Below are 115343 nucleotides of genomic sequence, written 5' to 3' on the forward strand. Positions count from 1 at the left end.
AAACGATCCTGATATTGATAAAAACGGAGCTATAATGGTTCGTCAGCTGGATATTACGCCTCAAGGACTGCCTTTGGAAATTTATTGTTTCACAAATGATTCTAAATGGGAACATTTTGAGCAGATTCAGGCAGATATTTTTGATCATTTACTGGTAGCGTCAAAAGAATTTGATTTGCAGGTGATGCAGGTGAATGTAAAGGTTTAAACTGCCTTTCAGTAACTTCTCTATGAATTATTTTCTGATTTAATTAATATTGTATGAATTATTTCGTGTAATTTGGATAATTTGCTCCTGAAATGAGGTAATTTTCTTTCTTAGAATAAATATTTTTGTATTTTCGTGGCATGACAAAAATTCAATGGGTAGATTGCCACAGAATGCCATCAAGATCCTTTTTCTATAAGAAGAAGCAATTTCCTGTGTGTGCAAGATGTACTGGAATTTATATTGGATATTTTTTTATGATTCCTATGCTGTGGTTTTATCAGATAGGATTTCTTATCAGTCTTGCGCTTATTATTCCTACCATGTTGGATGGTCTTACTCAAGCTTATCTCCACAGGGAAAGTACAAATATACTGCGCTGTTCCACAGGTATTTTAGCAGGAATAGGAATGAGTGGATTTAGCGAAAGAATTACTTATCATACATACAAATTCATCGAAATATTATTATCTTAAAAACAAACTATGAGCGATTTTAATCAAAATTATCCGAACAACTCGAATCAATCTAATGAAGATTTACATATAGGGTTGAAAATTTTATCATTTTGTATTCCATTGGCAGGAGCAATTATTTATTTTGTCAAAAAAGACAAAGAGCCGGTAGCTGCAAAATCTGCATGTACCTTAGCCCTTATCGGACTGGCGGTAAATGTTGTTCTTACTGTTGTACGATTGGTTATGCAGGGAAATTAAAAAATCTTATACGAAAAACCCACTTTAAGTTGGGTTTTTTTTATTTTTGTAGTATGACAAAATTAAGTGTAAATATTAACAAAATTGCAACAATAAGAAATGCAAGAGGAGGCGAAACGCCCAGTGTAACGGAAGCTGCAATTAAGATTCAGGAGTTTGGCGGACAGGGAATTACAATTCATCCCAGACCTGATGAAAGACATATTACAAGAAAAGATGTTTATGATCTAAAACCTTTGGTGACTACTGAGTTTAATATCGAAGGAAATCCTCATCGCCCATTTATCGACATGGTTTTAGAGGTGAAGCCTGAGCAGGTGACTTTAGTTCCCGATGCGGATGATGCTATTACTTCAAATGCAGGTTGGGACACAATAAAACACTTAGATTTTCTTACAGAAATCATCGCTGAATTTAAAAGTGCAGGAATCAGGACTTCAATTTTCCTGGATCCGGATCCTGAATTGGTAGAAAATGCAGCAAAAACAGGTGCAGACAGAATTGAATTATATACTGAAGCTTACGCTAAGAATTATTTAATCAACAAAGAACAGGCTATTAAACCTTATTACGATACAGCGGTTGCTGCTGCTGATTTTGGATTAGGTTTAAATGCTGGTCATGATCTAAGTCTGGAAAATTTAAAATATTTTGCAGATAATATTCCGAATTTATTAGAGGTTTCCATCGGTCATGCTTTAATTTCTGAAGCACTTTACATGGGATTGGAAAATACAGTCCAGGCTTATTTGAAGAGATTGGCAAAATGGGAAAATTAGAAGCCAGAAATCAGACGTTTTACTTCAATCTAACCTCTATATCTAACTTCTGACATTTATAGAAATTATGGAAATTTTACATTCAAAAATATTTGGCGAAAATCTTTCGTCTACACCACTTCTGGTATTTCACGGTTTATTTGGAATGCTTGATAACTGGGGAAGTTTTGGTAAAGATTTAGGTGAATTTTTACCTGTTCATTTGATTGATTTGCGCAATCACGGAAGAAGTTTTCATTCAGAAAGCATGTCTCACGATGATTTGGCAGATGATATTGCCAATTATATGAATCATTACGGAATCGAAAAAGCCCACCTTTTAGGACATTCTTTAGGGGGAAAAGCAGTAATGCAGTTTGCTGTAAAATATCCCGAAAAGGTAGAAAAACTGATAGTTGTAGATATTTCTCCAAAAGCATATCCTCCGCATCATCAAGGTGTTATTAAAGCTTTAGAGAGTGTTGATTTCAATATGGCTAATTCCAGAAATGATGTAGAGGCAGTTTTAAGTCAATATATTCCTGAAAAATCAACGATTCAGTTTTTAACTAAAAACTTGTATTGGGATGATAGTAAAAAGCTGAATTGGAGATTCAATCTTAAAACTTTATCAGAAAAATATACAGAATTTGTTTCAAATGCGATAAAATTCGGTGTTTTTGAAGGAGAAACTTTATTCATTTCGGGTGAAAGGTCAAACTATATTCTTCCTCAGGATGAATTTGGGATAAAACAGCAGTTTCCGAAAGCTAAAATTGTGATTGTAAAAAATGCAGCACATTGGGTTCAGGCGGAAAACCCTGTTGATTTTGCTAATGTTGTTAAGCAATTTTTGAATTTAAATTAATATTCCATTATTATTGATTATAATTTGTTAAAATTTTCTTAAAGAATAGTTTTATTCTTCTCTGTGTGAATTTTTTTTTATACATTAGATTTTCATAAATCATTCAAAATATTAATAACATGGAAAAGAAAAATTCAAAAAAACCATTCTTTGCCTCTTTTTTGGAGAAACAAATTAAGGATCCTGAAACTATTCAAGGCGGGTCAGGAATTGTTACGGCTGCACTTGAAGATAGTGTAGCGCCTACTGCACCTCTTAAAGATTCGGTGACTATGGTTACGCTGGACAATGCTACTCGTCCGGGATATGATAATGTCACTATGAAATACCCTTCTGATGGGGATGAAGACGGAAATGCCGTTTAAAAAATTAAATCCAAACAAAATTAATTATGAAAAACAAAAATTCAAAAAAACAGCCGTTTTTTGCTTCTTTCTTGGAAAAGCAGCTTAAAGATCCTGAGACAGTAAAAGGAGGTATAGATGTTACTATTCCTGAAAGAGACGGTATTACTACAAGTAAAGTAAAAGATGTTGTTACGTTGCCGGAATATGACATGGCACAAACGCAAAAATATCCATCAGACGGTGACGATGATGTGCAATATGTTGAATAAACTTTTTATATAGTTCAAAAACATATTCAAAAACTATATTAAAGGAGACTTAGCGTTAAGTTTCCTTTTTTAATAAACAGCCAACAAATGATTCTTTGTATCACTCACTCACAAGATTTTTACAATATCGATATATTCTTTGATTACTTAACATCTAAAAACATCCCTTATTTCAGATTGAATTCGGATCGATTAAACCATCTTCAAAAAATAACAATCACTGAAGATTCGTTTGAATTGACTGATGAATTGGGAAATACATTTCATTCTCAGGAAATAAAAGGTGTCTGGCATAGAAAAGCCTGGAGAATAACGGTTCCGGAAGAATTGGATAACAGCTTTGAAAAGATTTTTTTGAAAGAATATAACGCTCTTCGATATAATCTTTTTACGGTTTTAGAAAATATTCCGTGGGTAAATCCCTATGAAAGAGAAATGAAAGTGGATGGCAATAAAATGTATCAGCTTAGAATCGCTCAGAAAAACGATTTGCTTATTCCAAAAACGATTTTTTCTAATGATGAAGGTAATATTACACGCTTTTTTTATGAACATTGTAACGGGAAAGCGATAGGGAAACTTCACGGAGTCATCACAAAATCAATGAATGGAGAAAATTTTTTGTCTACAACAATTATTGGAGAAAATAATTTGGAAAACATTTCAGATATTGCTTATTGCCCGATGATTTTCCAGCCTTATATTGACAAAGAATATGAATTGAGAATTATATATGTAGACGGTGAATTTTTTACCGGAAAAATCAATAATAGCGAAAATGTTGATTGGAGAGTGGCTCAGGGAAATTATTTTTGGTCGGCCTATGATTTACCTGGAAATATTAAAGCCAATCTGACTTCTATGATGAAAGAAATGGGAATTTACATCGGGGCAATTGATATGATAAAAGGAAAAGACGGAAACTATTATTTCCTGGAAGTAAATCCTCAGGGAGAATGGGGAATGCTTCAAAAAGAACTGAATTTCCCGATTGCACAAAGAATTGCAGATAATCTTATAAAAAGAATTAATACCAATGAATAAAATTTTAATAATAACTCATACAGGAGATAATTTTTCAATTGAAAAAGTAACAGAATATATCGGTAAAAACGGATGTGAAGTAGTTCGTTTTGATGTCGATTTATATCCCCTAAAAAATAAATTAACAACCTCTTTTCAGGATGGAGAGTGGGTAACCGTTTTGGAAACGCCTGATGCAAAATACAGACTAGATGATATTGCGGCAGTCTGGTACAGGAGAGCCTACAATATCGGCAATGGATTGAAAGAAGAAATGGATCCTAAGTTTTATGGCGCAGCGATGGGGGAAATCCGGAATACACTTTTTGGTTTTTTAGAATCTATTGATGCTTATTCTCTAGGAAAGCCCAGCGTTTACAGAAGATTAGACAGCAAGGAAGAACAATTGAAAATTGCCGATAAAATTGGCTTAAAAATTCCCGAAACCTGCCTTACAAACAATCCTGAAGAAGCAAAGCAGTTTATTTTAAAACATAAAAATGTTGTCGCAAAAATGCAGACTGGCTTTGCAATCTACGAAGATGGCGTTGAAAGTGTTGTATTTACCAACGTTATTGACGACGAAAAATTAAAAGAATTAGATACGCTTTTATATTGCCCGATGCAGTTTCAAAGAATGATTGAGAAAAAAAGAGAACTTCGCGTGACGATTGTAGGCCGTGATGTTTATGCTTTTGAAATTGATTCCCAACAGTTTGAAGATGCAAAAGTTGACTGGAGAAAAGACGGTGTAAATTTAATTGACAAATGGGTTCCAACTCAGCTTCCAAAAGATATTGAAGACAAAGTTTTGGAACTTTTAGATGTTTATCATGTTGATTACGGGGCGCTTGATATTATCGTTTCTCCTGATGATGAATATTATTTCATCGAAATCAATGCTGCCGGTGAATTTTTCTGGCTGGATAATCTTACAGACGGAAACCTTATCTCAAAAAGCATCGCAGATGTTTTGTGTGACAAAGCTCCGAGAAGGGATAATATGGTTTTAGTTTAAAATTTGATTCCGTATACGTCTACATTTATAGGATTTTTATATCAGAAACGGGCTTTAGCCCGTTTTCAGTTTTATAAGTTAAAGATTTTAGCTAAAATAATATTTCCCTTAAGGAAAATTTTACGACTTTTGTTAATAATTCACTCCAAAATCTCCTTTAAAAATCGCAAATTTGCAGATGCTGTTTTCAGGTAATATAATGAATTGCCGATTAGAAAATATTGTCATAATTTAGTCAACAATCAAGCAGAAATATAATTTGATGGTTTTTGTAACGGGTGCAACCGGAATTTTAGGCAGAGTAATCGTTTTAGAACTTTTAAAAAAAGGAAAAAAAGTACGGGCTGCCAAAAGACCAACGAGCAATTTAAACGAAGTAAGACATTCTTTTCAGTTTTATGTTGAAAATCCTGATGAGGTTTTCCATAAAATTGAATGGACAGATGTGGATTTTGATGATATCAATGGTCTGCAGGATGCTTTAAAAGATGTAAATGAAGTCTATCACTGTGCTGCAAAGGTAAGTTTTCATCCGAAAGATGAAAAAGAAATGTATCATACAAATATCAAAGGTACAGAGAATTTATTGTATGCCTGTGAAAGTTCTGGGGTTAAAAAATTTCTTCATGTAAGTTCTATTGCTGTCCTTGATAATTTTAATGAGAAAGGAGAATTAGACGAGGAATCTGATTTTAATCCTAAATTAGAACATTCTGCTTATGCCATTTCCAAGCATTTGTCTGAAATGGAAGCCTGGAGAGCATCTGCGGAAGGACTGAATGTTGTTATCATCAATCCCGGAATGATTATAGGAAGCGGAAACTGGGGAAACAGCAGTGGGGATATTTTTCCCACTTTTGAAAAAAATAGTTTTACTTTTTCAGGCGGAGCCAGCTATGTTGATGCAAGAGATGTTGCAAAAATCAGTATAGAGCTAATGGAAAAAAATATTTTCGGAGAACGATTTATTATCGTTTCTGAAAACCAAAAATATGCCGAGCTTGGAAAGCAAATCAGAAAAAAATCAGGATTAAAAGATGCTAAAATTCTTTCCGACTTTCAATTAAATATCGGGAGGTTGGCAAATACGCTTTTCGGGTGGTTAGTTCCATCTTTAAGGATCATCACAAAATCAAATGTAGAAGCAATATCCACGCTTAATACTATTTCCAATCAGAAAATTAAGGAAAGATTAAATTATCAATTTATCCCGGTTACGGAAAGTGTTGATTTTCATCTTACCAATTATATTAACGACAAAAAGCTGAAGAAATGAATCTTGCAGAGGCAATTATCATAAAAAATGTAGAAAAACACCCTATAAAAGCTGCAATTGGCTTTAAAAAGAAAGAAGGATGGAAGGAATTGAGTTGGAAAAAATTCAGTGAAATTGTTTTTAAAACGGCTAACGCATTAAAAGCTTCCGGAGTTGAAGAAAATGACAGAGTGGCAATTTATGCTGATAATTCAGGTGAATGGATGATTTTTGATATGGCAATCATGTCGGTTGGGGCGATTACCGTTCCGATTTATTCCACGAATAATGCAGAACAGTCTGAATATATTATTAATGATTCTCAGTCTAAAATTATTTTAGTTGGAAATCAGGCTCAATATGATGCTTCATTGGAGCTTTTAAAAAAAGGAAGCAGCCTCCAGACTATCATTATTGCTAAAAAAGCAGTTTGGATTAAAAAAGAATTCAGCAGTTTTTATTTGGAAGATTTTATTGCTACATCTTCTCCAAAATTTGACATCTGCAAAAAAGGATATGATGATGTAGCTACTTTGATTTATACTTCCGGAACTACAGGAACCCCAAAAGGAGTGATGCTTACTCATGGAAATTTTATCAAAGCTTTTGATGCTCATTTTGAATTTTTTAAGTTTAAAAACTTTGAAGAAGAGCTTTCATTAGCGTTTTTACCGCTTACTCACGTTTTCGAAAGAAGCTGGAGTTTACTTTGTCTTTACGGGGGAGCAAGGGTTTATTTCTTAGAAGATCCTAAAGATATTGCAAAAACTTTGGAGGAAGTGAAACCAACCATGATGTGTGCAGTTCCGAGATTTTTCCAAAAAGTATATGCGGGAGTTTTGGAAAAAGCAGAGGAAGGCTCATCACTAAAGAAGAAAATCTTCAATTGGGCTACTGGAATTGGAGCACAAACAGCAGAATTCAGAAGAAATGAGCAGCCAATTCCTTTTGGTTTAAAATTCAAAGAGTCTATTGCTGATATGTTGGTTTTCAGTAAGATTAAAAATAAAATGGGTGGCCGGCTTTGGTTTTTACCTTGTGGTGGTGCATCTGTTTCTCCTGAAGTTACAAGATTTTTTGAATCTGTGGGAATTCATATTACAGTCGGTTACGGTTTAACGGAAACTACGGCGACTCTTACTCTTTTCCCGTTAACTCATTTTGAACATGCAACAAGCGGGAAGGCTTTGCCGGGCGTAGAAATACGGATTGGTGAGAATGATGAAATTCAGGCAAAAGGAAATGGCATCATGAAAGGATATTACAATAACCCAGAAGAGACACAAAAGGTTTTCACAGAAGACGGGTGGTTTAAAACTGGGGATGCCGGAAAATTTGATAAAAATAAAAATCTGATTATTACTGACAGAATCAAAGATTTGATGAAAACTTCCAACGGGAAATATATTGCTCCCCAGCCAATCGAAAATCTTCTGACCAATAATAATTTTATCCAGCAAATCGTTTTAATTGCAGAAGGAAGACAATTTGTTTCAGCGTTGATTGTTCCGAATTTTGAGTTCTTAAAAGAATATCTGAAGAAGATCAGTATGTCTTTTACAACTTGGGAAGAAATTGTTCACAAGAAGGAAATCATTGATTTTTATAAAGAAAAAATTAAAGAATTACAATCACATCTGGCTGATTATGAAAAGGTGAAAAAATTTACTTTAATGCCTGCTGAATTTGAAATCAATACCGGAGAAATTACTCCGACCCTGAAGATTAAAAGAAATGTAGTGCTGAAAAATTATTCAGATATTATTGAAAAAATGTATTAAAAATAGTGGCTGCAAAAGCCTTTGTAGATTTTTGCGGTTAAAAAATAAAGTTTATCATTTAAACTAAATTATGACAACACAAGAATTTCTGGGAAAAGAAGATTTTGCTATAAGTACACAAACAGTTTCAGAAAGCTGTCCGTCAAATATCGCCTTGATTAAATATTGGGGTAAATACGACAATCAGATCCCGGCCAACCCAAGCATAAGCTATACTTTGAATCATTGTAAAACCAATACTACAATGGGATTCCTGGCTGATGAGCCGTTTTCTGTGCAAACTTTTTTGTCAGGAAATGAAGAAATAAAATTTGCTGAGAAAATTGAAAAATATTTCAGAAATATCGAACAATATCTTCCGTGGATTTTAAAAGGAAAATATATCATAGAAACTGAAAATACATTTCCGCACAGTTCAGGAATTGCAAGCTCGGCTTCCGGTTTTGGAGCGATTGCGAAATGTCTGATGAGACTTGATGTGGTTTTCGCAGGAAAAGATTCAGGTGAAGAATCATTAAAAAAAGCCTCTTTTTTAGCAAGATTAGGGAGTGGAAGCGCTTGCAGAAGCTTATATGACGGATTAGTTGTTTGGGGGCAGTCTCAGGTAAAGGGAAGTTCAGATTTATATGCGGTAAAATATCCTGATGAAGAAATCGATGCTGTTTTTAAAGACTTTAATGATTGGGTTTTACTGATTCATGAAGGTCAGAAAAGTGTTTCTTCTACAGTGGGGCATGGTTTGATGAAAACCAATCCTTACGCGGAAAGAAGATTTTTGGAAGCAAGGGAAAATTTTGGCCCAATGAAGGAAATACTTGAAAATGGAGACATGCAAAGTTTTATCAAATTGGTTGAACATGAGGCTCTTACACTTCATGCCATGATGATGATGAGTGATCCTGCCTTTATTTTAATGAAAACAGGAACTCTAGAAGTAATCAATAAAATTTGGGATTTCAGAAGAGAAACACAATTACCTTTATTCTTTACATTAGATGCGGGGGCAAACGTACATCTTTTATTCCCGAATGACGGTTCTGAAGGAAAAATTAAAGCTTTCATTGAAAGTGAATTGTTACAACACACTCAGAATAATGGAGTGGTAAAAGATATAATGAAATTTTAAGATATACAGAAACGGGCTTATGTCCGTTTTTTTATTGGAATTTCTTATTTTTATTCCTTCAGATTAAAACCGAATGTTATGAATAAAATATTAGCAATTGCTTTACTATTTGGCTCTTTTTGTTTTGGTCAACAGCAGAATCAGGAAGTCGAAAAACCTATCCGGAATCTTTTTCTGGCAATGAAAACTGTAAATCCAGAATTGCTAAAATCAGCTTTTACTGAAGATTCTATTTTACAAACCGTCACAAAGGATGGAGGTGTAAAAACAGATAATGTCGCTGATTTTATTTCTTCAGTTTCGAAGAGTTCTAAAGATGATTTAGATGAAAGAATTACCATCGAGGCTATTCATATTGACGGAAATCTGGCAAGTGTTTTCACACCTTATTCCTTTTACTATAAAGGAAATTTTTTGCATTGTGGAGCAAATAGTTTTCAATTGGTAAAACAAAACGGGGAGTGGAAAATCCAGTATTTGATTGATACGAGAAGAAAAGAAAATTGTAATCGTAAAAATTAAATTTGAACATGAAAATTCATCATATTGCTATTATTTGTTCAGATTATGAAGTTTCTAAAAAATTTTATACTGAAGTTTTAGGATTACATATTATTCGTGAAGTATATCGTAAAGAAAGGCAGTCTTATAAACTTGATTTAGCTATTGGAGAGCACTACGTTATCGAATTATTTTCATTTCCTAATCCTCCGCAAAGACCGTCTCAACCGGAATCTTGTGGTTTAAGGCATTTGGCTTTTTCTGTTGAAAATGTCAATGAAAAACGTCAGGAATTAATTGATAAAGGATTGATTTGTGAAAAAATCAGGATAGATGAATTGACGGGAAAAGAGTTTTTCTTTACCCGGGATCCGGATCAATTACCGTTAGAATTTTATGAAGCGTAAAGATTAGTGAGCGTAACCCGTAAAGAAGCTTATCGCCATAATGGCTAAAACAATAGACGAAATGACTACATAAACGTAGTCTTTTTCTTTTAAATACCCGATTAATGCGAAAACAATTCTCATTAAAGGGGTAAAGATTAAAAGCAGGATTCCAACCTGAATAATAGCCATTCCTTCTCCTTTGCAAAGAGAATTCCAAAGGTGTCCCCAGACTTTTTCTGAAGAAGTTCCTATGTCGAGACACGTGTATTTTTTAGGCATTTTAAAACCTTCAAAGAACAGTTTGATAAAGCCTACCAATGATGTTGCAACAGATAAAATCACACCTAATCTCAGAAGATTCCCTACGGAACGGTTCAGATCTGCGTCTGTGAAGTGTTTTTTCATTATCTGAAGCTTTTATTAATACCGTTATACATCATGTAAATTGACAAAATCGTGATAACAATTGCGAAAAAAGTTTTCAGCTTTTTTGTTTTGGAAACCATCAGCGTTTTGGAGCCTATGAAACTTCCTACAACCACTCCAATCAATACAGGAGCTACAATTACAGGAATGATTTCACCTCTCTGAAAATAAATCAAAGCACTTGCAACCGCTGTTACGCCAATCATGAAATTACTTGTCGTAGTCGAAACCTTGAAAGGCAGTTTCATCATATTATCCATTGCCAAAACCTTCAAAGCGCCGGAACCAATTCCCAAAAGGCCGGACATGGCACCTGCAAACATCATCATGAAAAACCCGGGAACAGTATTTCTTGCGGAATAACTCTTCAAAACACCTTTGTCGGGAAAAGTTCCAAATAGTTTTAACTTATCTTCCAGGCTTCCTTTTATTAATGGTTCCTGATGATCGGGTTTTCCTTTTAAATTTAAAATAACTGTCAGAAGCAGAATACTTGCAAAAATAATTCCGATAGTATTGGGATTCAAAGCTCCGGAAATCAAAGCTCCGACAATAGCTCCTGCTGTGGTGGCAATCTCTAAAAACATCCCGATCCTCATATTGGTAAAACCTTCTTTCACGAAAGCCACTGCTGCACCCGAAGAAGTACCGATGACGGAAATAAGAGAAGCACCGATTGCATAATGCATAGGAACGCCAAAACCCAGCGTCAATAAAGGAATGATGATAACTCCTCCTCCTAAACCGGTCAGTGAACCCAATAGTCCTGCCGAAATTGCTCCAAGGAAGAGAATGATGATTTCTGACATGGTACAAATATAAAACTATTGCGGTAGTCTGCCAAACGTTTAAAAAAGATAAATTTGATGTATTTTTGCAATATGGAAAATGGACTGAAATTATTCTATATTATTCTTGGTGCGACGCCAAAAGGCAGACATATTGAGCAACATGACGTTTTTTTCGGAATTGCAGAAAATCTGAAAGATTTAGTTCAGGATATGAAAGATTTTTGGAAAGAAGCAGAAGGGAAGATACATCTTGACTGTTATCAAGAAGTAAAATTTGCCGACGGATATGCAGTGAAAATTGTTGAAAAAGGGCAAAAAACTTCGGAGGAGCAATTATATTTTATCAATTTAGGCGGTTATAAAAGAGGCTTTTTTGAAGAATTCCATGAGCAGCATCTGATGGTTGGCACATCGATGGGAGATGTTGTGAAAAAAGCTAAAGCTACCGGATTTTATAAAACAATGGGTTTTGAAGGGGCAGTAAGTCATATTGATGATAAACATGGAGTAGATATTGATGATATTTTTAATGTGAGTGATATCCTTCCTGAAAAGATGAAAGAAAAATATTCTATCGTACTGGAAAAATCCGATGCAGAAAATCAGGAAAATCGAATGGGACTGGGATATTTAAAGATCGATAAAATTCAATAAAATTTAAATCTAATAGAAAAAATAAAAGGAAAATGAAAATAGGAATTTTGGGGGGAGGACAGCTTGGAAGGATGCTGATTCAGGAAGCGTTGAAATATGACGATCAGTTTTATACTTTAGATCCTGCTTCTGATGCGCCTTGTCATAATATCTCTTACTTTACTCAAGGGAATTTTAATGATTATGAAACGGTTTTGAATTTCGGTAAAGATAAAGATGTTGTTACCATAGAGATCGAACACGTAAATGCAGATGCTTTGGCTGAGCTTGAAAATCGGGGAGTAAAAGTAGTTCCGAATTCTAAAATTGTTAAAACTATTCAGCAAAAAATCCTTCAGAAGGAATTTTATAAAGCTCATGATATTCCAAGCCCTGAATTTGAAGTGATGGATGGGAGTTCGGATGAAATTAAAATACCTTTTCCTTTTGTGCAGAAACTTAATACCGGCGGTTATGACGGAAAGGGCGTACAGATTATCCGTTCAGCTGAAGATGTGAAAAATTTGTGGACTCAGGATTCGGTTCTTGAAAAACTGGTTGATATTGATAAAGAGCTTTCTGTAATCGTTGCAAGAAATGAAAACGGAGAGACAAAAACTTTTCCTGTGACGGAAATGGTTGCTGATCCCAAATTAAATTTATTGGATTTTAATGTTTGTCCGGTATTCTTGAGTAAAGATATTGAAAAACAGATTAATATAATTACCGAAAAATTCCTGAATGCAGTAAATTCTCCGGGGCTTTTTGCTATCGAATTATTTCTGGATAAAGAAGGGAAGATCTGGGTAAACGAAACAGCTCCGAGACTGCACAATTCCGGACATCAAAGTCAGGAAGGAAATGTCAATTCACAGTTTGAGCAAATGTATCGTGTCGTGAAAAATTTGCCTTTGGCAGATACGGAAACTTTAATGTACAGCGGAATGCTGAATCTGGTCGGGGCAGAAGAACATTCCGGGAAAGTGGTTTATGCAGGAATGGATGATGTTCTGAAATTACCTAAAACATACGTTCACCTTTACGGAAAAACAGAAACCAAGCCGGGCCGAAAAATGGGGCATATCAATGTTTTGGCTGATTCCAGAGAAGAATTGATAGAGAAGCTGGTGAAAGTAAAAGGAATGGTAAAAGTAATTGCTGAATAAACTTTATGATAAATGAAAGGGCTGCTTGGAAAAGCAGCCTTTTTTATTTTCTTTCTTCAATTTTTGCTTTTTTAAACATCTCCGGTTTATAATTAATAATAAACACTCCACAAATGATTAAAACGGTTGCAATGATAAATTTAGCGGAGATATTCTCATCTAAAATCAGCCAGCCTAAAAATATGGCAATTATTGTATTCACATAAGCCATAATGGAAACCTGAACAGGGGAAATTTTTGTCAAAGCATAATGAAAAGCAAAAAAAGCGGCCACAGAACCAAAAACGGCCAAATAAAGCATTGCTGAAATACTTTTCAGCGTCCAGTTTTCAAAATTGTATTTTTCTGAAAAAATAAAAGCAAAAATAATCTGAACTATTCCTGCGAATAGAAACTGGTAGAACAGATTCAAAGAAATATTTCCACTGTGGATATTCAGTTTTTTGGTAAAAACCGTTCCGGAAGCCCATCCTGAAATAGCACAGAAAAGGAATATAATTCCCATTCTGTAATCGGGATTTGCCAAATCTTCCAAACCATCCCAAAAAATAAAAAGTATCCCGCTGAAGCATAGCAAAATACCCGTCAAAGCTCTGAAACTAAACTTCTGGATTCCGATTGCCACACTTCCTAAAAATACGAGAATAGGAGAAGCTGCGTTGATTAAAGAAGCTAAGCTGCTCGAAACAGTTTCCTCTGCTACAGTGGTCATTCCGTTGGCGATAATTAGCATTAATACGGAAAAAACAAGCTGATATCCTAAGCTTTTCCAGCCAATCCACTGAAACTGTTTTCTGTAAAGCAATACAACAAGCATAATAAGCGATGCCAAAAACTGACGAATTCCTGCAACAAACCAGGCAGGAATAGTTTCTACCGCCACCCGAATGGCTAAAAATGTTGTTCCCCAAACGATAGCAACGGTAAGAACGGCAAAAAGAAGTTTATAATCTTTCAAGGTGATGTATAAAAGTGACTGGCAGCAAATATATTTATTTTGGAATCAATTAAATGGCTACAGTTTGCATTGTTTTTTAGGGAACAGAGGAGTTTCTGTTTTTCCTCTGGAATTTCGGGTTTCGATAGAAGTATTCGTGGAAATATTTACGAGCCGGAAAAACTGACAAGTGAAAATATCAGTAATTTATTTGGAGTTTCAAAAATGTATGTCGGACGATATTTTAAAAATAAAACAGGAAAAACATTGAATGAATGTGTCACTGACTATAATAAAATAAAGCTAAATGAAAATCGTTTGAAACATAGCGATGTGCGGATTAATGAAATTGCAGATGAATTTGGCTTTACAGATAAGAATCATCTGAATCGTTTTTTTAAAATTAAACGGGGTTTCCCCTTCTGTATTTCGTAATCAAAATATGTAATTGATTTTCATAAATAATATTAAAGGATTATAAACTAATTTGCTCATTGGCTTTCTTGGTAATGATATTATTAATTCTTTATCTTTGAATATCTAATAAAATTGAAGATGGTAGGAATTATTATGGGTAGTCAGAGCGACTTACCAATCATGGAACAGGCTGCAAATTTTTTGAAATCTTTAGACATTCCGTACGAACTGACCGTGGTTTCTGCTCACAGAACGCCGGAGAGAATGTTTGACTATGCAAAAACAGCGAAGGAAAGAGGTCTGAAAGTAATTGTTGCCGGAGCGGGAGGCGCAGCACATCTTCCGGGAATGGTAGCAAGCTGTACAACTTTACCGGTAATTGGGGTTCCTATTTTATCAAGTAATTCTATCGACGGATGGGATTCTGTATTGTCAATCCTTCAGATGCCTGGCGGAATTCCGGTGGCAACAGTGGCGCTGAACGGAGCTTTGAATGCAGGAATTTTAGCAGCTAAAATTTTAGGAAGTGCAGATGCCCTGATAGCTGAAAATCTTCAAAAATATCAGGATTCTTTGAAAGATAAAGTGCTGGGAACTGTTGATGATATCAAAGCCCAACATCCTAATCATTTTGATATTTAGTTTATATTTAAACATAAAAAAGCCTCACATTTGTGAGGCTTTTTTATGTTTTATTTTTCAACAGCGAAATCGAAAAGTTCTTTTACTTCTACCTCTAGAGCCTGAGAAATAGCGTGGACAATACCTATAGATGTATTGATAATTCCCCTCTCGATTCTGCTTATTTGTGAGTATTCTACATTGATAGCGTCAGCAAGACTTTGCATACTTATTTTTTTGGACTCTCGTATTCTTCTTAGATTTTGTCCAAATAATATTATAAAGTCTTTATCTATACTTGCTTTCACAAGGCAAAGGTTGAGAATTTTAAAAAAAATCATTGTGGCTTATTTGCCATAATTTAAAAATTATTATATATTTGCAAAATACCAATCCCGTATAGGTGATTAAGAAAAAAATTATATATTTAACAACTTAAAACACACAAGTCTATGAAGAAAAATTTAATTCTTCGGCTGATGCTGATGACAGCATTTGTCCTTTCTTTTCATTCCTGTAGAACTGATTTAGAAGCAATAACGGAACACAAAACTGAACCAGGTGAGCATATCCATCAAAAAATCAGCACAGCTACTTTTCAAAAAGAAACTTTTCTAAGCGGAGTTAATGAGTTTAAAAGGTCAGCTAATTCTTTATCAGGTAAAAGCGGCTCAAACTCTGATTATCTGAAGAGATTTTTTATTGACGAAACATCCATTTATAAAATGGATGTCAATAACATTCAAACCTATGCTTTACGAGCGTACAATATTTTTGAAAGTCCTGAGGTAGTTTACAATCTTGTTTATAGAAAAAATGGCAATGATGCAGCATTTTCAATTGTTGAGATTATAGATAACGAACTTATTCCTGTATATGATTCTCAGAAAGGTATCGTAACAAAAATAGATAATCCGTCTACTGCAAGGATATGTACAGATTTTTATTCCGTAGAAATATGGAACTGTAAAGAAAATGTGTCTTGGGACCAATGTGATAAGTGCGCTCAATGTCTTTTTACAAGTTCAGGCTATACTTCGTATGAATGCGGAGGTGGTGGTGGAAATACAGGCGGTGGCGGAAGTTTCCCAGGCGGTGGTGACACAGGAGGCGGGGGTGGAGGAACAGGATTGTATGACCCGGGTGGTTATACTTTTGACCCTAATATTCCACCCTCAATAGAACCATCATATGTGAGAGCTGCAAGGGCGAATAGCTTTTTCTACTCACTAACCGACCAAGCAAAATCTTGGGCAGTAGAGCATTCGGACATTTATTGCAGTATTCTAGAATATTATCTTGACCATATTCCTCCCTCATCTCCACCGCCAAACAGCTATTACTGGGATTTTGCCAATTTTGCAATACAACTTTTTATGGAAAATCCTGCTTTGACGTGGGAACAGTTTTATAATCAGTTTATTAATACCCCCTGCCAGAAAACAAAAAACCTCGTAAACAAGCCCGAAATAAAAAATAAACTTAATTCTTTGAAAGCACATTCTAATACAAACACAAAAGACGAAGATGGTTTTCAGGAATTGAAAAGTGGTACTTTAGTACAAGGAAATGTAAATGGAAATAACCTACTGGAATTTGGAATCGGTCAAAATTCTTTAGGTACTGTACACTCTCATCAACCGGGAACAATTGGTATACTTGCCCCACAGGATATTATGACATTTTTACATATTGTAAGAGTACAAGATACCAATGCCCTCGGAAATGCTTATAGCGGAACGGTTTCTTCCAACGGGACTTATTTTATTAATTTTACTGGAACGGCATCTGATTTGCCGCCTGCTATGACGGACGCTCAGGAAGCGGCGTATGTTGCCGATTTGGTGAAAACTTATAAGGAATGGGAAGACCTTTTATCAGAAGACAGTAGATATTCTACTAACTATTTAAAAGTAAATAAGCCTCAAGGACTTGAAATTTTATTTTTTAAATTACTAAAAAAAATGAATCTAAATGATAAAATTCAATTAATTAAAGAAGAAAACGGAAATACTTCTTCAATAAAAGAAAATACTAATGGAACAACAACACCTAATCCTTGCTAAAAAACAATTTATGAAAACAACATATTTAAAAACTTTAACTATTATATTTTGCTTAGTTTTATATTCGTGCCAAGCACAACAAATATATCCTTTATTAACAGATACTTCAAATCTCCCTAATAATTCTTATGTTAAAGATTTAGATAATGAATATAATTCATTTGAAGGGACTTGGAAATCAAATTTAAATGATAGAATTGTAACATTAAAAATTACTAAAGTTTTGCAAAAACCATTACAAAAATTAAATATATCTTATTATTTAGATGTTTTAATTGTACAATATTCTATTCAAGATAATAATGGAAATATTATTGAAAATAATATTTCTTCAAACCTAAATGATTATAAAATTATATCAACAGTGTATAGTAAAAAAGCACAAGTTGCTAAACTTTATTATGAGGGTGGTAAATGCCAAGTTGGTTGGGGAGGAATAAGCTTAAAAATGATTGATTCTGCGCATTTGAAATGGAACTATCAGCCTGAATCAACAGTTATTACAAATAAAAATTGTCCGGATTATCCGGCTGGAGGTATAAAAATTAATTTGCCAGACGAGCCTGCTGATATAATTTTCACTAAACAATAATGAAAGAATAACCGCTGAAAAGCGGTTTATAGTTTATAACAAAAGGATTGTAAAGCAATTGTTAAAAGAAGATAATACAAATACTTCAACAATAGAAAAAGATGCAAGTGGAAATCCAATACCGAATCCTTGTTAAAACAAAACATTATGAAAAATAAAGCATTCTTATATTTACTAATTTCATTATTTTCAATTAGTTGTAAAGCACAACAATATCCATTAAATACAAACTATAGTCAAATTCCAAATAATGCGTATATTAAAGATTTAAATAATGACTTAAATAAATATGTTGGGAATTGGAATGTTTCTGTAGGAAGTAAACAAATACACCTTTATATTACAAAACAAGAAAATCGGCCTATTAACTTAATGAGTAAAAGTTATTTTAGTGATGTCTTAGTAATTAAATACGAAATTTTAGTTAACAATCAAATAGTAGAGAGCACAAAGAATTTTACTCTTGAAAATGCTAATATCACGAGTATAGATTTAGATATTGATGGTTCTATAATTTTTGATTATGAAGGAGGAAAATGTGGTGTAGGATCGGGAATGATTGATGTAACATATATAGATTCCACACATTTAAAATGGAATTATCAACCAGAATCTACAATGTTAACTAATAAAAACTGTTCAGATTATCCTGCTGAAGGTATAAAGATAAATTTACCTGATGAGCCAAAGGATATCATATTTACTAAACAATAGTGAAAGAATAACCGCTGAAAAGCGGTTTTTAGTTTATAACAAAAGGATTTTAAAGCAACTGTTAAAAGAATATAATACAAATACTTCAACAATAGAAAAAGATGCAAGTGGAAATCCAATACCGAATCCTTGTTAAAATTTAAAATAAACAATTATGAAAAAGAATACATTTTTATACTTAATAATCATATTATTTTCAATAAGCTGTAAAGCTCAACAATATCCTTTGGATACAGATTATAAAACTATACCTAATTATTCTTATTTAAAGGATACAAATAATTCATTATTGCCCTATGTAGGTAATTGGAAAGCAACTTATAGTGGTAATGAAATCATTTTAAAAATTGAAAAAACAGATAATCATTTCCGTAACTTTAATATTAAAAAATTCTATGAAGATGTATTATTTATGCACTATATTATTAAAAATCAACAAGGAAATATTGTGGAGAGTACAATGAATATAAATACTACAGATTCAAATATTATTAGCGATATGATATTTCCCAGCGATAATTTAATTTCTTTTACATATACGGGGGGGCAATGTACAGTAGGTTGGGGAAGTATAAATTTAAAAATGATAGATTCCACTCATTTTCAGTGGAATTATCAACCAGAGTCTACTATAATTACTAATAAAAACTGTCCAGATTATCCAACAGGAGGTATAACAATAAATCTTCCTTACAATCCTGATTATGTGGATTTGGTTTTTACTAAGCAATAAACAAAGCCTCTAAAAAGAGGTTTTTTCAAATGATGATTATGAAAAAGAATACATTTTTATATTTATTAATCATATTATTTTCCATAAGCTGTAAAGCACAACAATATCCATTAAATACAAACTATAGAACAATTCCTGATAATTCTTACATAAAAGATATTAATAATGAGTATAGTAAATTTGTTGGAAATTGGAAAGCTATTATCAATAACAAAGAAATAGACTTATCTATAAGTAAAGAAGAAAATAAAAGTATGATATTATTTAATAGACATTTTTACAAAGATGTTTTATTAATTAGATATAAAGTTTTAGTAAATAATCAAATTGTTGAAAATACGATCAACAATTCAAATGATAGTGTCAATATAATTAGTATGGGGGCACAGATTGATGGCTCGGTTCTCTTTGATTATAAGGGATTAAAATGTTTAGTAGGAAATGGTTTTATTAGTCTTGAATATGTTGACTCTACACATTTAAAATGGAACTATCAGCCTCAATCTACAGTAATTACCAATAAAAACTGTTCAGATTACCCTACTAGTGGTATAAAAATAAATTTACCTTATGAGCCTGCTGATATAATTTTCACTAAACAATAGTGAAAGAATAACCGCTGAAAAGCGGTTTTTAGTTTATAACAAAAGGATTTTAAAGCAATTGTTAAAAGAAGATAATACAAATACTTCAACAATAGAAAAAGATGCAAGTGGAAATCCAATACCGAATCCTTGCTAAAAAAACTAAATATTATGAAAAATAAAATATTTTTATTTTTAACATTATTGTTAATTTCAATTAGTTGTAATGCACAGCAATATCCATTAAATACAAACTATAGAACAATTCCTGATAATTCTTACATAAAAGATATTAATAATGAGTACAATAAATTTGTTGGAAATTGGAAAGCAACAATTAATAATAAAGAAGTCAATCTTAGTATAATAAAACAAGATAATAGACCAATAGTTATACTTAACAAGTCTTATTATAGTGATGTTCTCTTACTTAGATACAATGTTCTAGAAAATAATCAAATAGTTGAAAATACATTAGATTTCACAAATGATAAAGTGAAGGCAATTAGTATGGGAATAGAAATCGATGGTTCTGTTCTTTTTGATTATGAAGGCTTAAAATGTTTAGTTGGAAATGGATTTATAAATTTAGTATATATTGACCCAAGCCATTTAAAATGGAATTATCAACCTCAATCTACAGTAATTACCAATAAAAACTGTTCAGATTACCCTGCTGGAGGTATAAAAATAAATTTACCTTATGAGCCCAAGGATATCATATTTACTAAACAATAGTGAAAGAATAACCGCTGAAAAGCGGTTTTTAGTTTATAACAAAAGGATTTTAAAGCAATTGTTAAAAGAAGATAATACAAATACTTCAACAATAGAAAAAGATGCAAGTGGAAATCCAATACCGAATCCTTGTTAATCAAATTAAAACACTTATTATGAAAAAGAAGAAGTTCTTATATCTATTTATAGCATTAATATCAGTAGCCTGTAAAGCTCAACAGTATTCATTAAATACTGATTATGAAAATATACCAAACAATTCACATATTAAAGATCTTAATAATGAATATAATAAATTTGTTGGGACATGGAAAGCTACATTAGGAAATAAAGAAATCTATATTTATGTTACTAAACAAGAGGATCGACTAATAAGTCGATTAACAAAAACATTTTTCAGAGATGTCTTGTTAATTAGATATAAAGTTTTAATAAGTAATCAAATCGTAGAGAATACTACAAGTTTTACGAATGAAAATATAAATATAATTAGTATGGCAACAGAGGATAATTCTGTTATTTTTACTTATACAGGAGGAAAATGTACAGTAGGATGGGGAATAATTAGTACAGAATATATTGATTCAACACATTTGAAATGGAACTATCAGCCTCAATCTACGATGATAACGAACAAAAACTGTCCTGATTATCCCGCTGGTGGTATAAAAATAAATCTACCTGATGAACCGAAAGATTTAATCTTTACAAAACAATAGTGAAAGGCTTTATAATAATTTTAGGAATGTTTGTTGTATTTTCATGTAAAGCACAACAATTTCCTTTGAATACAGATTATGATGCGGTTCCGAGTAATGCGTATGTGAAAGATTTGAATAATGATTATGATCCATATATTGGTACTTGGAAAACTACATTAGGAAATAAGGAAGTATACCTCAATGTTGCAAAGCAACAAAATAGAGAAATTAAATTGGTTTCCAAAACTTACTTTAGTGATGTTTTGCTAATTAAATATAAAGTTGTTATAAATGGACAAATAATAGAAACTACAGAAAATAACTCTTTAGATAAAGTAAAAATTATTAGCGATGGATTAGATTTAGATAATTCAGTAATTTTTACCACTTTAGGAGGAAAATGTATGGTTGGTTGGGGAACTATTCTACTGAAAAGTATTGATTCAACTCATTTGAAATGGAATTATTTACCTGATTCAATGGTTATTACTAATAAAAATTGTTCAGATTACCCTACTAGTGGTATAAAAATAAATTTACCTTATGAGCCTGCTGATATAATTTTCACTAAACAATAATGAAGAATAACCGCTGAAAAGCGGTTTTTAGTTTATAACAAAAGGATTGTAAAATAACCCTTATCAAAGAAGAACTCCTAAAACACCAAATCCTTGTTAAAACAAAACATTATGAAAAATAAAGCATTCTTATATTTACTAATTTCATTATTTTCAATTAGTTGTAAAGCACAACAATATCCATTAAGTATAAAATATAGTCAAATTCCAAATAATGCGTATATAAAGGATATGAATAATGAATATATAGGAACTTGGAAATGTAGTTTTGGAAACAAAGAAATCTTCCTTTATATTACCAAACAGGAGGACAGATTAATAAAATTAATATCAAAAAGTTATCATAGTGACGTTTTACTGATAAAATATGAGATATTAAGCAATAACCAGATAATTGAAAGTACAAAAAATTTTACTATTGATAAAATAAATATTACAAGCATGGGAAAGAGTAAAAATAATTCTGTAGTATTTAACTATGAAGGAGGAAAATGTCATGTAGGAAATGGTCTGATTTATTTGAAATATGTTGACTTGACTCATTTGAAATGGAATTTCAGACCTGACTCTGTTATGTTGACGAATATAAACTGTCCAGATTATCCAGCTGGTGGTATAAAAATAAACTTGCCTTATGAGCCTTCTGATATAATTTTTACTAAACAATAATGAAAGAATAACCGCTGAAAAGCGGTTTTTAGTTTATAACAAAAGGATTGTAAAGCAATCGTTAGGGGGCGGAAGATTTAAAAAATTTGATAATAAATATTCTCTTATCTATAGTGACTTAGATTTGTGTAATACTTCCGATACTATTACCATCAATTTTACAGATGCTACTAAAAACAAAACCACCGAAAATATCGGTGGTTTTTTATGTAAATCTAAGTTGATTAATTAATTACATCAAACCTTGCATATTCAGCAATCTTCTTAGGAAGCTTAATTCCCTCTTCTGTTTGGTTATTTTCAAGCAAAGCCGCCATAATTCTTGGTAAAGCCATCGCAGAACCATTCAAAGTATGGACTAATTGCGATTTTCCGTCTGCCTTATAACGGCATTTCAGTCTATTTGCCTGGAACGTTTCAAAGTTAGAAACAGAGCTTACTTCTAACCACATTTCCTGAGCTGCGCTCCAAACCTCAAAATCATAAGTCATTGCAGATGCAAAACCTGTGTCTCCTCCACAAAGCCTTAAAACCCTGTAAGGAAGTTCAAGATCAGTCAGAATTTCTTTGATATGCTCCACCATTTCCTCTAAAACAGCATAAGAATTTTCGGGTTTTTCGATTCTTACAATTTCCACTTTTTCAAATTGGTGAAGACGGTTCAAACCTCTTACATGAGCTCCGTAGCTTCCTGCTTCTCTTCTGTAGCATTGGGAGAAAGCCGTATTTTTAATCGGAAGTTCTTTTTCGTCAAACAAAACATCACGATACAGATTCGTTACAGGAACTTCCGCAGTAGGAATCAGGTACAACTTATCTTCATTCACATAATACATCTGCCCTTCTTTATCAGGCAATTGCCCTGTTCCATATCCGGAAGCTTCGTTGATAACGTGAGGAGGATTTACTTCCATATATCCTTTCTCAACATTTTTATCTAAAAAATATTGAACTAAAGCTCTCTGCAATCTTGCTCCTTTATTCAAATAAACAGGAAAACCTGCTCCTGCAATTTTTACTCCTAATTCAAAATCGATAAGGTTATATTTTTTTGCCAGTTCCCAGTGAGGAATTGCTCCTTCACCAAGCCCTTTTACATCGTGAGACTGGTAAATAATTTCGTTATCATCCGCAGACGCACCATTCTTTACCAACTCATTCGGAATATTTGGAAGCTGATATAAAATATCCAGTAAAGCTGCTTCTTTAGCCTCTAACTGAGTTTTCAATTCTGAGCTCGACTCTTTATATTGTGCTGTTTTAGATTTTGCAGATTCAGCTTCTTCTTTTTTTCCTTCTTTCATTAACATTCCGATTTCCTTGGAAATTTTATTGATTTCTGAAAGTTGAGAATCTAATTCAAACTGAATTTTTTTTCTTTCTTCGTCAGTAGCAATAGCCTCGTCTACCAACTCAAGATTCTTGAATTGTCTTTTCTTAAGACCTTCTAAAACGCGCTCCTTATTGTCGCGCAAAAAATTGACTTGTAACATTTTATTTAGATGTTAGTTATTAGAATGTTAGACATTTAAAATGCCAACAGTTTTGCAAATTTATAAAATTATTTTACGATCGTAACGACATTCGGAACATTTGGCTCTTTCGTAAATTTAAGTTCATTGTTATAAAAAACTTTCGAAACCTCAAATACAGAAGGTGTCCAGTGATATTGAATTTTAAGCCTGTCTGTCGTTATTTCAGTAGTGCTGTCTGTTATTGGTCTGGATAACCTTAAATCGATTTCCGACTCGTATGTTCTGTCTTCCGGACTTATGGAATCTATCGTAATCCTCTTTGCCCCGGCAAGATATTCAATATAATAAACGGAATCTGTAGTCATCTTTAATGAATATGTTGTAACGGGTGCCACATCCTGCGTTCCATTTACATCATTCATAGAAATAGACGTGTAAGAACCTGACTTGGTACTGTTTAATAAATCCTGTCCCGCACTGTTTTTTATATAAAGATTGAATATCTGATCTATCTTCTGCAAAGAATCTTCATCCCTCCCGCAACTTGTCAATGCGAAAAGTATAATCAGTATTCCAAAAGCTACATTTTTTTTCATTTCCAACAAAGATAAAACTTATTTTAAATCTTTCAGGTATTTATGAAAGAAGTAGGCCAGAATAAAGCCTGAGCAAAGTAATGTAACCGAAACACTTATTGTCATCCCTAAAATTTGGTATTTTGGCACTAAAATAAAGGCTAAAACCACAAGTAAAATCAACGAAAAGAAAGAGCATTTCGTATTTAACGACATTTTCCCGACCGCAGACAAAAGGTTTCCGTACAGATTTCTAAACAGAATATTCATCAAAAAAGTAAACAGGAAAATAATGAAAAGTAAATAGTTATCAGAATAATTTTCGCTAAACAACATTTTCAGAATAAATTTACTTAAAACCGTACAAACGATAAAAATCACAATACAGACAGGGATAAACAGTTTATAATATCCTGAAATATAGTTTTTTAAAAATAATTTATTTGTGTAATTTTTAGCCAAAACCGGAAAATCACTCTGCATAAAGGCTAAGGCTAAAAAAGTAACATTCGACGGAATTAAAATTGCAACACGGTAACTTGCTACCGAGCTTTCATTTAATAAAAATCCTAACAAAAGAATATCCGCTGAAAATAAGGCATCAGATAAAATTGTCGTTCCGGAAGTATGAACGGCATAACTCCAAATTTCTTTTGAATTAAAAAACGATGGTAATTTTGGAACAGGAAAGGTTGAAACTTTAAGCCAGAACAAAGATAAAAACGGAGCCAGCGCAATGGCAAACAAATATCCTTTTAGTTGAAAAAAATAGCTCAAAACCAAAAGAATGGCCAGCCCTAAAACATTTACCACATTATTTACTTTCGCAAATTCTTTGTTTTTATTATTAATTCTAAGTTCAGACTGAATAAAATAAAAGAAATAAAAACCAATAAATCTTATGGAAAAAAATAAAAATATCCAGAAAATATCTTCATACTTTTTAATGTAAAAAAAGCTGCATCCAAGAAAAATAACGGTTAATATGAGCTGATAAATAAATCCTCTAATCAACAGATAACCAGAAAGCTGTTTCTTTAAAATATCACTGTCTGCAACGGAGCCAAATCTCAGCAAACTCTGATAACTCCCCAAACCTGTACAAGAAGCAAATGCAGCAAAAAGAGCCGCAACAATACTCATCATTCCAAAATCACGTTCCGGCAGAAGTTTAATAATAAAAAGTGACGATAAAAAAGCGCAGATCTTACCAAGCAGCAAAGAAACAAGAACATATTGCCCTTGATTATTGAAAAAATTCTTTAAAAACTGCAAGCCTCCTTTCATTCATCAAAAATACAGTTTAAAAATAGATAAAATATTAACAGCCTGACATTTGTGATAAAAAGTCTTTTGAGAAAATAAATTAGTTACCTCTTCTCTCAGCTCAGGATAGGACTCTAATCTTCCTATATTTTCATTAAAGTAATGCTGATAATAATTTTGAATATCAGGAGTCGAATCAAAATAATATTGATAAGGATACATACTGGCCTTTTCAGGTGATTTTAAAATCTTATTATACAAAAACAAATACCCGTTTTTCAAAAATTTATCCCCGAATTTCACTTTCCAATGGGCATCCGGTTTCATTAAAGTTCGTTCCCAGGTATATTTTGCAGCTTCTTTACAATGCTTTGCCATCCATTCAAAATAAAACATGTGCTTATATTTCCATTTTTCCGGAAGGCTTAAAGATAATGTAATAAAATCCTTTGTCATGAAAGGAGAAAGATGATAAGCTTTCTGTTGTAATACCTGAGTTCCAAGAACTGTCCTATTGTAAGCCAGATTTTTCAGTAAAAAGATTTCTTCTCTTTCATAGTTTGACATGACTTTTTTCAAGTCAGACTGAATCTTCGGAAGAAAATTCTGATTAACGATAATTTTATATGCTGTAGGAGATTTTGCTCTCGGTTCAGAATTGAATCCTCCTAAAATCCCGTCACCTATCTGCCCGCCATGAAAAATTGCAAAATCACGGAAAGAAAGATTATCCAATGCATACTGCACATGAATTCCACCCGAATAAACACTCGTTCCTTCCGAGATTGTGGTAAGTTGATCTATTTTTTTAAGAAAACTTCCATCATCCAATGGAATAAATTCATAGGGTAATTTGTAATCAGAAGCAATTTCTCTTGAAATTTTTTCATCAAGATATCCCGAATGCGAAAAGCAAAGCGCACATCCAATGTCAAATTTATTTTGAATGGCATAAAACATTGCCATTCTGCTATCTAATCCCCCGCTTAAAAACGCTAGATGAGAAGTATTTAATTCATTATCTTTTTCATATTCCCATTTTACAGCTTCAGTGAAAATCTCGTGAATATCATTAACGGCATTTTTTTTGGTTTTAGAATAATATCCAATTTCAGAAACATTAAAGTATTCTTTTTCGCTCATTGTATTGCTTTCACAATCAATTTCCAAAAAGCAGGAATCTGAAATTTTATAAACATTTTCAATGGGAGTCCTATCTTCCAAGAGGTTTCCAATAGCCAGCAACTGATACAGAGAAATCATATCCGGAGTCAGAGAAATACCATTTTCTTTCATAGTTTTACTCAATCTTACCAAATCTGAATCTGCAAAAAATTTGTCGTTTATGTGAGTATAAAAAACTCTTTGCGTAGAAGTAGGATTGGTAAAAACCAACATTTTTTGATTTTGCTTATCCCAAATACAGCCCCTAAACTCACCCTCCAGCTGCTGAAAAACCCGCCAATTGTTTTCCAAATAATTTTTAACTAAATAATTCTGAAAACTACCTGATGAATGTTTAAGTAAATCTTTTTTATTCAGAACAATTCCTTCAAGGACAATATCAACCTCGGGTGTTTCTATGAAAATTGAATCATAATAAGTCCCATGTTCAAAATAATACTTAATTTGAACCTGTCCCTTATGAATAAATACAGAAAATCCCTTTGTCATTATATTACTTTCTGATAAATTTCAATGAATTTTTTTCCAATCGTATCTTGGGAGAAAGTCTTTTCAGCATATTTTACCAATTCATTTTTGCCGCAAAAAAAACTGTGGTCTGATAACATTTTTATCATAGCCTGCTCGAGTAGATTTTCATCAGCATTATCCAGAAGTATTCCGCTGTTTTCCGGGAAAAATTCAGAGATACCACCTACATTTGTTGAGATTACCTTTATTCCGCTCGCAAACGATTCTGCGATTACACATGGCTGGTTTTCATCATCACTGAAAAGGATAAAACAATCTGCATTATACATTCTTTGAGATACCTGCTTCAAAGTTTGCATCCCAAACACATCAATATTATTTTGTAAATTTTCTTTCTCTACCATACGCTTCAGTTCTGAGAAATCACCGTCTCCACCTATTTGTAAGGTAAAGTTATAACCTCTTTTCAGGAGGCTGATGGCTACTTTTACAATTTTATCTGCATTTTTCCTAGGGATCAGGCTAGAAATATGAATGAAGCCAAAAAGACTATTCTCTGTTAATCTGGGATAGAAAAGGTGCGTGTCTACTACATTCGGCACGACGACCATCGGTTTTTTAACGCCTATATTTTCTATTCCTTTTTTCAAATCTTCGCTCACAGGACAGATTACAGATGCTTGATTTCCGATATATTTAGCTATCTTCTTAATTTTGAAGGATGTAGTATTGTAATTTTTTTTTCTTAAAGCCGTCCAATGTTCTGTAACAATAAAAGGAATTTTATACTTCTTTTTAAGATAAACAGCAAAAAGCATATTATTATGAAGAACATTGGCGTGAACCAAATCAGGTTTTTGCATTCTTTGGAACCCTTTTTTATATGCCTTTATCCTTCTCATAAAATTGAGAACAGGATTATTCGTATTTTTATAATATACTATGAGTGTCCTGATTCCATTGATTATTTTATCATCAAAAGCGAAAGTTTCTTTCTGATTAAAATCCCCTATTGCGTGGAGTATTTCAACATCAGTAAACTTTGCGACCGCCTCAGCGTGCCGTTGTACAAAATTGCCGTTTGTGGGCTCCAGTTTATTTGGAAACCAGGATGAAATAAAAAGTATTTTCAACGGAAATTATTTTATAGACGCAGCCCAGCTTTTTTCGAATGGTAAAACAAAATGACTCAGAAAATCTAAATATGTATTTTTGGAAAAATCAAACACATCAATATCCTTAGATAATTCCCCGTTCCTGATTTTTGTTTTAAAATCAATAAGCTTTAATGTTTTTACCTCACCATTTTCAATAAAGCTGGCTTTCATTCTGTCGAATAAACCTAGCTGATACTCTTCATCAATCTCCCTCATTATCTTTCCCAAAGCATCTATACTGCAGCCGGAAGCCAACTCTTTTTCCTCATCTACACAGATAATGATAAATTGATTTTTCTCAATCTTAAAAGACGAAGAAAGCGGCTTTCCATGAGCCGCCCAGGTTGCCAGGAAATCAAATAGTTTTTCGGTAATCATTTTTGCTTCTTTCGTTTCAAAAGGTCTTGAAGCAGGATATATAATAACTCTATAGTCGTTTGTCTCTACAATACTTGATTCTTCAATTTTCATTGCCGATAAATTTAAAGTATAAAATTATGAATTATAATTGACTTATGCTTTTTTTAAACAATAAAACCCAAGATTATTCTTGAGTTCTATTTATATATTTTTCAATAAATTACCTTTATAAATCTTCTGCTTCAGCAAGGAGCTCTACGATGTCTTTTACAGCCACTTCTTCATTCTTATTAAAATGTTTCACACCATCTGTCATCATTGTATTACAGAAAGGACAGCCTGTTGCAATTACTTTCGGTTCAAAAGACAGAGCTTCTTCCGTTCTTTCGATATTAATGTCTTTATTTCCTTTTTCAGGTTCTTTAAACATCTGCGCACCTCCAGCTCCACAGCAGAGCCCATTTGTTTTGCAACGCTTCATTTCAACAAGCTCGGCATCCAGCTTTTCTAAAAGCATTCTTGGAGCTTCATATTCATCGTTTGCTCTTCCCAAGTAACAAGGGTCATGGAAAGTAATTTTTTTCCCTTTAAAAGCTCCTCCTTCAATTTTCAATCTGCCCTCTTCCATGAGTTTTTTAAGGAATTGAGTATGATGAATTACTTCAAAATTACCTCCTAAGCTGGGATATTCATTTTTAAGTGTATTAAAACAATGCGGACAAGCCGTTACGATTCTTTTTACTTCATAAGCATTTAGGACTTCAATATTTGTAAGAGCCATCATCTGGAAAACAAATTCATTCCCCGCACGTTTTGCCGGATCACCCGTACAGCTTTCTTCCTGTCCTAAAACGGCAAACTCGACTCCTATTTTATTAAGTATCTTGCAAAATGCTTTCGTAATTTTCTTTGCACGGTCATCAAAACTTCCCGCACAGCCAACCCAAAACAAAACTTCTGGTGATTTTCCTTCGGCAGCATATTCTGCCATTGTTTTTATATTGAAATCCATTTGTATTATGAATTTTATTTAAATAATTTTTTATAAATCTTTCTATTTTTTGATCATTTAGTATTGCCTGACAGCTCATAAATGAAAAATTCAGTACCAAACTCTGAAACAAAAAGTAAAAGAACACAAATTTTACAGGCGGGAACAAAAAAATTCCGAGGAATTAAACTTTTTAAAAATATTTAAATCATGCACCCTAAACCTTCTATAACAAAAATTTCCGGGAAATATATTTATCAGGAAAGAGCTTACACTGAAATTTAAAATCCAATTACCGTAATAAGTAAATAAAAGGAAACTTAATTTCAAGATTATTCTTTTCTATGAAGCCTAAAACCATTGCATGATCAAAAATGTTAATCATTTGCCCAATTTAATCTATCTGCCTGGTTATACTGCCATGGAGCTGCATTATTTTCTACATTTGTCATCATCAGGTTCAGTTCCTGTGGTGCAGCAGACTGCTCCATTACCAGGAATCTTCTCATTTCGAAAATAATAGAAAGAGGATCAAGCAACACAGGGCAGGCCTCTGTACAAGCATTACATGTAGTACATGCCCAAAGCTCCTCTTTTGTGATATAGTCGTTCAGAAGTTTTTTACCGTCATCAACGAAGCTTCCGTTTTTATCTATATTTCTCCCGACTTCTTCCAGACGATCCCTCGTTTTCATTAAAATCAACCTAGGAGAAAGTTTTTTACCTGTAATATTTGCAGGGCATACAGAAGTACATCGGCCACATTCTGTACAGGAATAGGCATTTAGTAGCTGAACCTGGTTTAAATCAAAAATATCTTCTGCACCAAATTTAGAAGGAATTTCTGCTTCGCTTCCTTCTGCCGGAGCAGCATAAGGATCTGCATTGGGATCCATCATTAATTTAATTTCTTTGGTAACGGACTCCAGATTGTTGAATTTTCCTTTTTTCTCCAAATTTGCATACCAAGTGCTTGGAAAAGCTAAAATGATATGCAAATGTTTCGAATAATAAAGGTAATTCATAAAGAACAGAATCCCAACAAAGTGAAACCACCAAGCAGCTCTTTCCGTAAAGAATAAAAATCCATCACCAAAATTATTGAAAATCGGGCCTAAAAGAGTTGAGCTTATCGGAAAATTTCCATGTTCCGGAAGAAGTCCTCTTTGCTGAAGCACCCAATCTGAGGCATTCATTTTGAAAAAGGCCATCATTAAAGCAAATTCAATAATCAAAATCCAGTTTGCATCGTGTTTAGGCCACCCGAAAAGTTCTTTCATCGTTAATCTTTTCACTCCGTAAAAATTTCTACGTATGAAAAATACGACTACTCCAATCACAACTAAGAGTGCCAAAACTTCTAATGTTGCCGTGAAGAAATTATAAAAACTATGACCTAAAATAGAAGATAAAAACCTGTGTGTGCCGAATATTCCGTCAACAATGATTTCTAATAATTCAATGTTAATAATAACAAAACCTACATAAACAAAAAGGTGCAAGATACCTGCTACGGGGCGTTTCACCATTTTACTCTGTCCCATCGCAACTCGTGCCATAGTTTCCCAGCGCTCTCCTTTTTTGTCATTTCGGTTGATCTCACGTCCTAACCTGATGTTTCTATATATCTTTTGCAGACTTTTTGCAAAAAGCCCAAAACCTGCAATTAATAAGATCAGAAAAATAATATTATCAAGATATTGCATGGTTTATTAGTTTAGTCTTTATTATTCTTACCAAAAACCGAAAAATTGATATATCTTTTCGGGTTTGCTTTCATATCTTCTATTAATGAATTCAGGTTTGTAGATGCAGAGTTTAAATTATTATATAACTGCTCATCCTTCATCAGCTTACCTAGACTGCCCTGCCCGTTATCAATTCCCCCAATAACCTGATTAAGCCTTCCAACGGTAGCATCTAAATTTGCAATGGTTGCATTCAGCCTCTTAGTATCAATACTTTCAGCTAAGTTTCCGTACTTGTCTAAAGTAACCTTACCGCTTTGCATTGTAATGCTTGCATCATCCAGTACTTTTTGAAGTTTTGGATCGTTATGCCCAACTAAAGTATTCACACTTCCCGCTGTTGTTTGTAAGGCTCCTACCGTTCTATTAAGATTAGCCAATAATGCTCTGATTTCTTCTCTGTTCTGTGCATTTACCACTTGATTTGCATTTGCCATTAAAGAATCAACTCTATATAAAACAGTCTGTAACTGATCCTTTACAGGACCAACCTGTGAAGAAAGGCTTCCTAGAGTTCCCAGTCTGAAAGCCCCTTTTAAGGTATCTCCATCTTTTGCTGTTGCTCCTCCGTAGGAAAGATTAATTCTCATTTCCTTTCCTGACATTAATCCCGGTTCGAAAATTTCAAGTGCTGAGTTTTTCGAAAACTCAAAATCATTATCTACAGTAATTTTTACCACAAAATCTATCTTCCCATCCTTGGAAGTACGGGGAATGATCTTATCGACCTGCCCCACCTTTAAACCATTGATAGAAACCGGAGAAGACTGAGCTAATCCTTCTACGTTATCGTATTTTGCGTAAAATATATTATCGGTAGTAAAAAGGCTTCTTCCTTTCATGAATTGAAATAATACTACAAAGCCTACAATAGCTAAAAGTGCGATTACACCAGCTTTTAATTCTTTACTGAACTTCACTTGCTAAATTTTTTCTAATGAGCAAATATAGTACATTTTAAATTAATGTTCTTCTTTATTGCTCTGCGTTAAATACAAAAAAAGCGGCAAAAACTTTGCCGCTTTTATATTTAAAATAAAAATTAGATTCTTATTGTTGTTGAGTTCCCAGTTTATTCCAGATCTCAATTCTGTAATCATCAATATCTGCATTGTCTTGTAAGCTTTTTAACCAAGCCTGACCAAACATTCCTGCATTTCTCTGAGTAACAGACTCTGTAAATTGTTTAAGATCTCCAGGTTGTTTGTTTGTGATTTCGTTCTTTTTAACCAAAACGTACACCCCTGTTCCTCCTTCGATAGGATTAGAAATTTTCCCTTTCGCAACACCGAATGCCGCACCAGCTACTTTAGGTTCCATAGCGCCGGCTACTGAAGGATTTAATAAGTTTACCTGAGCTGTTTGCTTTGTAGTGGCAAATTGTTTAGCAATTTGGTCTAAGCTACCAGCTTTACCAATTTTTTCAGAGATTTGTTTTGCTGCCAATTTGTTTTTAACAATTACTTCAATCTGATCTCTTACTGATTCAGGATCTGCAAGACCTTTTTCCTGCTTACCATTTAAGTAAACTACAATTTTATCTCCTGTTCCTTCTACAGTAAAGAATTCTGTATCTCCTTTTTCCCTCTTCTTATTGAAAGCCCAAGCCAAGATTTCAGCGTCTTTGTCTGTACCTAAACCTTGAAGCTGACCGTCAAATCTTTTCGCTTGTTTAGGGTTAGAGAACTGGTAATTTCCTTTTTTAGCAATATTTACAAAATCATTGAAAGATTTCCCTTGTACTTGCTGGATAAATCTTCTTGCATTTTTATCTGTAGCCGCTTCTGTAGCATCAGAAGGTTTCACGGCTTTCACCAAGTTAGCCACTTTATAAGCCATCGAACCTGGTTTTTTATCTTCAATATTGATAATATGATACCCAAATTGAGTTTCCACAACACCTGTGGCACCTTTAGGATTGTTCGCCAAATAATGTAAAAATTCCGGTACGAAAGGAGTTTCAGGAGTCGTCCATCCCAGGCTACCCCCTTGGGCAGCAGAATTTGGATCGTTTGAAAGCTTAAGGAATTCTGTAAATTTAGCAGGATTAGCTTTTACAACAGCTCCGATAGAATCGGCTAATTTCTTAGCCTGTTCTTTAGATCTTGTAACACCTTCACCGGCAGGGCTCCCTTTAAACGCAATAAGGATATGTCTTGACAATGTAGAATCGGAAGTCTTTTTATCTAAAAGTTTAGAAACTACATAGAAGTTTTGCTCTTTATAAGGTCCGAAAGTCTGTCCGATAGCAGCAGAAGCAATCTGTCCCTGAATAGTTTGCGGCAATTGGTTGGGCTTTAAATACTGAGCATTGAAAGGCATATCAGAATTAGCCATTACAAACATAGAGTCATTTTTAGTGTTCTGGAAGTTTTCTGTCCCTCCGCTTGCGTCAGTCCCTCCTGAGAATAATTTCGTCATTTCTTTCTGAGCCGCAGCATCATCAGATGCACTTGGCGTAGAAGGAAAATATACAATACCAATATTCCTGCTTGGTTCAGCTTTGAACATCACCGGGTGCTCCTTGATGTAGTTGGCTAAATCTTCAGTTGTAACTTTGATATTATTTTTTTGAAGATAAGTAGTGTAATCAATTTTCACAAAATCAATATCAGCTAGCTGATCTCTTTGCTTCATTAATTCCTCTGCTTCTTTTTTACCGGTAGTAACACCAGCAGAAATATTTGCAAACACCTGTCTTGCCATCAATCTATACTCAATAGTTTTTCTTGTTTTCAACCATTGATTATATCCTTCCGGACTCGCTGTTTTTAAATCTTCGATTTGTTTTTTAAGCTCCTGAGTTTTGAAGTTACCTTTCTCATCAAAGAACTGTTGATTCTGAGCAAACATTTGATCGTACTGAATTTGATTCCAGAAATAATCATCCGTCATTTCAAAGCCCATCTTCTCAAACTGCTGCTTGATAAGCTTAGATTGTACCAATAACTGCCAAGCTTGCTCTTCAAGACCATTTTTTGGTTGACCTTGCTGATCAGCTTGCTGTTGTAATACGAAAAGCTGGTCATTAAACTCCTCACGGGTAATTTTTTCGCCATTTACTTTTCCTAAAACATCAGGATTTTTACCAAAAACCTTATCAATACTATCCGGGTTTACAAGGAACGCCAAAAGCGCCAGTGCAATTACTCCCATCAAAAGCCAAGGTCTACTCCTAATTTGTCCTAAAATTGCCATTATATAAATTATAGTTTTTTATCAGTTTGCGAAAATACACATTTTTAAGAAATTACGGAAATCCTGGTTCTTTATTTTAATTTTTAAATTTAATTTATTTAAAAAAGGAAATTTTGACCGTATTTTTTAGTAAAAAACAAATGGCATAAGTATTGTGCCATTTAGCATACCATAATATGTTATATATTTTCAGAGCATATTGTGAGATTTCACTTTAATGAATTAAAACGGAAATGACAATTTGTCATTCTATTAACTATGACAGAATTTGAAGATATTAGTTTAGAGGAAATGATTAGCGATGGGTTTGATATTGTGGCTGAAGAAATCAATCTTTCTGATCTGTCGGAAACAGAAAAAAATTCCGAGCAAAAAGTATTCCCTATACTTCCTGTAAGAAATATGGTAATGTTCCCCAATGTGGTAATTCCTATTACAGCAGGCAGAAAAGCATCAATACAACTTTTAGAAGAAGCTCAGAAAAACGGAGATTTTATAGGTATAGTAAGCCAGAAAAATTCAGATTTGGAACAACCTTCTGATAAAGATCTGTATCAGGTCGGAACATTGGCAAAAATCATTAAAATAATAAAACTTCCTGAAGGCAATATTACAGCAATTACCAAAGGTTTTTACAGATTTAAGGTAAAAAAATATGTTGAAACTCAACCCTATTTTAAAGCTGAAATTTCAAAATTAAAAGACACGAAACCTAAGAATCAGGAAGAGTACGAAGCATTATTGGAAAATGTGAAAGATTTGGCTTTAAAAATCATTGAGCTTGATCCAAACATCCCCAACGCGGCTAATTTTGCAATAAAAAACATTAATAACAATGATGATTTATTAAACTTCATCTGCACAAATGCTAATTTTCCATCTACGGAAAAACAAAAATTGCTTGAAGAAAAAAGCGTGACGGAAAGAGCCAGTAAATGCTATGAAATGATGCATGAAGATTTCAGAAAACTTGAGTTGAGAAATCAGATTCATCAAAAAACATCTAAGGATCTTGATAAGCAGCAGAGAGAATATTTTCTAAATCAACAAATCAGAACCATACAGGAAGAACTTGGAGGCGGGCCAGAAGGTGATGTTGAAGATTTGATTAACAAAGCTAAATCTAAGAAATGGAGCATTGAAGTTGAAGAACACTTTCAAAAAGAAATTGGAAGATTGCAGCGTCAAAATCCAAATTCACCGGATTATAATGTTCAAAGAAATTACTTGGATTTCTTCACAGAACTTCCTTGGGAAACCTATACGAAAGACACTTTTGATATTGCAAAAGCTGAAAAAGTTTTAGATAAAGCTCATTTCGGCTTAGAAGATATCAAGAAAAGAATTTTGGAGCACATGGCTGTTTTAAAATTAAAAAATAACATGAAATCTCCTATCCTACTGCTCGTTGGGCCTCCGGGAGTTGGTAAAACTTCATTAGGAAAATCGATTGCAGATGCTCTTGGAAGAAAATATGTAAGATTATCTTTGGGAGGTCTTCATGACGAAAGTGAAATTCGTGGTCACAGAAAAACATACATTGGCGCAATGGCAGGAAGAATCCTCCAGTCTATCAAAAAGGCGGGAACTTCCAATCCGGTAATTGTCTTAGATGAAATTGATAAAATAGGACAAGGTCTTCATGGAGATCCAAGTTCAGCGCTTTTAGAAGTTCTTGACCCTGAACAAAATAAATCTTTCTACGACAATTTCTTAGAAATGGGTTATGATTTGTCCAAAGTGATGTTTATTGCAACGGCAAATTCACTTTCCACAATTCAAACTCCACTTTTGGACAGAACTGAAATCATCCAGATTGCCGGTTATACACTGGAAGAAAAAATAGAGATTGCAAAGAGGCATTTAATCAAAAAACAGCAGGAAGAAAACGGCTTGGATTCAAAATCATTCAAACTTGGAAATCCTGAATTAAAACATATCATCGAAGCGCACACCTCTGAAAGCGGAGTAAGAAATTTAGAGAAAAGAATTGCAGGAATTGCCCGCTGGGTAGCTTTGCAGACAGCTTTGTTGAAAGAATACGATTCTAAAATTTCGATTGAAAAAGTTGATGAAATATTAGGGGTTCCAAGACCGAAAAGCCTATCTGAAATTACAGATTCTCCCGGAGTTGTCACCGGGCTTGCCTGGACAAGTGTTGGTGGAGATATCTTATTCATTGAAAGTATTTTAAGCAATGGAAAAGGTGGATTAACCATGACAGGGAATTTAGGAACTGTAATGAAAGAATCGGCTACAATCGCTTTAGAATATCTCAAAGCAAAATATAACGAACTCGGTATTTCTCAGGAAGATATCGAAAAGAAAAATATTCACGTTCACGTTCCGGAAGGAGCTACCCCAAAAGATGGACCTTCCGCAGGTATTGCAATGCTGACTTCGATGGTTTCATCGTTTAAAAATAAAAAAGTAAAATCCCATCTTGCTATGACAGGAGAGATCACTCTAAGAGGGAAAGTACTTCCTGTTGGCGGAATCAAAGAAAAACTTTTGGCAGCTACAAGAGCAGGCATCACTGATGTCATACTTTGCGAAGCCAACAGAAAAGATGTAGAAGAAATAAAAAAAGATTACTTAAAAAATCTTAAAGTACATTATGTCAATAAAATGGAAGAAGTAATCGACATTGCGATTGAAAAGTAACTCCGTCTAAGCCCAGGATTCTGAGAAATCCCATCGGAAGAGTTTTAGGGCTGATGGTCAGCAAGATGAATAGTATGGATTTGTAATTTTTTTTGCAAATTAGAAAAATAATATATCTTTGCACCAGAAAAATAAAGTTTAACCATTAAAAAACAACGAAGCAATGTTCAAATTTGATCATATTTCCCCTATCGGTTTACCACTTATGGTGGTAAGGCTTCGTGGTTTGGTACATTCTTAGAATAACAGTATAATGAAATATCAAAACCCGAGGTCGTAAGATTTCGGGTTTTTTATTGCGCAATATTTCAAACTCAAAACGTTTCCCCGAAATCAAATTTTTAGGAGCTTAATCCCGCTTTCCGCTATATCTTTTTTGGCCAACGCTTTTTTCAAGCCAACGCAGAAAAAGGATGCCGCTGCAATCGGGGCTAGGAATTCCAACTTTAATTCAACATTTGTCATAAAAATATCGTGACAACAAACAATCAACTAAAAGTATAGTTGAGAAAATATTCGATGTGGGAATGTCTATCATCTCACATCTATTATCTAAAATCTAAAAAGATGGGAAATTTAAAACTAAAAGGAAAAGATATATTAAAATTAGGGTATCCAAACAATCAGAGTGTCAACATTGCTCTGGAAGTGATGAAAAGAAATTTTGCAACCAAAAATATTCATTATGTAAAATCTCTTTTAAAAGAAATCCAGCAAAATCCGGAGAGCTTTGAGAAAGATTTAACCTTCGGGCAAATCGCAGAAGCTTTGCTTTCATCAAAGAAAACCGAGAAAAGAATGCTCAATACAAATCGAGCCTCCTTCCAGATTTTCGGAAACAGTATTTCCGATGAAGCAAAAAACCAATTGTACACAGCTTTGAAACTGCCAATTGCAGCGCAAGGAGCTTTGATGCCCGATGCACACAGCGGTTACGGACTTCCAATCGGCGGAGTTTTGGCAGTTGAAAATGCCGTAATTCCTTACGGAGTCGGAATGGATATTGGCTGCAGAATGAGTCTCAGTATTTTGGATACCCCAATTTCATATCTGGATGGAGCAAGAGATAAATATGAAAAAGCGCTTGCCGAGCACACTAAATTCGGGATGTACGAAACGCATAAATCTCACATCGAACACGAAATTTTCGACAGAGACACGTTCGATTTAATTCCGATTTTGAGAAGATTAAAAGGAAAAGCCATCAAACAAATGGGAAGTTCCGGAGGCGGAAATCACTTTGTGGAATTCGGGGAAGTGGAAATCACGGAAGAAGACGAACAAATCGGACTTTCAAAAGGGAAATATCTCGGAATCCTTTCTCATAGTGGTTCACGCGGATTGGGGGCAGAAATCGCTCAGTATTATTCGAGAGTGGCAACCGAACAATGTCCGTTGCCGAAAGAAGCGCAAAATTTCGCCTGGCTGGATTTGAACACGCATCTCGGTTTAGAATACTGGACGGCGATGAATCTTGCTGGAGATTACGCTTCGGCTTGTCACGACGATATTCACAGAAGATTGGTAAAGGCAGTCGGCGGAAGAGTGAAAGCCAGAATCGAAAACCATCACAACTTCGCCTGGAAAGAAACCCACAACGGAAAAGAAGTGGTAGTTCACAGAAAAGGCGCAACTCCCGCTAATGAAAACGAGTTGGGAATGATTCCCGGCTCGATGACGGCAAAAGGTTTCATCGTCCGAGGAAAAGGAAATCCGGATTCGCTGAACTCGGCTTCACACGGAGCAGGACGGGCTTTTTCGAGAGGAGAATGCAGAAATCGTTTCACTCAAAATGACATCAAAAAAGAATTAAAACTAAAGAATGTCACTTTGATGGGCGGAAATGCGGAAGAAGCTCCGATGGCGTATAAAGATATCAACGAAGTGATGAATGCACAAAGCGAATTGGTTGATATTCTCGGAACTTTTCAGCCTCGAATTGTGAGGATGGATAAATAAACTTCACTTTTTGTCATTCCGGTGAAGGAGGAATCTCAATTGAAATTCAGAGATTCTTCACTTCGTTCAGAATGACAAAAAACAAATCAAAAAAAACAATGGACAAAATAATACAAATCACCTCAGGAAGAGGACCTTTAGAATGTCAATGGGTAGTTGCCAAAGTTCTGAAGGTTTTCCTTGAGGAAGCAAAACACAATCACATCGATTACGAAATCATCCACCGTGAAAACGGCGATGAAAACCTAACGTTGAAATCTGCGACATTACTTTTAAAAGGGAAAAATATAAATGAATTTCTAAAATCGTGGTTGGGAAGCATTCGCTGGATTGGGAAAAGCACATTCAGAAAACTACACAAAAGAAGCAACTGGTTTATCGGGATTTTCGAACTGGAAGGTTTGGCGAAAATTGAATTTAATGAAAAAGATATTCAGTTTCAGACGATGAGAAGCCAGGGAAGTGGCGGACAAAACGTGAATAAAGTGGAAACTGCAGTTCGCGCAACCTATCCGAAAACCGGGCAAAGTGTTTTCGTGCAGGATTCTCGTTCGCAATTGGAAAATAAGAAACTTTCTATCATCAGACTCAAAGAAAAAGTGATGGAATTTCATATTCAGCAATTGGAAAAACTAATGCAGGAAACGTGGAACAATCATTTGAATGTTCAAAGAGGAAATCCAGTCCGAACATTTTCAGGAACAGATTTTAAAAAGAATCATCAGGAAAAATCTTTCAAAAAAGAAAGAAATATTCTGAAAAACGAATTAAAAAACTACAGAAATGACCTTAACTAAAAGTAAATATTATTTCGAAGTTTTGGATAATTATCCTTACAGTTTGCCGGATTGCCTGGAAGCATTGAACTATGCGCTTTCTTACGACCCGGAAGATGCGGATTCGCTTTGTCTGATGGGAAGAATCTACAGCGAAATGCTCATCGATTACGAAAAAGCAAAACTCTATTTTGAAGAAGCGATGCAATGTGATGTGACGAACCTCAACACGCCAAAATATTATATCAAATGTCTTTTGGATAACGAAGATTTGCTGGAAGCTGAAAAACTGATCAATTATTCTTTAAACATAAAAGGAATCGACAAATGCAGGATCTTAATCCAAAAATCGTATCTATTTGAAATAAAAATGGATTATAAAAATGCTTTGGAAGCTTTAAAACAAGCTAAGATTTTTACTTATGACCAGGAAATGCTGGCTTTTTTGAAGAATAAGGAAAAACTCATCAAAGAGAAAATGCCCAAAAGGTCAAAGAAAAAAACAGCTAAAAAGAAGAAGGAGACAAAATAAGTCTCCTTTTTTGTAACTTTATTTATGGAATTACACTTTGAATTAAAACATTTTCGGTTAAAAGAAACTTTTTCAATTGCTTACGGAAGCTATAACAAAAGAGAAGTGCTGCTTGTGGAGCTATCTCATCAAAACCGTAAGGGCTATGGAGAATGTGTAGCGATAGATTATTATCAGATTAATCTTCAAAATTTTGTTTTAAAATTAAAGGAAATTCAGTCTAAAATTGAAGTTCAAAAAATTGTTTATCCAAAAGATTTTTTCAAGTTTTTATTTAAATTAAATCTGCATCCTTTTTTACTTTCTGCATTAGATTGTGCGTATTGGGATCTATTCGGTAAGCTGGAAAATAAAAGTTTTATTGAATTAAATAGTCTGCCTTTTGAAAATCTAGTTGAAAGTTCAATCACAATTTCCATCGGTGAGATTGATAAACAAATCCAAAAAATAGAAAATAGCACCTGGAATAAATTCAAGGTAAAATGCAAAGGCTTAGATAAAACCCACGTTGAAAAACTTTTACAATTAAATCAAAATATTGCTCTGGATTCTAATGCAAGTTTTACTGATGAAGATTGTCTCTGGCTTCAGGAAAACCACAAAATTCAAAAATTTTCTTATCTGGAACAGCCGAGGCCTATTGATCATTATCAAATTTTAAAAAAGGAAGGTTCTGCGAATTGGATGGCTGATGAAGATTGTCAAAATATTCATTCTTTAGAAGAATTAATACCTTATTATAAAAGCATCAACATCAAACTCATGAAATGTGGAGGATTAACTCCAGCTTTAGCAATGATTAAAAAGGCGGAAGAATTAAACTACAAAATTATGATCGGCTGTATGACGGAGTCAACAGTAGGAATTTCGGCCGCCTGCGTTTTGGCAGGGCTGGCTGATTATGCAGATTTAGACGGAGCAAACCTTATTTCCAATGACTATGCTACCGGAAGTTTTGTCGAAAAAGGCAAAATTATCCTATCCGAAAAATCAGGTTTGGGAATAGAATTAACATAAAAAAGACTTTCAGAAGAAAGCCTATTTTTTATTTGCTGAAATTAGATAATCATACACCATTTGATGTTGGTCATCATTTAGTTTAGCTTTTGGAGCCATCCTGCTTAACGTTTTTATCCATCCCTGATCGTCGTGTTTTGCAGGATCCGGTAATTTGTGACATCTGTTGCACGAATTTTCAAAAATGGTTTTCCCTTGAGTAAGCTGTTCGGTGGAAGTATATTTCGGGCCGGTTACAGCGACACTTTTGGGGCCACATGAAATCATGAATACAGAACCTAGAATCATACCTAAAATCAATTTTCTCATAATAATATTTTTTTAAGTGATTATTTTTCCACAGAAACAATATAATCATAAACCCACTGATGTTGCTCATCTGTAAGTTTTGCTTTTGGAGCCATAGAATTCATAATTCCCACCCATTGTACAGAAGTATGAGCCGTTGGATCCGGCAATTTGTGGCATCTTCCACAAGAATTTTCAAAAATTGTTTTTCCTTGTGCAATCTGTGCAGCAGTAGAAGTTGCAGGTCCCGTTGGAGCAGTGGCTGTTTGAGTTTTTGGTGTACAGGATGATAACAAAACAGCAGTGAATGATGCTACAGCGATTATTTTTCTCATGTTTCTTACTTTTGATTAATAACAAATGTAACAAATTCCCATTGCCATTGATGAAATCAAACGTAGTTTTAATTTAGAAGAAATAAAATTAAGGGATAGTTTTGTGGGATTTTGAAGGTTAATTTCATATTTTTGAATTAATGAAATTTTCTACCGACGAACTCATCAAAGGAATACGATCAGGCAATAAACGCCTGATTGCGAAAGCTATTACGTTAGTTGAAAGTAAAAAAGCTGAACACAGGCTTCAGGCCGAAGAGCTTCTAAAAAAGATAATGCCTTTTACCGGAAATTCAGTCAGGGTCGGCATTACAGGAGTCCCTGGTGCCGGAAAGTCAACTTTTATAGAAAGTTTCGGAAGATTGGCAATTTCGAATGGCAAAAAAGTAGCTGTTTTGGCGATCGATCCGAGCTCGGCAATTAACAAAGGAAGTATTTTAGGCGATAAAACCAGAATGGAAGAATTAGCAAAAGAAGAAAATGCTTTCATTCGCCCTTCCCCAAGTTCAGGTTTTTTGGGAGGTGTTGCCAATACAACATTCGAAACCATGATGATTTGCGAAGCTGCAGGTTATGATTATATTTTAATTGAGACAGTTGGTGTAGGACAATCAGAAGTTTTAGTAGCAGATATTACCGACGTCTTTTTATTCTTAAAAATTATCGGAGGTGGAGATGAGCTTCAAGGTATCAAACGTGGAATTATGGAAATGGTCGATCTAATTTTCATTAATAAAGTTGATCAGGATAATATTCAAAAAGCAAAAAACACAAGATTAGAATTAAAACGGGCTCTAGATTTCATCCCTCCAAAAGAAAAAGACTGGAAGGTTCCTGTATTGCTCGGTTCGGCTTTACATAATGAAGGATTGGATGAAATTTATACTAAAATACATGAATTTATCAGCCTGAAAAAGAAAACTCGCCGTTTTGACGAGGTACGGACTCAACAGGCAGAGAAACGTTATGAGTATTGGGTTCAGGAATATATTTTGGCTATGATGAAAAGAAACGAATCTCTGGAAGAAGCTTATCTTCAGCACAAAAAAAATGCTTCAGCAATGGTTTCAAATCCAAGTACTGAAGCAAAGTTATTTGTTGAAAAATTTTTTAGAGATTAGAATTTCGTTTTCAAGATTTTTAAACCTCATATCCCTCATCTACAAATTAAAGCTTTTCCTTAGGCTCTTCATTTTCAGAAATATATCCGTCATAAGAAATTGGCTGTCTGTCGTTACTTTTAATAGATGTAAATGCTTTTCCGTTTTTGAAAACTTCAATGGTAATTTCGTCTACTGTACTTACGTCTTTTACTTTAATCGTTACGATCCATTTTCCTTTTTTACCCTGGATACTGTTTACCGTAAAATCTTTTGAGGTGAATCTATAACCGTTTTTATCTGTATTTCCGTAAGACGGATTAAAAACTCTTCCGAAGTAAGGCAGAACAACCTCAAGTTTATCTTTTTTCAAATCAATACTATAATTGCTTCCCGAGAGATCTAAAATTCTTGTAGATGTAGAATTCGGCATTGAATTCATCACGTTGATTACATCATAGTTTGTAGGTGTAGCTCTTTCTGCATGGAATGAAAAATCCTTAGAAGTCACAAGATTTGTTACTGTTTGAGGATCCATATTCTGTGCAGTGCAGCTTTGGAAAAATAATAAAAATCCCAAAACGAATATAATTGAAATATACTTTTTCATGACATTAAAATAATTATTAAATTTAAATAGCAAAATGTATGCAAATATATCGTATCAAGAAACTTTTGGAATAGAAATTGTAAATGATGAATTAATAACACTCGAAACTATGAAAATAACACATTTATTAGGAATAGGAGCAATGGCTCTGTCAGTTGCAGCTTGTACTACAAACCCTATCACAGGGAGGTCTTCTTTGCAATTAGCAAATAATTCTGAGATACTTACCATGTCTTCACAAGAATATAAAACTACATTGGCAAAAGGCAAGGTGATAACCGGAACGGCAGATGCAAAAAGAGTAGTAAGTGTTGGAAGCAGAATAAAATCAGCAGCAGAAAAATATTATCAAAGCATTGGAAGAAGTGCAGATTTAGCAAATTATAATTGGGAATTTAATCTCCTGCAAAGCAGTGAACTGAATGCCTGGTGTATGCCAGGGGGAAAAGTTGCTGTTTACACAGGAATTTTACCCATTACTAAAAATGATAATGGTCTTGCAGTAGTATTGGGACACGAGGTTTCTCACGCTTTGGCGGGTCATGGAAATGAAAGAATTTCTCAGGCAATGGTTGCCCAATACGGAGGTCAAATTTTAGGAGGAACAATTTCTAATGGCCAATGGGCAAGTGTTTTTGAAAAAGTTTATCCTATCGGTTCCCAGGTTGCTTTATTAAAATATGGTAGAAATCAGGAGTCTGAAGCGGATGAAATGGGATTATACCTTATGTCAATGGCTGGATATGACCCTAGAGAGGCAATTCCTTTCTGGAATAGAATGGAAAGCGCTGCTACGGGTTCCAGACAACCGGAATTCTTATCTACCCACCCGAATCCTGAAACAAGAATTGCAGATATCAATAAAGATTTGCCAAAGGCTTTAGAATATTATAAGGCTGCAGGGGGAAAATTATAAATTAGAATTTTTAATCTTGAATATAGCCTTATTAAATTTTCACTAAATTTGGTAAGGCTTTAATTTAATCATTTAAACACAATATTATGAAAGGTTTATCAATTACCGGACTTATACTTTTAGCTATATCGATTTTACTTTTTTATCTGACGACTAATGGTTTTACGGCTAAAGAAATTGGATTGCCTCATATCATGGGAGTTATGGGAGGTATCGGGATCGGGCTTATCATTGGCGGATTGGTAGGGTATGTAAGTAAAGGAAGCGCCATCAAAGCTGATCAAAAAAGAAAAGAATTTAAGCAATTACAAAAAGATAAAGAAGAGCTCGAAAAACAAGCCGCAGAAATTGCAAAACGCGAAGCAGAGCTTGAGTCTCAAAAGCAAAATCCTCAAATCTAAGACTTGAGGATTTTTTATAGTTGTTATTTTCGAATTATTTAAAACTTATAGCCAACGCCTACCATAAATAAATTTGGCCGGTTATCGTATCTTATTTCCTGTTCAGAACCAGCTACTGTTCTTATAAATTTTCTTGAATCTTTGCTGAATGCACCTTCATACCTTGCATTAAGAATCAGTTTTTTGATTTCAAACTGTGCTCCAAACTGATAACCTACGGTAAAATTATCTCTTGAGTTTTCTTTAAAGTCATTAAAAGTATCTTCTTTGCTTAGATTGTAACTAGCAACCGGACCTACAAACACCCCCAAAGTATTACCTAAAAGATTATATCCTAAAAGTACAGGTAAATCTACGCGATTGCTTTTGATATCGAAAGTTGTTTCGTCAGTGGTAAATTCATTTTTAAAATGAGTGTAATACAATTCCGGCATCACAAACAATGAGCCCGGTAGTGGTACTTTTAATGAAAGTCCTACATTAAAACCTGCATTGTTTTTTCCACTTCCTTCTATGGCATCATTTACTGTTCCTTTAATATTTTTCCAAGAAGGAGAACCCGTTGGAAATATTAAATTTGCTTTACCTGCAAGAGAAATCTGAGCAGATGCAAATATTGAAAACCCGATTAATGCTATACTAAGTACCTTTTTCATTATCGTCTATTTTTGTTATCGTATTATCAATAGTTTTATTATTCTCAAGTAAATATTCTCTCAGCTCTTTAAAAAGTTCTGATGAATAAACGAAATCAATAAGATTTTTATTGCCCGCTGTAATCAAAATGTCTTTATTTCCTTCCCATTCTTTGATACCTAATCTCAGGTAAACGATCTTTTCACCAATCGTCATTACAGAGTTCATATCGTGAGTGTTGATGATAGTCGTAGTATTGTATTCCTTTGTGATTTCAAGTAAAAGATCATCAATTACATTTGAAGTATAGGGATCAAGACCTGAGTTTGGTTCATCACAGAATAAATATTTAGGATGATTTACAATCGCTCTTGCAATAGCCACACGTTTTTGCATCCCTCCGGAAATTTCAGATGGGAATTTTCTGTTGGCTTTATCTAAATGCACTCTTCCGATTACTTCAAAAACTCGTCTTTTCTTTTCCCTGTATGTCAAATTGGTGAACATATCCAACGGGAACATAATATTTTCTTCCACTGTTAAAGAGTCAAATAAAGCGCTTCCCTGAAATACAGTTCCGATTTCTGCACGAAGTTCCTGCTTCTCCTCCCTGTTCATCACATTAATATTCCTTCCGTCAAAAAGAATTTCTCCTGATGATGGCTGATAAACATTCAGCAGGCTTTTAAGAAAAACGGTCTTTCCTGACCCGCTCTGCCCGATAATTAAGTTTACCTTTCCTTTATCGAAAGAGGTTGAAATTCCCTTAAGTACTTCAACTTCATCAAAACTTTTCTTTAAATTTTTTACCTCAATCATTAGCTTAATATTAATTGGGTTAATAATAATTCGGAAAGAATGATGAATACCATCGTCCAAACCACCGCCTGTGTACTTGCTCTACCCACTTCCAGTGAACCTCCTTTTACGGTATAACCAAAGTATGATGGAACGGTTGCAATAATAAATGCAAAAACTGCAGTTTTAGTAAATGCATAATACATGAAAAGATTGGGCATATACATTTGGATACCGGTGATATAATCAGACTGGGTCCAGTTTCCTGTTAACATTCCGGCAATATATCCTCCCAGAATACCGAACACGATACTTATTGCAATAAGTAAAGGATTGAAAATCACACATGCGATAATTTTAGGAAGTATTAAAAAGTTGGGTGAATTTACCCCCATAATATCCAAGGCATCAATCTGTTCGGAAACCCTCATTGTCCCAATACTTGAAGCAATATATGAGCCCACCTTTCCCGCCAGAATCAAACTGATAATGGTAGGGGCAAATTCTAAAACCAATACGGCTTTAGTAGCATATCCTACAAATGATGGCGGAATAGGAAAAGAAGAAGCATCAAAGTTATTAAACATTTGAATCGCAACTACTGCTCCTACGAATATAGATGTAAAGATCACCAACCCGAATGAGTTGACTCCCAAATCATTGATTTCTCTCATGAACAGCTTCCAAAAGACTCTCATTTTCTGAGGCTTTTGCATTGATTTTCCCAGAAGGATAATATATTCTCCTATCGCTGTAAAAAACTTTTTTAACATTCTGCTAAATTAGACTTTTTTTATTAAAGCATTATTTATTTTGCGTTTTTGTCTCCGCCTATTACTAAGAAAATGGTTTTCAAAATGATGACCAAATCCAGTACAAAACTCCAGTTTCGAACATAAAAAGCATCCGCTAAAACACGTTTTTTCATTTCTACTTCTACATTTCCTGAGTCACCTCTCAAACCGTTTACCTGCGCAAGGCCGGTAATTCCGGGGTTTACCATACTTCTTAAACTGTATCTCCCGATTTTCGGCTTATAATAATTGTCTACTGCCAGCATATGTGGTCTTGGCCCCACTATCGACATTTCACCCCTCAACACATTCAAAAACTGCGGCATTTCGTCAAGACTGGTTTTTCTCAAAAATTTTCCGATTTTCGTAATTCTCAAATCATTGTCAGCGGTTGTTTTCGTTGCAGACTCTTCATTTACAATCATCGTCCTGAATTTGAAACAATTAAATACCTCTTCATGAAAACCATATCTTCTCTGTATGAAAAAAACAGGCCCTTTTGATGTTATTTTAATAAAAATTGCAATAATTGGAAAAAGCCAAGAACAAATACCAATTAAAACAATGATTGAAAAAACAATATCAAAGATTCTTTTTAATAAAAAATTGGAATAATAATCTAAGGGATATCTTGCCTGGTTTAAAACAGGCTGAGTCTGTATATATCCCAAATCATAAAGGAAAAAATCTGTTTGAGTAATACTCGGAATCAATGAAATATGAACTTTATTCTCTTCCGCTAATTTGAAAAGATTATCTTCAATTTCCTGATCAAGCGAGTTTTCTGTTGGTAAAAACAGGGTATGAATACCATTTTTCTTCCAAAAATCAATCAACTTTTCTGATTCTAGCTCAGTATTGTATTCAAATATTTTGTATCCGTAATCTTTTCTGTCTTTAAATATATTCTTTAAAATTTCTGTAGAACTGTTTTCATTCAAAAACATAATATTTCTGTGATTGATACCTAAACTACGGATATATTTGATTCCGAAATAGATAAGTGATTTCGACAGAGAAACAAAGAAAAACAGATAAAGCGAAAGCCAGTAAATATCCGAATTGAAAAATGCATTGTAACTTACTTTTCCAATAAGAAAAACCCCAAAAACAAATAACAGAAAGTGTATTAAAAGCCGTTCAAGAAATAAAGTATACGTGAGATTTCTGGGGATATTATAAATTTTTGTTCTGCCACTCAGAAGCATCCAGAACAAAAATAACAAAGCCAGAGAAAACGCATTTTGATACCAAGATTCCTGATTGTATTTTAATTCTTCGTTTCGACTTATAAAAAAGAATATAAAAATAGATGCAATAACCAAAAGGTCAAGCAAAATGATAATCGATTTCAGGTATCTAGAGTATCGAATTCTTTGCATCTATCACTATATAAACGAATACGGGGATCTAAGATACATATTTTTTATGGTATGTTAAGATATTTATGAGTTTGAACAGAAGCTTGCCATCTTGGGTTTGCAAGGATGAAATCTGTGATTTTCGGATACATTTCATCACGCTTACTCCATTCGCTCTGAAGGTACAATTTGCAGTTTTCAGAAACTTTTGCAGCCTGTTCTTCAGCAAATTTAAAATCGTTATTATTAAAAATAATTACCTTAAGCTCACTCGCTTTTTCATAAATTTCTTCTTTCGGAAGTCCTGTTTTCTTTGGAGAAAGAGTAATCCAGTCGATTTGCCCACTCATAGGATAAGCTCCGGAAGTTTCAATATGAATAGTGCATCCCAGTTCTTTTAATCTGGATGTTAAAATATCAAGATTCCACATTAATGGTTCTCCGCCTGTTAAAACAATTGTTTTACAATGCTTTGCCGCAGTTTCTGCAATTTCTTCCGTACTCATTAGCGGATGCAGATTGGGATCCCAACTTTCTTTTACATCACACCAATGACATCCAACATCACAGCCACCCAATCTTATGAAATAAGATGCTTTTCCTGTATGCGCTCCCTCTCCCTGAAGAGTGTAAAAATGCTCCATTACAGGGAGCATTTTACCTTCTTTTAATAAAATATCTTCTTCTTTATTCATTTTAAATTTAGTCATTATAGACTGAAGTCTTGTAAGCAATGATGGTGTTCTTCATCAACATAGCTCTTGTCATAGGCCCAACTCCTCCTGGAACCGGTGTAATCCAGCTTGCTTTTGCAGCACAGCTGTCAAAATCCACATCACCTGCAAGGTAATATCCTTTTGGGGAATCATTATCTACTCTCGTAATTCCCACGTCAATAATTACCGCTCCTTCTTTGATCATTTCCCCTTTTAAGAAGTGTGGATCTCCTAAAGCCGTAATCACAATATCTGCTTTTTTAGTATATTCTTCGATATCTTTAGTATACGAATGCGTAAGAGTAACAGTGGAGTTTCCGGGAAAATCTTTTCTTCCCATCAGAATACTCATTGGTCTTCCTACGATTTTACTTCTTCCAATGATTACGCAGTCTTTACCTTTCGTTTCAATATTATATCTTTCTAATAATGTTAAAATTCCGAAGGGAGTGGCTGGTAAAAAAGTATCCATTTCCAATGCCATTTTCCCGAAGTTTTCAGGATGAAAACCGTCAACATCTTTTCTTGGATCGATCGCGTTAATGATTTTTTCCTGATCAATCTGATCCGGTAAAGGCAACTGAACGATGAAACCGTCAACTGCTTTAGACTTATTCAATTCATCGATTTTTTCCAATAATTCAGATTCAGAAACCGTGCTTGGAAATTTAACTAAGCTAGACTGAAATCCTACTTCTTCACAATCTTTCACTTTAGCGTTTACATAAGCTTTGCTCGCCCCGTTGTTTCCCACAAGAATGGCTACCAAATGTGGTGCTCTTTTTTTGCTTCCAAGGATTTTTTCAACTTCAACCTTGATTTCTGCTTTTATTTCTTTAGATACTTTTAATCCGTCAAGAATTTCTGCCATTTTACTTTTTATTAGATATTTACTTTCAATTTACTTATTTCCTTTGTAATAATTGATCAACCCATTGGTTGAACTGTCATGAGAGTTAACTGTCTCATTATTCTCAAGTTCCGGCAAGATTTTGTTTGCTAAAACTTTCCCTAATTCTACCCCAAACTGGTCGAAACTGAAAATATTCCAGATAACTCCCTGAACGAAAATTTTATGCTCATACATTGCAATCAACTGTCCTAATGAGAACGGAGTTAATTCTTTGAATAATATAGAGTTAGTAGGTGTATTTCCATGGAAGACTTTATAGTTTAATAAAAAGTCAATTTCCTTATCAGATTTTCCGGAATTTTTTAATTCTTCCTCAACTTCTTCTTCTGTCTTTCCAAACCCAAGTGCTTCAGTCTGAGCAAAAAAGTTGGCTAATAATTTATCCTGATGATCAGAAACTTCATTACAGCTTTTTGCGTAAGCAATAAAATCTGCAGGAATCAGTTCTGTTCCTTGATGAATTAATTGATAGAAGGCGTGTTGTCCGTTTGTTCCAGGTTCTCCCCAAATAATAGGCCCTGTTTCATATTCTACAAATTCACCGTTTCTGTCAACGCATTTTCCGTTACTTTCCATATCACCTTGTTGAAGATAGGCTGCAAATCTGTTTAAATATTGAGAATAAGGAAGAATTGCATAGCTAGTTGCAGCATAGAAATTACGATACCAAATTCCTAACAGTCCCATTAATACCGGAATGTTTTCAGAAAAATCCGCAGTTTGGAAATGCTGGTCAGTATCAAAAGCTCCCTTTAATAACTGTTCAAAATTTTCATAGCCAACTGAAAGCACAATACTTAAACCAATTGCACTCCAAAGTGAGTATCTTCCGCCAACCCAATCCCAGAATTCGAAGATATTTTCTTCTGCAATCCCGAAGTCTTTAACTGCCTGAACATTAGTAGACAAAGCTACAAAATGTTTCGCCACATCCGCCTGATTTCCAGCCTTTAAGAACCATTTTTTTGCTGAATTGGCATTTGTCATTGTTTCCTGAGTGGTAAACGTTTTGGAAGCAATAATAAATAAAGTTGTTTCAGGATTTAAATTTTTAACAACTTCTGCAATATGATTTCCGTCCACATTAGAAACAAAATGAACGTTTAACCTAGTTTTAAAATGTTTTAAAGCAGACACCACCATCACAGGTCCCAAATCAGAACCCCCGATTCCAATATTAACGACATCTGTGATTTCTTTTCCGCTGAAACCTTTGTGGGCTCCTGAGATAATACTTTCTGAGAAAGCCTTCATGTGGTCAAGAACTCTTTTGATCTGCGGTTTTATATTTTCTCCGTCTACTAAAATTTCTTTATCAGAAAAGTCTCTCAAAGCAGTATGCAAAACCGCTCTTCCTTCTGTTTCATTGATTTTATCCCCGGAAAACATTTTAGAAATTGCATCTTTCAACTGACATTCTTCCGCAAGGCTCAATAAAAGCTCTTTTGTTCTTGCATCGATAAGATTTTTAGAATAATCAAAAAGAAAATTATTTCTTTGTAAAGAAAATTCTTCAAAACGATTAGGATTATAGGCAAAAAGGCTTCTCAAATCGAAATCATTGTTTCCAAAATGTTCATCAAGAGCTTTCCAGCTATTTGTTTGTTTAGGATTTATTTTTGACAGCATAATTCAGGCTTAATTAAAGAATTTAGGAGCATTTTAATTAAAATAAACTCCGTTATTATATTTTAATTTGCAAATTTAAGGAAAAAATGAATGGGGTGAATGTCTCAAAATGATAAGAAATATGGAAATCTTCAAAATTTAATGTATTTCTTACCAAATCCAAAAACCTCCGCACAAAACGAAGGTTGTAAAATTTAAAATTATGTTGATAACCAAAAGGTTAGGATAGCTTTAATTTGAATCAGGTTTAATCAGCCTTTTTGAAATATTTTCTTTTTCCTAAAAAATAAATAACAGCTGCTGAGATTAATAATATTGGCCAAATCATGATTAACCCAACAATAATTTTCTGGATCAGATAATATCCTTCTACAAAAGCTGTTTTTGCGCTGTATATAAAATTGAATTTATATTTGTTATCTATATTTTTTGTATTGGTAATCGCAATTTCTGCCATACGCAGTTTCGGTTCTTTAATGTAAATATCAACAGTACTGTAATTGATGTTATCAGCAACATTCATGGTTTCCAACTGTTGCTGATTTCCCTCTTTCATATTGTCATTGCTCATGTTTACTTTGTCTTTATTCACTTTCATCTGAGCAATATCTTCGTTGTTTTTTTTATTTCTCTGAGTCTCAAGCTCTGCATATTTTATACTTGCTGTCACATCTTCGGCAATAATGATTCTTGAATTCAGGAAAAGCTTTTTATCATTAATTAAGGTTAAAAATTCACCTAATTTACCTGCCGGAACACGCACCTGCATACTATTTTCTGTTTGAAATTTTTTCACCAGCACTGCATTTTCGTTTGATGTATTGTAAATATCTTCTGAAATTACATTAGTCTTCAAATTACTTTTTGTCACAAATCCACCCAATTCCTGAACCGATTTTTCAATAGAAATTGTAGATTCGTATACATCTTTCACTTCCATGTTTACACCTGCAGTTTTGATGAACTGTTTATCTTTAACTTTCATCGTTGCTGCAGAAGAGACACTGTCAGAAACAATAACTGCTGCCGAATCTGATTCTGCATAGCTTTTATATTCCGTATCTGAAACAGCTGCTTCTCCCTTTTTACATGAATAAATTCCTAATAAAAGCATGCTTGCTAGTGACAATTTTATATAAGTAGTTTTCATAATGTTGATTTTTAATGTTTTGCTTATCCCAAAGTTGCAACTGAATCATTTGTAATATTTGAAAATTGCAGGTAAAAATTTTGTAAACAGAATTTCTATTTTAAGCACTTAAAAATCAATTATTTGTAAAGTAATTTCAATAATAACCGTTTGTTTTCGGATTAATTTTTGCTTAACTTTTACAAATCAAACACACAATAATTATTTTATGTCAAACACCTTTTTTAAAATCAGAAACACAATAGAATTATTCAGATCAATAGATTTTGATCAGTTAAATACTATTTCTCAAAAAGTAGATTTGCCCAAATTGATGCAGAATTTCTCAAAACTTGATGATAAGCAACTTGGAGGGTTGATGAAAATGCTTGATCCACACAAAAAAAAGAAAGAACTTCCACTAATCGATGGTGATTTTTACGATATTTACCACACGCTGTCTCCTGAACAACGGGAAATCCAGCTTAAAGTAAGGGCCTTCATGGAAAAAGAAGTAAAACCTTTGGTTAATCATTATTGGCTGAGAGATGAGTTTCCTTTCGAATTAATTCCGAAGTTTCAAAAACTGAACATCTGTGGGGTAACATATGAGGGGTACGGGTGTCCCGGAATGCCTTTCCTAATGGAAGGGGTTATCGCCATGGAAATGGCAAGAATTGATGCTTCAATTGCTACTTTTTTCGGAGTACAATCAGGATTGGCAATGGGTTCAATTTATATATGCGGATCTGAAGAGCAAAAACAAAAGTGGCTTCCCCAGATGCAAAAATTTGAAAAAATTGGAGCATTTGGATTGACAGAGCCGGAAGTAGGTTCCGGAGCAGCAGGAGGCTTAACCGTAACCTGCAAAAAAACTTCCGAAGGCTGGGCTTTAAATGGCCAGAAAAAATGGATCGGAAATGCAACGTTTGCAGATTTGGTAATTATCTGGGCAAGAGATTTAGATGACGGCGAAGTGAAAGGTTTTATCGTTGAAAAAGATAATCCGGGCTATTCTGTTGAGAAAATTAAAGGGAAAATGGCATTGAGAATTGTTCAAAACGGACTGATTACCCTAAAAAACTGTATAGTAACAGAAGAAAATAGATTGCAAAACGCCAACTCATTCAAAGACACGGCAAAAGTATTAAGAATGACAAGAGCCGGAGTAGCATGGATGGCAACAGGCTGCGCAAGAGGCGCTTATGAAAGTGCATTAGCATATACAAGGACAAGGGAACAATTCGGAAAACCGATTGCTTCTTTTCAAATGATCCAGGGACATTTGGTAGAAATGTTATCAAATCTTACAGCAATGCAGACTATGGTTTTCAGACTTTCTGAGATGCAGGATGAAGGTATTTTAAAAGATGAACATGCTTCTTTGGCTAAAGTTTTCTGTACATTAAGAACTCGAGATATTGTTTCCAGAGCCCGTGAAGTAATGGGTGGAAACGGAATTCTCCTTGAATATGATGTTGCCAGATTTGTTGCCGATGCTGAAGCAATTTATTCTTATGAAGGAACAAAGGAAATCAATTCACTAATTGTCGGAAGATCGATTACCGGCTTCAGTGCATTTGTATAAACCTATAAATGAATGGTCAATCTAAATTACAATTGACCATTCATCATTTCATATTTTGTTAGCTTACTAAATTTTTATATTTATGCGAGTTATCAATAATCATCCAAAGATTGATCAGGAATAAGATTCCAGCGATTGACATACCCATTGGAGATTTATCCATAGTAAAAACGTGAACGACAATTCCTACCATTACCGGAAGAATAACAATAGCGCCCAAAGCTCTTGTTTTTGGGAAGATAAATAATAATCCTCCAATCACTTCTACGACTCCCACTAATGGCATCAGCCAGCTTATTTCTCCGAATGCGGCAAAAAGTTTCATTTGCTCAGGAGTAGGTTTTTCCATGGGCATATAATTAAAAAATTTGTTTAATCCTGCATTGATAAACATAAGCCCAAATAGAAGAGACAGAATAAATTTTACGGTTTTCATATTGCTAATTTTACATCAAATTTAAATAAAAATGCAATATATTTTAAAATTTATTATGAATCGTTTGCAATTTTTAGTCCATTTCCTCTAAAGTGATATTCTTGGATATTTTATACTTCTTTTTCTTTTTATGAGGTTTTTCTTCTTCACCGAGCAGTTTACCCCAAGGTTGCAGGCCTTCCACTCTTTCAAAAATAATTTTCAGAATAGCAATCGCCGGGATACATAAAAACATTCCTGCAATTCCCCACAAATGTTCCCCAATAATAATTCCAAGAAATGAAAATAAAGCATTGATTTTCACTTTGGAACCCACAACAAAAGGAAGAACGATATTACCGTCAACAATATGAACCGCAATATACCCAATGACTACATATATACAGGTAGAGGGTGTCCCCGTTGCAAATGCAATAAAACATGAAATCAAAAGTGAAATACATATTCCCAAATAAGGAATTACATTTAATAATCCCGTTAATACAGCCAAAAGAACAGCATATTTTACGCCTAAAACAGTAAGCACGATTGATGCAAGAATGGAAACAATAAATACCTGAAGACAGAGTCCTATGATATACTTTTTTGTCATCATTCTTACTTCATTTACTACTTCCTGTACACTTGTTTTATGTTTTTCATTAAAAACGGTTACAATAAAATTATTTAAAACCCTTCTGTAATTTAAAATGAAAATGAAAAACAGAATGAAAAATACAATAAAACCAAAACCCGTAGAAAAGACTCCAAATGTAAAACCAAGGATAACCCCTGATGAAGAAAGAAGCTTATTCAAACCCTGATCAAGATAATCTAACTGCTCATTGATTTTGATATGAAAAGTATCTGAAACCCAATGCTGGAGATTATTAAAAACTGTTGTGAATTGTCCTCTTAAATGGGGTAAATCTTTACTAAAACTTGATAATTGCGAACCGAAGAAATAAATTACTCCCGCTAAAATAACAAGCATAATCATTACAGATGTCATTGTAGAAATAGATCTTGGAAATCTTAATCTTCTCTCCAGAAAAGTTGCAAAAGGCAAAAACAGCATTGCCATTAAAAATGCCAGAAAAAAAGGAGCCAAAATACTTTGTCCTAATGCCAGCAAATAGCCAAGACCAATAATGGAGATGACAACAAGTGTAAGTTTGACAAGAAAAGGTAATCTAAGAAAATTCATAATTCAAAATCTGCAGGATAAAAATAAGGAAAACCTTCCGAATAGATGTTTTTATTTACTTATTTAACTTTTAAATATTTAAATTTTAAATCAATTATTTCATCAGGCAAAAGAACTCCTTCCCTAAAAAGATTACCAAACATGCTAAATTTTTAAAAAACCAGAAATATTTTTTGAAAGTTTATTAACCAAAAACCTATAAAAAGAATAAAACTTTTCATAGGTTTTGTATATTATAATTTTTAATCTTTTGATCCCAAATCATCCATCGTATCTTCCATTCCTCTGCTATTCGGGTGATATACCCTTTCCGAATCCAGAAAATAAATATTATGTTTTGCTTTGGCAATGATTCCGTTGTATACATCTTCAGGCAAACCTGCAGTATCTTTTTCTCCTTCATCTCCGGTTTGCTTTTTATAAACCTCAAGCGCTCCTCTTTCGTTTAAAATTGCTTTTGCTCTCTGTGCTTCTTCAAAATTATCCGAGTAAACAATAACATTCTGGTTACCAACACTATGTTTACTGTAAGCATCTAACATCTCTGTATCATTTGCAAAAATATGATCCCAAAAGCTTCTTGTTTTTACATCATCTTTATAATTATCAACAGACGATTCGTTTTCTAATCTGGATTTTGAAACAATAATATTTGCTTCGCTAAAACCTTTTTCTTTTAAATCTTTTTTAATTTCCTCTGTGTTTACAGTTGCAGGAAATACTGAAATTACTGTATAGGCCATAATGAAATTTTTCATTAACCAGTACAAAACCCATGCAACTTATACTTTTTAAAAAGTTAATTAATTTAAAAATTTCTCTAAAATGTCAACCGCACACTTTGGAAGGTTTGTTCCTGGGCCGAAGATAAAATCGGCACCATTTGCGTATAAAAATTCATAATCCTGTTGAGGAATTACCCCTCCTACCACAATCGTGATATCGTCTGCACCAAGTTTTTTCAGTTCTTCCACAACTTGAGGGACTAGAGTTTTGTGACCGGCCGCCAAAGAAGAAACCCCTAAAATGTGAATATCATTTTCTACAGCCTGTTTTGCTACCTCTTCCGGGGTCTGGAATAATGGAGCAACATCAACGTCAAATCCCATATCAGCAAATGCCGTTGCCACTACCTTTGCACCTCTGTCGTGACCATCCTGTCCCATTTTTGCCACCATCAGCCTTGGACGTCGCCCCTCTTCTTCTTCAAATTTCTGAGTAAGTGTAAGGGCTTTTTCGAAAAATTCGTTTTTTCCTGCATTCATAGCATATACACCGGAAATTGTTCTAATATTTGCTTTATATCTGCCGAAACTTTCTTCCATTGCGTCACTCATCTCACCAAGTGTAACCCTTCTCCGGGCCGCTTCAATACATAATGCCAAAAGATTTCCTTTTCCTGTTTTTGCACTTTCGCGTATTTCATTTAAAATTTGCTCAACAGCATCGGAGTCTCTTCCTGTCTTTATGGTATTTAATCTTTCGATTTGTTTTCTACGTACCTCTGTATTATCAATATCTAAGATTTCAATTTGATCTTGTTTTAAATCTGATTTAAATGAATTTACCCCAATGATAAATTCTTCACCACTATCGATTTTAGCCTGCTTTCTTGCTGCCGCTTCCTCAATTCTCATCTTTGGAATTCCGGCTTCAATAGCTTTTGTCATTCCGCCTTCCTGTTCCACCTCATCGATGTATTTCATGGCTTCCTCAATCATTTGCTGAGTAAGGCTTTCGATCAGATTACTTCCACCCATGGGATCTACTACATCACAAATTCCACTTTCCTGCTGAAGAATGATCTGGGTATTTCTCGCAATTTTCGCCGAATAATCTGTCGGAAGTGCAATTGCTTCATCCAGAGCATTGGTATGAAGAGACTGTGTCCCTCCTAAAGCGGAAGACAGTGCTTCAATCGCCGTTCTTGTAATATTATTGAATGGCTCTTGTTCTGTTAAAGACCAACCAGAAGTCTGAGAGTGTGTCCTTAATGCTAAAGATTTTGGATTTTGAGGATTAAACTGCTTTAAAAGTGTAGCCCAAATATATCTTGCAGCTCTCATTTTAGCAATTTCCATGAAGTGATTCATTCCGATTGCCCAAAAAAAAGATAATCGGGGAGCAAAATCATCAACATTCATTCCTGCCTTAATTCCTGTTCTTACATATTCAAGACCATCTGCCAACGTATAAGCCATCTCCAAAACAGGAGTTGCTCCGGCTTCCTGCATGTGGTAACCTGAAATAGAAATTGAGTTGAATTTCGGGATATTCCGAGAAGTATATTCAAAAATATCCGCAATGATTTTCATCGAAGGCGCAGGCGGATAAATGTATGTATTTCTAACCATAAACTCCTTCAAAATATCATTCTGAATGGTTCCTGAAAGCAGTTCCTGTTTTACACCCTGCTCTTCTGCAGCTACAATATAGAAAGACAAAATGGGAAGTACCGCACCATTCATCGTCATGGAAACTGAAATTTGATCTAACGGGATTTCATTAAACAAAATTTTCATATCTTCAACAGAATCGATAGCTACCCCTGCTTTTCCAACATCCCCAACAACCCTTGCATGATCTGAATCATATCCTCTGTGTGTAGCCAAATCAAAAGCCACCGAAAGTCCTTTTTGACCTGCTGCCAAATTCCTTCTATAAAAAGCATTTGACTCTTCTGCCGTAGAAAATCCTGCATACTGACGGATTGTCCAAGGTTTCTGAACATACATTGTAGAATACGGACCTCTTAAATAGGGGTCAATCCCCGGCGAAGTTTCTGTTAAAGATTTATTTTTAACATCTTCTGCTTTATAAGATGATTTTAATTGAAGACCATCTTTTTCGAATTGATATATTTCCGTTTTCTTTTCGGTTATATTAAATTGAGGAGTTTTATTCTGAACTTCCCGTCTCATACTTTCAGATTTATTAGATGGCTAAAATTAAGCATTTTTGAAATAATAAATTAACATTGGTATTCTTATGATTTTCTGAAAGTTATCATATTCTGTTATATCATTCTCATTCAAATAAAAAGCCGGATGAAATTTTCATCCGGCTTTTTATTCATTTATAAATTTTTAAAGTTTAATTCCCATTTCAAAGAGAGCAAAAGAAATCAGATCTGCATTTTCTCCAATCACTTGTTCGGTTGACCTTCCGGCTCCATGACCTGCATTTTTTTCAATTCTCAATAGAATGGGATTCTTACAAGATTGCTTTTCCTGAAGTTCAGCACCAAACTTGAAAGAATGTGCAGGAACTACTCTATCATCATGATCACTAGTAATAATCATCGTTGAAGGATAGCAAATTCCTGATTTCACATTATGAACAGGGGAATATGATTTTAAATATTCAAACATTTCTTTATTATCTTCAGCTGTTCCGTAGTCATAAGCCCATCCCGCTCCTGCCGTGAATTTGTTATACCTCAGCATATCCAACACTCCAACTCCAGGAAAGGCAACTTTAGCCAAATCGGGACGCATCGTCATTGTAGCTCCTACCAACAGTCCTCCGTTTGATCTTCCGGAAAGAGCCATATGCTCTTTTGAGGTATAACCTTTACTTTGTAAATATTCTCCGGCTGCAATAAAATCATCAAATACATTTTTTTTCTGCATTTTAGTGCCTGCATCGTGCCATTTTTTCCCATATTCACCACCTCCACGGATGTTTGGGACAGCATAAATTCCTCCATTATCCATCCAGACTGCATTTGTTACGGAAAATGATGGCTGTAGACTAATGTTGAACCCTCCGTAAGAATATAAAATTGTAGGATTCTTACCATTGAGTTTAGTTCCTTTTTTATAGTTAATCATCATGGGAACTTTTGTTCCATCTTTTGAAGTGTAGAAAACCTGTTCCGAAACATAATCTTCAGGATTAAATTTCACTTCTGGCTTTTGGTAAACTTCTGATTTACCAGAATCTACATTAAATTTATATATTGTTCCCGGCGTTATATAATTGGTAAAAGAAAAATAAAGTTCTTTCTCCTTTTCTTTTCCTTCAAATCCTGAAACATTTCCTTTTCCCGGAAGAGTGATTTCTCTGATAAGCTTTCCTGATTTATCAAATTGTTTTACCTTATCTATCGCATCAACCATGTATGTCGCATAAAAATATCCTCCACCGGAAGAAATTCCCAATACATTTTCAGTCTGAGGAATCACATCTCTCCAGGTTTCAGGTGACGGGTCTTTGATAGTTGTTTTTACCAAACGCATATTTGGCGCATCTTTATCTGTGAAAATAAAAATCTCATCCCCTTGTGTATCAACAATACTTGCATTGATATCAAAACCTTTGTTGATTTGAACAAAGTCTCCACCATTTTTCAAATCTTTAATATATAATTCGTTTCCGTTTGTAGCGTTGGCAGCGGAAATAATCAAATATCTCTGGTCATCGGAAACTTGTGCTCCTAAATATCTTCTTGGTGTTTCATCTCCGCCAAAAATCAATTTATCTTCAGATTGTTTTGTTCCTAACTTGTGAAAATAGACTTTGTGTTTGTCTGTCATCCCGGAAAGCACAGTTCCCTCTTTTGGTTTGTCATAGCTTGAATAATAAAACCCTTCATCACTTTGCCAGGAAATTCCGCTGAATTTTACATCAACTAGAGTTTCATCAATTTGTTTTTTAGAAACAGCATCAATAATGATGATTGTATTCCAGTCACTTCCTCCTTCAGAGATTGAATATGCAGCTAAATTTCCTTTTTTGTTAAAACGCAACTGGGAAAGGGAAGTTGTTCCCTTTTCTGAAAAGTTATTCGGATCTAAAAATACTTCAGTCGTATGAGTTTTATTATTTGTTCTATAATAAACGGCTTGTGCCTGAAGACCATCATTTTTAGTATAATAAGTATACTCTCCCTCTTTGAAAGGCGCTGTGATTTTTTCATAATTCCACATTTCTTTCAGTTGATTTTTAATTTTATCCCTGAAAGGAATTTTTGAAAGATAATCTTGGCTGAAAGCCACCTCTTCATCCACCCATTTTTTTGTGTGTTCAGAATCATTTTCCAAATCCCGAAAAGGATCCGTCACTAAAGTTCCAAAATAAGTATCTGTCTGACTGCCTTTTAAAGCTTTAGGATAAATCATTTTTTGTGAGTAATAAGTTGCTGAAAACAGAACTCCAGCTGTTAATAAAATAGGTTTAAGATTCATTTCGCACGATTTTACCAAAAATACGCAAAGTATCTTATATAAAAAAAGCTACTAAAATGAGTAGCTTATATATTATTTAATTATCTGAATTAAAATTCTTAAAATAAAAATTATTCAGCTTCCATAGAAGTTCCTGAGGACCTCCGTTCCAATAAAACACATGATTTTCTTTATAAAACTGATATAAAATAAATTTATCTTCAAATGAAAACTCTTTATTCGCATTCCGAAGCTTATCTGTCAAATCTTTCAAATATACTTTTAATTCTTTAGCCGTAATCTTCTTGATATTTTTTAGATCCATGGCAGAAATTTTGTCCGGGATTTTAATTTTCACTTCATAAACAACTTCCGAGATATCCTGACTTTGTGAATAGTCATTTCTCATGGTTTCTATATTTTTTATAGAATAACTGGCTGTTTTAAACCTATCAAATAGTGATGTAAAGTAGTTTTTTGCATCTTCACTACACTCCTGACGAACATTTTCTGAGAATCCTGAAAGAAAAAGATTGGTCAATCCTTTTAGTTCTTCTTCATAAGTGACTTTAGTATCAATTTTATAAAGAGCTTCTTCTCCCATAAAATTTTTAAGATAATTATTAAGCCCATCCAAAGCTTTATCATCATGCTTTACAAAAGCATTGAAATATAATCCGAATACTCTATCAGGTTTTAAAGCTGTTGATTGAGCGTTTATATTTTTAACACAAAGCAGCAGTATTATAAAAAGCATATTTTTAATTCGTCCCATAGTGTACATTAAATGTTTTTTCCTTATTGCCAAAAAAAGCCCTTGATTTACAAGAGCTTGATTTGTTTTTTAGATCCGTATTAGTAATTATCTTCTTCCCCTTTCATCTTTTCTGCGTTCTCTGCCATGATTACAGCATCTATCATTTCAGAAATATCACCATTCATATAAGCATCCAAATTATACATAGATTTGTTGATTCTATGGTCTGTCACTCTTCCCTGAGGATAGTTATAGGTTTTAATCTTTGCGGAGCGGTCACCTGTGGAAACCATAGATTTACGCTGTGCCGCAATATCTCCCTGAACTTTCTGTAATTCGATATCATACAACTTAGTTCTTAGCATTTCCATTGCCAATTCACGGTTAGCTAACTGAGAACGCGCCTGTTGACAAACCACTACCATTCCTGAAGGTTTGTGCGTTAGCTGAACTTTAGTTTCAACTTTATTTACATTCTGACCTCCCGCGCCACCTGAACGTGAAGTCTGCATTTCAATATCTGCAGGATTTAATTCGAAATCCACTTCTTCAGCTTCCGGTAACACAGCAATCGTAATTGCTGACGTGTGAACTCTACCTTGAGATTCTGTTTCAGGAACACGCTGTACACGGTGAACTCCGGACTCGAACTTCATGATTCCGTAAACGCCTTCTCCTTCCACTTTCATGATAAGTTCTTTATAACCTTTCGCAGCTTCGTTAGAATCTGTAACCTCATGCCTCCAGCCCTTCGTTTTAAAATACATGGTATACATTCTGTAAATATCTTCCACGAAAATGGCGGCTTCGTCACCACCAGTTCCTGCACGCAATTCTACGATTACATTTTTATCATCGGCAGGATCTTTTGGAATTAATAAAACTTTTAATTCGTCTTCTAATCCCGGAATTTTTTCTAAAGCTTCGTTTTTTTCGATTTTCGCCAATTCAACAAAATCTTTATCTGAGCCATCAGCAATAATTTCCTCAGACTCTTCGATAGTATCCAAAGCTCCTTTATATTGATCGTAAACTCTTACAATTTTTCCCAAATCGCTATATTCTTTATTCAGAGAAGAATATCTTTTTTGGTCTGAAATGACATCAGGCTGAATAATAAGATCGGCAACCTCATTATATCTTTGTTTTATAGCTTCTAATTTTGGAATTAATGATTTAGACATTGTGGAATTTTTGAGGATGCAAAGATAAGAATTATTAATTCAATACTCAATAGTCTTAGAATAAACTATAACCATTTGATATATATAATTTTGCCTTAAAACAAATAACCAAAAAACCAGGCTGCAAATTTTCGTTAAAAATAATTATAGTGGTAAAAATACTTAGAATTATTAAAAAAACTTCTCGCGAGTATACAAAACAATTCCCACGGCTATAATCAAACAACAATGACAACGCAGTTTTCCAGCTTAATTGTAGTCTGAATTATTTATGATAAATCATTTTCCAGTTGTGAATAAGATGTGGATAAGATATTAATTACCTATTAGTAAGCTGTAAATAACATATTGGCAGTATAAATCAATAAAAATAAATAGTGGATAAAATATGAATAACGTATTAATAAAATATTAGCAGGACATGGAAAACCTTTAATTTTATCGTGGATAACATTGCGAGCATCCTATGGATAAAACATTATTAATACGTGGATAAACACTTTCAAAATGCTGATAACTTGTAGGCAAACAAAAAAGAGGTCATATTCATGGCCTCTTTTATTATTATATTTTGACGTTATCCACAGATTATTTTACAATCATTTTTTGAATCGCAACACCCGTATCTGATTTCAAATGAACAAGATAAGTTCCTGAAGGATAATTTATATTCAATTCATAAGTCCCGTTTTCATTATTTAGTTTAAATGAATCCATCTTTTTTCCACTCATATCATAGATAGCAACTGCTCCATTCTTTACTTTATGATAAACTAATTTTGCCACTCTATTTGACACCGGGTTATCCACAATTTGAAGAGATAATTTGTTGGCAGTGTTTACATCAATTGTGGATAAACTTCCCGCATAATTCCCAAAGATCCTAAATTCTCCAGGCTGAAGTGTAAGCGGTGCTGTAGTAGAAGTAACACTTACAAGAGTATTATCCATTAAGTTTTGCCATTGCCCAATGTAAGGGAAATAAGGAACCACATTTTTAACAGAAGTATCATAATTCGCTAAAACCACAATGTTTTTCACGCCGTTTGTAATGGAATCGTCATAAACATAGATTCTCGTAATCAATCCGTTAGGATCATTTGTAAGGTTATTCGATTCTACTGTGTAAGTTTTTGATTTGAAAACCGGATATGTATTTCTAATGTTAATAATTTTAGCCCAGGTATCATAAACTGCTTTTCTATTTGTATTAGTGTCATAACCCAACGTGAAGGCAATTGGTTTTTCATCTGTTCTGCAATCACCGTTGATCGTACCGTCCGCACATCTGTTGATACTAAATTCATAGCCCAACTCACCAAACTGCCAAATCATCTTAGGCCCGGGAATCGTAAAGAAAGTTGCCCCGAAAGTTTTCATCCTATCAAGAGATGTATTTAAGTCTTTTACATTATAAGTGCCGTTTACAGCACCATACGCAAGATTTTTAAACATTAATCTTTCTTCATCGTGGCTTTCTCCATACCCAACAGCGCTCATATTTGTAAAACCATGAAGGGCATGGTTCATCCTGTCATAATTGCTGTTTTCTTTATACCCCATTGTATTTTGATTATACGAACCATTCTGGTTATTCCAGAGCATTACACCTTTTCCTTCTGCAATCCTGTAGTTTGCCCATTGCTGTTCTTCCTGATCTGTTCCCAAATGCTCAAAAATCATATATGAATTGGGATCAATAGCCCATTGTCTGTCAGCGTAATATTTCATGATATCCACCCTGTCCTGCTGATAAGCATTTGTGCATGCTTCATCATTTTCAGAACAATTTTGTGTAAATCCTTTTGTCAAGTCCCAACGGAAACCGTCGATATGATATTCTGTCAGCCACTGCTGCAATGCCCTTTCAACGTAATATTTAGTTGAAGGGCTTGTATGGTTAAAGTCATTGAAAACATTATATGAATGTTTCGGAACTGTATTAAAATAAGGATTGTTTGCCGCAACATCTCCATAACCGTCACCATCCGGATCAATATTCCAAAGTCTTACCAAAGGTGAACGACCTGTCGCGTGATTGAAAGCAATATCTAAAATCACAGCAATTCCATTTTGATGGCAAACATCAATGAATTCTTTTAATTTTTCAGGCGTTCCGTAAGCTTTATCCAATGCATAATGAAATGATGTATTATATCCCCAAGAAAGATTTCCTTCAAATTCCATGATTGGGAGAAGCTCAATAGCATTGATGTTTAATCCCTTTAAATAAGAAATTTTATTAATCAACGACTGCCAGTTTTTTTCCTGAGTAAAATCCCTTAACAACAATTCATATACCACCAAATCCTCTTTAGCAGGTCTTTGAAAGTTTGTAACCTGCCAATTGTAAGGTGCCTGACCTGTTTTAAACATAGAAACTTCAAAGCCCTGCCCCGCAGGGAACTGTGGTAAATTCGGATACGTTGCTGGTGAAATCCACTGATCATCATAAGAAGATAAAATCTGTGGTGAATAGGGATCAGCAACCTTCCTCAAATCATTGGTTCTATATTGAAAAGTGTATAATTGCTGAGGTGTCAATCCACTCAGCTCAATCCAATATAAATCAGGATTTGCAGTATCTCTTTTCATTAAATAAGCATCATCTACCGTCCAGTTATTGAAACTTCCGATGACATGAACGAAATTTTTAAACGGAGCATATAAAGCCAGACCCACTTTTGTATTATCAGCGGTATTGTAATTGATTCCTTGTTTTATCCAGTTTGGAATAGCCTCAGAAACCACATTTCTGGGTATTTGTAAAATGAAAGTTGCATTTTTTGCATTTCCTCCTTCTGTAGCAATAAGCTCCATATTGGCATCAGCCGTCACAGTGTAATTGTAAGAATATGACATTGACGGCGTTGAAGTAGAGTTGACAACCAATCCATTTGCTTTTAGCTGGAAAGTTGCCCCTACATTTGTTGTTGCTGTAATATTAATTGAATTTCCAGTCGGAACTGACGTCAAACTATTAGCCAGCGGATTTGTCAGATTTAAATTTAAAATCCCAACATTTACAAAATTGTCCGGAGTTTGATGGCTTCCTGTTTTATCTTTTAATAAAAACCCAAACCTCCCGATTCCTGTTCTATTGTAAAAAGTTGTGGGAGTAAAGGTCAAAGAATAAGTATCCGTTCCGCTATTATATGTCAGTTTGTTCACGTCATTAGAATCCCCCCACTGTCCGTTAGTGGGACAATCCTGACTATTTTGATAATTTGTATCCAAAGACCAGCTCCAAATATAAATGGCATTGTTTGCCACTCCCCAAGCTGTCTCATCAATTTGGTCTCCCGGTACTGTCAAAGTAATTTGATCAGTCTCATTAAACGGATTAGGTGTAATTGTATAGTTTATCTGACCAAAAATAAAAGCCATGACAAATAACAAAACACCAGAATAAAATTTCCTCATATAAATTGTTTTTTTTCAGTTAGTACAATACGAAAGTAATTCATTTTTTGAGAATTATTTAAATTCTATCAGAAAAACATAAATTTTAACTTTGAGATATTATACATAAAAGAATAAATTCCGTATTAATAATATCTGAAATAAAAACCCGCAACGTATAATACAAAGCGGGTTTTCTGCAATTTAAAAAATGAACTAACAATTGACTTTAAAAACAAAAGCTTTTCAGAAAAAAACTCCTGCGTCAAATCAAATGTCTGGAAATTAGTTTTTAATAACTTTTTTAGATATTTTTTGTCCGTTCTTTAGCTTTAATTCTACAATATAGGTTCCTTTTGGAAGTTCCTGCATATTAATTTGATGATCAGAAAACTGAACATTAAGTTTCTGGCCAACGGCACTATACACGGCTATTGCATCGATTACTATATCTGTTTTAATATTTAAAATACCATTTGTAGGATTTGGATAGACTCCAACAACAGCAGTATTTAATTTTACATCTACAGTACCTAATTGTGTAAAATCTTTGATACATCTCACAGATTGTCCCTGACCTCTCGGACCTCCGGCAGAAGCATTTCCGAGCGCACCACTCACGTATAAATATTTTGCTCCTGAATTTGATGTATCCGCACTCCAGTAGTAACCTCTTTCGCCCACAAAGGTAAATCCTCCACTACTCGGGCTTCTATATCCTGCTCCCGGAAGTTTCAACGTACTTGCATATGCTGCTGTAATGTTTGAGATACCTTCTACACTTGTATATGTACCCCATTCTGCCTGAGTGGGCATTCTCCAACCCTGACCTACTTTTTTACAAGGATCCGCCCCATTTGCTGAAGTAACATCAGATGAAGAGGCTGCCGTCCATTGATCACTTATAGAATTTATCCCCCACCAAGCTGTTGTATTTGAACCAAGAATAAACGAAGTAATCCCTGCAAGACCATCAGGATAATTGTTTGTAGGGGCACTCATAGTCGCTGAATTTCTTAACTGATGACCATCATCCCATCTTCCCCACTGGAACAAATCTCCATAAGAATCTTCATCATTCATTGCTGTAGCTACTCTTGAACTTCCTAAGTTTTGTTGTAACCAAATTTTACCATCGTATCCTCTTACTGTCGTGTAAGTAACATTCTGGCCCTGATATTGGAAAGTCACACATCCCAAATCGCCGGGGTTATTTCCCGGATCTATATTGTTACAAAGAGGATTGTTAGTTGTTATTGAAAGTCTTTTAACTCTAGTCCCGCCCTGAGAATATGCAAGGACAAGATAATTATTCACTTTATCAAAAGCTAAATCATTATAAAGTGCCTGCCCGTCAGAAATAAAAGAACCACCAAGAATTTCCCAAGTTTGAGTATTAGCATTCAAAGTATATGCTGTATTTCTCAGAAAATCATCATTTTCAAAACGGCTTGCTACCACAAAAGGTTTACCATCAGGGCTTACAGCAATAGCAACATGCTGTACTCTACCACTACTGAAATTAGCGTTTCCCAACTGTTCCCAAGAAACACCGTCAAATTTCTTTACATTTAATTTTTGGCCGTTTGATGAGTTTGAAACATAAGCCACATATAAATTGTTATTTGCATCAATTGCAATATCGGATGTATACTGTTCCCCCGAAGAAGAAGTGTCTACAATACTCCCGCCTACCAACTCCCAATTATCTGAAGCTGTCGCTGTTGTATTATTTTGATATACTCTTACACCACTCGCAACATTGCATGTATAAATTTTGTTGTTTGTCCCTATTGTCATTTCAGCGAATGCCGCTCCGCTTGAAAAACCCGTATTTCCAACCTGCTCCCAGGCTCCGTTTACATAGCGGGAAACCATTCCAGAGTTATGGTTTCCATAAGTAAATAAAATATTGGACGAAGAGACTGCAGATGCCTGATAATTTATGGAAGCATCAGTTGAATTCGGTAGTGAAGCCCAGGAAGTTCCGTCAAACTTACGAACCTCCATTCCTGAACCGGGATATCCAACCTGATTCGTGTAATAAATATTTCCCAAACCATCTATTGATAATGAATTATAAGTTGCACTCCCCGTCGTAATCCCCGGACTTCCACCTGCGTAAGACCAAGAATTTCCGTTAAATACCTGAACAGAACCTTTGGAAACAGAAGTATCGTAGTAAGAAAGATAATATTTTCCTGCATTGTCAACCACTAAGTTATTAAAACTACTTCCACCGGCTGAAACTAGCTGTACACCACCAACATCTTCCCATTGCTGAGCAAATGAATAAGTATTTGAGGCTATTAAAACCCCAAAACCTATTCCTATTTTCTTCATCGTAGAATGTAAATTTCTGAACATAACTAATATTATTTTTATTTATTCTAAATTATATCTAATTTTGCGCAAAAGTACTTCACATTATTAACCTCAAGTTATCATTTCCAAACTTTTTGTTATCAAATGCGGGGCTTTTACTTCAAATTATACCACAAAAACGACGCATCTCGTATGAAGCAAGCTAAAAACGGATTAATATTCGAGTCCGATGATATACAAATAGTACTACATGAAGATTCGTATGCGGAAAATCATCCTAGATCTAATTTTATCGAGGGAAAATCAAGCTTTAACCTGCTATTCTTACTCAGCAACAATATCCATTTGGAAGCAAATGATTGTAGCGCCAATTTTGTTTTTAAGAAAAATCAATATATTCTTCATTATTCACCTCTGGATAGCTCGGCAGAACTTTGGACAGAAAACCAGGAAAATTTAAAATATCTCCAAATCCAGATCAATTATCAATATATTTTTAATCTTATCGATCCGGAATCGGACAATGAAAATGCAGAGATTTTAGAAAATATGCTCAAAAATAATTTCATATTTCTACATAAAGAAACCCCTCCAGACATGACTGTGGAAATGCACATGATTTTGAGGGAAATTATTAATTATTCAAAAAAAGGAGTAATGCAGAAGCTTTTTGTAGAAGCTAAAATCATTAAACTTTTAATTTTAATTTTTGAGCAGTTTAATGAAAAAAATACCATTGATAAAACTCCTGAAATACCTTTAATAATTAAAAAATTTATCGACGAAAATTACCATAAAAATATTAAAGCTGAAGAAATAGGCAAGCTAATCGGAATCAATCAAAATAAAATCAGGAAAGAATTCAAATCTCAATACCATCTTACTGTTACAGATTATCTCTCAGAATTAAGAATGCTTAAAGCTAAAAAATTAATCATTAATAAAGAAATGATGATCAAAGAAATTGCAATAGAATGCGGTTACGAATATGTTCAAAATTTCACAAGAGCTTTCAAAAAGAAATTTGGTGTATCTCCTGAAAAATTAAGAACCGAATAAAAAAAACCACTTAAAAAATAAATGGTTTTGTATATGTTGTTTTGCTTTGATATTGCTTTCTCGGAATTCAGGTGAGAAAACAATGACAAAATCAATTAATGATGATGTCCGTGACTATCATGTAAGAAAGGACCATGGCCTTTAGGCTCATTGTAGATTACTTCTACACCTTCTTGCTCGTAAATCATTTTGCTTCTGATTTCCTCAGGATCAAATGGTTTTACTTTTCCGAAATATTCTTTTAAACCTTCAGTCAACCACATTGGAATTACCAAACCGAAGAACATAAAAATACACCAGAAACCCACTAAGAACATTGTAATAAAGAAACAAGTCCAAAGAAACTGGTAAAACGGCCAAAATGCTGATAAAATCGTTATCATTTTTCTTAAAGATTTTAGGCAAAAATAAGGCTTTTTATTTTTTCACACAAAAGATACAAGCCTTATTTTATAATTTATTTTGATTTTAAACTAATTAGTGAGCAAGATTTGCGAAGAAATCGTTTCCTTTATCATCAGTAATGATAAATGCAGGAAAATCCTTTACCACTATTTTTCTTACGGCCTCCATCCCTAATTCCGGGAAATCCACCACCTCAACCGACAAAATATTGTCTTTTGCAAGGATTGCGGCAGGGCCGCCAATGGAGCCTATATAGAAGCCTCCGTATTTATAACAAGCGTCTGTAACATCTTTAGTTCTATTTCCCTTTGCCAACATGATCATACTTCCTCCGTGGCTTTGGAACTCATCAACATACACATCCATTCTTCCAGCGGTTGTAGGTCCGAAACTTCCTGAAGGCATTCCTTCCGGAGTTTTTGCCGGGCCTGCATAATAAATCGGATGGTTTTTAAAATATTCCGGCATTGGTTTTCCGCTATCTAACAATTCTTTGATCTTTGCGTGAGCGATATCTCTTGCAACAATTAACGTCCCGTTTAATTTCAATCTTGTTTTGATTGGATATTTTGAAAGCTCAGCCAAAATTTCGGGCATTGGTTTATTTAAATCAATCTCAACCGCTTCTTCTAAATGTGGCGGAGTTGCCGGTAAAAATCTTTTCGGATCTTGTTCCAATTGCTCAAGGAAAATACCTTCTTTTGTAATTTTTCCTCTGATATTTCTGTCTGCGGAACAAGAAACTCCCATTCCCACCGGGCAAGAAGCCGCATGACGAGGAAGTCTGATAACTCTCACATCATGAGTCAGGTATTTTCCGCCAAACTGAGCACCAATTGCACTTTCCTGACAGATTTTCTGAACTTTTGCTTCCCACTCCAAATCTCTGAATGCCTGCCCCGCTTCATTTCCTTCTGTTGGCAGATTATCATAATATTTTGCTGATGCTTTTTTTACCGCAGCTAAATTTGCTTCGGCTGAAGTTCCGCCAATAACCAATGCCAGATGATAAGGCGGGCAAGCTGCCGTTCCCAAATCAGAGATCCTCTCTTTTACAAAAGCTTCAAGTGATTTTTCGTTCAGTAAAGATTTTGTCTTCTGATAAAGGAAAGTCTTATTTGCAGAACCTCCTCCTTTCGTTAAGAATAAAAATTCGTAATAATCTCCTTTTTTAGCATAAATATCAATCTGCGCAGGGAGATTTGAACCTGAATTTTTCTCGTCAAACATAGTCAAAGGTACAACCTGAGAATATCTTAAATTTCTTTTTTGGTAGGTATTGTAGATTCCCCTGCTGAGATATTCTCCATCTTCAACTCCTGTATAAACATTTTCCCCTTTTTTACCCATCACAATTGCAGTCCCTGTATCCTGGCAAGAAGGTAAAGCTCCTTCTACAGCTACTGCAGCATTTTGCAATAAGTTATAAGCAACGAACCTATCATTATCTGTAGCTTCAGGATCATCAATAATTCGTCTAAGACTTTCTAAGTGTGAAGATCGAAGCATGAAAGAAACATCTGCCATTGCTTCTTCAGCTAATAATTCAAGGCCTTTCGGATCGATTGTTAAAATTTCTCTTTCTCCCAGTTTCTCAACCTTTACATAATCTGAAGTCAATTTCTTATACACCGTATCATCTTTCTGAATCGGATACGGATCCTGATATCTAAATTCCATTCTACTTTTTCTTTGGTGCAAAAATACGCCTTACACAAAAAAACATGAGTAAAATCAGCAATATTCGACCGTATTTATAACGATTATAAATTGCGAAATTTCCAGTTTATGAGTAACTTTATAAAAATTTCAATCACAATGAATTACAGAATAGAAAAAGACACCATGGGTGAGGTACAGGTACCTGCTGATAAATTTTGGGGAGCACAGACAGAACGTTCCAGAAACAATTTCAAAATTGGCCCGGAAGGTTCTATGCCACACGAAATTATCGAAGCTTTTGCTTATCTGAAAAAAGCGGCAGCCTTCGCCAATACAGATTTGGGAGTTCTTCCTGCTGAAAAAAGAGATATGATCGCAAAAGTTTGCGAAGAAATATTAGAAGGAAAGCTAAACGATCAGTTCCCTTTGGTAATCTGGCAAACAGGTTCAGGGACGCAATCGAATATGAATGTGAATGAGGTGATTTCTAACAGAGCGCACATCAACAATGGCGGAACATTAGGTGATAAGTCAGAAATTCATCCGAACGATGATGTAAATAAATCTCAGTCTTCAAACGATACTTATCCAACAGCTATGCACATTGCAGCTTATAAAAAAGTTGTTGAAACAACAATTCCTGCTGTTGAAAAATTAAAAAATACATTAGCCGAAAAATCTGCAGCTTTTAAAGATATCGTTAAAATCGGAAGGACACACTTAATGGATGCAACACCATTGACTTTAGGGCAGGAATTTTCAGGGTACGTTGCTCAATTGGAATTTGGCTTAAGAGCTTTAAAAAACACGCTGCCTCATCTTTCTGAGCTTGCCTTGGGAGGAACTGCAGTAGGAACAGGGCTGAATACACCTCAAGGTTACGATGTAAAAGTTGCTGAATACATTGCAAAATTCACCAATCTCCCTTTTATAACTGCTGAAAATAAATTCGAAGCTTTAGCTGCCCATGACGCAATTGTTGAATCTCACGGAGCTTTAAAACAATTGGCTGTTTCATTATATAAAATCGCGCAAGATGTAAGATTACTGGCTTCCGGCCCACGTTCGGGGATAGGAGAAATTCACATTCCTGAAAATGAGCCTGGCTCTTCAATCATGCCCGGAAAAGTAAACCCTACTCAAAATGAAGCATTAACAATGGTTTGTGCCCAGGTTTTAGGAAATGACACAACCATTTCTTTTGCGGGAACTCAGGGAAATTATGAACTGAATGTTTTCAAACCTGTTATGGCTTATAATTTTTTACAATCTGCCCAGCTGATTGCCGATGCTTGTATTTCGTTCAACGATCATTGTGCTGTCGGAATTGAGCCCAACCATGAAAGGATTAAAGAATTGGTTGATAAATCTTTGATGCTGGTAACGGCCTTAAATACACATATCGGTTACGAAAATGCAGCGAAAATTGCTAAAACAGCTCATAAAAACGGAACGACTCTGAAAGAAGAAGCTGTAAATTTAGGGCTTTTGACGGCTGAACAATTTGATGAATGGGTAAAGCCGGAAGATATGGTTGGAAGCTTGAAATAGATTTTTTTTAACCGTTAGATATTTACAAAACTCTAAGGATTTATTCTTGGAGTTTTCTATTTTTATAAAAGTCTGAAATATACTTTTCAGCTTAAATAAATTTTGAATTAAAGTTTTTCTAAATTATATAATCCACGTAATTAAGGAATGTGTTTAACATAGATATATTCCTAAAAACCAATGTAAAAATCTAATCGTTGATAAAAAGATTTCCGGCCATTTCTATTTTTCGAACTTACAATTATCCTGCGAAATCATCCAGCATATTTCGTGTAGGAACAAAAAATAATGTCCCTGTAGAAGCTGTACTGAAATCCAGAATTTTATCATAGTTTCCTGGCGGATTTCCTATAAACATATTCGTAAGCATCTTTTTCACTGTTGTAAAGGTACTTGCATAAGCAATAAAATATGTTCCAAATTCATTTGTAGAAGGATTTCCGAAAGGCATATTATCCCTTACGATTTTCAGCTCTTCCCCGTTCTCACCTTCAATATTAGCCAATGCAATGTGAGAATTTGCCGGTTTGATATCATCAGACATTTCAATATCATTTTCTTTTGACCGGCCTATTACTCTTTCCTGCTGTTCCGTTGAAAGGCTTTTCCATGCATCCATGTTATGCAGATATTTCTGTACAAAAAGATAGCTTCCCCCTTTATATTGCAAATCTTCCTCACCAATTTTAGCAAAAAAATCCCTGTCTTCACCATGAGGGTTTTCCGTTCCGTCTACAAAACCGAGAATTGAACGGGCATCCCAATATTTGAATCCATGAACTTCTAAAATACTTTCAGCAACAGGATTTAATAATTTTGAAATTTCAATTGCCATATCAAAAATTAGGCTCTTATTATCTGCCCGTAAATGAAAATGTAAATCTCCCGGTGTAGAAACTGCAACATGTCTCTCACCTCTGATCTCCTCATAATTAACTAATTCTTTCGGTAAAGGGGTCGGAAGTTCCAGTTTTTTCCAGGCTTCGTAACCAATCCCCATAACACAGCTTGCCCTGCTGTCCGGAAACCTATTAAAAACAGTATTATTCAGATTTAAAATCAATGCACTCAACTTTTGAAAAGCATCTTTCAATTGTGGATGATCGTTCAGTTTCCAAACCATGAAAATGGTATTGTTGTTTGGATAATCCGTGACGTTTTGAGATTCTATACTCATGTATTATTGTAATTTTAAATTAAACAGGAGATGAAACCTGTTCTGCAAAATATTGTTCCAGATCTTTCAGTGTTTCAGGATTTGTCTGAATGTCTTTTACTATTTGTCCTTTATTCACCACCACAATTCTGTTGCAGACTTCGGTTGTATGTGATAAATCATGACTGGAAATCAGAAATGTTACACCCTCTTGTTTTGACAATTCTTTAATCAAATTTTTCAATTTAATTTGAGTGGAAGGATCAAGGTTGGCAAAAGGCTCATCCAAGATAATAATTTCAGGATTTCCGATAATTGCTCCTACAATTCCTACCTTTTTCTGGTTTCCTTTGGATAAATCCCGGACATATTTTCCTGAGTTCAAAATCTCCCCGTTAAAAAGATCATAAAATGGTCTTAAAAATTCATCTACAGAAGCTTTATTCTGCCCTCTTAACTCTCCTATGAAATAAAAATATTCTTCCGGTGTAAGATATCCTATCAAAAAAGTATCATCTACGAAAGCTGAAACTTTGCTTTTCCATTCCTCAGATTCGTTTACTTTAATTCCGTTAATACTTACAAAACCTGTTGTAGCCTGAATCAAATCAAGCATCAAGCTAAAGAGTGTCGTTTTTCCTGCTCCGTTATTTCCCACAAGTCCGAAAGTTTCACCATTTGGGATTTCTAAATGTCCGATATTGAGAACTGTTGCTGTCCCGTATGTTTTAGATAAATTATTTATAGTAATCATATTAGCCTTTATTTTTGAATGCTTCTAATGTTTTATATTTTTCTCTTTTATAATGCTTTACAATAATATCAAAAATTTTCTCTCTTAGTAAAAATCCTAATAAACCTAAAATCGCAATACTCACTACACCGCCAGCCATTCCGAAGAAATATTTTGAAACAGCGAAAACTCCCATCGGTAAAAGCATCTTCGGGACCAAAAGTAAAAGTGCCTTTAAATTAAAACTATTCTTCTGCCCAATCCTTTTTTCTTTAGAATTTAAATCTATTTGTGTTTTATTGAAAGCTCCTGACCACAGCGTAAACTGAGAATTGACACCAATATTATAAAGACCAGCTGCGAAAAACGTCACATACATTTCCCAACCAAAATAAGCATAAAATAATGCCACGACCATACAAACTGCCGTTACAATATTCATCAGCCACCATTTTGCTTTTAAATATTCTTTATAAGGAACATTCAGCGTCATCATCAAAGGATAGTAAGAGCTGTCAAAAGCAGGAACTCTTTGCCCAAACAAAAACTGGAAACCTCCTGTTACAAATAAACCCATAAACATCATCATTGCCGGAGTTTTATAAATAGGAGAAGTAAACATCAGCATTCCGTAAAAAACAAATAGAAAACTTCCCAGCAAAATGCCTTTTGTAACTTTATTGCGTCTCAGCATTTTAACATCATTATTGATGAAGGTTCCTAGAACTCCATATTTATTTAAGAAATCAATATTTTCTGTTTTTCCAAATATTTTCTTTGCTTCAAGGCCCTGATCAAGATAAAATTCTTTACGGATATACCTGAAACAGCACCACCAAAAAACAACGAACAAAACTAATGGAATTACAGCTAAACAAGGTTCTCCGTAAAAGCTGTAAAAGATTGTTTCTGAGTAATCCAAAACGGGAATAATATGGTAATATCCTAATACCCCAATAATTCCGAAAATTGCTGCGATAATTATGGCAGCAGTTTCTTTATCATTAAAAAATATATTAATAAAATTATTTAGATAAAATAAAGAAGAGATACCAATAAGCCATGTTGCAACACTCAAAACATCATATCCCTTGAATAATGCAATTCCACAAAACGTAATAAAAAAGAAAGAATTCAGCCAACTAAAAGCTGATACAAACGTTTTTGCCAACATATAATTGACTAACGTATTTTTAGGAATATTTAAAGTAAGAAAAGGCTTTATATTCTGAGTAGGCATTTCCTGCCAAAGATATTTTACAATTAAATCTACAACCCAAGCAACAATTAAAAACCGGGAAGCCATTTTGAAAGGATCTAAATTTGTTTTTTCCTGCAAATAATAGAAAGTCACAAATGCACCGCCCACTAAACATCCTATGAAATTAAGAATTCCAATAAAGCGGAGAATCTTCATTGCAAGATTCACTCCTACAGAAGTACCACGAAAAAAACTTTTGATTTCTAATCTTAGGAACTGGATAAACATATTTACTTTTTTTACATTAGTAAATATATTATAAAATATGTTACAGAATATTAGCCAATTAATTCTTTTGCCTGTGCCAATGCGGCTTCCGTAATTTTACTTCCTGAAAGCAATTGGGCAATCTCGTTCAGTTTTTCTTCTTCACTCAGCGGAACAATGGTAGACTGAGTTTTACCGTTAATATCCTGTTTTACAACTTTATAGTTATGAGTTCCTTTTGCAGCGACCTGTGCCAGATGGGAAATAACAATTAGCTGCATATCCTGAGACATTTCGCGCATCAAATTTCCGATTTCTTCGGCAACTTTTCCCGAGACACCGGTATCAATTTCATCTAAAATCAATGTTGGAAGCTCATCACTTTCCGCAATAATTTTCTTTACCACTAACATTACTCTTGATCTTTCACCACCGGAGATTGCGGTCTGAATAGGTTTTAAAGGAAACCCGGAATTTGCCTGGAATAAAAGCTGAATGTTTTCTTTTCCAAAAGCGTTAAACTCTTGTGAACTTTGAAGCTCAATATCAACTCTTGCTTTTTCAAGGCCTAACATTTTAAGTAATCCTTCTGCTTTCTGCACAAAAACAGGAACACTTTTCTTTCTGTTTTTTGAAAGTTTATCTGAAAGTATCTGAAGATTTTTTTCTTTTTTAGAAATATTTTCTTCAATTTCGGAAATGTTAGATTCAAGCTCGGAAGCTCCTTGCTGCTCACCTGCCAATCGATCCCTGATTTCTTTTAATTCATTGATTTCAGAAACATTATGTTTAAGCAACAGAGCATTAATTTTATTATTAAGCTCAGATAAAAGAGCTAAGTTTTCGGGATTTATCTCAATTTTTTCGGCTTCATTTTCAAGCTCAGAAACAATATCTTTAAGCTCAACAAACGACTGGTCTAATCTTTCATCAAGTTCGGAAAAACTGCTTGAAAGCTCGGAAATTTTTGAAAGCTTGCTTTTCGCCTCATTAAAAAAAGAAAAAATGCCTACTTCTTCCTGATGAAACCTCAACAGAATATGTGCAAGATTTTCAGAAATTGCATCCGCATTCTCCTGAATGGAAAGCTGATTCTGCAAATCTTCATAATCTACATCGTCAAGTCTCAATTCTTCCAATTCATTCAGTAAAAATTTTTTGTAATCACTTTCTTTATTACTTTCAGAAAGCTGTACCTGAAGTTTTTTAAGCTGGTTTTTTAAGTTTTGAAATTCAGAAAACTCAAATTGATATTCTTCAATCAGTTTTTTATTTTCAGAAAGCCCGTCAATTATTTTAAACTGATATTCTGAAGTAAAAAGATTAGAAGTTTCAAACTGAGAATGTATGTCGATAAGTTTTGATGATAGCTCTTTCAAAATATCTAAGGTCACCGGAACATCATTGATAAATGCCCTTGATTTGCCTGAAGGTAAAATTTCCCTTCGAATGATTGTTTGATGTTCATAATCTAAATCATTCTCAATAAAAAATTTTTTGAATTGATTGTTTAAAGAAAACTCCGTTTCTACAATACTTTTTTCTTCCGCCTTCGAAATAGATTTTACATCTGCTCTTTCACCCAGAATCAGTCTCAAAGCGCCCAGAATAATAGATTTACCCGCACCTGTTTCACCGGTGATTACCTGTAAACCATTGTGTAGTGATACTTCCAGAGTATCAATAAGAGCAAAATTTTTAATAAAGATTCTCGACAGCATTGATAATAGCAAATTACTTTAGGTATTGCAAATATAGAACTTTAGAATTCAGAATTCAATAACCGGAAATTAAGAATTATTATTTCCACTTACTCCATTTAGAATCTGTATTCTTTGGAGAAAACATCATCATAAGCTGTTTCAAATCGCCAATAATAATTCCTCCGTTATTTCCAGAATTGTAAATATTAAAAATTTCATCGGCTTTATTCGACATGAAAAGGTCAAAGTAATAATTCTGTGTAAAATTATTCTCATATATTTTCAACTGCATTAATGCATCAAAAATAACTTTTTTAGCAGGGGACTGATCCTGGTTAAATAAATTATCTAAACCGGCTCTGTGATAAGTATAAAACGTAGTGCGCAACTGGCCCATATTCGGGCTCATAATCTCTTTTATAAGCTGTGAACGGTTTCTCGGTTCATTGATTTGTTTCCAGCCTTCATAAGTATTCTGAGATTCCCCGTTTTGAGCAATCTGCTGAGCTTTCTGAAACCATTGATTTCCACCCATCGACTGGAAACTGTCGGCATCATATCCTAAAATCAGATAGATATAAAAACTTACCACATCGATAAGGTTTTTTCCTGAAAACTGTCTTTCGTTGAAAATAAGATTTTCATTTTCAATATATTCAAAGCCAAACCTTCCGTCCTGAAGATTAATCAGCGGAGATTCATAATTTGTATTATAAACCGGGCGTACTGCCTGAATTACAATACTTCCTTTATATCTATTCCCATCTTTTTCAGCAATAATGATTGAAAAATTAGATTTAATTTTCTCAAAATTCTGAAGCTTTCTTCCTGTCCAGCTTGTATTGTTGATAAAATCCCGAAGACTTTTCTCCAACGCTTTATAAGCAGATTGGTTACTTCCTCCCAATTGTTGGGAGTTTACCTGTACTGTCGCCAATAATTCCTGAGAAAAACTTGTCGTATATATGAAAAGCAGTAAAAATAAGCTTATAATTTTTTTCATTGTTTAGTAAAAATTGAGAACGGAAATTTATTAAAATTATTTTAAAAGTTGAGCTTCCATAAAATTGAGAATATCTTTTGCTACCTCATCTTTAGATTTTAAATCAAACTCCTTTTTCTCTGTTTTGGTGAATATTTTTATTTTATTAGTGTCATTTTTAAAGCCTGCGCCCTCATCTCGAAGAGAATTCAGGACAATCATATCAAGATTTTTCTTTTCTAATTTTCCTTTTGCATTTTCCTCTTCATTTTGGGTTTCCAAGGCAAAACCTACCAAAAACTGGTGATTTTTGTTCTCTCCCATTGTTCTTAGAATATCCGGGGTTTTTACCAGCTCAATCGTCAGACTATCATCATTTTTCTTGATTTTTTCTTTCGCAACTTCTTTCGGAGCATAATCCGCAACGGCTGCACTTGCAATCGCAATATCTACATTTTCATAAAATTCAAATACTTTTTCAAGCATCTCTTTTGCAGAAGTAACTTTATGTAAATCAACACTTTTATCATTAATAACCTGAGAGCTGGGCCCTGAAATTAAAATAACTTTTGCTCCTCTTTTTGAAGCTTCTTCAGCTAAAGAAAAACCCATTTTCCCAGACGAATGATTTCCTATAAATCTCACAGGATCAATTGCTTCATAAGTGGGTCCGGCTGTTATTAAAACTGTTTTTCCTTCAAGGGTTTTTCTATTATTTAAACTAAAAAAATCATCTATGGTTTTAGTAATAGTTTCCGGTTCTGCCATTCTTCCCTGCCCAATAAGCCCACTCGCCAGCTCACCCTTCTCAGCAGGAATGATGAAATGTCCGTAATCTTGTGCCATTTCCAAATTCTGTCTTGTTGAAGGATGCTGGTACATATCCAAATCCATGGCAGGAGCAATAAATACAGGACATTTTGCGGACATATAAGTTGCAATTACCAAATTATCACACATTCCGTGCATCATTTTAGCCAAAGTATTCGCAGTACAAGGTGCTACAATAATAACATCAGCCCAAAGCGCTAATTCTACATGACTGTTCCAAGTTCCGTTATCGCTATAAAAATCTGAATACACAGGTTTTTTAGACAAAGTAGATAAACTTAGTTTAGTTACAAAATTCTCGGCATCCGGAGTCATAATTACCTGAACCTCGGCTCCTTTTTTCACAAAATCTCTTATCAGAAAATGAATTTTATAGGCGGCTATTCCTCCAGAAACAGCTATGAGAATTTTTTTCCCGGAAACGCTCATGTAGTTTTAATTTTAGAACACTAAATTACTTATTTTTTCTCAGAAACCGCTTTCATAAACAATAAAGGTCATAAAAGAAACAATTTCCTTTATGACCTTCATTTATAAAAAACATCTTAGATGTTATTTTCTGTCTTCAGTTTTTCTGAAGTAAACATCTCCGTTTAGCCATTCTTCAATAGCAATAGAAGTTGGCTTTGGAAGTTTTTCATAATGTTTAGAGATCTCAATTTGCTCTCTGTTTTCGAAAACCTCTTCCAATGTAGAATTGTGAACGGCAAATTCATCAAGCTTATTGTGCAATTCTGTACGAATTTCAGCATTGATTTGCTCTGCTCTCTTTCCCATGATAACAATAGCTTCATAGATTGAACCTACTTTATCTTCAATCTTATCTTTATCGTAAGTGATAGTATTTACTTCTGCTTTTGTATCTTTTACACTCATTTTGAGAAAATTATTTTATTTTATAGTTCGCAAATTTACGAATTATCTTTGAATTTTGAAAGTCGCTGCCGGCGGGGGTGTCTGAAGTGCTGCACTATCCCTCTGAATCTGCATTGCTTTCTTCTCGGCATCTACCTGATTTTTGATTTGCTCTTCTGTTTTTTGCTTGTCAGCAAGCTTATCCATCTCTTTTTTCTGCTTTACAGTCAAAGCTGCAATTCTTGCTTCAGTTTGTTTTTTTACAACAACGAAGTTCTTTTTTTCTCTTTCTAATTTTTCTCTTAAATCTAAAGCTGTTTTAGAATATTCAGTATTAGGAAGATCTTTTTCTACTTGTCTTGTAAAAGCCAAAGCACTTTCAATACGTTCATCTTTAAGATCATAGACTGATTTTACAGCAAGCTCATAACGAGACTTCATGATGTAATCATAAATTTTTGGGCGAAGTTTTGTACTTGGGAAATCTTCCAGAACATTTTCTAAAGCTGTATTCGCCGCCTTATAATCTCCCATGTTGAAATATTGCCTTGCATTTTCATAAGCTTTAAACTCAAGTTTGTAAGACAATTCATCAATCATTGTATTGATATTTTTAACCCTTTCAGAATTTGGATAATTATTTAGAAAATCCTGCAACTCATTAATTGCCAATTCTGTGCTGGTTTGATCCAGGTTATAATCCATTGATCCTTCATAGTAGCACAAAGCAGACAGGTAAGCAGCCTCTTCCGCCCTTGGATCTTTTGGAAAATTTATCGCAAAATTTTTAAACTGATGCCCCGCCAATTTATAGCTTTTGTCATAATAGTTTGCATACGCAGTATTAAAAGCAACATTCGGGAAATCATCTGTCCCTGCAACAAGGTTGGTAAGCCTGTCATAAAGAGCTAGAGCGTTTTTCCATTTCTTCTTAGCAAAATTTTCATTCGCCGCTTTTAAGATAAAAGCTTTATCTGCGCTCTTCATTGCTTTGTCTTGCTGGCTAATACATGATGAAACCACTGCTACAGCAAAAAGACCTAAAATATATTTTTTCATATAAAAAATTCAACAGTTTTCGGATTATACAACCGATCTATTAATTTGCAAAAATATAACTTTTTTGTCAATAGATTTTTTTTTATGAATATTTAACGTAATTTTAGTCTGCAGCGTATCCTAAAATTGCAAAAACACTAAGTAAAAGATTCATTCTCACTTTTTTCTCAGCCTCTTTCACGTAAGTTTCTTCATTTTTACTGGGAACATACAGTTCGTAGAAATTTTTATTCCGAATCACAAACAGCGTAGAACCAATAATCATTGTGAGAATATCTTCCGGTTTGGGTGTAAATGTAAAAACTCCTGATGTAACTCCTTTTTTAATAACATCATCCAGTTTTTTTACAAATAACTGATAAAAATCAAGCAATTCATCCTTCAGATTTTCGGTATGACGGAGTTCCTGGGTCACAAAACCGTGGAAATAATTATATTTAAATAACTGAGACACAATATATTTAATGATTTCTTTCATCTGCATTTCAGGTTTACCATCTTTTATAGTATCTGCAAATTCAGAAAAATTTTCCCTGGTTTTCAGTACTCTGTACTGATAGAGATAAGACATCATTTTTTCTTTTGATCCAAAGTAATATGAAATCATTGCTACATTAATATTTGCCTTTGAACAAATATCTCTCACCGACGTTCCCTCATATCCTTTTTTGGCGATAAGCTCTTCTGCAATATCTAATATATGGATTTGCTTCTCTGTAAATTTTTTCTTCATAAATTGTAGTTTGAGTAAAGTTAAGAAATTTTTAACATAAAAATAAACGTTCGTTTAATAATTTTAAATTAACTCTAAATAATAGTATTTTTGAATCATGGAGTTTTTTGATTTTCATCATCATAAGAAATATATCAGTAATGGAATTTACAATGTGGAGATTGAAAATATTCCGCCGCCCATCCCTTATTCTATAGGTATTCATCCAAAAGATATTAAATATAATGCTATTGAAAATCAATTGAAATGGCTTCAATCCAACATTTTGGAAAACTGTTTTGCCATAGGGGAATGCGGCTTAGATTCTTTTGTTTCTATTGATCAAAAAATTCAGGAAGGTGTTTTTTTAAGACAAATTAAAATTGCCAACGAAGTAAAAAAGCCTATCATTATCCATTGTGTAAGAAAATTTTACGAAGTGATTTCTTTCAAAAAATATGCGGAACAGCCCATGATTATTCATGGTTTTAATAAAAAACAAAACATTGCAGAAGATTTACTTAAAAATAAATTTTATTTGAGTTTTGGAAAACCGCTTTTGTATAATTTATCTTTGCAGAATACTTTGAGAATTATTCCTTTAGACAAAATGTTTTTAGAAACTGATAATGACGATTTTAGCATCGAAGAGCTCTATCAAAAAGTGTCGGAAATAAAGGAAATTTCTCTGGAGAATTTAAACAAACAACTTTTAGAAAACTTAGAGACAATAAAAAATGGATAAATACTGGCTGGAGAGAACGGAACTTTTAATTAAAGAAGAAGGATTAGAAAAGCTAAACAAAGCGACCGTTCTCGTTGTAGGTTTAGGAGGAGTTGGTTCTTTTGCTGCCGAATTTCTGGCAAGAGCCGGCGTTGGAAATATGACAATTGTAGACGGTGACACTGTTGATATCACAAACATTAACAGGCAGTTACCTGCTTTACATTCAACTGTAGGAACGCACAAAGTGGAAGTGGTTGCCGGGAGACTTCTAGACATTAATCCTAAACTTAACTTAATCAAAATCAATGAGTTTCTAAACCCGGAAAGAATGGAAGAAATTCTGGATGAAGGAAAATTTGATTATATCCTTGATTGTATCGACAGTGTGACACCAAAACTAAAGCTATTAGTTACAGCAAAAAGAAAAAAAATAAAAATTGTAAGCTCAATGGGAGCAGGCGGAAAATCTGATCCAAGTAAAGTAATGGTAAGGGATATCAGCAAATCTCAAAACTGTTTCCTGGCAAAACAGGTAAGAAAAAGGCTTAAAAAAGAGAAAATAAATAAAGGAATCAGATGCGTTTTCTCTAATGAACTTCAAAATGAAGAAAGCCTGAAAATGACCGACGGAACGAATTATAAAAGATCATTTTACGGAACAATAAGCTATATCCCTGCAATTTTCGGGCTGTATGCCGCGGCTGAAGTGATTAATTATTTAGTGAAAAAAGACTAATATGTTTTGCCCCGCAGATTAAACAGATGATTATATCTATTTTTATCTGAAAATTTTGTGAAGTCTGCATGACCCAAAATAAAAACTTATATATTTACATTCCGTAAATGACAAATTTCAAATATCCCAGAACCGAAAAACTCAAACAAAAAACCGAAATTTCCTTGCTTTTTGAAAAAGGCAAATGGAGAACTTATGGGAATTTGAGAATAATTATCCTTAAAAACAAGCCGGCAACACCAGTAGAAACCACAAAATTTACTGTTTCTGTTTCTAAAAGATATTTTAAAAAGGCAGTTCAGAGAAATCGCATAAAAAGACTTCTGAGAGAATGTTACCGCTTAAATAAAGATAAGTTTAAAGAAGCTTTTGGTGAGCAAACAGTCGCTATGCTTTTTTGGACATCTCCTGAACTCCCTCAAAAATTTCAGGATGTAGAAGCACAGTTTATCAAGCTTTGCCAGTCCCAAAAAAAATCTTAATTTTTATGTTACAAATAAATCTACCTCATTCTTTAGGAATGCTTTATCGTTCTAAGGTTAAAAATTTAGTCTAAATCTTAGCATACTTTTTGTAACTTTAAGGGAAACAAATCTGAAAATTAAAATGTTAGACAATGTTCCCTATCTATCTTATGTCCTGAGTGCATTTATCGGCATCGGTTTGGCTGCCGCAACAGGCTTTAGAGTCTTCCTTCCTCTGTTTGTGGTAAGTATGGCTTCATATATGGGATGGATCCCGGTGAACGAACAGTTTGAATGGCTTTCTGGCCTTCCCATACTTATTACTACAGGTATTGCGACAATAGCTGAAATCTTAGCTTATTATATCCCTTTTGTTGACCATTTGCTGGATACCGTTTCCGTTCCATTGGCTACGGTTGCAGGTTCTGTTCTGTTTGCGAGCCAGTTTACAGATTTAGGAACGTTTCCACAATGGGCTTTAGCGCTGATTGCCGGTGGAGGAACCGCAGCGACTATAAGCTCCGGTTTTGCAGGGATTCGAGCTGCTTCTACGGCTACAACGGGCGGCTTGGGCAACTCCGTAGTAGGAACCACAGAAACAGCCGGAGCAGGAATCATGGCTGTGCTGGCAATGGTTTTACCTGTATTAGCTGCAATTTTCACCCTTATATTAGTAATTACAGTCTTTGTTCTGGGACGAAAAGCATGGCGAAAGTTTAGAACAAAAAAAGAACCTTTAAATAATAGCATATAAAAAAATCCCAGTTTTAAAGCTGGGATTTTTTTAATTCTTATTTCGAATATCTTTTATTTCCTGAAGTTTAGCTTCAAAATATTGTTTCTTTTCAGGATGTTTTTTTATCAATATTTCGAAAGCTTTATTTGCTTTTGTATACAGTTTTTGTTCGATATACAGATTAGCCAGGGTTTCTGTCATTAAATGAGAGATATCATCTGTTCTTTCTTTAACGACAAATGAACTTTCATCTTTCAGTTGACTAATTCTCGGATTATTTTCAATAAAAGTCTCAATCGCTTTAGTTTTAATTTCAACTTTTTCTTTTTCCGTCTCATCAGCCCTGTCAATCTTCAGCCAGTTTTGCCAGGTATTAATAAATCCCGGGATATTGCTGTCAAGATTTCTTGGTATTAGAGCTTCTGCAGCAGGGATATCCTGAATTTCCTCTTCAGGCTCAGATTCCAGATCTTCTTTCACAAATTCTTTAGGTTTCCAGCTTGAAATATCAGACCCAAAGAAGGATACATTCATTACGGGAACGTCTTCTTTATTTGACATTACAGTTTTCGGAGCTTCGTCATCAATTTTCAAACCGACATTTTCAGAACTAAATACTTCCGATTGGCCCTCAGCCAATTCCGTAATTTCTTCTATTTCCGGTAAAATCTCTTTCTCTTTTTGGGCAGTTTCAACTTGTGAAGTCTCAATTACCGGTGTTTCTACTGTAGACTGAGAAGTTTCTGTCTTTTTATTAAGTAAAGAATCCGGAATATGTGATTCAAAACTCATTGGCTTCCATGCAGATTTTACATCAGACTCAACTTCAACAGACGTTTCCTGAATCTCCTCTTTTCGCTCTTCAACAATTTCACGTGCTGTCTTATTATTATCTGGCAATTCAACTTCCTTTTCTTCGGGTTTTACCTCAAAACTTTGGGTTTCTGCGAAGCTGATATCGTGGCTCATATCGTGTTCTGTCTCTTCTTTTTTACGCGCAGGAATGATATTTTTGCTTTCCTTCATTTTTCTTTCAACATCTTGAATCAGGCGACGCATTTCATCTTCATGTTTGTTGATATTTGACAAAGGAGCCTCAGATTTCCCTTCTTCAATACTATTTGATTGAATTTTAACATCAGGAAGAAAAGATTCTGTTCCGTGGAAACTTAATTCTGAGCCTTTATCAATTATTTCTTTTTCAGTTTCGGAATCTATTTTATCTTCATTAATGATCGTTTCAGGAGTAAATTCAGCTATTTCTTCAGCCTTTTGATCTTCAGTTCCGTTCGAAACGTTTTCAAATTCCTCAGCTTCATTTGAATCAACGGTAATTTCCGGCAATAAAGGTTCTGTTTCATGGAAACTTAGTTCTGAGCGATCTTCAACCTTCTCTTTTTCTGCATGTGATGATATTTTATCTTCATCAATCATTGTTTCAGGAGTAAACACAGCTATTTCTTCCTTATCTTCCTCAATCATAGATTGCATATTATTTTCATCAACAGCAAGCTGTACTGTTTCCTGATTGGCAGGTTTCTGGGTAACTATAGTTCCGGATTCTAATGTAGACTCTAAATCAATAGTTTCAGCATTTTTATCCTCAAGAAAATTTTCTTCACCTTCAAACAAAATCCTGTTCCTTTCACCGTTTATGTAAACATGCTTTATTTCAGGCTGTGGATTTGTCTGTAAAAGACAGGAAGCTTCTTCATATTTATTCTCTTTTAAAGTCTCGTGAATCACAGCATCAGATTCTTTCTGAACTTCAACAGGTTTTTTAATTTCGTTACCCGGAATTACGATGCTGTCAATCACTTCATCTTGTTTTTCCTCTCTTTTTAACGGGAAACTACTTTTCTGATAAATATAATTGAAAGCATTTTTTGCTTCAAATGTTTTTTTCTGCTCAGTTTTAGGCTCAATGACTTCTTTCTCTTCAATGACTTCCTGCTTTGGTCTCTGCTGAATTTTCCCGTTAATTAATTGATACAGAATCTTTTTATCGGTAGTATAAGCTGCTGTAGTAGAAAGCTCCTTCTGGTAATTTTCTCTATCAAACAAATGTATACCATACAGATGCAAAGCTCTGATATTCTGAATATAAGGAAAAGAATTAATCTCCTCTTTCAAAAGATGTAAATCTTCTGACTGAATGTGTTTCGGGTCCTTTAATAATTCTAAAACTCTGGAATTCATCTTACCAATTCGCTACAATATCGTTAAATATCTTGTTTATAATTCTATCCGTTACAATTTTCACCTGCGAGGCCTCTATATCAGACTGAGACAAAGTGCTGTTGAAAACTGCTTCATCAGAATACGTTCTGTCAAAACTCGAATCTGCGTGTATTTTATTTTCATAATGCACTTTCACAGTAATCGTCAATTTATTCTGAGATTCCTGAACAACCCCACCAACATTGTTACTTGTTGTATTTGAGCTGATAGTCGTAGGTGAAATAGAATAATCTGTAATTTCACCTTCAATTAGAATATCGGGGTTTTCTTTTGTTCCTTTTAAAGTTGTCCTCTGTAAAAACCGGTTTTGAATATCTGTCGAGAACTGTTGTGCTAAAGAAGGATTTACCAACGCCGCATTATTAGGAAATTCATTAATCTGGACCGTTTTTTCATCCGTCAGAGACGAACCCGTAAAACTGTAACAAGATTGTAAAAATCCTAAACAGATAATCAGAAGCCATGTGAATTTTGGCTGTTTTATTTTAATTTCTTTTAATCTAATATTCATTTTTTAATCCGATTTCTTGTATTTCGTCATGCTCAATCTGTTGCATTGCATCTTCAAAAGCAAAATAATTTGCTGTATATGAATATGGCAATGTCAATAAAAGACCGATACCACAAGCAAGGATACCCAATTGTGAAAGGAAACCTACTACAATCACATACAGAAAGATTGACAACAAATTGCCTTTAGTCATTGCTGTAGACATCTTCCAGGCTGTTTTAATATCTTTCACCCCTCCAAGAGAGATAAGTGCTGGTATATAAAATCCTTTTAACACTACAGCAAATATTACAATATACATGATTGCGATATAAGGAAACATAATTGCAGCTCCAAAACCTGAAGGACCTTCGCCATTTTGCTGTGTTGCAAAAATTATAATAAACAAAGGAATATAAAGCACCAATACTCCTCCAATAATAATTAATTGTAAAATAAAATATGGTGAAAAATCATCAAAATTAAAAATCTCTCCCGGAGCTGCACTTTTATCTTTTCTCAGCTTTCTGAAATATTTATATAAATTCCCGATACCAAGAGCAGCACAGAAAGGGATAATCGCCATAATGAAGCAAAAAATAACGGCTAATAATACGTTTCCGAAATTATTTTTCAAAAACTCATATCCGTTATTCAGATAGTCATTAAATTTAAAATTGACTGGTTTTGCACTGATTCTCATCATTTTTTAATATTAAGTTAGTTATTCTTCCAGGTTATATTGTTTTATCTTCCTGTATAGTGTTCTTTGCGAAATCCCCAATTCATCCGCAGCTTTATTCCTCCTTCCTCTATGTTTCTCCAATGCTTTGATAATCAAATCTTTTTCATTATTTTGAAGAGACAAAGATTCTGGTTTATCATCTTCAATTTCAATATCTTCAAAGTCTTCATAACTATTCTCCGGACTGGAAATAATAGTTGGGTTCTGAACGACAGGATTATTATTATTCTCAAAATACAATAAAGAACTCGAAGGTGCAGCCTGCTGACTTTCAGGAGTGTAAATCCTGTTAATCAACGTTTTCTCCTGATTGCTCAGATCATTAGTTCCCCGGTTCTTAATTAATTCCGAAGTTAAGGATTTTAAATCATTTATATCGTTTCGCATATCGAAGAGAATTTTATACATAATTTCTCTTTCGCTGCCAAAATCGCTTTGCTTTTGCCCATTCGGAGTGTTTACCACCATTGGCAAATGAGTTTCCATCGGGATATATTCTGCCAATTTTTCAACGGTAACATGACGTTCTCTTTCGACAACCGTCATTTGCTCAACCAGGTTTCTCAGCTGACGAACATTCCCCGGAAATGTATAATTTTCAATATAATGAACTGCGCCCGGTTCCAACTCCAATTCCGGCATTCTGTATTTTTCGGCAAAATCTATCGCAAACTTCCTGAATAACAAATGAATATCGCCTTTTCTATCTCTCAAAGGCGGCATATCTATTTGCACGGTATTTAATCGATAAAATAAATCTTCACGGAATCTTCCATCATGAATTGCTTTCATCATATTCACATTGGTAGCCGCAACAATTCTTACGTTTGTTTTTTGAACCTGAGAAGATCCCACTTTCATGAATTCACCGCTTTCCAACACTCTCAATAAACGAACCTGTGTCTGCAAAGGCAATTCACCAACTTCATCCAGGAAGATTGTGCCGCCGTCAGCAACTTCAAAATATCCTTTTCTGGTTGCTGTAGCTCCTGTAAATGCCCCTTTTTCGTGCCCAAACAGTTCGGAATCAATAGTACCTTCGGGAATTGCTCCACAGTTGACCACAATGTAAGGCTGATGCTTTCTTTTTGATTCTGAATGAATGATTTTTGGAATAAATTCTTTACCAACACCACTTTCCCCTATTACTAAAACGGAAATATCTGTTGGTGCCACTTGAATTGATTTTTCTAAGGCCCGGTTGAGGGCTGGAAAATTTCCAATTATTCCGAAGCGGTTTTTTATATTTTGTAATTCGTTGCTCATATGTAAATTTTTAGATTATTGACTTAATTTAATTTACAGTTTATCAGTTTGATGTAAATTAATTTAATAAATTGATGAATATTTACCCATCACATCTAGTATTAAATCTTTAGATCTAAATAATCTTTGTTTCTAATCTTTGAAACTTTATTTTTTAAATATGTGCTTTCAAAAAAACTATAGTTTTTCTGTTTTTCGAAATTTATCCGGCTTATATTATGCTTTTCACCTTCGTGATAAGCTATTTCAAAATCATTCTTGTTAAAGCCTGCATTTTGCTGTATTTCAGGAAGAAATTTATTAACAATATCTACAGCTTTTCCTTTTTGACTGAATGTCTGATATGATGTTTTCTTAGGTATAAAAAAAGCTTGTGAATTATGGCAGAAGAATTGACTGTATATTTCACAAATCTTTTTACAATCGTTATGCTCAATGGCATCATTAGGTATTTGTGCCGAGATATTGCTATAAATAATTACCAATAAAACACTAAGGCAATATTTCTGAAATTTTTCCATTGTCTTTTTATAGGTTAGTATTGATAATAATTTATTTATTCTGTTATTGTAATTGTAAGTTGATTGTTACTCAGCAACTCTCCCTAAAAGCGTGCCCTGTGTGTTGTCATAAACAAAAACGTCCACAATGTCACCAATTTTTTGCCCTTCAGACATATCAAAAACACAAACAGCATTTTGAGAATTTCTTCCCTTCCATTGATTTTTATTTTTTTTGGAGGTTCCTTCAATTAGAATCTGATGAACTCTTCCAACGTAACCAGCCATTCTCTTTCTTGAAAGTTCGCCCTGTAAAGCAATCACCTCTGCCAGACGTCTCTGCTTCACATCAGCAGGAATATTGTCTTCCATTTTCTTATGAGCCGGAGTCCCGGGTCTTTCCGAATATGCAAACATATAACCGTAGTCATATTCTACTTCTCTCATTAAACTCAATGTATCCTGGTGATCTTCTTCAGTTTCGTTACAGAAGCCAATGATCATATCTTGAGAAAAAGAAATGTCGGGAACAATTTCTTTTGCTTTTTTTATTAAATCTAAATATTCTTCACGCGTATGCTGCCTGTTCATTGCTTCTAGCATTCTATTGCTTCCACTCTGAACCGGAAGATGAACATATTTACAGATATTATCATGCTTCGCCATCATTTTGAAAACATCCAAACTCATATCCTGAGGATTAGATGTTGAGAATCGTATTCTCATTTCAGGAATAGCTTTCGCCACCAAATCAAGTAATTGAGCAAAATTAACAGCTGTTGCTTTCTGCATTTCAGATGCTTTAGCAAAATCTTTTTTAGGACCTCCCCCATACCAAAGATAAGAGTCAACATTTTGTCCTAAAAGCGTAATTTCTTTATATCCTTTATTCCAAAGATCTTTACATTCATCAAGAATCGAATGTGGGTCACGGCTTCTTTCTCTCCCTCTTGTAAACGGAACCACACAGAACGTACACATATTATCACAGCCTCTTGTAATGGTAACAAAAGCCGTAACACCGTTTCCACCCAGACGAACAGGATTAATGTCTGCGTAAGTTTCTTCTTTTGAAAGAATTACATTGATCGCATCTCTTCCGTCTTCAGTTTCCTTTAACAGATTTGGTAAATCTCTATACGCGTCCGGACCAACAACAAGATCAACTAATTGTTCTTCTTCTAAAAATTTAGTTTTCAATCTTTCAGCCATACATCCGAGAACACCAACCGTCATGCTTGGTCTTTCTTTTTTAAGATTTTTGAACTGAGCAAGGCGCATCCTTACCGTCTGTTCGGCTTTTTCACGAATTGAGCATGTGTTAAGAAGAATAAGGTCGGCTTCTTCCACCTTCATTGTTGTATTGTACCCCTGTTCATTAAGAATAGATGCAACAATCTCAGAATCAGAAAAGTTCATCTGACAACCATAACTCTCCAAGAATAATTTCTTAGAGTTTTCAGGTCTCTCTGCAATTGCAAAAGCCTCTCCTTGTTTTGTTTCGTCTATATATTTTTCTTGCACGATAATCGGTTTAATATTCAACATATTAAGGCTCAAAAAATAAATTCCTGAACTTTAAAAGTAGATTAGTTTGCAAAGATACAAAATATTGTGACAGAATGGCAGGATTATCTTTCATTGAATGCTGTTGAAAAATCCATTGGAAATGAAATCCTTTATTTAATACGGATATTTGTATATAAAGCTGCTCCTCATTTCTTTTTACATCTTGCCAGAGTTCTCATAAAGCTTCATTAAAATTTAATTATCAATTATGGGATAGATTCCCGGATCAACAATATTTATATCTTTGACTTATATAAAACTATAAATTAATACTGCAATAATATGATAATAAGTAAAAAATGCCATGAAATTATCCTGAAAATGTTTCTCAAAACCCATACTTCCATTTGGATATTTTGCAGATAAACGAAATTGTTCACATTAATCCTTCTTATAATTAAATCAACATAAAAACTTTCTTAATCTCCATGGTCAAAATGGTCTGTTGTAAAATTGATTTTAATAACTTTCTTAGAAACTACGGGTTTCCCGTCTTTTATGGCTGGCTTCCATTTCTTTTTACTTTTTTGATAGCAAAATCCATGTCTTCAATAAACATTTCACTGTTTTTTACCTTAGGAAGAACATCAAGATTACTGATTTTACCGTTTTCATTCACATCAAATACGAATACGAATTGTCCGTTCACCGCATATTTATTCAAATCAATATAAGCATGAATCATTTTTAAAAATTCTTTCGTGAAAGCATCATCTCCTCCCGGAAACTCTGCATTTTGTGAAGTTGTAACAGATTTATTTTTCAATTGGAAATCCTGCGAATATCCTTTAAAACCAGCGAAAAACAAAAATAGCATTAAAATATATCTTTTCATAAAGATTACATATCGGCAGACATCGATGAAAAACTCATCTTTAATTTCATTTCAGATTTTATAGGTTCCCCACCGCATGTTGCCGGAGACCAGTTTCTCTTGATTCTTCTCACCACATACTGCATATCATCAAAGAAAACATCACTGTTTAAAACCTTTGGATCACCCGAAACATCAATCACTTTTCCTGTTGCATCGATCGTCAGGGTAAAAGTAAAATCTCCAGTCAATGTATAAAATTCAGAATTAAGATAGGTATACATATATTTTCTTAACAATTCTTTATATGCAGCAGCCCCACCTTCAAAACCCGCAGGTTTAAAATCGCTACACCCCTTCACCGCAACTTGTAAAAATGGTTCTTTAATATCTATTTTTAGAAGGTTTTTATTGTTCTCAACAATAAAAGAATCATCTCTATCTTCTAAATCTGTTTGTGCAAACGTAAAATTTGCCACAAAAAGCCCTATAAATAATGCTATCGCTTTCATAGTATATTATTTTTGTTCAACTTTATAAAACCCAAAATTACGCCAAAAAATAAAAGAAACTTCACTAAAGAGCGAAGTTTCGAAGAAATTTTAATTTAAATTAATTAAGTATTTAAATGCCGGCTTGAGCTTTGCTGCCCGTTTCTTTCAACATTAATGAAACCAAAATTGCCAAAACAATTCCTGAAACCCAAAATAGAACAGAATGCTGAAAATGTAAATTTCCCGCAGAAATATCCAAGCTTTTACCAAACCATCTACTAAAAACAGGACTCAATAAAGTTGTTACTCCAAAAGTGATAAAATTAATTGCTCCTGTTGCACTTCCTTTCACAAAATCAGGATTGGCCTCTTTAATAACAGAATAAGGAATCATAGCCGCTCCGGAACCCAACCCGAGAATAAACATGCTGATTTTTGCAGGATACAAATCGGGAAGATAAATTAATTGCAGCAAACTGATGATCATTAAAACTGCACCAGCAATTAATACAGGTTTTCTTCTTCCAATTTTATCAGTAATAAAACCCAATAACGGACATCCAAAAACCCATCCGAAGGCAACCATCGCACTGGTAATTGCAGCTTCATGAAAAACAAATCCTTTATCTTTTTCAAAAAATGCCACGGCCCAAGTCATTGCAAAAATGGTGGTGGGAGCAAACAACAACCCGGAAATAATTCCGCAGAGCCATGATTGAGGATTTTTAAAAACGATTTTATAAGGTTCTAGATAGCCGATAGGTTTGGTTCCGTATTCTGTAGGTTCTTCAGCTTTTTCTTCTTTAGGAATAATGAAAAACAGGCCGAAAGCTGTAATAATAGTTACAATTCCTGAACCTAGCCAAAAAGTATCAACATTTATCCCTTCCTCAACCCAAGGCCCTACAATAAACTGACCAGCAGTTCCGCCCAACATCCCGATACATTGAGTAACTCCGATGGCTGTCGCCAAAGACTTTGAAGAAAAACCTTTACTTGCAAGATAAACACAGCCGGGAAAAGCAAAAGCGCAACCCGCACCCTGCATTAATCTTCCTGAAACGCCCGCTACCTGGCTTGAAATTAAGAATAATAAACAACCAACTCCTAAAACCAATGCTCCTACAAAAAGAGACTTTTTACCCCCAAATTTATCTAAAGCGATTCCTGCAATCAGACTGCATGTGGAATAGGTGTAATAATACGTTCCCACCATGCTGATCAATTTCAGTTCAGTGGTATCAAAATTATTGACCAATTCAGGAATCATTACTGCCGGAGCAGACCTGATGACATAATCCAAAAAGTAAAAAACAAGCCCGAAAATCCAGGCTATGATGTAGAATTTCTTCAGAGATGCACTCATTATAGCAATCCTTTAATATGTTTATAGTTTGTTTTAACCGTATCTAAGGCTTCTTCCATTTTACCTCCAAGCATAAGTTGCGCCATAGATTTTGTCATCCCTACGACTTGTTCGAATTCAATTTTTGGAGGTAAAGCCAAGGCATTTGGATTGGTAAAAATATTTAATAAATAAGGTCCGTTGTACTCAAGACATTCTTTGATAGCAGCCTCAACCTCTTCGGGTTTATGAACATTTTTTCCAGGATACCCCATGGCCTGCGCTATCATTCCAAAATCAGGATTTATCATGTCTGTTTCATTATCGGGCATTCCACCAACTTCCATTTCCAATTTTACCATTCCCAGCGCCCTGTTGTTAAAAACAATCAGCTTTACAGGTAATTTGTATTGGAAAATCGTTGCCATATCTCCTAATAACATAGACAAACCTCCATCTCCGCACATCGCAATCACCTGTCTGCCGGGATGAGCCAAAGATGCACCAATTGCCATAGGCATTGCGTTCGCCATTGAACCGTGATTGAATGAACCCAACATTTTACGTTCACCCGTTCCGGTAATATATCTCGCTCCCCAAACACAGCACATTCCTGTATCTACGGTAAAAATTGCATCTTTTTTAGCTAACCTATCTAATGTATGTGCTACAAATTCCGGCTGAATTGCATTTTCTTTCCCAAAATCTTTTACATAGGTAAATTGAGTTTGTTTTACTTTTTCATAAAATTCCAATTGCTGATTTAGGAAATGAGCGTCTGTTTTTTCTTTTAATAATGGCAATAAAGCTTTGATAGTTTCTTTAACATCTCCTGCCAATCCCAATTCCAGCTTAGCTCTTCGGCCTAGCCGTTCGGGACTTTCATCAATCTGAACAATTTTATTCTTAACGGGCATAAACTTTTGGTAAGGAAAATCCGTTCCCAAAAGAATCAACAAATCCGCATCATGCATAGCATGATATGCAGAAGGAAGCCCTAAAAGTCCCGTCAAGCCCACTTCATTAGGATTATTGGGCTGAATCGCCATTTTTCCGCGGAAGGAATATCCTACCGGAGATTTTAAATATTTTGACAGCTGTACTACTTCAGCATTGGAGTTTTCGGCGCCAATACCACAGTAAATGGTAACTTTTTCGCTTTCGTTGATTAAACTTGCCAATTGATTCAATTCATCATCAGACGGGCGAATAACCGGATTGGTTTTAAATATTTTATTGGAAGTTGTCGCTTCTTCAGCATCCAATTCAGAAACATCGCCCGGAAGACCGATTACCGCAACTCCTTTTTTAGAAATCGCATGCTGAATGGCAGTCTGAACCGTCCTCTGAACCTGTTCCGGCCTTGTAATCATTTGGTTATAGTGACTGCAATCATCAAATAATTTTGTGGTATTGGTTTCCTGAAAATAATCCATTCCCATTTCTTCACTCGGAATCGTGGAAGCAATGACCAACATCGGAACATGAGAACGATGCGCTTCATAAACTCCATTAATCAAATGAACGTGTCCCGGTCCGCAGCTTCCCGCACATACCGCAAAACCATCAAGCTCTGCTTCTGCTGCGGCTGCATATGCTCCAACTTCCTCATGCCTTACATGAATCCATTCTATACTGCTTTTTTTAACGGCAATATTCAAATGATTAAGGCTGTCACCGGTTACCGCATAAATTCTTTTCACATTTGCATTTTCGAGCATTTCAACAATTTGCTCAGCTATGTTTTTAGCCATAATTAATATTTTTTTGGTGGTTAAATTATATTCGAAAAAAAACGGATGTGAATATGGTTTGATAAAGACATTTCTTTACTTGAAAAATATATCTCTATCAAATTTAGGGAATAATAAATGTTTTAAAGATTCCTGAGTATTAAAATTTACCTGCAAACAAAAAAGACTTTGCTACATTGCAAAGTCTTCTACTATTTTTTTTATTAATTATTTGTTAGAGGAAGCGTAATTTATTCTGCTATCGAGAGGATTATATCCTCTTGAAAAGCTTAAATCAACAGAAATATTCTCTTTTTGAGCAGAAGCGAAATGTTTTGCCATTCTTGAAATATCTCTTTTTACTTCCTTTTCAAAAGATGTATCAAAAACTTCCGGAGAAATTTTTATATCTGATATTTTACCGTTTTTATCTACAGTAAAATTTAATTTAAAATCACCCAAAACCTGATATTCATTTGCCGTATATTGTAGGTTTCCGGCCAAATCCTTTTCAAATCTGTCAAGACCTTTTGGATAGACTTTTTCGATTTGATTTTTATTAACCTCAACTTTTATATTCGTGTTATTCTGTTGAGAAAATGAAAATGTGAAAATTGAAACCGTTAATATTAAAAGTATTTTTTTCATAAAATTTGATCTTTTGGTTGAATAAAGATACTTTTTTTTCTTATAAAATTTACAAGACTTCAATCTGATTTCTCAATAAATCTTCGAATTCATCTCTTTTTCTTATTAAGTGAGCTTTCCCGTCTAAGAAAAGGACTTCGGCAGGTTTTAATCTTGAATTAAAATTTGAACTCATTTCAAAACCGTAAGCTCCTGCATTATGGAATGCCAAAACATCACCTTCTCTTACTTCATTCAGTTTTCTGTCCCAGGCAAAAGTATCTGTTTCACAAATATTCCCAACTACCGTATAAATTCTTTCCGCCCCTTTTGGATTAGATAAATTCTCGATAACATGGTAAGAATCATAGAACATTGGACGAATCAGATGATTAAATCCGGAATTTACCCCAACGAAAACCGTAGCTGTTGTTTGCTTGATAACATTAGCTTTTACCAATAGATATCCGCTTTTTCCCACTAAGAATTTTCCTGGTTCGAACCATAATTCGAATTTTTTTCCTGTAGATTTCGAAAATTCGGAGATTACTTTTTCTACTTTTTTCCCTAATGTTTTCACGTCAGTTTCCTCTTCACTGTCTTGATAAGGGATTTTGAAACCGCTTCCCATATCCAGATATTTCAGATTAGGGAAATGCTCAGAAAGCTCCAGCATAATATCCAAAGCCTGTAGGAAAACGTCAGGATCTTTGATTTCGCTTCCTGTGTGCATGTGAAGACCTTCTACATTCAGGTTTGTAGATTTCATTACCCTTTCGATGTGACGAACCTGGTGAATAGAAATACCAAATTTACTATCGATATGACCTGTAGAAATTTTATAGTTTCCACCTGCAAAAATATGCGGGTTGATTCTTACTAAAATTGGATACGTGTTTCCGTATTTATTTCCGAATTGCTCAAGAATAGAGATATTATCAATATTAATATGCACTCCGAATGTCATCGCCTCCTCTATCTCAGCTAAGTCTACACAGTTTGGAGTAAATAGTATTTTTTCTTTAGGAAACCCTGCTTTCAGGCCAAGTTTCACTTCATTAATTGATACACAATCCAAAGAAGCACCCAGATTCTTGACATACTTTAGAATGTTGATGTTTGTCAACGCCTTCGCTGCATAGAAGAACTTTGTGTGTTTTAAAAAAGAAGATGTAAGTTTTTCGTATTGAATTTTAATAGATTCTGCATCGTAAACATACACCGGTGTGCCAAACTCATTGGCAATCTTTAATAATTCTTTTGAATTCATAATTTCAATTTTACATAAAAAAAGGCAGATTCTTCGAAAAGAGTCTGCCGCAATAATTATTTTTTATGCAAGGCAACTCTTTCAAATATTCCAAACTTTAGAAAACTTAACAGTTCCCTTTTTTCCAGTTTTATTTTGTTTAAAATTTTGCATTGCTTTTTTATTCTTTTGCAAAAATACTATTTATTTTGAGAAAATTAATTGAAAAGCATTTTCTTCTTGATAAAACACGTACATGATCATAAAAATACCCTCTTATTTGGGCAACGGTAGTGTCTCAAAATCACCACGAAGCAATGCCAATTGTAAATCGTTGTTCAAATCTGCCGACTGAAACAGCAGATCTATTTTTAATTTAGAAAGTTTACTGAGTGTCTGAATTTGTGTAAAAAGCTCATAAAAACCGTAAGAAATTACCTTTCCATTTTCAATAATTAAAAATAATTTTTCACCTAATTTCCTCCCCTGCCCCAGCCAAAGTTCGTTTCTTCCTTTGAAATCAATTTTCTTTTTGAACACATTGATATCGTTATATTCTTCAATTTTTCCGATAAATTGAACGGCTTTTGAGCCTTGTGTAAAAGACCTGAACTTCAAAATAGGTTTCTCTACTTTATTTAATGTATTTTTCTCAACGATATATTTGTTATTTCTAAAATACAGCCCAAAAGGAAGTACTTCTCTTTTCTTGATATTTTTAGAATTTAAAATAAGTTTTGCAATGATATCCGTTCCTGTGAGTTCAAAATTGATTTGCTCAACTGCCCTTTGAATCTCCTCCCATTTTTTAGACTTAGAATTGAAAATTTTTTTTGAATATTTATTAATATCCTGAACATAGTCTGAGAAAATAATTTTTCCTGATTCATCCTGAAAATAAACAAAGCCCTTTTCATTTGGCAAATCCTGAGTCAACACTTTGATTTTATTAATATAGGTCTTTGCATTGGTTTCGTCATGCTGCTTTTGGATAATCTCATTTTCCGTATCTTTTGAAACTAAAAGCTTAAACAACTCTAAAGTGGCTCTTGCATCGCCATCCGCTCTGTGATGGTTCGTCAAAGGAATTCCAAGTGATTTTACCAATTTCCCAAGAGAATAACTTACCTCGTCAGGAATCAATTTCTTAGCTAAAGGAATTGTATCTAATGTATTGATTTTAAAATCATAACCAAGCCTGCTGAATGACTGACGCAGCATCCTGTAATCAAAATCGATATTATGCCCGACTAAAGTTGTGTTCTGAGTAATTTCAATTACTCTTTTCGCAATTTCATGAAATTTTGGCGCAGTTTTAACCATTTTCGGAGTGATATTAGTCAGCTTTTGCACAAAAGGAGTGATATCACCTTCAGGATTAACAAGGGAAATAAACTGATCAACAATCTTTTGCCCATCATATCTGTAGATAGCAATATCAATAATACTTTCTTTTCTGTAACCCGCACCGTTACTTTCTATATCAATTATGGAGTACAATTTCTTTAATTAAAATCAAATTATAAAATTAGGTATAAATTAATGGAATATCTGTATTCCTTCATAATTTTCACCCATTAATATTAGCTTTTTTGCTAATTTCAAATAATAAAAACACTTCAAAACCGGAAAATGCTATGTGACAATTTCAAACAAATAATTTTGTTTTCAAACTGTTACACAGCATTCCCCATTATTTGGAAACCAGAAATAATAACTCAAAAAGCTTACCATTCCTGAAAGTACTAATATATAAATTTATTTATATAAAATTATCTCTTTCTTCCTCCTAATCCAAGCATTCCTAAAATTGCTTTTGCTCCTTCACGCATCAGAGTACTTGTAAAAGTACGTCCCGCTTTACTTTGCAATACCTGCTCAAGCATTCCTGATTCTTCTTTCACCGGTTTTGTTTTTTGGTTTGGGGTAGCATTTTGTGTCGCCTGCTCCATTCTACTGACAAGCATTTCGTAGGCAGAATCTGTATCTACTACTTTCTCGTATTTAGCAACTAAAGCAGATTTGCCTGTAAGAGCAGAAACTTCAGCACTATTTAAAACATCCATCCTGGATTCAGGGGAAATTAGATAAGTATGTACTAAAGGTGTTGGAATACCTTTTTCATCCAAAGCAGTAATAAAAGCCTCTCCGATCCCTAAATTTTGAATCAGACTCGAGGCATTATAATATTCTGTAGTAGGATAATTTTCAACTGCTTTTGAGATTTCCTTCTTATCTTTTGCTGTAAAACCTCTTAGTGCATGCTGAATCTTCAGGCCTAACTGAGACAGTACATTCTCAGGAACATCACCCGGAATCTGAGTGATAAAATAAATCCCCACACCTTTCGAACGTATAAGCTTTACCATCGTTTCTATCTGAGAAAGAAGAGCTTTTGAGGACTCATCAAAAATCAAGTGGGCCTCATCAATGAAAAGGACAAGCTTAGGTTTCCCACTGTCCCCTTCTTCCGGAAATGTCATATATATTTCAGCAAAAAGCGAAAGCATAAATGTAGAGAACAATTGTGGCTTATTCTGAATATCAGCTACTCTCAAAATATTAACAACTCCTTTTCCTTCTCTTGTTTTGAGTAAATCCTGAACATCAAAGCTTAATTCACCAAAGAAACTTGCAGCACCCTGCTGTTCCAAAGCAACAATAGATCTCAAAATTGCCCCTAAAGAAGCAGGAGCAATTGAACCATAATTGGAAGCTAACTCAGCTTTACCCTGAGCATTTTCAGTGACATACTGCAGAACTTTTTTCAAATCATTCAAATCAATTAAGGGCAGCCCTTTATCATCACAATATTTGAAAACAATCGACATGATGCTCTGCTGCGTATCATTTAATTCTAAAATTTTACTTAGCAATATGGGGCCGAATTCTGTGACCGTTGCTCTCAACTTCACCCCTTCTCCTCCTGAAATTGTCATTAATTCTACAGGAAAAGCCTGTGGTTCATACTGAAGTTGAGTTTTAGCATATCTCTCCTGAATCATCGGGCTTAGGACCCCTGCTTCGGCAATCCCTGAAAAATCCCCTTTGATATCTAGCACCAAAGACGGAATTCCTGCATGAGAAAGCTGTTCTGCGAAAACCTGTAATGTCTTTGTTTTACCCGTACCTGTTGCTCCGGCAATAAGCCCGTGCCGGTTGATAGTTTTTAAAGGGATGGTAACATTTACCTCAGGTACCACTTCGCCATCCAGCATTGCTTTTCCTAATATAATATGTTCTCCTTTCGGAGTGTATTTAGAATTTAATTCTTCAATAAATTTTGCTTTGTCTGCCATTTGATTTTTTTAAAGACATAAAGATATAAGTTTTTAGAAAATATTTAATCTCCGAAATAATATTCTCATACAAATTCAGTTATTAATTATCATAAAACCAAATATATAATATGAGCACTGTACACTATTCTTTCTATTTTCCAAACATGATAAAAAACAGTCTACTAATTTAGTATTCTTTTACATCACTCTTTTTAACTGAAAATAAAGTACTTGAATAAATTTCTTGGAGAAAAAACTACAATATTGAAAGAAACTATCGAGCAGATTTAACATTTCATTTACTATTCATCTAATACTTCGTATCTTTATCTAAAATTTTAAAATAAAGCCAATGAAAGTTGAACAAATATATACGGGTTGTCTGGCACAGGGCGCCTATTATATTGTATCAGAAAATGAAGCTGCAATTATAGATCCTTTAAGAGAAGTAAAACCTTATCTGGATCGCCTGGAAAAAGATAATGTAACTTTAAAATACATCTTTGAAACACATTTCCATGCAGATTTTGTTTCAGGTCATTTGGATTTAAGCAAAAAAACCGGAGCTCCGGTTGTATACGGGCCAACCGCACAGCCTGAGTTTGATGCAATTATCGCGGAAGACAATCAGATTTTCGAAATCGGAAAAATAAAAATAAAAGCGCTTCATACCCCAGGCCATACAATGGAAAGTACCACTTATCTTTTAATTGACGAAAACGGTATTGAAACAGCAATTTTCACTGGAGACACTTTATTCTTAGGAGATGTAGGAAGGCCTGATCTTGCCCAGAAAGCAACCAATCTTACCCAAGAAGACCTTGCGGGGATTTTATATGATAGCCTTCAAAACAAAATTATGCCTTTGGATGACAGTGTAACCGTTTACCCTGCTCATGGTGCGGGTTCTGCTTGTGGAAAAAATATGCAGAAAGAAACGGTAGATCTTTTAGGAAACCAAAAAAGAACCAATTATGCTCTAAACCAGCCGGACAAAGAGTCTTTTGTAAGAGAAGTTCTTGACGGGTTAACTGCTCCACCAAAATATTTCGGAATGAACGTTGCCATGAATAAAGGCGGCTATGAAAGTCTTGATATTGTTATGGATAAAGGTTTAACACCTGTTTCTGTGGATGATTTCGAGGCATATGCAGAAGAAACCGGAGCTTTAATTTTAGATACAAGAAGTCCTGCTGAATTTTATAAAGGATTTATTCCCAATTCAATCAATATCGGTTTGAAAGGGGATTTTGCTCCTTGGGTCGGTACTCTAATCGTTGATGTAAAACATCCTTTACTATTAATCGTTGATGAAGGAACGGAAGAAGAAGCTATTACAAGGTTAAGCAGAGTTGGCTTTGATAATGTTTTGGGCTATTTAAAAGGTGGTTTTGAAGCATGGAAAGACGGAGGAAAGGAAATTGACGAAGTTAAAAGAATTTCCCCATCAGAGTTTGCTGAACAGTTCACAGAAAATTCTAAAGTAATAGATGTAAGAAAACTGACAGAATATTCTGCAGAACATATCGATAATGCATTTAATAAACCTTTAGACACCATTAGTGATTGGGTAAAATCAATTGATGATTCAGAACATTTTTTCCTTCACTGTGCAGGCGGATACAGAAGCATGATTGCGGCAAGCATCCTTAATTCACACGGAATCAGGAATTTTACTGAAATAGAAGGCGGATTCAACGGAATCAAAAAAACAGAAAAATTTCCGACCTCGGACTTCGTCTGCCAATCAAAAACAGTGTAAAAACCAGATAATGAAAGGAAAGATTTTTGGAATTATTTTTGCATCAGTTTTAATACTAAGTGCCTGCAAAACAGCACGTGTAGCAGAAGCGCCAAAAGCTGACATCAGAGAAGTTATCAACAATTCGGATGTGACTTTGGTAGATGTAAGAATTCCTGAACAATATGCAGAAGGAACCGCAAAAAATGCTATCAATATCCCTTTAGCTGATATTCAGAATAAAGCTCCATCTCTTCAGGGTAAAAAGGTAGTGGTATTTTGCAACAAAGGAATTCAGGCAGATAAAGCTGTTGAAATTTTAAAGAAAAATGGTATAGAAGCTTATGATGGTACAAGCTGGAAAAACGTAAAAGCCATTCAGGATGAAAAATCAGCTAAAAATAAATAAAATCAGCGTTTAGTTTATTCAGTTTAACGTTAACCTTTACACTTTAAAGTATTAAAAATAATAACTATGTCACAAAAATTTCAAGAAATTATCGATTCAGAAAGACCTGTTTTAATCGACTTTTTTGCAACCTGGTGCCAGCCGTGTAAAGTTCAGTCATCGGTTTTGACAACTGTAAAAGAAAACATTGGTGAAGGAGCCCGGATTATCAAAGTAGATATTGACCAATATCCTGCTTTGGCAAATCAGTACGGAGTGCGCGGAGTACCCACATTGGCTATCTTCAAAAAAGGAGAAATGCTTTGGAAGGAAAGCGGTGTACATGACGTCAATACGTTGACACAACTTTTACAACAATATTCTTAAAGCTGTGATTTTTCACAGTTTTTTTATTTGCACTTCCCACAGATTTCACGGCTTTTACCTATAATTCAATAGAAAAAGAATCTCTATCATTCAAAAATTGGAAATGGTTCCTGAAAGCTTTCAGTTCATCCAAATTTAATTCAGCGGAAATAATGTTCCCGTTTTTCTGTGACATTTCTGTTCCGTCTGCAAAAAAGCAATGCGAACTTTCCTGATAAAAAAGATGATTCCCGTCTGTCCCAATCCTGTTTAAACCAAAAACGAAAGACAAATTCTCGATTGCTCTCGCTTTTAGCAAATGTTCCCAAGCCCCCACTCTTTTTTCCGGCCAGTTGGCAACATATAAAACAGCATCATAATCATCATCATTTCTTGCAAAAACAGGAAAACGCAGGTCATAACAAACCTGCAGTAAGATTCTGAACCCATTATAATTGACAATTACTCTCTCTTTTCCGGGTGTATACACTTTATCCTCTCCCGAAAAAGAAAACAAATGTCTTTTATCATAAAAATCAATGGTAGAATCAGGCTGTACAAAATACATTCTGTTGTAGAAATTACCCTTGTTTTCTATTGGCGCACTTCCACAAAAAGCAGCGTTTTTTTCTTTCGCCATTCTCTTTAAAAATTCTAAAGATTCCTGATTTTTATCTGAAACCTCAGCCGCATCCATACAAAAACCCGTTGAAAACATTTCAGGAAGAAGAAATAAATCTGCCTCTTGACTTTGAAGCTGTTTTTCTATCAATTCAAAATTTTCTAATTTATTTTTCCAGATAATATCTAAATTCAGTCCTGTGATTTTCATAAACTTTGGTAAAAAACTTCAATAAAAATACGATTTTCCATTGATTTCGGTTCTATTTTTGATACGAATGTTTTTTAGTAATAACATTAAAAATGTAAAATTTATGAAGAAATTGGTTTTTATGTTCATGATGATCTTTCTGGGAGCAGCCGTAAATGCTCAGGCCTGGACGGGAAAAGGAGATCAGAAAATTCAGTTAGGACTTAATGCTTGGGGATACGGAACGGGAGTTACGGGAACTTATGATTATGGTTTAAACAAACTTTTATCTATCGGAGGAGGTCTGAATGCCTATTTTGACGGATATAAAGATAACGACAAAGACAATAGAGTTTTTATTTTCGGAAGATTGAATTTCCACTTGCAGGATGCTTTAGATCTGCCTTCAAAATGGGACATCTATCCAGGAGTTGATTTGGGAGTTTTAGGGAAAGATTTCGGAATTGGGGCTCACATCGGGGCTCGTTATTATTTTACGGACAAATTCGGAGTTTTTGCAGAAGTAGGAAACAATGGCAGTCTCGGAGTTTCTTTCAATTTGTAGAAAAACATTACATTATATGACAAAGCTTCTCGTTTCGGGGAGCTTTTTTATTTGGCATAGTTTTGATAATTGTTACCTTTGCAAATTAAAATTTAAAACATATTAATGGAAATAGCAATCAAACTCTTTCAATTCATATTAAGTATTTCTATTTTGGTAGTTCTACACGAATTGGGGCATTTTTTACCCGCAAAATGGTTTAAGACCAAAGTAGAAAAATTTTACCTGTTCTTCGATCCTTGGTTTTCGATCGCAAAAAAGAAAATCGGTGAGACAGAATACGGCATCGGTTGGCTTCCTTTCGGAGGTTATGTAAAAATCGCCGGAATGGTAGACGAAAGTATGGATACTGAGCAGTTGAAACAGCCCGCTCAACCGTGGGAATTTAGATCAAAACCAGCTTGGCAGAGATTAATTATTATGCTTGGAGGAGTTACGGTAAACTTTTTCCTGGCTTGGCTGATTTACAGTTGTCTTTCTTTATTTAATGGAGAAATGTATACTGACCTTACCAAATTCAACAACGGCATCGGAGTAACTGAAGCCGGTAAAAAAATGGGGTTCCAAAGTGGTGACAAAATTGTAAGCATCGACGGAAAACCTGCTGAAAGATTGGAAAATGCTTCTATCAATATTCTTTTGGGCGACAATGTAACTGTATTGAGAAACGGACAGGAAGTTACTTTCCCGGTAAACAAAGATGGTGTTGCCGATGTTTTAAAACAAAAAGAGGCAAAACTATACATCACGCCAAGAATCCCAATGGTTATTGATTCTTTGGTGACTCCTACTGCTAAAGCCTCAGGTTTGGTTAAAGGAGATAAAGTAATTTCGATCAATGGAAAACAGACTCCCTTCTTCGATGAAGTTGGAGAAACCTTAAATGAAAATAAAGGAAAAACTATCAATATTGAAGTTTTAAGAAACGGAAAAGTGGAAAATGTTTCGGCAGCTGTTGACAAAAATGGAAAATTGGGTGTTGGAGTTGATCAAAAGAGTCTTGCAAGTGTAATTACTGATAAAAAATATACTTTTGGAGAAGCAATTCCAAGAGGATTTGTAAGAACTATTGAGGCTTTGACTATGCAGGTAAAGCAATTCAAGATTATGTTTAATTCTAAAATCCAAGGATATAAAAATGTAGGTGGCCCAATTGCTATCGTAAAAAACATGCCTGTTGACAAAGCCGCAGACGGCAGTATCGGGATCAACTGGCCGGCTTTCTGGAGTTTTACAGCAATGTTTTCGGTTTGGTTGGCATTTTTGAACTTAATTCCCATTCCGGGACTTGATGGAGGGCACGTTATTTTCACGTTATATGAAATAATTGTTGGGAAGCCAGTGCCTCAAAAAGTGTTGGAAAATGCACAAATGATTGGGGTTATCTTCCTGTTAGGCTTGATGTTACTGATTTTCGGAACAGACATCTTCAAAATCTTTACAGGGAAATTATAATATTTTTGAAAAATTTCTTAAAAATATTTGTGGAGTATAAATATTCGTCCTATATTTGCACCACTTAAAACAAAGGACATTCCTCCTTAGCTCAGTTGGTTAGAGCATCTGACTGTTAATCAGAGGGTCGCTGGTTCGAGCCCAGCAGGAGGAGCCAAGAAAAGACTTACAAAATGTAAGTCTTTTTTTATTTAAAATTTACACAATCTTAAAATGCTGAAAAATAAATAAGTAGCCCCCAAAGTCCTGCTATCACGAGAAAAATTTAATTATTTACAATTAAAAATTTGCTTGATATTAATATTCATATTATATTTGCATCACTAAAACAAAAGAAAAATTCCTCCTTAGCTCAGTTGGTTAGAGCATCTGACTGTTAATCAGAGGGTCGCTGGTTCGAGCCCAGCAGGAGGAGCTTGATTGTCAGAGAGTTACATAATTAAAAACTGTAACTCTTTTTTATTTGCACAAAATTTGCATGAAAAATCAGCATTTTAATATCTTTTTCAATATTCTATTTGCATAATCCTTGCACAAACTCTAAAATTTCAATTCAAAATCTTTAACTAACAAAGACACACAAACTTTAACAAAACAGCCTAAAAACACTATCTAATACTGTCAAACTCAACCTACATCAAATACAGGCTGAAATAAGACTAAAACACACAAATAACCACTGATAAAAAAGAAAAACAAATCCACAAGACCGCACCAAAACAAAAATAACTGCCAAAAAAGCTTTAAATAAGTAAGGGGGGCGGGAGAAAAAAACCATTTTGACCCATAGGGGTATTTGATAAGGTAGGGAGAGTTTTTACACCTATAATATATTTTCAGGTACAGAATTGTTGTAAATTCTACTATAAAGGATTGTTTTGATTTTTTAAACTTTCTATATGGGGTAAATTGGCTGATATATATTCACCGCTTCCTCTCCGACTGTATTTCATATTAAAAAAAATATCGAGGGATAAAAAAAACAACTTACCTCACACAATTACAAAAATTCATATCTTAGTGGCTCAAATTTTATCGAAAAAATATAAGCGTTAGCTTTTATTGTGTTTATAGAAATCTGACAGTTTCAAATCGTACTACACAATAAATGGGTAATGCTCATGCCATAGGCGTGGGCTTTCCTATTTGTGGTACAAGGTTTTGTCAGAACCTCTATAAGCAAATATGGTTAAGTTCCACGCTGTTTGCTTTTATTAACCTTTCACTTTAGGGACTGAGTGATACAAAAAATCACTTATGAAAAAAGTATTATTATCAGGAGCAATGGTACTGTTAAGTACTTTCTGTTATTCTCAAAACTATTATTTCTACAATAGACAGGAAAGTATAAAATATTCAGACAGCTACGGGCAAACACAATACAAAGTCACTTCAAATGATACTTCAACCTACAAATTTTATTTTGAAGTATCTACCGATGGAAGAGCAACTCAACTTTTTACAGTTTATAAAAATGGTGAGGAAATGTATTGGGCTGCTGAATTAAAAAAATCAGACTACAAAGAGGTTGCAGGTAAGATTTTTAAACAATCATTATACTATAACACGGCATCCAAAGAAAACATTTACGTGTTTATCTCTCAGGATTACAAGAGAATTATTGTTATGTCAAGTGATGGAATAGCTGAATATTATTAAGATGGAAAAGAAAATAATTCAGATTGACCGCAATATACCTAAATCAATTCTGATAGGTTTTGTATTAGCATTCGTAACGGTATTTGCAATTGAACACTTTTAGTACATTTTCATATATCCCAAATTTGAATATCCCAAATACCAATAATAACGGAAAGATCATTTTGAGTGGAACTTATGACCCAACCACAACACCAGTAGCTACATTACATCAAATAACACCTTTCGGAACAAGGATAGACCTCCTACAAACGGAATGATGTGTAGTGAGCTTATGATTGAAGGTTCGGATTTTAAGCTACTCTAATAAAGGCTTGTTATTTGCAAAATCCGTATTCAGTGATTACAAATATTTACTGCTGTTTTGGTTAATTTACTCACTAATTACAATGTTTTTCAAAAAATACAGATTAAAGGTTTTGATTCTCATATTACCAACTTTAAGCATCAGTTGTGACAAGACTAAACAAGAGCCAATAGAAAGCTGTATAAGACCTTTAGACACCGCAAAAACCAACTCAAACAACACAAATATAACAACGCCTCAAAACACATTTAAAACAGCCGTAAAACACTCGTTTATAGTCTTTAAAGTAAAAGATAAATACTTCGGGAAAGAATCTGTAATTGTAACAGGAATCTTTAACACTCCCAGCCAACTGTCAAAAGACGAGGAATACATGATTTTAGACGATGCACAGGCTAAATGCTACGCATATCTATTCGACAAAAACATTCTTGAAAGATACATGATGCGGTTTGATACATACACAGAAGCAAGTCAGGAAAAAGAAAGAGTTTCTAAAATCCGAAATACTACCAATAGCCAAACTCCAAAAATTATGACTAAAGAAGAACAGAAACAGGCTATTAAAGAACCTAAAAGTATTACACCCGAAGAATGGGAGGAAGCAAAAAGATTGCAAACTGAATTTGAAGTTTGGGAAAACGACCAAAAAAGAAACAACAATTATAACTAATATCAATTTATTATGAAAAAATTATTTTTCACGCTATTATTAGCAACAACACCAGTATTATTTTTTGCACAGGAAGAAAAACGAAAGAAACTGCAAAAGAATGTGATTTACCTAAAGATTTCAAAGAGCCAATCAAGAACAACCGACTAAAAAAGTTTGTAGCCATTGATAATGGTGTAGAAGAAAAAGAAGTAATTATTATCAGAGCGCAGAATGATTTTGGTAGTGGCATTTATACAGCTTGTGTAAAGGGGCAACCAATTCAATATCAAAAGATGGGTACAGTTTTTATGCGTGAAGGTAATAATCCTTTCAAAAAATAATTAAATGAAAATTATATTATGCAAAAAAACCAATGAAAAAAACTACCAATAAAGAGTTTACACAAAATTTATTTAAAATTTAGAACAAATTTCCAACCCTTTAATAAATATTTGCATCTTATATATAATACGACAGCTTTTGTCGTCTACTAACTTTATCTTTGAAAAAGTAAAAAAATCATTGATAAAATAAAAAGTTTTAAGAACATTTCAACAATTAATAAAAAGAATTATTTTTACAACATTCAAATAAAAAACAATTAAATGAGAAACAAATTTATTTTGTGGTTATCATTACTGATAGCCTTTAGCGTCACTTTTCATTCCTGTAGAACTGATTTAGAAGCAACAGGAAAACACAATGAAGAAAAATTAGGAGAACACATTCATCAAAAAATCAGTACTGGTACTTTTCAAAAAGAAACTTTTTTGAGCGGAGTTAATGAATTTAAACGGTCAAACAGTTCTTTATCTAACAAAAGCAGTGCAAACTCGGATTACCTAAAAAGGTTCAGCATTGACGAAACTTCCATTTATAAAATGGATGTCAACAACATTCAAACTTATGCTTTACGAGCATACAATATTTTTGAAAGTCCTGAAATAGTTTACAATCTTGTATATAGAAAAAAAGGGAATGATGTAGCATTTTCAATTGTTAAGATTTTAGATAACGAAATTATTCCTGTGTATGACTCTCAAAAAGGTATCGTAACAAAAATAGATAATCCATCCACTGCAAGAATATGTACAGATTTTTATTCTGTAGAAATCTGGCATTGTAAAGAAGGTGTATCTTGGTCACAATGTGATAAGTGCGCTCAATGTCTTTTCACCAGTTCAGGCTATACTTCGTATGAATGCGGAGGAGGTGGCGGAGGAGGCGGAACATCCCCGGGAGGCGGTGACACAGGCGGTGGTGGCGGTGGCTCAGGATTATATGACCCAAGCGGTTACATCGTTGACCCTAATATCCCTCCTTCAATTGAACCATCTTATGTGAGAGCCGCAAGAGCGAGTAGCTTTTTCTACTCACAAACCGACCAAACAAAATCTTGGGCTGTAGAGCATGCAGATATTTATTGTAATATTTTAGAGTATTATCTTGACCATATCCCACCTTCATCTCCACCACCTAATAGCTATTATCAAGATTTTGCCAATTTTGCGATACAGGTTTTTATGGAAAATCCCGACTTAACTTGGGAACAATTTTATAATCAGTTCATTAACACGCCTTGTGAGAGAACAAAGGCAACACTAAACAAACCTAATGTAAAACAAGGCATTAACAATGTAAAAGCGAATGCAAAACTAACGTTAACAAATCCTAAAACAGGAGAAATAGGTTTTAAAGAGAAAAAAGATGGCACTGTGGTTCCAGCAGATATTAGCTCAACACACCAAGTCGTATTTAATGATGTAACTGATGGATATGGTGGTTATCACAATCATACAGCGACAGGTATTCATATGGTTTCTCCACCAGATATGGTAGATTCATTATTTGGATTTGCATCCGCTCAAAGTGTTGCGGATGGAATAGGAAATGCTTATTTAGGAATGATAGCAGCAGAACCCTGTAGCAGTTGTCCTGATGGCACAAAATATGTACACTACGTGATACGTTACGCAGGAACAGGAGCAGAATTAGGGAGTTTTGTATATTCACCTGCACAAATGAAAAAATTTAATACAAAATATGCAGAAAAGGCTAATGATTTATCGGAACCAATATTGTATGGCACAACCTACATTAATAGCTTAGGCAAATTAAATGAAAAAGGATTAGAAAAACTATTTTTTGATACTTTGACAAATATGGGATTAGATAATAAAGTAGTTCTCCAACGTATTGAGCCAAATGGAGCAGTATATAATGTAACAAAAAATAGTAGCGGAACAATTACTGCAACCCTATGTCCATAATATTAATTAAAAATTAAAAAAAATGAAAATAGCATACAGAAAAACATTAACAGTTTTAAGTTTATTTATTAGCTTCATATCTTGCTCTGCACAAACTCTTCCTTTATATACAGCATTGGAAAACATTCCAAACAATGCTCATGTAAAAGACACTAATAATGAATTAATACCATATATAGGTACTTATAAGGCAAATTATGAAGGCAAGGAAATTACTTTATTTATTACTAAAGAAGAAGACAAATTTTTTGATTATGGTGACCAAAAGTTTTTTAGAGATGCTCTGGTGGTAAAATATATTATCAAAAATTCTGGTGGAACAATCTTGCAGGATACTAAGAATAACAATCTTGATATTGATTTTAATAGCACCAAAATAAAATCGACTCAAAATTCAGTAATATTTTTTTATAGCGGAACTAATTGTAGTGTAGGATGGGGTGATGTTTATTTAAAGAAAATCAATGCCACTCAAATCTCTTGGGAATATCGCCCAAATGATATAGTTACAACAGCAGCAAAATGTCCTCCTACTTTAGACACTACTATTTATCTACCTGAGACAAAGGATTTAATTTTTACAAAACAATAATTCAACATCTTTAACTAAAAAAATGATTGGTTTTACCGCAGACAGGTAAATCCAATCATTTTTATTTTAGAGATAATTTCAAAAATTTGGCATATATCCTTACTACTTTTAAAACAATTACAAGCAACATCTTTATCCCTGAGAGAAGAAAATTATATCAAAATTATTGAGTTTGTTGATTTTTATTCGTTGGAGCAATTGTTTTTTCTTTCATCTTATAATTAATAATTGAATCCACCTTTTTCACAGAAATTGAATCAATATTCTTTTTTAGACTCTTATTAATAATTAATTTTTGTTTTTCAAACTGTGTTAAATTAAGATATCCAAAAAAAGATATTGAACTTAGAACAATAACAGGTATATATCTTCTGAAATGGAGAGAAAAACCTATCTTCAAAGGAGATTTCAAAGAAGTTAATGCTTTCTGGAATAAGATTCTGAAACCAAAGTTAGGCACTGGAACAGGTGGAATTTTAAAGTATCTTGAAGTTCTTTCCAGAAACATGATTGCTCAGGAGCGTAGTATGTCTTGTGTCGCGGCCTGCGTAAGACAGTATTGTAAAGATTTAGGAATAAGTAACATTTTATCTGAAAAGAAAATTTTTGAAATAGTAGGTATTAAGAATCTTGATGAAGGACTTGATGAACTAGAGCTTCTTAGGATATTAGAAGATATATTCAAAGATAAGGAAGTCATTGCAAGCAATTACTTTAGGAATGTTGGAGCTAATTTTTCCGAAATAGCAAAAGACATTTCTAAAGAAGGAAGCTGGCTAGCATCTATTCATCCATTAAATGGTCAAAAGCATGCTGTTATTGTAGATAAAATCATTGAGAATAAAGTTTACATTAGAGATCCATGGCCTATTGAAGGAATAGGTAAAGGAAATGGTGTAGAGGCTATTGTAAATTTAGATGATTTTGTCTATTCTTGGGTAAAAGCAGGGGCAAACAAATATAAAGTAAAATAAATTAGTTATGGACTATAAAGAGATTTCAGAAAAACTAGAAGAATTAGGTTATGCTACTCAGTTTCATAATCTTATTAATTCATTGACAGTGGGGATTCCAGAAAATGGAAATTTCAAGCTAGATTCAATATTTAGGGTAGAGAAAAATGGAGACCAAATGAATGTAAACTATTTTACTGGACAAATCCCTGTGAAAAAAGAGTTTAAGACCATTGAAGAACTTATTAAGTTTGTAAGACAGGTTTTTCCTATAGAAGATTAAAACTTTATTCTTAAAATCCTATTAACCATTTCCTAATAGAATGGGGTTGTAAGTTGTCAGAATTAAGGTTTAAAAATGGGCAACAAAATTGATGTCCATTTTCTAAAATGGAAGGAAAATCTATCTTGAAAAGTGATTTCAATAAAGTAACCCATCCGTTTTTACACTACAAATTGACAGGAAAATACCACTAAAAATTGATGTGTTTTTTTCATTACCTTTGCAGCTTTATATTTAAATGTATTAAAGTTTAAATAATTTCATTTTTTTTACAATAAAACAGCATACTTTTTGTTTATGCTAATAGCTTGAAGAACAACAAATGCCAATTAATAACTCCAAATATTACTATTTCTCTTTTTTTTTATTTTTTACAGGCCTTGTGTGTGCTCAAAACACAGCAAACGGTAAGATTTTAGATGCTAAAACAAACA

At 34.2% G+C, this 115343-nt stretch carries 114 protein-coding genes and 2 tRNA genes (2 of these 116 cut by a window edge); 56 read left to right on the forward strand and 60 right to left on the reverse strand.

Annotated elements, in window-relative coordinates:
* From ACM39_RS00275 to ACM39_RS00340, 14 genes are all read left to right on the forward strand, one after another.
* A protein-coding gene (locus ACM39_RS00275; protein WP_048509022.1) for a mechanosensitive ion channel family protein crosses the window boundary here: on the forward strand, positions 1-208 show its 3' end. The gene continues 1055 nt to the left of window position 1, outside the view; only the last 208 of its 1263 coding nucleotides appear in the window; its start codon lies beyond the left edge, outside the window; it ends in the stop codon at positions 206-208.
* 140 nt (positions 209-348) lie between these two features.
* The gene (locus ACM39_RS00280; protein ID WP_048509023.1) at positions 349-684 is read left to right on the forward strand and encodes a DUF2085 domain-containing protein; all 336 of its coding nucleotides are present in this window, start codon (positions 349-351) and stop codon (positions 682-684) included.
* A 9-nt stretch (positions 685-693) separates the two neighbouring features.
* Positions 694-924: a hypothetical protein gene (locus ACM39_RS00285; RefSeq protein WP_048509024.1), complete on the forward strand. Its 231-nt coding sequence runs from the start codon at positions 694-696 to the stop codon at positions 922-924.
* Positions 925-977: 53 nt separating this feature from the next.
* Positions 978-1703, forward strand: a complete 726-nt coding sequence (locus ACM39_RS00290; protein ID WP_048509025.1) for a pyridoxine 5'-phosphate synthase — start codon at positions 978-980, stop codon at positions 1701-1703.
* A 67-nt stretch (positions 1704-1770) separates the two neighbouring features.
* Positions 1771-2550, forward strand: a complete 780-nt coding sequence (locus tag ACM39_RS00295) for an alpha/beta fold hydrolase (RefSeq protein WP_048509026.1) — start codon at positions 1771-1773, stop codon at positions 2548-2550.
* Positions 2551-2669: 119 nt separating this feature from the next.
* The gene (locus tag ACM39_RS00300; RefSeq protein ID WP_048509027.1) at positions 2670-2915 is read left to right on the forward strand and encodes a microviridin/marinostatin family tricyclic proteinase inhibitor; all 246 of its coding nucleotides are present in this window, start codon (positions 2670-2672) and stop codon (positions 2913-2915) included.
* Between the two features lie 26 nt (positions 2916-2941).
* On the forward strand, positions 2942-3166 hold the full coding sequence (locus ACM39_RS00305) for a microviridin/marinostatin family tricyclic proteinase inhibitor (RefSeq protein ID WP_048509028.1): 225 nt from the start codon (positions 2942-2944) through the stop codon (positions 3164-3166).
* An 87-nt stretch (positions 3167-3253) separates the two neighbouring features.
* Entirely contained in the window at positions 3254-4210 is a 957-nt protein-coding gene (locus ACM39_RS00310) for an MvdC/MvdD family ATP grasp protein (protein WP_048509029.1), read from the forward strand.
* Positions 4203-5207, forward strand: coding sequence for an MvdD family ATP-grasp ribosomal peptide maturase (locus ACM39_RS00315; RefSeq protein ID WP_048509030.1), 1005 nt, complete (start codon positions 4203-4205; stop codon positions 5205-5207). The genes ACM39_RS00310 and ACM39_RS00315 overlap by 8 nt, the downstream gene beginning before the upstream one ends.
* 262 nt (positions 5208-5469) lie before the next feature.
* Positions 5470-6483 (forward strand): NAD-dependent epimerase/dehydratase family protein, encoded by a 1014-nt coding sequence (locus tag ACM39_RS00320; protein ID WP_048509031.1) that lies wholly within the window; start codon positions 5470-5472, stop codon positions 6481-6483.
* Positions 6480-8243: an AMP-dependent synthetase/ligase gene (locus ACM39_RS00325; protein WP_048509032.1), complete on the forward strand. Its 1764-nt coding sequence runs from the start codon at positions 6480-6482 to the stop codon at positions 8241-8243. Before ACM39_RS00320 ends, ACM39_RS00325 begins: the two co-directional genes overlap by 4 nt.
* Before the next feature lie 70 nt (positions 8244-8313).
* Complete coding sequence (locus ACM39_RS00330) at positions 8314-9369, forward strand: diphosphomevalonate/mevalonate 3,5-bisphosphate decarboxylase family protein (RefSeq protein WP_048509033.1); 1056 nt, start codon at positions 8314-8316, stop codon at positions 9367-9369.
* A gap of 78 nt (positions 9370-9447) precedes the next feature.
* On the forward strand, positions 9448-9891 hold the full coding sequence (locus ACM39_RS00335; RefSeq protein ID WP_048509034.1) for a nuclear transport factor 2 family protein: 444 nt from the start codon (positions 9448-9450) through the stop codon (positions 9889-9891).
* 8 nt (positions 9892-9899) lie between these two features.
* Entirely contained in the window at positions 9900-10277 is a 378-nt protein-coding gene (locus ACM39_RS00340) for a VOC family protein (RefSeq protein ID WP_048509035.1), read from the forward strand.
* A 3-nt stretch (positions 10278-10280) separates the two neighbouring features.
* Here the strand turns inward: ACM39_RS00340 and ACM39_RS00345 are convergent, their stop codons facing one another.
* Positions 10281-10664: a DUF1634 domain-containing protein gene (locus tag ACM39_RS00345; protein WP_048509036.1), complete on the reverse strand. Its 384-nt coding sequence runs from the start codon at positions 10662-10664 to the stop codon at positions 10281-10283.
* Positions 10664-11494, reverse strand: coding sequence for a sulfite exporter TauE/SafE family protein (locus tag ACM39_RS00350; protein WP_048509037.1), 831 nt, complete (start codon positions 11492-11494; stop codon positions 10664-10666). Before ACM39_RS00350 ends, ACM39_RS00345 begins: the two co-directional genes overlap by 1 nt.
* A 72-nt stretch (positions 11495-11566) precedes the next feature.
* Between ACM39_RS00350 and ACM39_RS00355 the strand changes: the two genes are divergently transcribed.
* Both ACM39_RS00355 and ACM39_RS00360 read left to right on the forward strand, forming a co-directional pair.
* The gene (locus tag ACM39_RS00355) at positions 11567-12130 is read left to right on the forward strand and encodes a DUF1543 domain-containing protein (protein WP_228377029.1); all 564 of its coding nucleotides are present in this window, start codon (positions 11567-11569) and stop codon (positions 12128-12130) included.
* 32 nt (positions 12131-12162) lie between these two features.
* Entirely contained in the window at positions 12163-13275 is a 1113-nt protein-coding gene (locus ACM39_RS00360; protein WP_048509038.1) for a 5-(carboxyamino)imidazole ribonucleotide synthase, read from the forward strand.
* A 43-nt stretch (positions 13276-13318) separates the two neighbouring features.
* On the opposite strand, the gene ACM39_RS00365 is transcribed toward ACM39_RS00360, so the two are convergent.
* Complete coding sequence (locus ACM39_RS00365; protein WP_048509039.1) at positions 13319-14233, reverse strand: DMT family transporter; 915 nt, start codon at positions 14231-14233, stop codon at positions 13319-13321.
* A gap of 39 nt (positions 14234-14272) precedes the next feature.
* Here ACM39_RS00365 and ACM39_RS19395 point away from each other — a divergent pair, with 39 nt between their 5' ends.
* Both ACM39_RS19395 and purE read left to right on the forward strand, forming a co-directional pair.
* Complete coding sequence (locus ACM39_RS19395; RefSeq protein ID WP_228377030.1) at positions 14273-14647, forward strand: helix-turn-helix domain-containing protein; 375 nt, start codon at positions 14273-14275, stop codon at positions 14645-14647.
* A gap of 120 nt (positions 14648-14767) precedes the next feature.
* Complete coding sequence (purE, locus tag ACM39_RS00375; RefSeq protein ID WP_048509041.1) at positions 14768-15271, forward strand: 5-(carboxyamino)imidazole ribonucleotide mutase; 504 nt, start codon at positions 14768-14770, stop codon at positions 15269-15271.
* A 50-nt stretch (positions 15272-15321) separates the two neighbouring features.
* Here the strand turns inward: purE and ACM39_RS00380 are convergent, their stop codons facing one another.
* On the reverse strand, positions 15322-15591 hold the full coding sequence (locus tag ACM39_RS00380) for a helix-turn-helix domain-containing protein (protein WP_048509042.1): 270 nt from the start codon (positions 15589-15591) through the stop codon (positions 15322-15324).
* A gap of 111 nt (positions 15592-15702) precedes the next feature.
* Between ACM39_RS00380 and ACM39_RS18975 the strand changes: the two genes are divergently transcribed.
* From ACM39_RS18975 to ACM39_RS00425, 9 genes are all read left to right on the forward strand, one after another.
* Positions 15703-17316, forward strand: coding sequence for a hypothetical protein (locus ACM39_RS18975; RefSeq protein ID WP_048509043.1), 1614 nt, complete (start codon positions 15703-15705; stop codon positions 17314-17316).
* Positions 17288-17908, forward strand: a complete 621-nt coding sequence (locus ACM39_RS00390; RefSeq protein ID WP_048509044.1) for a DUF6705 family protein — start codon at positions 17288-17290, stop codon at positions 17906-17908. The genes ACM39_RS18975 and ACM39_RS00390 overlap by 29 nt, the downstream gene beginning before the upstream one ends.
* Before the next feature lie 147 nt (positions 17909-18055).
* Positions 18056-18622, forward strand: a complete 567-nt coding sequence (locus ACM39_RS00395; RefSeq protein ID WP_048509045.1) for a DUF6705 family protein — start codon at positions 18056-18058, stop codon at positions 18620-18622.
* Positions 18623-18776: 154 nt separating this feature from the next.
* Complete coding sequence (locus ACM39_RS00400; RefSeq protein WP_048509046.1) at positions 18777-19355, forward strand: DUF6705 family protein; 579 nt, start codon at positions 18777-18779, stop codon at positions 19353-19355.
* 38 nt (positions 19356-19393) lie between these two features.
* Positions 19394-19960, forward strand: coding sequence for a DUF6705 family protein (locus ACM39_RS00405; protein ID WP_131701379.1), 567 nt, complete (start codon positions 19394-19396; stop codon positions 19958-19960).
* A 150-nt stretch (positions 19961-20110) separates the two neighbouring features.
* Positions 20111-20677, forward strand: coding sequence for a DUF6705 family protein (locus ACM39_RS00410; RefSeq protein ID WP_048509048.1), 567 nt, complete (start codon positions 20111-20113; stop codon positions 20675-20677).
* A 155-nt stretch (positions 20678-20832) separates the two neighbouring features.
* Positions 20833-21396, forward strand: a complete 564-nt coding sequence (locus ACM39_RS00415; RefSeq protein WP_131701380.1) for a DUF6705 family protein — start codon at positions 20833-20835, stop codon at positions 21394-21396.
* Entirely contained in the window at positions 21396-21956 is a 561-nt protein-coding gene (locus ACM39_RS00420; RefSeq protein WP_048509050.1) for a DUF6705 family protein, read from the forward strand. The genes ACM39_RS00415 and ACM39_RS00420 overlap by 1 nt, the downstream gene beginning before the upstream one ends.
* A 111-nt stretch (positions 21957-22067) precedes the next feature.
* Complete coding sequence (locus ACM39_RS00425; RefSeq protein ID WP_048509051.1) at positions 22068-22625, forward strand: DUF6705 family protein; 558 nt, start codon at positions 22068-22070, stop codon at positions 22623-22625.
* Between the two features lie 224 nt (positions 22626-22849).
* Here ACM39_RS00425 and serS read toward each other — a convergent pair whose 3' ends face one another.
* From serS to ACM39_RS00475, 10 genes are all read right to left on the reverse strand, one after another.
* The gene (gene serS, locus ACM39_RS00430) at positions 22850-24118 is read right to left on the reverse strand and encodes a serine--tRNA ligase (protein WP_048509052.1); all 1269 of its coding nucleotides are present in this window, start codon (positions 24116-24118) and stop codon (positions 22850-22852) included.
* A 68-nt stretch (positions 24119-24186) separates the two neighbouring features.
* Complete coding sequence (locus ACM39_RS00435) at positions 24187-24696, reverse strand: hypothetical protein (RefSeq protein WP_048509053.1); 510 nt, start codon at positions 24694-24696, stop codon at positions 24187-24189.
* A gap of 18 nt (positions 24697-24714) precedes the next feature.
* Positions 24715-25962 carry an oligosaccharide flippase family protein gene (locus ACM39_RS00440; RefSeq protein ID WP_048509054.1) on the reverse strand — a complete coding sequence of 416 codons (1248 nt, stop codon included), beginning with the start codon at positions 25960-25962 and terminating at the stop codon, positions 24715-24717.
* 3 nt (positions 25963-25965) lie between these two features.
* Positions 25966-27615, reverse strand: coding sequence for a hypothetical protein (locus ACM39_RS00445; protein ID WP_048509055.1), 1650 nt, complete (start codon positions 27613-27615; stop codon positions 25966-25968).
* Positions 27615-28730 (reverse strand): glycosyltransferase, encoded by a 1116-nt coding sequence (locus ACM39_RS00450; RefSeq protein WP_048509056.1) that lies wholly within the window; start codon positions 28728-28730, stop codon positions 27615-27617. Before ACM39_RS00450 ends, ACM39_RS00445 begins: the two co-directional genes overlap by 1 nt.
* 6 nt (positions 28731-28736) lie before the next feature.
* Positions 28737-29225, reverse strand: coding sequence for a hypothetical protein (locus ACM39_RS00455; RefSeq protein WP_048509057.1), 489 nt, complete (start codon positions 29223-29225; stop codon positions 28737-28739).
* 115 nt (positions 29226-29340) lie between these two features.
* The gene (locus ACM39_RS00460) at positions 29341-30126 is read right to left on the reverse strand and encodes a (Fe-S)-binding protein (RefSeq protein ID WP_048509058.1); all 786 of its coding nucleotides are present in this window, start codon (positions 30124-30126) and stop codon (positions 29341-29343) included.
* A gap of 356 nt (positions 30127-30482) precedes the next feature.
* Entirely contained in the window at positions 30483-31811 is a 1329-nt protein-coding gene (locus tag ACM39_RS00465) for a (Fe-S)-binding protein (protein WP_048509059.1), read from the reverse strand.
* Between the two features lie 11 nt (positions 31812-31822).
* Positions 31823-32773, reverse strand: a complete 951-nt coding sequence (locus ACM39_RS00470) for an MlaD family protein (protein WP_048509060.1) — start codon at positions 32771-32773, stop codon at positions 31823-31825.
* Positions 32774-32903: 130 nt separating this feature from the next.
* On the reverse strand, positions 32904-35051 hold the full coding sequence (locus ACM39_RS00475; RefSeq protein WP_048509061.1) for a peptidylprolyl isomerase: 2148 nt from the start codon (positions 35049-35051) through the stop codon (positions 32904-32906).
* A gap of 258 nt (positions 35052-35309) precedes the next feature.
* Here ACM39_RS00475 and lon point away from each other — a divergent pair, with 258 nt between their 5' ends.
* From lon to ACM39_RS00500, 5 genes are all read left to right on the forward strand, one after another.
* A complete protein-coding gene (gene lon, locus ACM39_RS00480; RefSeq protein WP_048509062.1) occupies positions 35310-37715 on the forward strand; it encodes an endopeptidase La in 2406 nt (801 codons plus the stop codon).
* Between the two features lie 567 nt (positions 37716-38282).
* The gene (locus tag ACM39_RS00485; RefSeq protein ID WP_048509063.1) at positions 38283-39674 is read left to right on the forward strand and encodes an RtcB family protein; all 1392 of its coding nucleotides are present in this window, start codon (positions 38283-38285) and stop codon (positions 39672-39674) included.
* A 98-nt stretch (positions 39675-39772) separates the two neighbouring features.
* Positions 39773-40471: a peptide chain release factor H gene (gene prfH, locus ACM39_RS00490; protein ID WP_048509490.1), complete on the forward strand. Its 699-nt coding sequence runs from the start codon at positions 39773-39775 to the stop codon at positions 40469-40471.
* Complete coding sequence (locus ACM39_RS00495; RefSeq protein ID WP_048509064.1) at positions 40458-40982, forward strand: hypothetical protein; 525 nt, start codon at positions 40458-40460, stop codon at positions 40980-40982. The genes prfH and ACM39_RS00495 overlap by 14 nt, the downstream gene beginning before the upstream one ends.
* A 24-nt stretch (positions 40983-41006) precedes the next feature.
* Positions 41007-41999 carry an enolase C-terminal domain-like protein gene (locus ACM39_RS00500; RefSeq protein WP_048509065.1) on the forward strand — a complete coding sequence of 331 codons (993 nt, stop codon included), beginning with the start codon at positions 41007-41009 and terminating at the stop codon, positions 41997-41999.
* A gap of 21 nt (positions 42000-42020) precedes the next feature.
* Here the strand turns inward: ACM39_RS00500 and ACM39_RS00505 are convergent, their stop codons facing one another.
* Entirely contained in the window at positions 42021-42308 is a 288-nt protein-coding gene (locus ACM39_RS00505) for a cytochrome c (protein ID WP_048509066.1), read from the reverse strand.
* A 20-nt stretch (positions 42309-42328) separates the two neighbouring features.
* Entirely contained in the window at positions 42329-42622 is a 294-nt protein-coding gene (locus ACM39_RS00510; RefSeq protein ID WP_048509067.1) for a c-type cytochrome, read from the reverse strand.
* Positions 42623-42762: 140 nt separating this feature from the next.
* On the opposite strand from ACM39_RS00510, the gene meaB reads away from it, so the two are divergent.
* A complete protein-coding gene (gene meaB, locus ACM39_RS00515; protein ID WP_048509068.1) occupies positions 42763-43743 on the forward strand; it encodes a methylmalonyl Co-A mutase-associated GTPase MeaB in 981 nt (326 codons plus the stop codon).
* A 46-nt stretch (positions 43744-43789) separates the two neighbouring features.
* On the opposite strand, the gene ACM39_RS00520 is transcribed toward meaB, so the two are convergent.
* Complete coding sequence (locus ACM39_RS00520) at positions 43790-44332, reverse strand: DUF4251 domain-containing protein (protein ID WP_048509069.1); 543 nt, start codon at positions 44330-44332, stop codon at positions 43790-43792.
* Positions 44333-44441: 109 nt separating this feature from the next.
* On the opposite strand from ACM39_RS00520, the gene ACM39_RS00525 reads away from it, so the two are divergent.
* Positions 44442-45248, forward strand: coding sequence for a M48 family metallopeptidase (locus ACM39_RS00525; protein WP_048509491.1), 807 nt, complete (start codon positions 44442-44444; stop codon positions 45246-45248).
* Positions 45249-45334: 86 nt separating this feature from the next.
* Positions 45335-45649, forward strand: a complete 315-nt coding sequence (locus ACM39_RS00530; protein WP_048509070.1) for a hypothetical protein — start codon at positions 45335-45337, stop codon at positions 45647-45649.
* A 38-nt stretch (positions 45650-45687) separates the two neighbouring features.
* Here ACM39_RS00530 and ACM39_RS00535 read toward each other — a convergent pair whose 3' ends face one another.
* The 8 genes from ACM39_RS00535 to ACM39_RS00570 form a co-directional block, all read right to left on the reverse strand.
* Positions 45688-46305 (reverse strand): outer membrane beta-barrel protein, encoded by a 618-nt coding sequence (locus ACM39_RS00535; RefSeq protein WP_048509071.1) that lies wholly within the window; start codon positions 46303-46305, stop codon positions 45688-45690.
* On the reverse strand, positions 46289-47104 hold the full coding sequence (locus ACM39_RS00540) for an ABC transporter ATP-binding protein (RefSeq protein WP_048509072.1): 816 nt from the start codon (positions 47102-47104) through the stop codon (positions 46289-46291). Before ACM39_RS00540 ends, ACM39_RS00535 begins: the two co-directional genes overlap by 17 nt.
* Positions 47104-47856 carry an MlaE family ABC transporter permease gene (locus ACM39_RS00545; RefSeq protein ID WP_048509073.1) on the reverse strand — a complete coding sequence of 251 codons (753 nt, stop codon included), beginning with the start codon at positions 47854-47856 and terminating at the stop codon, positions 47104-47106. Before ACM39_RS00545 ends, ACM39_RS00540 begins: the two co-directional genes overlap by 1 nt.
* Before the next feature lie 35 nt (positions 47857-47891).
* On the reverse strand, positions 47892-49259 hold the full coding sequence (locus ACM39_RS00550) for an exopolysaccharide biosynthesis polyprenyl glycosylphosphotransferase (RefSeq protein ID WP_048509074.1): 1368 nt from the start codon (positions 49257-49259) through the stop codon (positions 47892-47894).
* Positions 49260-49303: 44 nt separating this feature from the next.
* Positions 49304-49933, reverse strand: coding sequence for a 7-carboxy-7-deazaguanine synthase QueE (locus ACM39_RS00555; protein ID WP_048509492.1), 630 nt, complete (start codon positions 49931-49933; stop codon positions 49304-49306).
* 7 nt (positions 49934-49940) lie between these two features.
* Positions 49941-50825, reverse strand: a complete 885-nt coding sequence (locus tag ACM39_RS00560; RefSeq protein WP_048509075.1) for a bifunctional 5,10-methylenetetrahydrofolate dehydrogenase/5,10-methenyltetrahydrofolate cyclohydrolase — start codon at positions 50823-50825, stop codon at positions 49941-49943.
* 30 nt (positions 50826-50855) lie between these two features.
* On the reverse strand, positions 50856-52496 hold the full coding sequence (pgi, locus tag ACM39_RS00565; RefSeq protein ID WP_048509076.1) for a glucose-6-phosphate isomerase: 1641 nt from the start codon (positions 52494-52496) through the stop codon (positions 50856-50858).
* A 247-nt stretch (positions 52497-52743) separates the two neighbouring features.
* Positions 52744-53646 carry a DUF4349 domain-containing protein gene (locus ACM39_RS00570; protein ID WP_048509077.1) on the reverse strand — a complete coding sequence of 301 codons (903 nt, stop codon included), beginning with the start codon at positions 53644-53646 and terminating at the stop codon, positions 52744-52746.
* A gap of 208 nt (positions 53647-53854) precedes the next feature.
* Here ACM39_RS00570 and ACM39_RS00575 point away from each other — a divergent pair, with 208 nt between their 5' ends.
* Complete coding sequence (locus tag ACM39_RS00575) at positions 53855-55213, forward strand: acyl-CoA dehydrogenase family protein (protein WP_048509078.1); 1359 nt, start codon at positions 53855-53857, stop codon at positions 55211-55213.
* Between the two features lie 58 nt (positions 55214-55271).
* Here the strand turns inward: ACM39_RS00575 and ACM39_RS00580 are convergent, their stop codons facing one another.
* From ACM39_RS00580 to ACM39_RS00620, 9 genes are all read right to left on the reverse strand, one after another.
* On the reverse strand, positions 55272-55649 hold the full coding sequence (locus ACM39_RS00580; RefSeq protein WP_048509079.1) for a DoxX family protein: 378 nt from the start codon (positions 55647-55649) through the stop codon (positions 55272-55274).
* Between the two features lie 73 nt (positions 55650-55722).
* Positions 55723-56835: an AI-2E family transporter gene (locus ACM39_RS00585; protein WP_048509080.1), complete on the reverse strand. Its 1113-nt coding sequence runs from the start codon at positions 56833-56835 to the stop codon at positions 55723-55725.
* 242 nt (positions 56836-57077) lie between these two features.
* Entirely contained in the window at positions 57078-57578 is a 501-nt protein-coding gene (locus ACM39_RS00590) for a hypothetical protein (RefSeq protein ID WP_131701381.1), read from the reverse strand.
* A gap of 60 nt (positions 57579-57638) precedes the next feature.
* Complete coding sequence (gene scpA, locus ACM39_RS00595) at positions 57639-59756, reverse strand: methylmalonyl-CoA mutase (protein ID WP_048509082.1); 2118 nt, start codon at positions 59754-59756, stop codon at positions 57639-57641.
* Between the two features lie 165 nt (positions 59757-59921).
* Positions 59922-61958, reverse strand: a complete 2037-nt coding sequence (locus ACM39_RS00600) for a prolyl oligopeptidase family serine peptidase (protein ID WP_228377044.1) — start codon at positions 61956-61958, stop codon at positions 59922-59924.
* Positions 61959-62100: 142 nt separating this feature from the next.
* Positions 62101-62760, reverse strand: a complete 660-nt coding sequence (locus ACM39_RS00605; protein ID WP_131701382.1) for a hypothetical protein — start codon at positions 62758-62760, stop codon at positions 62101-62103.
* 98 nt (positions 62761-62858) lie between these two features.
* On the reverse strand, positions 62859-63944 hold the full coding sequence (gene prfA, locus ACM39_RS00610) for a peptide chain release factor 1 (protein ID WP_048509085.1): 1086 nt from the start codon (positions 63942-63944) through the stop codon (positions 62859-62861).
* Positions 63945-64532: 588 nt separating this feature from the next.
* Positions 64533-67367, reverse strand: coding sequence for an alpha-amylase family glycosyl hydrolase (locus ACM39_RS00615; protein ID WP_048509086.1), 2835 nt, complete (start codon positions 67365-67367; stop codon positions 64533-64535).
* Positions 67368-67631: 264 nt separating this feature from the next.
* Positions 67632-69713 carry a T9SS type A sorting domain-containing protein gene (locus ACM39_RS00620; protein ID WP_048509087.1) on the reverse strand — a complete coding sequence of 694 codons (2082 nt, stop codon included), beginning with the start codon at positions 69711-69713 and terminating at the stop codon, positions 67632-67634.
* Positions 69714-69863: 150 nt separating this feature from the next.
* Here ACM39_RS00620 and ACM39_RS00625 point away from each other — a divergent pair, with 150 nt between their 5' ends.
* Positions 69864-70730 carry a helix-turn-helix transcriptional regulator gene (locus ACM39_RS00625; protein WP_048509088.1) on the forward strand — a complete coding sequence of 289 codons (867 nt, stop codon included), beginning with the start codon at positions 69864-69866 and terminating at the stop codon, positions 70728-70730.
* Between the two features lie 95 nt (positions 70731-70825).
* Here the strand turns inward: ACM39_RS00625 and ACM39_RS00630 are convergent, their stop codons facing one another.
* Both ACM39_RS00630 and ACM39_RS00635 read right to left on the reverse strand, forming a co-directional pair.
* Positions 70826-71113: a hypothetical protein gene (locus ACM39_RS00630; protein WP_185097436.1), complete on the reverse strand. Its 288-nt coding sequence runs from the start codon at positions 71111-71113 to the stop codon at positions 70826-70828.
* Positions 71114-71207: 94 nt separating this feature from the next.
* Positions 71208-72815, reverse strand: coding sequence for a fumarate hydratase (locus ACM39_RS00635; protein ID WP_048509089.1), 1608 nt, complete (start codon positions 72813-72815; stop codon positions 71208-71210).
* Positions 72816-72953: 138 nt separating this feature from the next.
* On the opposite strand from ACM39_RS00635, the gene fumC reads away from it, so the two are divergent.
* Complete coding sequence (fumC, locus tag ACM39_RS00640) at positions 72954-74348, forward strand: class II fumarate hydratase (RefSeq protein WP_048509090.1); 1395 nt, start codon at positions 72954-72956, stop codon at positions 74346-74348.
* Between the two features lie 241 nt (positions 74349-74589).
* On the opposite strand, the gene ACM39_RS00645 is transcribed toward fumC, so the two are convergent.
* The 9 genes from ACM39_RS00645 to ACM39_RS00685 form a co-directional block, all read right to left on the reverse strand.
* Entirely contained in the window at positions 74590-75525 is a 936-nt protein-coding gene (locus ACM39_RS00645) for a Dyp-type peroxidase (RefSeq protein ID WP_048509091.1), read from the reverse strand.
* Positions 75526-75544: 19 nt separating this feature from the next.
* Positions 75545-76258, reverse strand: coding sequence for an ABC transporter ATP-binding protein (locus ACM39_RS00650; RefSeq protein WP_048509092.1), 714 nt, complete (start codon positions 76256-76258; stop codon positions 75545-75547).
* Position 76259: 1 nt separating this feature from the next.
* Positions 76260-77726 carry a DUF5687 family protein gene (locus ACM39_RS00655; protein WP_048509093.1) on the reverse strand — a complete coding sequence of 489 codons (1467 nt, stop codon included), beginning with the start codon at positions 77724-77726 and terminating at the stop codon, positions 76260-76262.
* 50 nt (positions 77727-77776) lie between these two features.
* Positions 77777-79426 carry a DNA repair protein RecN gene (locus ACM39_RS00660; protein ID WP_048509094.1) on the reverse strand — a complete coding sequence of 550 codons (1650 nt, stop codon included), beginning with the start codon at positions 79424-79426 and terminating at the stop codon, positions 77777-77779.
* A gap of 79 nt (positions 79427-79505) precedes the next feature.
* On the reverse strand, positions 79506-80411 hold the full coding sequence (locus ACM39_RS00665) for a DUF4835 family protein (RefSeq protein WP_048509095.1): 906 nt from the start codon (positions 80409-80411) through the stop codon (positions 79506-79508).
* A gap of 36 nt (positions 80412-80447) precedes the next feature.
* Positions 80448-81650, reverse strand: a complete 1203-nt coding sequence (coaBC, locus tag ACM39_RS00670; protein ID WP_048509096.1) for a bifunctional phosphopantothenoylcysteine decarboxylase/phosphopantothenate--cysteine ligase CoaBC — start codon at positions 81648-81650, stop codon at positions 80448-80450.
* A gap of 123 nt (positions 81651-81773) precedes the next feature.
* Positions 81774-82097, reverse strand: coding sequence for a DNA-directed RNA polymerase subunit omega (locus tag ACM39_RS00675; RefSeq protein ID WP_034709258.1), 324 nt, complete (start codon positions 82095-82097; stop codon positions 81774-81776).
* A 42-nt stretch (positions 82098-82139) separates the two neighbouring features.
* Positions 82140-83135 carry an outer membrane protein assembly factor BamD gene (locus ACM39_RS00680; protein ID WP_048509097.1) on the reverse strand — a complete coding sequence of 332 codons (996 nt, stop codon included), beginning with the start codon at positions 83133-83135 and terminating at the stop codon, positions 82140-82142.
* A gap of 103 nt (positions 83136-83238) precedes the next feature.
* Positions 83239-83868 carry a TetR/AcrR family transcriptional regulator gene (locus ACM39_RS00685; RefSeq protein ID WP_048509098.1) on the reverse strand — a complete coding sequence of 210 codons (630 nt, stop codon included), beginning with the start codon at positions 83866-83868 and terminating at the stop codon, positions 83239-83241.
* 97 nt (positions 83869-83965) lie between these two features.
* Here ACM39_RS00685 and ACM39_RS00690 point away from each other — a divergent pair, with 97 nt between their 5' ends.
* The 4 genes from ACM39_RS00690 to ACM39_RS00705 all read left to right on the forward strand — a co-directional run bounded on the left by ACM39_RS00690 (position 83966) and on the right by ACM39_RS00705 (position 86528).
* Positions 83966-84592, forward strand: coding sequence for a TatD family hydrolase (locus tag ACM39_RS00690; protein WP_048509099.1), 627 nt, complete (start codon positions 83966-83968; stop codon positions 84590-84592).
* Entirely contained in the window at positions 84585-85310 is a 726-nt protein-coding gene (locus ACM39_RS00695) for a ThiF family adenylyltransferase (RefSeq protein WP_048509100.1), read from the forward strand. Before ACM39_RS00690 ends, ACM39_RS00695 begins: the two co-directional genes overlap by 8 nt.
* 107 nt (positions 85311-85417) lie before the next feature.
* Complete coding sequence (gene rnpA, locus ACM39_RS00700) at positions 85418-85792, forward strand: ribonuclease P protein component (RefSeq protein WP_048509101.1); 375 nt, start codon at positions 85418-85420, stop codon at positions 85790-85792.
* Positions 85793-85916: 124 nt separating this feature from the next.
* Positions 85917-86528: a DUF4126 domain-containing protein gene (locus tag ACM39_RS00705; RefSeq protein ID WP_048509102.1), complete on the forward strand. Its 612-nt coding sequence runs from the start codon at positions 85917-85919 to the stop codon at positions 86526-86528.
* Between the two features lie 30 nt (positions 86529-86558).
* Here ACM39_RS00705 and ACM39_RS00710 read toward each other — a convergent pair whose 3' ends face one another.
* From ACM39_RS00710 to ACM39_RS00775, 14 genes are all read right to left on the reverse strand, one after another.
* Positions 86559-88709, reverse strand: coding sequence for a hypothetical protein (locus tag ACM39_RS00710; RefSeq protein WP_048509103.1), 2151 nt, complete (start codon positions 88707-88709; stop codon positions 86559-86561).
* Between the two features lies 1 nt (position 88710).
* Entirely contained in the window at positions 88711-89262 is a 552-nt protein-coding gene (locus tag ACM39_RS00715; RefSeq protein ID WP_048509104.1) for an LptE family protein, read from the reverse strand.
* Positions 89252-89947 (reverse strand): hypothetical protein, encoded by a 696-nt coding sequence (locus ACM39_RS00720; protein WP_048509105.1) that lies wholly within the window; start codon positions 89945-89947, stop codon positions 89252-89254. The genes ACM39_RS00715 and ACM39_RS00720 overlap by 11 nt, the downstream gene beginning before the upstream one ends.
* 18 nt (positions 89948-89965) lie before the next feature.
* Entirely contained in the window at positions 89966-91252 is a 1287-nt protein-coding gene (locus ACM39_RS00725; protein WP_048509106.1) for a sigma-54 interaction domain-containing protein, read from the reverse strand.
* A gap of 101 nt (positions 91253-91353) precedes the next feature.
* Positions 91354-91773: a hypothetical protein gene (locus ACM39_RS00730; protein WP_048509107.1), complete on the reverse strand. Its 420-nt coding sequence runs from the start codon at positions 91771-91773 to the stop codon at positions 91354-91356.
* A gap of 66 nt (positions 91774-91839) precedes the next feature.
* Entirely contained in the window at positions 91840-93276 is a 1437-nt protein-coding gene (gene miaB / locus ACM39_RS00735; RefSeq protein WP_048509494.1) for a tRNA (N6-isopentenyl adenosine(37)-C2)-methylthiotransferase MiaB, read from the reverse strand.
* A gap of 541 nt (positions 93277-93817) precedes the next feature.
* A complete protein-coding gene (locus ACM39_RS00740; RefSeq protein ID WP_048509108.1) occupies positions 93818-94156 on the reverse strand; it encodes a hypothetical protein in 339 nt (112 codons plus the stop codon).
* Positions 94157-94161: 5 nt separating this feature from the next.
* Positions 94162-94647 carry an energy transducer TonB gene (locus tag ACM39_RS00745; RefSeq protein ID WP_048509109.1) on the reverse strand — a complete coding sequence of 162 codons (486 nt, stop codon included), beginning with the start codon at positions 94645-94647 and terminating at the stop codon, positions 94162-94164.
* A gap of 112 nt (positions 94648-94759) precedes the next feature.
* Positions 94760-95995 carry an MFS transporter gene (locus ACM39_RS00750; RefSeq protein ID WP_048509110.1) on the reverse strand — a complete coding sequence of 412 codons (1236 nt, stop codon included), beginning with the start codon at positions 95993-95995 and terminating at the stop codon, positions 94760-94762.
* Complete coding sequence (locus tag ACM39_RS00755) at positions 95995-97728, reverse strand: thiamine pyrophosphate-dependent enzyme (protein ID WP_048509111.1); 1734 nt, start codon at positions 97726-97728, stop codon at positions 95995-95997. Before ACM39_RS00755 ends, ACM39_RS00750 begins: the two co-directional genes overlap by 1 nt.
* Before the next feature lie 207 nt (positions 97729-97935).
* Entirely contained in the window at positions 97936-98355 is a 420-nt protein-coding gene (locus ACM39_RS00760; RefSeq protein WP_048509112.1) for a hypothetical protein, read from the reverse strand.
* A gap of 49 nt (positions 98356-98404) precedes the next feature.
* Complete coding sequence (lysA, locus tag ACM39_RS00765) at positions 98405-99604, reverse strand: diaminopimelate decarboxylase (protein ID WP_185097438.1); 1200 nt, start codon at positions 99602-99604, stop codon at positions 98405-98407.
* Between the two features lie 255 nt (positions 99605-99859).
* The gene (locus tag ACM39_RS00770) at positions 99860-101083 is read right to left on the reverse strand and encodes a PolC-type DNA polymerase III (RefSeq protein WP_048509114.1); all 1224 of its coding nucleotides are present in this window, start codon (positions 101081-101083) and stop codon (positions 99860-99862) included.
* A gap of 272 nt (positions 101084-101355) precedes the next feature.
* Positions 101356-102882, reverse strand: coding sequence for a helicase HerA-like domain-containing protein (locus tag ACM39_RS00775; RefSeq protein ID WP_048509115.1), 1527 nt, complete (start codon positions 102880-102882; stop codon positions 101356-101358).
* A 334-nt stretch (positions 102883-103216) separates the two neighbouring features.
* Between ACM39_RS00775 and ACM39_RS00780 the strand changes: the two genes are divergently transcribed.
* The 3 genes from ACM39_RS00780 to ACM39_RS00790 all read left to right on the forward strand — a co-directional run bounded on the left by ACM39_RS00780 (position 103217) and on the right by ACM39_RS00790 (position 105380).
* Positions 103217-104626: an MBL fold metallo-hydrolase gene (locus tag ACM39_RS00780; RefSeq protein ID WP_048509116.1), complete on the forward strand. Its 1410-nt coding sequence runs from the start codon at positions 103217-103219 to the stop codon at positions 104624-104626.
* Positions 104627-104636: 10 nt separating this feature from the next.
* The gene (locus ACM39_RS00785; RefSeq protein ID WP_048509117.1) at positions 104637-105014 is read left to right on the forward strand and encodes a rhodanese-like domain-containing protein; all 378 of its coding nucleotides are present in this window, start codon (positions 104637-104639) and stop codon (positions 105012-105014) included.
* Between the two features lie 66 nt (positions 105015-105080).
* Positions 105081-105380: a thioredoxin family protein gene (locus tag ACM39_RS00790; protein ID WP_048509118.1), complete on the forward strand. Its 300-nt coding sequence runs from the start codon at positions 105081-105083 to the stop codon at positions 105378-105380.
* Positions 105381-105438: 58 nt separating this feature from the next.
* Here ACM39_RS00790 and ACM39_RS00795 read toward each other — a convergent pair whose 3' ends face one another.
* The gene (locus ACM39_RS00795) at positions 105439-106191 is read right to left on the reverse strand and encodes a nitrilase-related carbon-nitrogen hydrolase (protein ID WP_048509119.1); all 753 of its coding nucleotides are present in this window, start codon (positions 106189-106191) and stop codon (positions 105439-105441) included.
* Positions 106192-106294: 103 nt separating this feature from the next.
* Here ACM39_RS00795 and ACM39_RS00800 point away from each other — a divergent pair, with 103 nt between their 5' ends.
* From ACM39_RS00800 to ACM39_RS00855, 11 genes are all read left to right on the forward strand, one after another.
* Positions 106295-106735 carry a DUF6646 family protein gene (locus tag ACM39_RS00800; protein WP_048509120.1) on the forward strand — a complete coding sequence of 147 codons (441 nt, stop codon included), beginning with the start codon at positions 106295-106297 and terminating at the stop codon, positions 106733-106735.
* Between the two features lie 105 nt (positions 106736-106840).
* Positions 106841-108190 (forward strand): RIP metalloprotease RseP, encoded by a 1350-nt coding sequence (gene rseP / locus ACM39_RS00805; RefSeq protein ID WP_048509121.1) that lies wholly within the window; start codon positions 106841-106843, stop codon positions 108188-108190.
* Positions 108191-108270: 80 nt separating this feature from the next.
* Positions 108271-108347 (forward strand) — tRNA-Asn (locus tag ACM39_RS00810).
* 184 nt (positions 108348-108531) lie between these two features.
* Positions 108532-108605 (forward strand) — tRNA-Asn (locus ACM39_RS00815).
* An 842-nt stretch (positions 108606-109447) separates the two neighbouring features.
* Positions 109448-109849, forward strand: a complete 402-nt coding sequence (locus ACM39_RS00820; RefSeq protein ID WP_048509122.1) for a hypothetical protein — start codon at positions 109448-109450, stop codon at positions 109847-109849.
* 389 nt (positions 109850-110238) lie between these two features.
* Positions 110239-110829, forward strand: a complete 591-nt coding sequence (locus ACM39_RS19345) for a hypothetical protein (protein WP_048509123.1) — start codon at positions 110239-110241, stop codon at positions 110827-110829.
* A 587-nt stretch (positions 110830-111416) separates the two neighbouring features.
* Positions 111417-113081, forward strand: coding sequence for a hypothetical protein (locus tag ACM39_RS18980; RefSeq protein ID WP_048509124.1), 1665 nt, complete (start codon positions 111417-111419; stop codon positions 113079-113081).
* Positions 113082-113103: 22 nt separating this feature from the next.
* The gene (locus tag ACM39_RS00835) at positions 113104-113673 is read left to right on the forward strand and encodes a DUF6705 family protein (RefSeq protein WP_131701383.1); all 570 of its coding nucleotides are present in this window, start codon (positions 113104-113106) and stop codon (positions 113671-113673) included.
* 506 nt (positions 113674-114179) lie between these two features.
* Positions 114180-114647, forward strand: a complete 468-nt coding sequence (locus ACM39_RS00845) for a hypothetical protein (RefSeq protein WP_048509127.1) — start codon at positions 114180-114182, stop codon at positions 114645-114647.
* Positions 114648-114654: 7 nt separating this feature from the next.
* Entirely contained in the window at positions 114655-114909 is a 255-nt protein-coding gene (locus ACM39_RS00850; RefSeq protein ID WP_048509128.1) for a hypothetical protein, read from the forward strand.
* Between the two features lie 322 nt (positions 114910-115231).
* Positions 115232-115343: the start of a DUF5686 family protein gene (locus tag ACM39_RS00855; RefSeq protein WP_117590713.1), read on the forward strand. The gene runs 2420 nt beyond the window's last position; only the first 112 of its 2532 coding nucleotides appear in the window; the start codon lies at positions 115232-115234; its stop codon lies beyond the right edge, outside the window.

This window comes from Chryseobacterium sp. FH2, from assembly GCF_001045455.1.
GTDB lineage: Bacteria > Bacteroidota > Bacteroidia > Flavobacteriales > Weeksellaceae > Chryseobacterium.

What these genes read in the sequence shown, in the direction of transcription:
- ACM39_RS00570 (WP_048509077.1), bottom strand. Translation starts at nt 53,646, where the DNA reads ATGAAAACTACTTATATAAAATTGTCACTAGCAAGCATGCTTTTATTA.
- ACM39_RS00400 (WP_048509046.1), top strand. Translation starts at nt 18,777, where the DNA reads ATGAAAAAGAATACATTTTTATACTTAATAATCATATTATTTTCAATA.
- ACM39_RS00585 (WP_048509080.1), bottom strand. Translation starts at nt 56,835, where the DNA reads ATGAATTTTCTTAGATTACCTTTTCTTGTCAAACTTACACTTGTTGTC.
- ACM39_RS00845 (WP_048509127.1), top strand. Translation starts at nt 114,180, where the DNA reads ATGATTGCTCAGGAGCGTAGTATGTCTTGTGTCGCGGCCTGCGTAAGA.
- ACM39_RS00645 (WP_048509091.1), bottom strand. Translation starts at nt 75,525, where the DNA reads ATGAGTATAGAATCTCAAAACGTCACGGATTATCCAAACAACAATACC.
- ACM39_RS00550 (WP_048509074.1), bottom strand. Translation starts at nt 49,259, where the DNA reads ATGCAAAGAATTCGATACTCTAGATACCTGAAATCGATTATCATTTTG.
- ACM39_RS00305 (WP_048509028.1), top strand. Translation starts at nt 2,942, where the DNA reads ATGAAAAACAAAAATTCAAAAAAACAGCCGTTTTTTGCTTCTTTCTTG.
- ACM39_RS00710 (WP_048509103.1), bottom strand. Translation starts at nt 88,709, where the DNA reads ATGAATTCCAGAGTTTTAGAATTATTAAAGGACCCGAAACACATTCAG.
- rnpA (WP_048509101.1), top strand. Translation starts at nt 85,418, where the DNA reads ATGACAAATTTCAAATATCCCAGAACCGAAAAACTCAAACAAAAAACC.
- ACM39_RS00520 (WP_048509069.1), bottom strand. Translation starts at nt 44,332, where the DNA reads ATGAAAAAGTATATTTCAATTATATTCGTTTTGGGATTTTTATTATTT.
- ACM39_RS00850 (WP_048509128.1), top strand. Translation starts at nt 114,655, where the DNA reads ATGGACTATAAAGAGATTTCAGAAAAACTAGAAGAATTAGGTTATGCT.
- pgi (WP_048509076.1), bottom strand. Translation starts at nt 52,496, where the DNA reads ATGCTGTCAAAAATAAATCCTAAACAAACAAATAGCTGGAAAGCTCTT.
- ACM39_RS00745 (WP_048509109.1), bottom strand. Translation starts at nt 94,647, where the DNA reads ATGAAAGCGATAGCATTATTTATAGGGCTTTTTGTGGCAAATTTTACG.
- ACM39_RS00350 (WP_048509037.1), bottom strand. Translation starts at nt 11,494, where the DNA reads ATGTCAGAAATCATCATTCTCTTCCTTGGAGCAATTTCGGCAGGACTA.
- ACM39_RS00410 (WP_048509048.1), top strand. Translation starts at nt 20,111, where the DNA reads ATGAAAAATAAAATATTTTTATTTTTAACATTATTGTTAATTTCAATT.
- ACM39_RS00740 (WP_048509108.1), bottom strand. Translation starts at nt 94,156, where the DNA reads ATGAAAAGATATATTTTAATGCTATTTTTGTTTTTCGCTGGTTTTAAA.
- scpA (WP_048509082.1), bottom strand. Translation starts at nt 59,756, where the DNA reads ATGAGACGGGAAGTTCAGAATAAAACTCCTCAATTTAATATAACCGAA.
- ACM39_RS00440 (WP_048509054.1), bottom strand. Translation starts at nt 25,962, where the DNA reads ATGAAAGGAGGCTTGCAGTTTTTAAAGAATTTTTTCAATAATCAAGGG.
- ACM39_RS00345 (WP_048509036.1), bottom strand. Translation starts at nt 10,664, where the DNA reads ATGAAAAAACACTTCACAGACGCAGATCTGAACCGTTCCGTAGGGAAT.
- ACM39_RS00395 (WP_048509045.1), top strand. Translation starts at nt 18,056, where the DNA reads ATGAAAAATAAAGCATTCTTATATTTACTAATTTCATTATTTTCAATT.
- ACM39_RS00785 (WP_048509117.1), top strand. Translation starts at nt 104,637, where the DNA reads ATGAAAGGAAAGATTTTTGGAATTATTTTTGCATCAGTTTTAATACTA.
- ACM39_RS00380 (WP_048509042.1), bottom strand. Translation starts at nt 15,591, where the DNA reads ATGATTTTTTTTAAAATTCTCAACCTTTGCCTTGTGAAAGCAAGTATA.
- fumC (WP_048509090.1), top strand. Translation starts at nt 72,954, where the DNA reads ATGAATTACAGAATAGAAAAAGACACCATGGGTGAGGTACAGGTACCT.
- meaB (WP_048509068.1), top strand. Translation starts at nt 42,763, where the DNA reads ATGAAATTTTCTACCGACGAACTCATCAAAGGAATACGATCAGGCAAT.
- ACM39_RS00600 (WP_228377044.1), bottom strand. Translation starts at nt 61,958, where the DNA reads ATGATTTATCCTAAAGCTTTAAAAGGCAGTCAGACAGATACTTATTTT.
- ACM39_RS00555 (WP_048509492.1), bottom strand. Translation starts at nt 49,933, where the DNA reads ATGAATAAAGAAGAAGATATTTTATTAAAAGAAGGTAAAATGCTCCCT.
- prfH (WP_048509490.1), top strand. Translation starts at nt 39,773, where the DNA reads ATGGACAAAATAATACAAATCACCTCAGGAAGAGGACCTTTAGAATGT.
- ACM39_RS00475 (WP_048509061.1), bottom strand. Translation starts at nt 35,051, where the DNA reads ATGGCAATTTTAGGACAAATTAGGAGTAGACCTTGGCTTTTGATGGGA.
- ACM39_RS00575 (WP_048509078.1), top strand. Translation starts at nt 53,855, where the DNA reads ATGTCAAACACCTTTTTTAAAATCAGAAACACAATAGAATTATTCAGA.
- ACM39_RS00540 (WP_048509072.1), bottom strand. Translation starts at nt 47,104, where the DNA reads ATGATTGAGGTAAAAAATTTAAAGAAAAGTTTTGATGAAGTTGAAGTA.
- ACM39_RS00445 (WP_048509055.1), bottom strand. Translation starts at nt 27,615, where the DNA reads ATGACAAAGGGATTTTCTGTATTTATTCATAAGGGACAGGTTCAAATT.
- ACM39_RS00360 (WP_048509038.1), top strand. Translation starts at nt 12,163, where the DNA reads ATGAAAATAGGAATTTTGGGGGGAGGACAGCTTGGAAGGATGCTGATT.
- coaBC (WP_048509096.1), bottom strand. Translation starts at nt 81,650, where the DNA reads ATGAGCGTTTCCGGGAAAAAAATTCTCATAGCTGTTTCTGGAGGAATA.
- ACM39_RS00330 (WP_048509033.1), top strand. Translation starts at nt 8,314, where the DNA reads ATGACAACACAAGAATTTCTGGGAAAAGAAGATTTTGCTATAAGTACA.
- ACM39_RS00310 (WP_048509029.1), top strand. Translation starts at nt 3,254, where the DNA reads ATGATTCTTTGTATCACTCACTCACAAGATTTTTACAATATCGATATA.
- ACM39_RS00435 (WP_048509053.1), bottom strand. Translation starts at nt 24,696, where the DNA reads ATGAAAAAAAATGTAGCTTTTGGAATACTGATTATACTTTTCGCATTG.
- ACM39_RS00630 (WP_185097436.1), bottom strand. Translation starts at nt 71,113, where the DNA reads ATGATAACGATTTTATCAGCATTTTGGCCGTTTTACCAGTTTCTTTGG.
- ACM39_RS00335 (WP_048509034.1), top strand. Translation starts at nt 9,448, where the DNA reads ATGAATAAAATATTAGCAATTGCTTTACTATTTGGCTCTTTTTGTTTT.
- ACM39_RS00465 (WP_048509059.1), bottom strand. Translation starts at nt 31,811, where the DNA reads ATGCAATATCTTGATAATATTATTTTTCTGATCTTATTAATTGCAGGT.
- ACM39_RS00635 (WP_048509089.1), bottom strand. Translation starts at nt 72,815, where the DNA reads ATGGAATTTAGATATCAGGATCCGTATCCGATTCAGAAAGATGATACG.
- ACM39_RS00315 (WP_048509030.1), top strand. Translation starts at nt 4,203, where the DNA reads ATGAATAAAATTTTAATAATAACTCATACAGGAGATAATTTTTCAATT.
- rseP (WP_048509121.1), top strand. Translation starts at nt 106,841, where the DNA reads ATGGAAATAGCAATCAAACTCTTTCAATTCATATTAAGTATTTCTATT.
- ACM39_RS00340 (WP_048509035.1), top strand. Translation starts at nt 9,900, where the DNA reads ATGAAAATTCATCATATTGCTATTATTTGTTCAGATTATGAAGTTTCT.
- ACM39_RS00620 (WP_048509087.1), bottom strand. Translation starts at nt 69,713, where the DNA reads ATGTTCAGAAATTTACATTCTACGATGAAGAAAATAGGAATAGGTTTT.
- ACM39_RS00295 (WP_048509026.1), top strand. Translation starts at nt 1,771, where the DNA reads ATGGAAATTTTACATTCAAAAATATTTGGCGAAAATCTTTCGTCTACA.
- ACM39_RS00325 (WP_048509032.1), top strand. Translation starts at nt 6,480, where the DNA reads ATGAATCTTGCAGAGGCAATTATCATAAAAAATGTAGAAAAACACCCT.
- purE (WP_048509041.1), top strand. Translation starts at nt 14,768, where the DNA reads ATGGTAGGAATTATTATGGGTAGTCAGAGCGACTTACCAATCATGGAA.
- ACM39_RS00500 (WP_048509065.1), top strand. Translation starts at nt 41,007, where the DNA reads ATGGAATTACACTTTGAATTAAAACATTTTCGGTTAAAAGAAACTTTT.
- ACM39_RS00530 (WP_048509070.1), top strand. Translation starts at nt 45,335, where the DNA reads ATGAAAGGTTTATCAATTACCGGACTTATACTTTTAGCTATATCGATT.
- ACM39_RS00390 (WP_048509044.1), top strand. Translation starts at nt 17,288, where the DNA reads ATGGAACAACAACACCTAATCCTTGCTAAAAAACAATTTATGAAAACA.
- ACM39_RS00425 (WP_048509051.1), top strand. Translation starts at nt 22,068, where the DNA reads ATGAAAAATAAAGCATTCTTATATTTACTAATTTCATTATTTTCAATT.
- ACM39_RS00685 (WP_048509098.1), bottom strand. Translation starts at nt 83,868, where the DNA reads ATGAAGAAAAAATTTACAGAGAAGCAAATCCATATATTAGATATTGCA.
- ACM39_RS00650 (WP_048509092.1), bottom strand. Translation starts at nt 76,258, where the DNA reads ATGATTACTATAAATAATTTATCTAAAACATACGGGACAGCAACAGTT.
- ACM39_RS00280 (WP_048509023.1), top strand. Translation starts at nt 349, where the DNA reads ATGACAAAAATTCAATGGGTAGATTGCCACAGAATGCCATCAAGATCC.
- ACM39_RS00460 (WP_048509058.1), bottom strand. Translation starts at nt 30,126, where the DNA reads ATGGATTTCAATATAAAAACAATGGCAGAATATGCTGCCGAAGGAAAA.
- ACM39_RS00715 (WP_048509104.1), bottom strand. Translation starts at nt 89,262, where the DNA reads ATGAATATTAGATTAAAAGAAATTAAAATAAAACAGCCAAAATTCACA.
- ACM39_RS00775 (WP_048509115.1), bottom strand. Translation starts at nt 102,882, where the DNA reads ATGGCAGACAAAGCAAAATTTATTGAAGAATTAAATTCTAAATACACT.
- lysA (WP_185097438.1), bottom strand. Translation starts at nt 99,604, where the DNA reads ATGAATTCAAAAGAATTATTAAAGATTGCCAATGAGTTTGGCACACCG.
- prfA (WP_048509085.1), bottom strand. Translation starts at nt 63,944, where the DNA reads ATGTCTAAATCATTAATTCCAAAATTAGAAGCTATAAAACAAAGATAT.
- ACM39_RS00625 (WP_048509088.1), top strand. Translation starts at nt 69,864, where the DNA reads ATGAAGCAAGCTAAAAACGGATTAATATTCGAGTCCGATGATATACAA.
- ACM39_RS00300 (WP_048509027.1), top strand. Translation starts at nt 2,670, where the DNA reads ATGGAAAAGAAAAATTCAAAAAAACCATTCTTTGCCTCTTTTTTGGAG.
- ACM39_RS00455 (WP_048509057.1), bottom strand. Translation starts at nt 29,225, where the DNA reads ATGAAAATTGAAGAATCAAGTATTGTAGAGACAAACGACTATAGAGTT.
- ACM39_RS00655 (WP_048509093.1), bottom strand. Translation starts at nt 77,726, where the DNA reads ATGTTTATCCAGTTCCTAAGATTAGAAATCAAAAGTTTTTTTCGTGGT.
- ACM39_RS00405 (WP_131701379.1), top strand. Translation starts at nt 19,394, where the DNA reads ATGAAAAAGAATACATTTTTATATTTATTAATCATATTATTTTCCATA.
- ACM39_RS00725 (WP_048509106.1), bottom strand. Translation starts at nt 91,252, where the DNA reads ATGAGCAACGAATTACAAAATATAAAAAACCGCTTCGGAATAATTGGA.
- ACM39_RS00690 (WP_048509099.1), top strand. Translation starts at nt 83,966, where the DNA reads ATGGAGTTTTTTGATTTTCATCATCATAAGAAATATATCAGTAATGGA.
- ACM39_RS00680 (WP_048509097.1), bottom strand. Translation starts at nt 83,135, where the DNA reads ATGAAAAAATATATTTTAGGTCTTTTTGCTGTAGCAGTGGTTTCATCA.
- ACM39_RS00285 (WP_048509024.1), top strand. Translation starts at nt 694, where the DNA reads ATGAGCGATTTTAATCAAAATTATCCGAACAACTCGAATCAATCTAAT.
- ACM39_RS00535 (WP_048509071.1), bottom strand. Translation starts at nt 46,305, where the DNA reads ATGAAAAAGGTACTTAGTATAGCATTAATCGGGTTTTCAATATTTGCA.
- ACM39_RS00800 (WP_048509120.1), top strand. Translation starts at nt 106,295, where the DNA reads ATGAAGAAATTGGTTTTTATGTTCATGATGATCTTTCTGGGAGCAGCC.
- ACM39_RS00695 (WP_048509100.1), top strand. Translation starts at nt 84,585, where the DNA reads ATGGATAAATACTGGCTGGAGAGAACGGAACTTTTAATTAAAGAAGAA.
- ACM39_RS00665 (WP_048509095.1), bottom strand. Translation starts at nt 80,411, where the DNA reads ATGAAAAAAATTATAAGCTTATTTTTACTGCTTTTCATATATACGACA.
- ACM39_RS00790 (WP_048509118.1), top strand. Translation starts at nt 105,081, where the DNA reads ATGTCACAAAAATTTCAAGAAATTATCGATTCAGAAAGACCTGTTTTA.
- ACM39_RS00355 (WP_228377029.1), top strand. Translation starts at nt 11,567, where the DNA reads ATGGAAAATGGACTGAAATTATTCTATATTATTCTTGGTGCGACGCCA.
- lon (WP_048509062.1), top strand. Translation starts at nt 35,310, where the DNA reads ATGACAGAATTTGAAGATATTAGTTTAGAGGAAATGATTAGCGATGGG.
- ACM39_RS00675 (WP_034709258.1), bottom strand. Translation starts at nt 82,097, where the DNA reads ATGAGTGTAAAAGATACAAAAGCAGAAGTAAATACTATCACTTACGAT.
- ACM39_RS00615 (WP_048509086.1), bottom strand. Translation starts at nt 67,367, where the DNA reads ATGAGGAAATTTTATTCTGGTGTTTTGTTATTTGTCATGGCTTTTATT.
- ACM39_RS00705 (WP_048509102.1), top strand. Translation starts at nt 85,917, where the DNA reads ATGTTAGACAATGTTCCCTATCTATCTTATGTCCTGAGTGCATTTATC.
- ACM39_RS00835 (WP_131701383.1), top strand. Translation starts at nt 113,104, where the DNA reads ATGAAAATAGCATACAGAAAAACATTAACAGTTTTAAGTTTATTTATT.
- ACM39_RS00820 (WP_048509122.1), top strand. Translation starts at nt 109,448, where the DNA reads ATGAAAAAAGTATTATTATCAGGAGCAATGGTACTGTTAAGTACTTTC.
- ACM39_RS19345 (WP_048509123.1), top strand. Translation starts at nt 110,239, where the DNA reads ATGTTTTTCAAAAAATACAGATTAAAGGTTTTGATTCTCATATTACCA.
- ACM39_RS00750 (WP_048509110.1), bottom strand. Translation starts at nt 95,995, where the DNA reads ATGAGTGCATCTCTGAAGAAATTCTACATCATAGCCTGGATTTTCGGG.
- ACM39_RS00415 (WP_131701380.1), top strand. Translation starts at nt 20,833, where the DNA reads ATGAAAAAGAAGAAGTTCTTATATCTATTTATAGCATTAATATCAGTA.
- ACM39_RS00755 (WP_048509111.1), bottom strand. Translation starts at nt 97,728, where the DNA reads ATGGCTAAAAACATAGCTGAGCAAATTGTTGAAATGCTCGAAAATGCA.
- ACM39_RS00605 (WP_131701382.1), bottom strand. Translation starts at nt 62,760, where the DNA reads ATGCTTTTTATAATACTGCTGCTTTGTGTTAAAAATATAAACGCTCAA.
- ACM39_RS00485 (WP_048509063.1), top strand. Translation starts at nt 38,283, where the DNA reads ATGGGAAATTTAAAACTAAAAGGAAAAGATATATTAAAATTAGGGTAT.
- ACM39_RS00525 (WP_048509491.1), top strand. Translation starts at nt 44,442, where the DNA reads ATGAAAATAACACATTTATTAGGAATAGGAGCAATGGCTCTGTCAGTT.
- ACM39_RS00495 (WP_048509064.1), top strand. Translation starts at nt 40,458, where the DNA reads ATGACCTTAACTAAAAGTAAATATTATTTCGAAGTTTTGGATAATTAT.
- ACM39_RS00290 (WP_048509025.1), top strand. Translation starts at nt 978, where the DNA reads ATGACAAAATTAAGTGTAAATATTAACAAAATTGCAACAATAAGAAAT.
- ACM39_RS00720 (WP_048509105.1), bottom strand. Translation starts at nt 89,947, where the DNA reads ATGATGAGAATCAGTGCAAAACCAGTCAATTTTAAATTTAATGACTAT.
- ACM39_RS00505 (WP_048509066.1), bottom strand. Translation starts at nt 42,308, where the DNA reads ATGAGAAAATTGATTTTAGGTATGATTCTAGGTTCTGTATTCATGATT.
- ACM39_RS00660 (WP_048509094.1), bottom strand. Translation starts at nt 79,426, where the DNA reads ATGCTGTCGAGAATCTTTATTAAAAATTTTGCTCTTATTGATACTCTG.
- serS (WP_048509052.1), bottom strand. Translation starts at nt 24,118, where the DNA reads ATGTTACAAGTCAATTTTTTGCGCGACAATAAGGAGCGCGTTTTAGAA.
- ACM39_RS00590 (WP_131701381.1), bottom strand. Translation starts at nt 57,578, where the DNA reads ATGGCCTATACAGTAATTTCAGTATTTCCTGCAACTGTAAACACAGAG.
- ACM39_RS00795 (WP_048509119.1), bottom strand. Translation starts at nt 106,191, where the DNA reads ATGAAAATCACAGGACTGAATTTAGATATTATCTGGAAAAATAAATTA.
- ACM39_RS00730 (WP_048509107.1), bottom strand. Translation starts at nt 91,773, where the DNA reads ATGGAAAAATTTCAGAAATATTGCCTTAGTGTTTTATTGGTAATTATT.
- ACM39_RS00780 (WP_048509116.1), top strand. Translation starts at nt 103,217, where the DNA reads ATGAAAGTTGAACAAATATATACGGGTTGTCTGGCACAGGGCGCCTAT.
- ACM39_RS00545 (WP_048509073.1), bottom strand. Translation starts at nt 47,856, where the DNA reads ATGTTAAAAAAGTTTTTTACAGCGATAGGAGAATATATTATCCTTCTG.
- ACM39_RS18980 (WP_048509124.1), top strand. Translation starts at nt 111,417, where the DNA reads ATGAGAAACAAATTTATTTTGTGGTTATCATTACTGATAGCCTTTAGC.
- ACM39_RS00580 (WP_048509079.1), bottom strand. Translation starts at nt 55,649, where the DNA reads ATGAAAACCGTAAAATTTATTCTGTCTCTTCTATTTGGGCTTATGTTT.
- ACM39_RS00510 (WP_048509067.1), bottom strand. Translation starts at nt 42,622, where the DNA reads ATGAGAAAAATAATCGCTGTAGCATCATTCACTGCTGTTTTGTTATCA.
- ACM39_RS00320 (WP_048509031.1), top strand. Translation starts at nt 5,470, where the DNA reads ATGGTTTTTGTAACGGGTGCAACCGGAATTTTAGGCAGAGTAATCGTT.
- ACM39_RS00760 (WP_048509112.1), bottom strand. Translation starts at nt 98,355, where the DNA reads ATGAAAAAAATACTTTTAATATTAACGGTTTCAATTTTCACATTTTCA.
- ACM39_RS18975 (WP_048509043.1), top strand. Translation starts at nt 15,703, where the DNA reads ATGAAGAAAAATTTAATTCTTCGGCTGATGCTGATGACAGCATTTGTC.
- ACM39_RS00560 (WP_048509075.1), bottom strand. Translation starts at nt 50,825, where the DNA reads ATGGCAGAAATTCTTGACGGATTAAAAGTATCTAAAGAAATAAAAGCA.